This is a genomic window from Rhodococcus sp. 06-156-4, assembly GCF_002259345.1.
GTDB lineage: Bacteria > Actinomycetota > Actinomycetes > Mycobacteriales > Mycobacteriaceae > Rhodococcoides > Rhodococcoides fascians_E.
In genome coordinates, this window is record NZ_NPGB01000003.1 from 114954 (window position 1) to 230296 (window position 115343).

General features: G+C 64.0%; 109 protein-coding genes (2 of these 109 cut by a window edge). 49 read left to right on the top strand and 60 right to left on the bottom strand.

Features of this window, described 5'->3' with window-relative positions:
- From CH290_RS00770 to CH290_RS00800, 7 genes are all read right to left on the bottom strand, one after another.
- Positions 1-1398: the 5' portion of a rhamnulokinase gene (locus tag CH290_RS00770; protein WP_033189225.1), read on the bottom strand. Its footprint begins 63 nt before the window's first position; 1398 of the gene's 1461 nt are visible here — the first part of the coding sequence; it begins with the start codon at positions 1396-1398; the stop codon falls past the left edge of the window.
- Between the two features lie 7 nt (positions 1399-1405).
- Positions 1406-3466, bottom strand: a complete 2061-nt coding sequence (locus CH290_RS00775; protein WP_080748713.1) for a bifunctional rhamnulose-1-phosphate aldolase/short-chain dehydrogenase — start codon at positions 3464-3466, stop codon at positions 1406-1408.
- Positions 3467-3469: 3 nt separating this feature from the next.
- The gene (rhaI, locus tag CH290_RS00780) at positions 3470-4639 is read right to left on the bottom strand and encodes an L-rhamnose isomerase (protein ID WP_019663734.1); all 1170 of its coding nucleotides are present in this window, start codon (positions 4637-4639) and stop codon (positions 3470-3472) included.
- Positions 4636-5982: an MFS transporter gene (locus CH290_RS00785; protein WP_019663735.1), complete on the bottom strand. Its 1347-nt coding sequence runs from the start codon at positions 5980-5982 to the stop codon at positions 4636-4638. Before CH290_RS00785 ends, rhaI begins: the two co-directional genes overlap by 4 nt.
- A 54-nt stretch (positions 5983-6036) precedes the next feature.
- Complete coding sequence (locus CH290_RS00790; protein ID WP_019663736.1) at positions 6037-6375, bottom strand: L-rhamnose mutarotase; 339 nt, start codon at positions 6373-6375, stop codon at positions 6037-6039.
- A gap of 148 nt (positions 6376-6523) precedes the next feature.
- Entirely contained in the window at positions 6524-7675 is a 1152-nt protein-coding gene (locus tag CH290_RS00795) for an RNA polymerase sigma factor (protein ID WP_212555937.1), read from the bottom strand.
- Between the two features lie 40 nt (positions 7676-7715).
- A complete protein-coding gene (locus CH290_RS00800) occupies positions 7716-8123 on the bottom strand; it encodes a YciI family protein (RefSeq protein WP_019663738.1) in 408 nt (135 codons plus the stop codon).
- A gap of 150 nt (positions 8124-8273) precedes the next feature.
- Between CH290_RS00800 and CH290_RS00805 the strand changes: the two genes are divergently transcribed.
- The gene (locus tag CH290_RS00805) at positions 8274-9068 is read left to right on the top strand and encodes an alpha/beta fold hydrolase (RefSeq protein WP_019663739.1); all 795 of its coding nucleotides are present in this window, start codon (positions 8274-8276) and stop codon (positions 9066-9068) included.
- Here the strand turns inward: CH290_RS00805 and CH290_RS00810 are convergent.
- From CH290_RS00810 to CH290_RS00820, 3 genes are all read right to left on the bottom strand, one after another.
- Positions 9065-10618, bottom strand: a complete 1554-nt coding sequence (locus CH290_RS00810) for an alpha/beta fold hydrolase (protein WP_033189223.1) — start codon at positions 10616-10618, stop codon at positions 9065-9067. The two genes, CH290_RS00805 and CH290_RS00810, sit on opposite strands and share 4 nt — an antisense overlap.
- Positions 10615-11292, bottom strand: a complete 678-nt coding sequence (locus CH290_RS00815; RefSeq protein ID WP_230620974.1) for a DUF3159 domain-containing protein — start codon at positions 11290-11292, stop codon at positions 10615-10617. The genes CH290_RS00810 and CH290_RS00815 overlap by 4 nt, the downstream gene beginning before the upstream one ends.
- Positions 11293-11436: 144 nt before the next feature.
- Positions 11437-12339, bottom strand: a complete 903-nt coding sequence (locus CH290_RS00820; protein ID WP_230594266.1) for an EamA family transporter — start codon at positions 12337-12339, stop codon at positions 11437-11439.
- Between the two features lie 91 nt (positions 12340-12430).
- Between CH290_RS00820 and CH290_RS00825 the strand changes: the two genes are divergently transcribed.
- From CH290_RS00825 to CH290_RS00870, 10 genes are all read left to right on the top strand, one after another.
- Entirely contained in the window at positions 12431-13405 is a 975-nt protein-coding gene (locus CH290_RS00825; RefSeq protein WP_020111905.1) for a LysR family transcriptional regulator, read from the top strand.
- Positions 13406-13438: 33 nt separating this feature from the next.
- Positions 13439-16903, top strand: coding sequence for a bifunctional proline dehydrogenase/L-glutamate gamma-semialdehyde dehydrogenase (locus tag CH290_RS00830; protein WP_052083149.1), 3465 nt, complete (start codon positions 13439-13441; stop codon positions 16901-16903).
- A 17-nt stretch (positions 16904-16920) separates the two neighbouring features.
- Positions 16921-17325 carry an SRPBCC family protein gene (locus CH290_RS00835; RefSeq protein ID WP_019663745.1) on the top strand — a complete coding sequence of 135 codons (405 nt, stop codon included), beginning with the start codon at positions 16921-16923 and terminating at the stop codon, positions 17323-17325.
- Between the two features lie 181 nt (positions 17326-17506).
- Complete coding sequence (gene ahpC / locus CH290_RS00840; protein WP_019663746.1) at positions 17507-18070, top strand: alkyl hydroperoxide reductase subunit C; 564 nt, start codon at positions 17507-17509, stop codon at positions 18068-18070.
- A gap of 131 nt (positions 18071-18201) precedes the next feature.
- Positions 18202-19785: an alkyl hydroperoxide reductase subunit F gene (ahpF, locus tag CH290_RS00845; protein WP_019663747.1), complete on the top strand. Its 1584-nt coding sequence runs from the start codon at positions 18202-18204 to the stop codon at positions 19783-19785.
- 22 nt (positions 19786-19807) lie between these two features.
- Complete coding sequence (locus CH290_RS00850; protein WP_019663748.1) at positions 19808-20944, top strand: CdaR family transcriptional regulator; 1137 nt, start codon at positions 19808-19810, stop codon at positions 20942-20944.
- Positions 20945-21038: 94 nt separating this feature from the next.
- Complete coding sequence (locus tag CH290_RS00855; protein ID WP_033189221.1) at positions 21039-22217, top strand: glycerate kinase; 1179 nt, start codon at positions 21039-21041, stop codon at positions 22215-22217.
- Positions 22218-22226: 9 nt separating this feature from the next.
- Entirely contained in the window at positions 22227-22733 is a 507-nt protein-coding gene (locus tag CH290_RS00860) for a WhiB family transcriptional regulator (protein ID WP_020111910.1), read from the top strand.
- A 54-nt stretch (positions 22734-22787) separates the two neighbouring features.
- Positions 22788-23204, top strand: coding sequence for a BlaI/MecI/CopY family transcriptional regulator (locus tag CH290_RS00865; protein WP_230620973.1), 417 nt, complete (start codon positions 22788-22790; stop codon positions 23202-23204).
- Positions 23201-24085 (top strand): M56 family metallopeptidase, encoded by an 885-nt coding sequence (locus CH290_RS00870; protein ID WP_019663752.1) that lies wholly within the window; start codon positions 23201-23203, stop codon positions 24083-24085. Before CH290_RS00865 ends, CH290_RS00870 begins: the two co-directional genes overlap by 4 nt.
- A gap of 12 nt (positions 24086-24097) precedes the next feature.
- On the opposite strand, the gene CH290_RS00875 is transcribed toward CH290_RS00870, so the two are convergent.
- From CH290_RS00875 to CH290_RS00885, 3 genes are read right to left on the bottom strand one after another with little or no spacing between them, the layout of a single operon-like run.
- Positions 24098-24817: a VIT1/CCC1 transporter family protein gene (locus tag CH290_RS00875; protein ID WP_019663753.1), complete on the bottom strand. Its 720-nt coding sequence runs from the start codon at positions 24815-24817 to the stop codon at positions 24098-24100.
- Positions 24818-24864: 47 nt separating this feature from the next.
- Positions 24865-25356, bottom strand: a complete 492-nt coding sequence (locus CH290_RS00880) for a DUF2231 domain-containing protein (protein WP_027498834.1) — start codon at positions 25354-25356, stop codon at positions 24865-24867.
- 50 nt (positions 25357-25406) lie between these two features.
- Positions 25407-29810 (bottom strand): non-ribosomal peptide synthetase, encoded by a 4404-nt coding sequence (locus CH290_RS00885; RefSeq protein WP_033189219.1) that lies wholly within the window; start codon positions 29808-29810, stop codon positions 25407-25409.
- 227 nt (positions 29811-30037) lie between these two features.
- Between CH290_RS00885 and CH290_RS00890 the strand changes: the two genes are divergently transcribed.
- Together CH290_RS00890 and CH290_RS00895 are read left to right on the top strand one after the other, a co-directional pair.
- Complete coding sequence (locus tag CH290_RS00890; RefSeq protein ID WP_020111914.1) at positions 30038-30592, top strand: hypothetical protein; 555 nt, start codon at positions 30038-30040, stop codon at positions 30590-30592.
- On the top strand, positions 30592-31206 hold the full coding sequence (locus CH290_RS00895; protein ID WP_020111915.1) for a DUF6636 domain-containing protein: 615 nt from the start codon (positions 30592-30594) through the stop codon (positions 31204-31206). Before CH290_RS00890 ends, CH290_RS00895 begins: the two co-directional genes overlap by 1 nt.
- A 28-nt stretch (positions 31207-31234) precedes the next feature.
- On the opposite strand, the gene CH290_RS00900 is transcribed toward CH290_RS00895, so the two are convergent.
- Positions 31235-32143: a LysR family transcriptional regulator gene (locus CH290_RS00900; RefSeq protein WP_020111916.1), complete on the bottom strand. Its 909-nt coding sequence runs from the start codon at positions 32141-32143 to the stop codon at positions 31235-31237.
- Between the two features lie 190 nt (positions 32144-32333).
- On the opposite strand from CH290_RS00900, the gene CH290_RS00905 reads away from it, so the two are divergent.
- Both CH290_RS00905 and dctA read left to right on the top strand, forming a co-directional pair.
- Positions 32334-33434 (top strand): tartrate dehydrogenase, encoded by a 1101-nt coding sequence (locus tag CH290_RS00905; RefSeq protein ID WP_033189218.1) that lies wholly within the window; start codon positions 32334-32336, stop codon positions 33432-33434.
- A gap of 80 nt (positions 33435-33514) precedes the next feature.
- Positions 33515-34957, top strand: a complete 1443-nt coding sequence (gene dctA / locus CH290_RS00910) for a C4-dicarboxylate transporter DctA (protein WP_033189217.1) — start codon at positions 33515-33517, stop codon at positions 34955-34957.
- Between the two features lie 115 nt (positions 34958-35072).
- On the opposite strand, the gene CH290_RS00915 is transcribed toward dctA, so the two are convergent.
- Positions 35073-35720, bottom strand: a complete 648-nt coding sequence (locus CH290_RS00915; RefSeq protein ID WP_019663760.1) for a TetR/AcrR family transcriptional regulator — start codon at positions 35718-35720, stop codon at positions 35073-35075.
- 490 nt (positions 35721-36210) lie between these two features.
- Between CH290_RS00915 and CH290_RS00920 the strand changes: the two genes are divergently transcribed.
- From CH290_RS00920 to CH290_RS00940, 5 genes are read left to right on the top strand one after another with little or no spacing between them, the layout of a single operon-like run.
- Positions 36211-37065 carry an ABC transporter permease gene (locus CH290_RS00920; RefSeq protein WP_170947648.1) on the top strand — a complete coding sequence of 285 codons (855 nt, stop codon included), beginning with the start codon at positions 36211-36213 and terminating at the stop codon, positions 37063-37065.
- Between the two features lie 21 nt (positions 37066-37086).
- Positions 37087-38109 carry an ABC transporter substrate-binding protein gene (locus CH290_RS00925; protein WP_020111919.1) on the top strand — a complete coding sequence of 341 codons (1023 nt, stop codon included), beginning with the start codon at positions 37087-37089 and terminating at the stop codon, positions 38107-38109.
- 25 nt (positions 38110-38134) lie between these two features.
- Positions 38135-38908 (top strand): ABC transporter ATP-binding protein, encoded by a 774-nt coding sequence (locus tag CH290_RS00930; RefSeq protein ID WP_019663763.1) that lies wholly within the window; start codon positions 38135-38137, stop codon positions 38906-38908.
- A 31-nt stretch (positions 38909-38939) separates the two neighbouring features.
- Entirely contained in the window at positions 38940-40598 is a 1659-nt protein-coding gene (locus CH290_RS00935; RefSeq protein WP_033189215.1) for a M24 family metallopeptidase, read from the top strand.
- Entirely contained in the window at positions 40595-41071 is a 477-nt protein-coding gene (locus tag CH290_RS00940; protein ID WP_033189214.1) for a RidA family protein, read from the top strand. Before CH290_RS00935 ends, CH290_RS00940 begins: the two co-directional genes overlap by 4 nt.
- Before the next feature lie 3 nt (positions 41072-41074).
- Here the strand turns inward: CH290_RS00940 and CH290_RS00945 are convergent, their stop codons facing one another.
- The gene (locus CH290_RS00945; RefSeq protein WP_033189213.1) at positions 41075-42211 is read right to left on the bottom strand and encodes a PrpF domain-containing protein; all 1137 of its coding nucleotides are present in this window, start codon (positions 42209-42211) and stop codon (positions 41075-41077) included.
- 108 nt (positions 42212-42319) lie between these two features.
- Positions 42320-43717, bottom strand: a complete 1398-nt coding sequence (locus tag CH290_RS00950) for an SLC13 family permease (protein WP_033189212.1) — start codon at positions 43715-43717, stop codon at positions 42320-42322.
- A 141-nt stretch (positions 43718-43858) separates the two neighbouring features.
- Between CH290_RS00950 and CH290_RS00955 the strand changes: the two genes are divergently transcribed.
- Both CH290_RS00955 and ggt read left to right on the top strand, forming a co-directional pair.
- A complete protein-coding gene (locus tag CH290_RS00955) occupies positions 43859-44791 on the top strand; it encodes a LysR family transcriptional regulator (RefSeq protein WP_033189211.1) in 933 nt (310 codons plus the stop codon).
- Between the two features lie 60 nt (positions 44792-44851).
- A complete protein-coding gene (ggt, locus tag CH290_RS00960; protein ID WP_033189210.1) occupies positions 44852-46780 on the top strand; it encodes a gamma-glutamyltransferase in 1929 nt (642 codons plus the stop codon).
- Between the two features lie 75 nt (positions 46781-46855).
- Here ggt and CH290_RS00965 read toward each other — a convergent pair whose 3' ends face one another.
- Genes CH290_RS00965 through leuC form a run of 5 tightly spaced genes read right to left on the bottom strand, consistent with a single transcriptional unit; the run spans position 46856 to position 54376 of the window.
- Positions 46856-48001 (bottom strand): acyl-CoA dehydrogenase family protein, encoded by a 1146-nt coding sequence (locus tag CH290_RS00965; RefSeq protein WP_033189209.1) that lies wholly within the window; start codon positions 47999-48001, stop codon positions 46856-46858.
- Positions 47998-51546: an indolepyruvate ferredoxin oxidoreductase family protein gene (locus tag CH290_RS00970; RefSeq protein WP_052083148.1), complete on the bottom strand. Its 3549-nt coding sequence runs from the start codon at positions 51544-51546 to the stop codon at positions 47998-48000. Before CH290_RS00970 ends, CH290_RS00965 begins: the two co-directional genes overlap by 4 nt.
- 34 nt (positions 51547-51580) lie before the next feature.
- Positions 51581-52360 carry an RraA family protein gene (locus tag CH290_RS00975; RefSeq protein ID WP_033189208.1) on the bottom strand — a complete coding sequence of 260 codons (780 nt, stop codon included), beginning with the start codon at positions 52358-52360 and terminating at the stop codon, positions 51581-51583.
- The gene (gene leuD / locus CH290_RS00980) at positions 52353-52967 is read right to left on the bottom strand and encodes a 3-isopropylmalate dehydratase small subunit (protein ID WP_033189207.1); all 615 of its coding nucleotides are present in this window, start codon (positions 52965-52967) and stop codon (positions 52353-52355) included. The genes CH290_RS00975 and leuD overlap by 8 nt, the downstream gene beginning before the upstream one ends.
- Positions 52967-54376 (bottom strand): 3-isopropylmalate dehydratase large subunit, encoded by a 1410-nt coding sequence (gene leuC, locus CH290_RS00985; RefSeq protein ID WP_033189206.1) that lies wholly within the window; start codon positions 54374-54376, stop codon positions 52967-52969. The genes leuD and leuC overlap by 1 nt, the downstream gene beginning before the upstream one ends.
- A 243-nt stretch (positions 54377-54619) precedes the next feature.
- Between leuC and CH290_RS00990 the strand changes: the two genes are divergently transcribed.
- Together CH290_RS00990 and CH290_RS00995 are read left to right on the top strand one after the other, a co-directional pair.
- Entirely contained in the window at positions 54620-55093 is a 474-nt protein-coding gene (locus tag CH290_RS00990; RefSeq protein WP_033189205.1) for an Lrp/AsnC family transcriptional regulator, read from the top strand.
- Between the two features lie 308 nt (positions 55094-55401).
- Entirely contained in the window at positions 55402-56802 is a 1401-nt protein-coding gene (locus CH290_RS00995) for an SLC13 family permease (protein ID WP_033189204.1), read from the top strand.
- 13 nt (positions 56803-56815) lie between these two features.
- Here the strand turns inward: CH290_RS00995 and CH290_RS01000 are convergent, their stop codons facing one another.
- Genes CH290_RS01000 through CH290_RS30105 form a run of 3 tightly spaced genes read right to left on the bottom strand, consistent with a single transcriptional unit; the run spans position 56816 to position 59759 of the window.
- Complete coding sequence (locus tag CH290_RS01000) at positions 56816-57685, bottom strand: oxygenase MpaB family protein (protein WP_080748712.1); 870 nt, start codon at positions 57683-57685, stop codon at positions 56816-56818.
- Positions 57682-59607, bottom strand: a complete 1926-nt coding sequence (locus CH290_RS01005) for a linalool dehydratase/isomerase domain-containing protein (RefSeq protein ID WP_052083147.1) — start codon at positions 59605-59607, stop codon at positions 57682-57684. The genes CH290_RS01000 and CH290_RS01005 overlap by 4 nt, the downstream gene beginning before the upstream one ends.
- Complete coding sequence (locus tag CH290_RS30105; RefSeq protein ID WP_155295522.1) at positions 59604-59759, bottom strand: hypothetical protein; 156 nt, start codon at positions 59757-59759, stop codon at positions 59604-59606. The genes CH290_RS01005 and CH290_RS30105 overlap by 4 nt, the downstream gene beginning before the upstream one ends.
- Before the next feature lie 139 nt (positions 59760-59898).
- Here CH290_RS30105 and CH290_RS01010 point away from each other — a divergent pair, with 139 nt between their 5' ends.
- Complete coding sequence (locus CH290_RS01010; RefSeq protein ID WP_033189203.1) at positions 59899-60537, top strand: TetR/AcrR family transcriptional regulator; 639 nt, start codon at positions 59899-59901, stop codon at positions 60535-60537.
- A gap of 55 nt (positions 60538-60592) precedes the next feature.
- On the opposite strand, the gene CH290_RS01015 is transcribed toward CH290_RS01010, so the two are convergent.
- Positions 60593-61195, bottom strand: a complete 603-nt coding sequence (locus CH290_RS01015) for a TetR/AcrR family transcriptional regulator (RefSeq protein ID WP_033189202.1) — start codon at positions 61193-61195, stop codon at positions 60593-60595.
- Between the two features lie 229 nt (positions 61196-61424).
- Here CH290_RS01015 and CH290_RS01020 point away from each other — a divergent pair, with 229 nt between their 5' ends.
- Both CH290_RS01020 and CH290_RS01025 read left to right on the top strand, forming a co-directional pair.
- Complete coding sequence (locus CH290_RS01020) at positions 61425-62423, top strand: NADP-dependent oxidoreductase (protein WP_033189201.1); 999 nt, start codon at positions 61425-61427, stop codon at positions 62421-62423.
- Positions 62424-62433: 10 nt separating this feature from the next.
- Positions 62434-63288, top strand: a complete 855-nt coding sequence (locus CH290_RS01025) for an alpha/beta fold hydrolase (protein WP_019663774.1) — start codon at positions 62434-62436, stop codon at positions 63286-63288.
- Between the two features lie 33 nt (positions 63289-63321).
- Here the strand turns inward: CH290_RS01025 and CH290_RS01030 are convergent, their stop codons facing one another.
- Both CH290_RS01030 and CH290_RS01035 read right to left on the bottom strand, forming a co-directional pair.
- Entirely contained in the window at positions 63322-63744 is a 423-nt protein-coding gene (locus tag CH290_RS01030) for a hypothetical protein (protein ID WP_020111923.1), read from the bottom strand.
- Between the two features lie 167 nt (positions 63745-63911).
- Complete coding sequence (locus CH290_RS01035) at positions 63912-64835, bottom strand: SDR family NAD(P)-dependent oxidoreductase (RefSeq protein ID WP_033189200.1); 924 nt, start codon at positions 64833-64835, stop codon at positions 63912-63914.
- 153 nt (positions 64836-64988) lie between these two features.
- Between CH290_RS01035 and CH290_RS01040 the strand changes: the two genes are divergently transcribed.
- The gene (locus CH290_RS01040; RefSeq protein WP_033189199.1) at positions 64989-65837 is read left to right on the top strand and encodes a helix-turn-helix transcriptional regulator; all 849 of its coding nucleotides are present in this window, start codon (positions 64989-64991) and stop codon (positions 65835-65837) included.
- A 379-nt stretch (positions 65838-66216) separates the two neighbouring features.
- On the opposite strand, the gene CH290_RS01045 is transcribed toward CH290_RS01040, so the two are convergent.
- The 3 genes from CH290_RS01045 to CH290_RS01055 form a co-directional block, all read right to left on the bottom strand.
- The gene (locus tag CH290_RS01045) at positions 66217-66960 is read right to left on the bottom strand and encodes an NADPH-dependent F420 reductase (protein WP_212555934.1); all 744 of its coding nucleotides are present in this window, start codon (positions 66958-66960) and stop codon (positions 66217-66219) included.
- The gene (locus tag CH290_RS01050; protein WP_033189197.1) at positions 66899-67975 is read right to left on the bottom strand and encodes an LLM class flavin-dependent oxidoreductase; all 1077 of its coding nucleotides are present in this window, start codon (positions 67973-67975) and stop codon (positions 66899-66901) included. Before CH290_RS01050 ends, CH290_RS01045 begins: the two co-directional genes overlap by 62 nt.
- A gap of 84 nt (positions 67976-68059) precedes the next feature.
- Positions 68060-68434, bottom strand: a complete 375-nt coding sequence (locus CH290_RS01055) for a DoxX family protein (RefSeq protein ID WP_033189196.1) — start codon at positions 68432-68434, stop codon at positions 68060-68062.
- Between the two features lie 83 nt (positions 68435-68517).
- Here CH290_RS01055 and CH290_RS01060 point away from each other — a divergent pair, with 83 nt between their 5' ends.
- Positions 68518-69045: a MarR family winged helix-turn-helix transcriptional regulator gene (locus CH290_RS01060; protein WP_052083146.1), complete on the top strand. Its 528-nt coding sequence runs from the start codon at positions 68518-68520 to the stop codon at positions 69043-69045.
- A 156-nt stretch (positions 69046-69201) separates the two neighbouring features.
- Positions 69202-70167: a sugar phosphate isomerase/epimerase family protein gene (locus tag CH290_RS01065; RefSeq protein ID WP_033189195.1), complete on the top strand. Its 966-nt coding sequence runs from the start codon at positions 69202-69204 to the stop codon at positions 70165-70167.
- Between the two features lie 31 nt (positions 70168-70198).
- Here CH290_RS01065 and CH290_RS01070 read toward each other — a convergent pair whose 3' ends face one another.
- Positions 70199-71914 carry a phytoene desaturase family protein gene (locus CH290_RS01070; protein WP_019663777.1) on the bottom strand — a complete coding sequence of 572 codons (1716 nt, stop codon included), beginning with the start codon at positions 71912-71914 and terminating at the stop codon, positions 70199-70201.
- A gap of 88 nt (positions 71915-72002) precedes the next feature.
- On the opposite strand from CH290_RS01070, the gene CH290_RS01075 reads away from it, so the two are divergent.
- On the top strand, positions 72003-72608 hold the full coding sequence (locus CH290_RS01075; protein WP_019663778.1) for a TetR/AcrR family transcriptional regulator: 606 nt from the start codon (positions 72003-72005) through the stop codon (positions 72606-72608).
- A gap of 72 nt (positions 72609-72680) precedes the next feature.
- Here CH290_RS01075 and CH290_RS01080 read toward each other — a convergent pair whose 3' ends face one another.
- The 5 genes from CH290_RS01080 to CH290_RS01100 are packed head-to-tail and all read right to left on the bottom strand — an operon-like array spanning position 72681 to position 76832.
- Positions 72681-73415 carry a hypothetical protein gene (locus CH290_RS01080; protein WP_249277797.1) on the bottom strand — a complete coding sequence of 245 codons (735 nt, stop codon included), beginning with the start codon at positions 73413-73415 and terminating at the stop codon, positions 72681-72683.
- On the bottom strand, positions 73412-73819 hold the full coding sequence (locus CH290_RS01085; RefSeq protein ID WP_230620972.1) for a DUF4345 domain-containing protein: 408 nt from the start codon (positions 73817-73819) through the stop codon (positions 73412-73414). Before CH290_RS01085 ends, CH290_RS01080 begins: the two co-directional genes overlap by 4 nt.
- A 25-nt stretch (positions 73820-73844) precedes the next feature.
- A complete protein-coding gene (locus tag CH290_RS01090) occupies positions 73845-74696 on the bottom strand; it encodes an alpha/beta fold hydrolase (protein ID WP_019663781.1) in 852 nt (283 codons plus the stop codon).
- Between the two features lie 52 nt (positions 74697-74748).
- On the bottom strand, positions 74749-75588 hold the full coding sequence (locus CH290_RS01095; RefSeq protein ID WP_230620971.1) for an SDR family NAD(P)-dependent oxidoreductase: 840 nt from the start codon (positions 75586-75588) through the stop codon (positions 74749-74751).
- Positions 75585-76832 (bottom strand): NADH:flavin oxidoreductase/NADH oxidase family protein, encoded by a 1248-nt coding sequence (locus tag CH290_RS01100; protein WP_033189528.1) that lies wholly within the window; start codon positions 76830-76832, stop codon positions 75585-75587. The genes CH290_RS01095 and CH290_RS01100 overlap by 4 nt, the downstream gene beginning before the upstream one ends.
- A 136-nt stretch (positions 76833-76968) precedes the next feature.
- On the opposite strand from CH290_RS01100, the gene CH290_RS01105 reads away from it, so the two are divergent.
- The gene (locus CH290_RS01105; protein WP_033189193.1) at positions 76969-77532 is read left to right on the top strand and encodes a TetR/AcrR family transcriptional regulator; all 564 of its coding nucleotides are present in this window, start codon (positions 76969-76971) and stop codon (positions 77530-77532) included.
- A 70-nt stretch (positions 77533-77602) separates the two neighbouring features.
- On the opposite strand, the gene CH290_RS01110 is transcribed toward CH290_RS01105, so the two are convergent.
- From CH290_RS01110 to CH290_RS01130, 6 genes are all read right to left on the bottom strand, one after another.
- Positions 77603-78019, bottom strand: a complete 417-nt coding sequence (locus CH290_RS01110; RefSeq protein ID WP_033189192.1) for an ATP-binding protein — start codon at positions 78017-78019, stop codon at positions 77603-77605.
- Positions 78019-78429, bottom strand: coding sequence for an STAS domain-containing protein (locus CH290_RS01115; RefSeq protein ID WP_033189191.1), 411 nt, complete (start codon positions 78427-78429; stop codon positions 78019-78021). The genes CH290_RS01110 and CH290_RS01115 overlap by 1 nt, the downstream gene beginning before the upstream one ends.
- Positions 78430-78527: 98 nt before the next feature.
- Positions 78528-78929: an STAS domain-containing protein gene (locus tag CH290_RS01120; RefSeq protein WP_230620970.1), complete on the bottom strand. Its 402-nt coding sequence runs from the start codon at positions 78927-78929 to the stop codon at positions 78528-78530.
- 206 nt (positions 78930-79135) lie between these two features.
- Positions 79136-79924: an ANTAR domain-containing response regulator gene (locus tag CH290_RS01125; RefSeq protein WP_249277798.1), complete on the bottom strand. Its 789-nt coding sequence runs from the start codon at positions 79922-79924 to the stop codon at positions 79136-79138.
- A 219-nt stretch (positions 79925-80143) separates the two neighbouring features.
- On the bottom strand, positions 80144-80281 hold the full coding sequence (locus tag CH290_RS30110; protein WP_019663789.1) for a hypothetical protein: 138 nt from the start codon (positions 80279-80281) through the stop codon (positions 80144-80146).
- Positions 80278-80724 carry an Hsp20/alpha crystallin family protein gene (locus tag CH290_RS01130; RefSeq protein WP_026347557.1) on the bottom strand — a complete coding sequence of 149 codons (447 nt, stop codon included), beginning with the start codon at positions 80722-80724 and terminating at the stop codon, positions 80278-80280. The genes CH290_RS30110 and CH290_RS01130 overlap by 4 nt, the downstream gene beginning before the upstream one ends.
- 218 nt (positions 80725-80942) lie before the next feature.
- Here CH290_RS01130 and CH290_RS01135 point away from each other — a divergent pair, with 218 nt between their 5' ends.
- Entirely contained in the window at positions 80943-81266 is a 324-nt protein-coding gene (locus tag CH290_RS01135; RefSeq protein WP_230620969.1) for a hypothetical protein, read from the top strand.
- 131 nt (positions 81267-81397) lie between these two features.
- On the opposite strand, the gene CH290_RS01140 is transcribed toward CH290_RS01135, so the two are convergent.
- The 6 genes from CH290_RS01140 to CH290_RS01165 are packed head-to-tail and all read right to left on the bottom strand — an operon-like array spanning position 81398 to position 88621.
- Positions 81398-82435, bottom strand: a complete 1038-nt coding sequence (locus tag CH290_RS01140; RefSeq protein ID WP_080748711.1) for an ABC transporter substrate-binding protein — start codon at positions 82433-82435, stop codon at positions 81398-81400.
- Positions 82436-82485: 50 nt separating this feature from the next.
- Positions 82486-84417: an oxidoreductase gene (locus CH290_RS01145; RefSeq protein WP_033189188.1), complete on the bottom strand. Its 1932-nt coding sequence runs from the start codon at positions 84415-84417 to the stop codon at positions 82486-82488.
- 6 nt (positions 84418-84423) lie between these two features.
- A complete protein-coding gene (locus CH290_RS01150; protein WP_033189187.1) occupies positions 84424-86610 on the bottom strand; it encodes a 3-hydroxyacyl-CoA dehydrogenase NAD-binding domain-containing protein in 2187 nt (728 codons plus the stop codon).
- 9 nt (positions 86611-86619) lie between these two features.
- Positions 86620-87831 carry an acetyl-CoA C-acetyltransferase gene (locus CH290_RS01155; protein ID WP_033189186.1) on the bottom strand — a complete coding sequence of 404 codons (1212 nt, stop codon included), beginning with the start codon at positions 87829-87831 and terminating at the stop codon, positions 86620-86622.
- A gap of 38 nt (positions 87832-87869) precedes the next feature.
- A complete protein-coding gene (locus CH290_RS01160; RefSeq protein ID WP_033189185.1) occupies positions 87870-88247 on the bottom strand; it encodes a hypothetical protein in 378 nt (125 codons plus the stop codon).
- Positions 88247-88621, bottom strand: a complete 375-nt coding sequence (locus CH290_RS01165; protein ID WP_033189184.1) for a nuclear transport factor 2 family protein — start codon at positions 88619-88621, stop codon at positions 88247-88249. Before CH290_RS01165 ends, CH290_RS01160 begins: the two co-directional genes overlap by 1 nt.
- Before the next feature lie 92 nt (positions 88622-88713).
- Here CH290_RS01165 and CH290_RS01170 point away from each other — a divergent pair, with 92 nt between their 5' ends.
- The 14 genes from CH290_RS01170 to CH290_RS01235 all read left to right on the top strand — a co-directional run bounded on the left by CH290_RS01170 (position 88714) and on the right by CH290_RS01235 (position 101969).
- Positions 88714-89850: an acyl-CoA dehydrogenase family protein gene (locus tag CH290_RS01170; RefSeq protein WP_033189183.1), complete on the top strand. Its 1137-nt coding sequence runs from the start codon at positions 88714-88716 to the stop codon at positions 89848-89850.
- Between the two features lie 98 nt (positions 89851-89948).
- Positions 89949-90737, top strand: a complete 789-nt coding sequence (locus CH290_RS01175; protein ID WP_033189182.1) for an enoyl-CoA hydratase/isomerase family protein — start codon at positions 89949-89951, stop codon at positions 90735-90737.
- 37 nt (positions 90738-90774) lie between these two features.
- Positions 90775-91152 carry a Zn-ribbon domain-containing OB-fold protein gene (locus CH290_RS01180; RefSeq protein ID WP_371828582.1) on the top strand — a complete coding sequence of 126 codons (378 nt, stop codon included), beginning with the start codon at positions 90775-90777 and terminating at the stop codon, positions 91150-91152.
- Positions 91149-92300 carry a thiolase family protein gene (locus CH290_RS01185; RefSeq protein ID WP_033189180.1) on the top strand — a complete coding sequence of 384 codons (1152 nt, stop codon included), beginning with the start codon at positions 91149-91151 and terminating at the stop codon, positions 92298-92300. The genes CH290_RS01180 and CH290_RS01185 overlap by 4 nt, the downstream gene beginning before the upstream one ends.
- A 32-nt stretch (positions 92301-92332) precedes the next feature.
- Positions 92333-93541, top strand: coding sequence for an acyl-CoA dehydrogenase family protein (locus CH290_RS01190; protein ID WP_033189179.1), 1209 nt, complete (start codon positions 92333-92335; stop codon positions 93539-93541).
- A complete protein-coding gene (locus tag CH290_RS01195) occupies positions 93538-94494 on the top strand; it encodes a phosphotransferase family protein (RefSeq protein ID WP_033189178.1) in 957 nt (318 codons plus the stop codon). Before CH290_RS01190 ends, CH290_RS01195 begins: the two co-directional genes overlap by 4 nt.
- A gap of 47 nt (positions 94495-94541) precedes the next feature.
- Positions 94542-95744 (top strand): acyl-CoA dehydrogenase family protein, encoded by a 1203-nt coding sequence (locus CH290_RS01200; protein ID WP_033189177.1) that lies wholly within the window; start codon positions 94542-94544, stop codon positions 95742-95744.
- Positions 95741-96499 (top strand): SDR family NAD(P)-dependent oxidoreductase, encoded by a 759-nt coding sequence (locus tag CH290_RS01205; RefSeq protein WP_033189176.1) that lies wholly within the window; start codon positions 95741-95743, stop codon positions 96497-96499. Before CH290_RS01200 ends, CH290_RS01205 begins: the two co-directional genes overlap by 4 nt.
- Before the next feature lie 27 nt (positions 96500-96526).
- Entirely contained in the window at positions 96527-97282 is a 756-nt protein-coding gene (locus tag CH290_RS01210) for an SDR family NAD(P)-dependent oxidoreductase (protein ID WP_033189175.1), read from the top strand.
- A complete protein-coding gene (locus CH290_RS01215) occupies positions 97282-98358 on the top strand; it encodes an alcohol dehydrogenase catalytic domain-containing protein (RefSeq protein ID WP_052083143.1) in 1077 nt (358 codons plus the stop codon). Before CH290_RS01210 ends, CH290_RS01215 begins: the two co-directional genes overlap by 1 nt.
- A 17-nt stretch (positions 98359-98375) precedes the next feature.
- Positions 98376-99872: a class I adenylate-forming enzyme family protein gene (locus tag CH290_RS01220; protein WP_230621004.1), complete on the top strand. Its 1497-nt coding sequence runs from the start codon at positions 98376-98378 to the stop codon at positions 99870-99872.
- A 41-nt stretch (positions 99873-99913) separates the two neighbouring features.
- Positions 99914-100537, top strand: a complete 624-nt coding sequence (locus CH290_RS01225; RefSeq protein WP_033189173.1) for a TetR/AcrR family transcriptional regulator — start codon at positions 99914-99916, stop codon at positions 100535-100537.
- Positions 100538-100608: 71 nt separating this feature from the next.
- Entirely contained in the window at positions 100609-100950 is a 342-nt protein-coding gene (locus CH290_RS01230; RefSeq protein WP_033189172.1) for an EthD domain-containing protein, read from the top strand.
- Positions 100950-101969: an MBL fold metallo-hydrolase gene (locus tag CH290_RS01235; protein WP_033189171.1), complete on the top strand. Its 1020-nt coding sequence runs from the start codon at positions 100950-100952 to the stop codon at positions 101967-101969. Before CH290_RS01230 ends, CH290_RS01235 begins: the two co-directional genes overlap by 1 nt.
- A gap of 29 nt (positions 101970-101998) precedes the next feature.
- Here the strand turns inward: CH290_RS01235 and CH290_RS01240 are convergent, their stop codons facing one another.
- The 8 genes from CH290_RS01240 to CH290_RS30115 all read right to left on the bottom strand — a co-directional run bounded on the left by CH290_RS01240 (position 101999) and on the right by CH290_RS30115 (position 110712).
- Complete coding sequence (locus tag CH290_RS01240; RefSeq protein WP_033189170.1) at positions 101999-102763, bottom strand: SDR family NAD(P)-dependent oxidoreductase; 765 nt, start codon at positions 102761-102763, stop codon at positions 101999-102001.
- A gap of 16 nt (positions 102764-102779) precedes the next feature.
- Positions 102780-104507 (bottom strand): ABC transporter permease, encoded by a 1728-nt coding sequence (locus tag CH290_RS01245; protein ID WP_080748710.1) that lies wholly within the window; start codon positions 104505-104507, stop codon positions 102780-102782.
- Positions 104507-105670, bottom strand: coding sequence for an ABC transporter ATP-binding protein (locus CH290_RS01250; protein ID WP_033189169.1), 1164 nt, complete (start codon positions 105668-105670; stop codon positions 104507-104509). Before CH290_RS01250 ends, CH290_RS01245 begins: the two co-directional genes overlap by 1 nt.
- On the bottom strand, positions 105671-106453 hold the full coding sequence (locus CH290_RS01255) for an SDR family NAD(P)-dependent oxidoreductase (protein ID WP_052083142.1): 783 nt from the start codon (positions 106451-106453) through the stop codon (positions 105671-105673).
- Between the two features lie 34 nt (positions 106454-106487).
- On the bottom strand, positions 106488-107528 hold the full coding sequence (locus CH290_RS01260) for an ABC transporter substrate-binding protein (protein WP_033189523.1): 1041 nt from the start codon (positions 107526-107528) through the stop codon (positions 106488-106490).
- A gap of 217 nt (positions 107529-107745) precedes the next feature.
- The gene (locus CH290_RS01265; protein ID WP_033189168.1) at positions 107746-109095 is read right to left on the bottom strand and encodes an FAD-dependent oxidoreductase; all 1350 of its coding nucleotides are present in this window, start codon (positions 109093-109095) and stop codon (positions 107746-107748) included.
- 34 nt (positions 109096-109129) lie between these two features.
- Entirely contained in the window at positions 109130-110224 is a 1095-nt protein-coding gene (locus tag CH290_RS01270) for an MFS transporter (RefSeq protein ID WP_033189167.1), read from the bottom strand.
- A 5-nt stretch (positions 110225-110229) separates the two neighbouring features.
- Positions 110230-110712, bottom strand: coding sequence for an MFS transporter (locus CH290_RS30115; RefSeq protein ID WP_033189166.1), 483 nt, complete (start codon positions 110710-110712; stop codon positions 110230-110232).
- Between the two features lie 136 nt (positions 110713-110848).
- Here CH290_RS30115 and CH290_RS01275 point away from each other — a divergent pair, with 136 nt between their 5' ends.
- Positions 110849-111868, top strand: a complete 1020-nt coding sequence (locus tag CH290_RS01275; RefSeq protein ID WP_033189165.1) for an NADP-dependent oxidoreductase — start codon at positions 110849-110851, stop codon at positions 111866-111868.
- Between the two features lie 432 nt (positions 111869-112300).
- Here the strand turns inward: CH290_RS01275 and CH290_RS01280 are convergent, their stop codons facing one another.
- A complete protein-coding gene (locus CH290_RS01280) occupies positions 112301-113677 on the bottom strand; it encodes a DUF1254 domain-containing protein (RefSeq protein ID WP_080748708.1) in 1377 nt (458 codons plus the stop codon).
- Between the two features lie 190 nt (positions 113678-113867).
- On the opposite strand from CH290_RS01280, the gene CH290_RS01285 reads away from it, so the two are divergent.
- Positions 113868-114914 (top strand): ABC transporter substrate-binding protein, encoded by a 1047-nt coding sequence (locus tag CH290_RS01285; protein ID WP_033189163.1) that lies wholly within the window; start codon positions 113868-113870, stop codon positions 114912-114914.
- A gap of 16 nt (positions 114915-114930) precedes the next feature.
- On the opposite strand, the gene CH290_RS31080 is transcribed toward CH290_RS01285, so the two are convergent.
- Entirely contained in the window at positions 114931-115299 is a 369-nt protein-coding gene (locus tag CH290_RS31080; RefSeq protein WP_080748707.1) for a DUF202 domain-containing protein, read from the bottom strand.
- Positions 115296-115343 carry the final stretch of a YidH family protein gene (locus CH290_RS31085; RefSeq protein ID WP_249277799.1) on the bottom strand. 198 nt of this gene lie beyond the right edge of the window, so 48 of the gene's 246 nt are visible here — the last part of the coding sequence; its start codon lies beyond the right edge, outside the window; it ends in the stop codon at positions 115296-115298. Before CH290_RS31085 ends, CH290_RS31080 begins: the two co-directional genes overlap by 4 nt.

Below are 115343 nucleotides of genomic sequence, written 5' to 3' on the forward strand. Positions count from 1 at the left end.
GACCGTGTGCCGCAGCCGTGTCAGATCTCCGGAGATCAACCCGTGGGTCCGTGCCTGTACCAGCACGTTACCCAACGCGGTCGCTTCGACGGGCCCGGCAAGCACGTCGAGTCCGGACCTGTCGGCGAGAATCCGGCACAGCAACGAATTCTGTGCTCCGCCGCCGACGACGTGGATCCGCCTCACATCGATGCCGGCGAGGTCCGCGGCGTCGTACACCGCGGCGCTGAAAGCGACGGCCAGGGATTCGACGATCGCCCGAACCATCTCCACCCGCGACGACGGAACCGCAAGGCCACGATCGGAGTACCAGGCCGCGATTCGTGACGGCATGTCGCCACGAGGAAGGAACATCGGATCTTCGGCGTCGAAGACATGCGTGGGAGCCGGGCAGTGTGCCGCTGCCGCCAACATCTCCGGCAGGTCCACCGCCGCGCCGTCGGCTCTGCTCCACTCGCGCACCGATTCCGACAGCAGCCACAGACCCATCACGTTGTGCAACAACCGGTTACGGCCGTCCACCCCGGCTTCATTGGTGAACCCCGCGTCGCGCACTCGGGAATTCACCACCGGCGAGGAGGTCTCGGCGCCGACGAGACCCCAGGTGCCGCAGGAGATGTAGACCGCCGAATCAGGATCCATCGGTACCGCGGCAACCGCGGAGGCGGTGTCGTGGGAACCGACAGCAGTGACCGACACCGACGGATCACCGTCCACCACACCGGGCAGGATCGGCCCGAGAACCTCGCCCGGGTCGACGACATCGGGAAACAGCGACCTGTCGATTCCCAGGAGATCCAGCAGGACATCGTCGAGCACGCCGTCGGTACCGAAAATGCCCGTCGTCGACGCGTTGGTGCGCTCGGCGACCTCGCGGCCGGTGAGCCAGTACGACACGAGATCCGGCACCAGTAGCACGCGGTCCGCTGGTTCGAGCAGACCGTCGGCCCGGTCCACCGCAAGCTGGTACACGGTGGTGAACGGGAGGAACTGCAAACCGTTGCGGGCGAACAACTCCGCGCGGTCGACGACGGATTCCACGAGCTCGACGCCCCGCTGGGATCGTTCGTCCCGGTAGTGGTGCGGCAACCCGACCAGGCGACCTCCGCGCATGAGGCCGTAATCGACGGCCCACGAGTCGACTCCGACGCTCACCAGGTTGTCCGCGTCGCGAGCGGCGTCGGCGAGACCACGCCGAACGTGCCCGAACAATCCGGGCACGTCGGTGTGCAGCGCTGCCCGCGACCCGTTCCAGAGCCGGCAGGGTTCGTTGGGAAACCGGGTGACGACGTCGAGACGCAGCACGTCCCTGCCTGCGGTATCGCTGCCGACGGTGCCGACCACGACGCGACCGCTCGTCGCACCGAGGTCGACGGCCGCGACCTGAGCTGTACTCATGCCCGTCTCATCTCAGGAAGGCGGCGGCGACACCCGCGTCGACGGGCACGTGCAGTCCGGTCGTGTGCGAGAAGTCCGACGTGCACAGTGCGAACGCGGCATTGGCGATGTTCTCCGGCAACACCTCTCGCTTGAGCAGCGTGCGCTGCGCGTAGAACTTGCCGAGGTCGGCCTCGTCGACGCCGTAGACCGCAGCGCGGGACGCTCCCCAGCCGGCGGCGAATATGCCCGATCCCTGCACCACCCCGTCGGGGTTGATGCCGTTGACCTTGACACCGTGTTCGCCGAGTTCGGCGGCGAGCAACCGAACCTGATGTGCCTGATCGGCTTTCGTCGCCGAGTAGGCGATGTTGTTCGGTCCGGCGAACACCGAGTTCTTCGACGAGATGTACAGGATGTCGCCGCCCATCTTCTGGGCGATCAGCGCGGCCGCCGCAGCGCGCGAGACGAGGAACGATCCGCGAGCCATCACGTCGTGCTGCAGATCCCAGTCCGCGACGGTCGTCTCCAGCAGAGGCTTCGACAGCGAGAGGCCTGCGTTGTTGACCACCAGGTCGATACCGCCGAACGCGAGCACCGTCGCGTCGACGGCTGCCTGCACCGCAGCTTCGTCGGTGACGTCGGCCCGAACTCCGATCGCCACGTCCGTCGAGCCGATCTCGGCGGCGACGTCGGATGCTTTCTGCGCGTCGAGGTCGGCGATGACGACGCACGCGCCCTCCGCGGCCAATCGTGTGGCGATCGCCTTGCCGATGCCCGACGCCGCGCCGGTGACCAGGGCGATGCGCGTCGCGAGCGGCTTGGGTTTCGGCATCCGAGCGAGCTTGGCTTCTTCCAGCGCCCAGTACTCGATGTCGAACTTCTCCGACTCGTCGATGGGGCTGTAGGTGGACACCGATTCGGCGCCCCGCATCACGTTGATCGCGTTGACGTAGAACTCGCCTGCCACCCGGGCGGTCTGCTTGGTGGCGCCGTAACTGAACATGCCGACGCCGGGGATCAACACGATGGCCGGATCGGCGCCGCGCATCGCAGGTGAGTCCTCGGTCGCGAAGCGCTCGTAGTAGGCCTGGTAGTCCTTGCGGTACGCCTCGTGCAGTGTCTGCAGGCGTTCGACGGACTGCTCGATCGATGCGTCCGCAGGCAGGTCCAGAACGAGGGGCTTCACCTTGGTCCGCAGGAAGTGGTCGGGGCAGCTGGTGCCGAGCGCGGCCAGACGCGGATGCTCGGCGGCAGCCAGGTAGTCCAGGACCACGTCGGAGTCGGTGAAGTGCCCGACCTTGGGTTCGTCGGTGGATGCCATCCCTCGGATGTACGGGGCCAGGGCTGCTGCCTTGGCGCGTCGCTCGGCCTCCGGCAGGGCCGAGTAGCCGTCGAGCGCGGCGCCGAACGGTTCTGCTCGGCCGTGTTCGGCAAGGTAGGCCTGGGCAGCGCGGATGATCTCGAGCGAGTTCGCCTCCGACTCCTCGGACGTCTCACCCCATGCGGTGATGCCGTGTCCGCCGAGAATGCAGCCGATCGCCTGCGGATTCTCGGCTTTGATCGCGGAGATGTCGAGTCCGAGCTGGAATCCGGGCCGCCGCCACGGAACCCACACCACCGTGTCGCCGAATATCTTTCGGGTCAGTTCGGGACCGTCCGCGGCGGTCGCGATCGCGATGCCGGAGTCCGGATGCAGGTGGTCGACGTGTGCTGCGTCGACGAGTCCGTGCATCGCCGTGTCGATCGACGGCGCCGCTCCCCCGCGTCCGTGCAGGGTGTAGTCGAACGCCGCGACCATCTCGTCCTCGCGGTCCAGTCCCGGGTACACATCGACCAGTGCGCGCAGCCGATCGAGCCGCAGGACGGCCAGGCCGGACTCGGTCAGCGTTCCGAGATCGCCGCCGGATCCCTTCACCCACATGAGTTCGACATCGGCACCGGTCACCGGGTCGGTGTCGGTTCCCTTGGCGGAGGTGTTACCGCCGGCGTAGTTGGTGTTGCTCGGGTCGGACCCGAGACGGTTCGATCGTGCCAACAACGCTGCGACAGTCTCGTTCATCGTGTTCGCTTCCTGCTGTGTCGTCATTGCTCATGCACCCCAGGAGGTCTGGGTGCCGCCGACGCGGTCGGCTTCGATCTGCTGCTGATAACCCGATTCCGCGAAGGCTCGCATCGGGTCGGCCGGTAGACCGCGGCTCTCTCGCCACTCGGCGAGCCGCGGACGCACGTCGGTGTAGAAGGCATCCATGAAGATGCCGTTGGCGCCCAGTACGTCTCCGGCTTCCTGCGCCGTGGTGAGTGCCTCGGTGTCCACGAGAGCCGCACGCAACGTCATCTCCTGGACGTTGAGGACCGAGCGAATCTGCCCGGGTATCTTCGCCTCGACGTTGTGACACTGGTCCAGCATGAGCGCAAGGTCCGACTCGGGTGCGAGCCCTCCGCCGCGGATGACCTCGAACAGAATCCTGAACAGCTGGAACGGATCCGCCGCGCCGACGATCAGGTCGTCGTCGGCGTAGAAGCGTGAATTGAAGTCGAAGGAACCGAGTTTGCCGAGGCGCAGAAGCTGCGCGACGATGAACTCGATGTTCGTTCCCGGCGCGTGGTGCCCGGTGTCGAGGCACACTGCCGCGCGCTCACCGAGCGCGACGGTGTGCGCGTAGGACGTGCCCCAGTCCGGCACGTCCGTCACGTAGACGGCAGGCTCGAAGAACTTGTACTCGAGCACCAACCGCTGGCCCTCGCCGACGTGCTGGTAGATCGCGGCCAGCGATTCCGCGAGACGGTCCTGCCGACCGCGAATATCGCCCTGACCCGGGTAGTTGGTGCCGTCGGCCAGCCACACCTTCAGGTCCTGCGAGCCGATCTCGGTCATGACCTCGAGGCACCGCAGATGGTGGTCGATCGCCTTCTGCCGCACGCCCTTGTCGGTGTGCGTGAGACTGCCGAACTTGTAGTCGTCGTCCTGGAAGGTATTGGAGTTCACCGTTCCCAGACGAACACCGAGATCGGCGGCGTAGGACTTCAATGCCGTGAAGCTGTCGACGTTGTCCCACGGGATGTGAAGCGCGACAACGGGAGCCAATCCGGTGAGCCGATGCACGGTGGCTGCGTCGGCGATCTTCTCCTCGATCGTGCGGGGTGTGCCGGGGGTGCCGAACACCTTGAAGCGGGTTCCGGAGTTTCCGAACGCCCACGACGGGAGTTCGATGGCGAGGGCGTCGAGGATCGCGTCGGGACTGACGGTATGTGTGGTCACAGTGCAGGCTCTCGGGTCTGGGTGACTCCGTCTCGGGAGTCGGGAAGTTCAGGGGACACGACCGCACCGTATCGCTCGGTCTCGATCTCCGGCAGGGACTTTCCGCGCGTGTTCGGTGCGAAGATCGCACCGATCGCGAGGGCGACGGTGAGCAGGCCGATGAGCAGCAGGCCGACGGTGGTGAGTCCGGTGGCGGCGAGCAGGGTCGGGAAGAAGTAACTCAGCAGGCCGGTGGCGGTGCGGACGACGAAGAACATGAAGCCCTGGGCGCTGGCGCGGTACGGCGTCGCGAACAGCTCGCTCGCCCAGAGGCTGTAGAACGCCTGGGCACCGATTCCGCTGGAGATACCCCAGGTGATGGCGAAGATCAGCAGCGTCGGGAGTCCGTTGTCGGTGAAGAACACCAGGATTGCCCAGGCCGCGATGCCGAGCAGAGCCCCGATGGAGTAGAGCAGCTTCTGGGACACGCGATCGGCGAACTTCATGAAGCCGAAGTACGTGGCGAGCACGGTGCAGCCCCACACCAGAACCTGCAGGAGGTTCTGTTCGACGGCGCTCTCGACGCCTGCGCTCTCGTACACACGCGGCATGAAGATGCCTGCCTGTCCCGCGACGGTGTTCCAGAAGCCGTAGATCCCGATGAGGACCAGCAGCGCGGTGATGTTCACTTTCTTGGTGAACAGGCCCTTCAATCCGGCTGCGCCGAAGGTCTTCTCGCGTGCAGCCGCCCCTGCGGTGTCGCCCGTTTCGTTCTTCCAGATCACCGACTCGGGCAAGCCCTGGCGAATCCACCACACCACCGCGGCCACGACGAAGAGGTGCAGGAAGATGATGCGAGAGCCGAGTAGATCCAGGGGCGCGAGCAACGCAGCGAGTGCGAATCCGACGAACGGCCCGACCGACCACGCCAATTGCGCGGTTCCGACGTGTCGTGCCCGCTCACGCGACGGCGCCTGTTCGGCAATGTACGTCCACGATGCGGGTACACCTGCTCCGACGGCGATGCCGGTGATCACGAACGCGGTCAGCAACATGGCGAAGTTCATCGCGAACGCTGCGATCAGCACACCGACCATGTAGACCATCAGGTCGTAGGTGTAGATCGCCTTGCGGCCGAACCTGTCGCACAGCGGACCGCCGATGCCGGCGCCGATCGCCGCACCGAATGCATTGGCGCTGAACGCGGCCAGCAGCCCGACGGCGAGGTTGCTGATGCCGAACTCGTTCTGCCACAACGTCAACGACGTGGCGATGGCGATGATCGATCCGGCTTCGATGTAGTTGCTCATCGCGACCGATATGGTCGCTCGCCACCCGGTGGTGGACTTGGCGCCGATCTTCATGAGGGCTCCATGTAGTGAGGGGGGTCAGTGTGAGGGGGGTCGGTGTGAGGGTGATCAGGGGAGATGGAAGTAGTGGTGCAGAAACTCGAGAGGGGCGTCGGGGCGGGCCGCGGGTTCGAAGTACTGGGCCATGGTGGCCTGCCAGCGTGCGTCGACGTCGGTCGCGCTCATGGCCGTGGTCATCGCCGCGGGGTCGTCCGACTCGACGTAGCCGACGACGAGACCGTCCTCGGGTCGAAGGAACAGCGAGTAGTTCTTCCACCCCGTCTCGCGCAGAGCATCGAGCATCTCCGGCCAGACGGTCTCGTGCGCGGCCAGGTAGTCCTGCACCCGCTCGGGGCGCAGTTTCAACAGGAAGCACAGCTTCTTCGTGTCGGACAGAACTGATGCCATGGAGGACCTTCTCGACGATCAGAGTGTGGGGGCCACCATCGACTGTTGCAGATTCGACGGGATTGAAACGTTTCAATCGATGGCTTGGATCACATTAGGGCTCTCCAGTGCGCCGCGTCAACCCCTTGGTCTTCCGGAGCCGGGCTCGTCACTCGGACTCGCGCAGCACCTTGCTCAGACGCGCTGCCTGCACCGACAGGTGATGCCGCTCGGCGAGGTTCGATGCTGCCTGCGCTGCCTCGCCGTACAGCCGCGCGGCCGAGACCAGGTCCCCCGCCTTTTCGTGGAGGTACGCCGAAGCAGCGGCGAAGCGGGGCACGCTCGGATCCACTGCGCCGAGCGCCGCGAGACCCGAGGCCGCGCCGTCGGCCTCCCCCACGGCGATCGCCCGATTGAGCTGCACGACGGGGCTCGCGGTGATGGCGAGAAGTTCGTCGTACCAGCTCACGATCTGCACCCAGTCGGTCTCGTCGACGCTTCTGGCGTCGGCGTGCAGTGCGGCGATCGCCGCGTGCGCTTGGAACTCGCCCAGTCGGTCGCGCGCCAACGCGGCCTGCAGGATGTCGACGCCTTCGGCGATCAGCGTGGTGTCCCACTGCGATCGGTCCTGCTCGGCCAGGGGGACGACGCTGCCGTCGGGCCGTGTCCTGGCACTCCGGCGGGCATGATGCAGCAACATCAGCGCGAGTAGTCCCGACGTCTCCTCGTCGGAGGTCGACGTGGCCAACTGCCGGGTCAGTCGGATCGCCTCGGCCGCGAGGTCGACGTCGCCGGTGTACCCCTCGTTGAAGATCAGGTAGAGCACCCGGCGAACCGTCGACAGATCTCCGTTCTCCGTGAATCGCACGTGCCCGACGGTTTTCTTCGCGCGGCTGATGCGCTGACCCATCGTCTTCTCCGGGACGAGGTATGCGTCGGCGATCTGCTCGGTGGTCAGGCCACCGACCGCGCGCAACGTCAACGCGACCGCCGCCGACGGCGTCAACGACGGATGCGCGCACAGGAAGAGCAGCTGCAGGGTGTCGTCGACGTTCTCGGTGTCCCCCGGTGGCGGCTCGGCCCAGGTCCGCAGCTCCCGTGTTCGACGGGCCTCGTCGGCTCGATGCCCGTCGAGAAACTTCCGCCAGGCGACGGTGACGAGCCACCCCTTGGGGTCCGACGGCATCCTCGTCGGCCAGGACGTCGTGGCCTGGATCAACGCTTCCTGCACGGCGTCCTCGGCTGTCGCGAAATCGAGTCCGCGACGAGTGAGGACGCCGATCACAGCGGGCGTCAACTGCCGGACCAGGACGTCGTCCATCCCGGGCCGATCCGGAGACGTGCCGGACCCGAGGTGCATGTCAGTCTTCGATGGTGGTGGGCGTGCTCATCAGCGGGCGCACTTCGAGCCACTCGTGAATCGGCTCACCGCCTGCACCGGGTGCGGCGGACAGTTCGGCCGCGAGCTCCAGCGCGCGGTCGTAGGAGTCGACGTCGATGACCATCCATCCGGCGATGAGATCCTTCGACTCGGCGAACGGGCCGTCGGTGACCGGCGGCTTTCCCTGGCCGTCGTACCGGACCCACGCACCGGCCTGCTTCAGCGCCTGACTGTCGACGAACTCGCCGGTCTGCTGCAGCTTGGCAGCGAAGTCGTCCATGTACTTCAGGTGGGCCTCCACCTCGTCCTGTGTCCATTCGTTCATGGGGACGTCGTTGACTGCCTCGGGAGCGCCGCGGTAATGCTTGAGAAACAGGTACTTGGCCATGATGATCTCCTAGTCTCTGTGCAGCCTCTGTGGTTGCATCCAACCCTGGGACGGAACCGGGTGAGCGTTTTCGACATCGTCCCCGAAGATATTTCTCCGATTCGGCAAAAGAGTAGGTGTTACCTCTATTCACAGCTACTATGTGCTCCCATGAAGATGCGGTACGACGTCGCCGGTAGCGGGCCCACTCTCGTCCTCGTTCACGGAGTGGTTCACCGGAGGCAGGCGTGGGATCCGATCCTCGATCTACTCACGCCCTATCGCCGGGTGGTCACCGTCGACCTGCTCGGTCACGGCGAGTCCCCCGCACTCGAGGCGAACGTAAGCGATCCGCTCGGCTACGTCGTCGATGCCCTCGACGATCTGCTCGGAGACTTCGACACTCCGGACGCGAAGCCTCACATCGGTGGTAACTCGCTGGGGGGCTGGCTGGCGATCGCCATGGCGTGCCGCGGGCGGGTGGCGTCGGCGACCGCGCTGTCTCCCGCCGGGTTCTTCGTGAACGACCTCGATCGACGCCGGGCGATCGGCACGTTCCGCGTTCTGAGGACCCTGGCCCGCGGAATGGGCGAGCATGCGCCTCGCCTGCTCTCCTACAAAGCCGTGCGCTACCCGGCCATCTCCGCGTTCTTCGCCCACCCCAGCCGTGTGCCGTACGCCGACGCCGTGGTGGACACCGCGTCCCTGGTCTCCAACACCTTCGTCGACGAAGGATTGGACGCGGTGTTCGAACTTCCCGTCGCGGCCGAGCCGCAGGTTCCCATCACCATCGCCTGGGGCCGACGCGACCTCACCCTACCGATCTACGAGCGTGCAGTCGCGAAGCGGAACCTGCCGCACGCCACGTTCATCACCGTGCCGGGCGTCGGCCACGTCCCGATGAGTGACAATCCCGAGCTCATCGCGTCGATCCTGTTGGCGGGAAGCGAAACTCGCACGGTCTAGTCGAGAGCGCAGCGGGCGCCCTCCGGCGGCGATTTCAGGTCCACGAGGTACTCGGCCACGACCGTGTCGACGCAGTCGTTCGCTCCGGAGAACGCGACGGTGTGCTGGTCTCCGTCGACGGAGAGCAGTGACCCACCCAGCGTCTCGGCAAGGCTGACACCACCCGCGTAGGGCGTGGACGGGTCGCCGGTGATGGAGATGGTCAACGTGTCGGGGAGACCGTCGATGTCGGTTGCGTACGGGAATCCCAGAGTGGGTTCGACGGGCCAGGATTCACACGGGTCGCGTGCGCCTTCCGGCCCCAGACCTGAGTCGGTGAACGGCGCGATGCCCTGAATTCGCTCCTTGAGCTCGACCTCCTGTTCGGCAGTGTTGCGCTGCTCGTCGTTGCAGTTGATCGCGTACAGCGCCTCGGCGAAGTTCGGGTAGGCGCCGTCGACGTCACGCCCACCGAACACGTCACTGATCTTCAGCAACGTCTCCGCCTGCCCCACCTGTAGTTCCGCGATGCCCTTGGTGATGACCGGCCAGACGGTCGAGTCGTACAGCCCGGCGATCACGGCCCCGTAGGCGGCGTCGAAGTCCATCTTCCTGCCGTCCGGGGTCACGATCGGATCGTCGATCAGCGGGCGGACGATGTTCTGGAAATTCTCGACGGACCTCGTCGGATCCTGCCCGAGAGGGCAGTCGGGCTCGGTGGCGCAGTCCGCAGCCATGGCGTCGAATGCCTCCTGGAACGCCGTGAACTGATCGATCCGACGGTCCGCTGTGCTCTGCAGTGGATCGATGGCACCGTCGAGCACCATGGCTCGAACGTTCTGCGGGAACATCTCTCCGTAGACCGCGCCCAGGCGAGTGCCGTAACTCTGCCCGAGGTAACTGAGCTGGTCGTCGCCCAGCACTTCGCGCAGCACATCCATGTCCCGGGCTGCGTCACGAGTTCCGACGTTCGCCAGAACGTCCTCGCCGCCGGACCGCTCGGCACATTGCCGAACCAGCTCGCGTGCCCCGTCTTCCGAGAGCGACCTCGCTCCCGTCAGAACTGTCGTGTACGCCTCGCCTGCTTCGTTCTCGGCGTCGGTGAAGCAGTCGATGGCCGGCGTCGACGCCGCGACGCCGCGCGGATCGAATCCGACGATGTCGAACTTCTCGGTCAACGGACTGTCCGCCAGCGTTGTCGCCGCGGCTGCGGCCATGCTCATGCCAGGGCCTCCGGGGCCGCCCGAGTTGAGCAGCAACGACCCGATGGGCTCGCCTTTCGCGGGGACTTTCAGCAACGCGATCTGCGCCGTCCGTCCGTCGGGATCGTCGTAGTCGAGCGGGACGTCCACGCGCGCGCACCGAAACGTCGGATCGCTGACGAACGCTGCCTCGTCGGTCGACGTCGTGCCGTACCCCTCGCACGGCTCGAACGTCACCGCCTGATCGTAGAAGCGATCCAGATCTGCAGTCGTGTTCGGCTCCGGCTCGGCCTGGCTGCATGCCCCGAGGGCGAGAACTGTTGCGGCCAGGACGCTTACGCTCCGGCGCGGTCGGTGACGATAGTTCACGGGTGGCTCACTCCCTGCGTGATCGGAAAGGTGTCGTTCACGAGACGCTTCGTGGAGCGTCGGAAAGCCCAGACGGTGACCAGGATCGCGAGGGCGAACAGCGGGGTGCCCATGGAGATCTTCGCGAAGGCCAACCATCCGGTGGCGTCGGTGTCGTAGAGGTGATCCTGCACGATGTAGCGGGCACCGAACAGCAGCGCGAAGGCGCCGGTCGCGATGTCGTGCGCACGCAGAGTGGAGCGATCCGATCGCCACGGGTACTTGTTGCCGTGCAGCGCGTTCCACAGGAGTCCGGTCAGTGGTCGACGCGCGAGCAGGGATGCCACCATCAGCGCACCCATGACCAGGCTGGTCCAGATTCCGATCAGGAAGTATCCGCCGGCCGAGCCCGTCCACGCGGCAACGGCACCGGCCGTCACGACGCCGATCAGTCCACCGCTCGCCTGGACGATCGGTTCACCGCGCACCATTCTCAGCGCTGTCAGCACGACGGCGATGACGACGGCGATTCCGATGGCAATCGGAAGCGAGGCCACCGCGTTGGCGGTCACGAAGGCGACCACAGGGACCGCCGTGTAGATCATTCCGCTCACGCCGCCGAGGTTGTCCAGCAGGAGTTGGGTGGCGTCGGCTTTCTTCTCGTCTCGAATCGGTGTGGGGTCCGGAGTCGTCATCGTGTCCTCCTCGTGTCGAAGTCGTCGCTCTGTCGTCTGTTCCCAGAGTCGTCGACACGCACGCTCCACAACAGTGCAGACGGGAATCGAAACCGCGCTACTTCGTCACGGGTCGGGCATGACAGATGTCATGCAGGCGCCGGCTCAGACGGCTTCGACCTCGGGCCGGGCGGGTACCGACGCGACGCGCTCGGCCGTCAGGACGGTTCCCACCGTCGCGGCGATGACCAGTCCGATGGCAGTCAGCCGGATCGCCCCTGCGGCTTGGTGCAGCAGCAGCCATCCCGCCAGTGTCGCGAAGATCGGTTCCAGGGCCAGTAGGACGCCGAAGACGTTGCGCGGAACGATTCGCAGCGCAGCAAGTTCGAGGGTGTACGGAACGACCGACGACAACAGCGCCACCACCGTTGCGAGGGCCAGGGTTTCGGGGTCCGCGAAGGCGGTGAGCCCTTGCATCATCCCGACGGGAAGGACGCAGACCGCGGCGATCACCATTGCCGCAGCCAGGCCTCCTGTGCCGGGAACCGTTGCCGCTACCCGTGCATTGGTCAGGATGTAGAGGACCCAGAACGACGCGGCGAACAGCGCGAACATGATGCCGACAGGATCGAGACTTGTTGCGTGAACCGCGGATTCGACGCCCAACAGCACCATTCCGACCAGCGCGAGGCACGCCCACCCGACGTCGGCGCGCCGACGTGACAGGACGGCGGCCAGAACGAGTGGACCGAGAAACTCGATCGATACGGCCACGCCGAGGGGGATTCGATCGATCGCGGCATAGAAGCATCCGTTCATGGCGGCCAATGCGAATCCCAGCGCAGCCATGCTCTTCCACTGCTCCCTCGACCATCCGCGTACCCGTGGACGCACCAGCAGGAGCAGCAGAGCGGCTGCGATGGCCAACCGGGCTGCAGTGACGGCCCACGACCCGGCGACAGGAAATATCTGAACGGCAAGAGCCGCGCCGAACTGCAGGGACAGACACGACCCGACCATCATCGCTACTGCTGATCCCGTGCCGGGTGTCCGGGAGGTTGCCGTCATGACAGTGAATGCTTCTCGCGTAACTCACGTAAGTCCAGCGAATCATTTTGTAGAATAACGGTCATTATTGCTTACCTATGACGGGAACCCGATGCTCAACGTCCCTCGCCTGCGGATCCTCCTCGAATTGCAGCGGCGCGGCACGCTCGCCGAGGTAGCCCGTGTGATGTCCTACACGCCGTCGGCGGTGTCGCAGCAGCTGTCGCTGCTCGAGAAGGAGTCCGGCGTTCGGCTGCTGGAACCGGTGGGGCGAGGGGTGACACTGACCGACGCCGCCATCGGACTCGCCGCTCACGCCGAGATCGTCCTTCGCCAACTGGAGGAAGCCGAGGCGGATCTCGCGTCGGCTCAGTCCGCAGTTCAGGGAACACTGCGGGTCGCGTCGTTTCAGACGGTCGTGTTCGCGATCGTGCCTGCAGTGCTGGACCTGCTGGCTGCCGAGGAACCGTCGTTGACCGTCGAGTTCGACCAACTTCAGGTCGTCGCTGCCTACGACGGCCTGTTGTCGCACTCCTTCGACCTGATTCTCGGTGAGGAATACCCCGGTATGCCCGAGCCGGTCCGAGCCAACATCGACCGGGCGGATCTCGCCGTCGATCCACTTCTGCTCGCCGTCCCGTCCGAGGCCGCGTGGTTGCCGTCCGCGCGTACCGACCTGGCAGGCCTGTTCGACGTGCCCTGGGCGATGGACCCGCCGGACAGTGCGACAGGAACGTGGGCCCGGTCGGTGTGCCGTGCCGCAGGATTCGAGCCCCGAGTCCGCTTCGTCAGCCCGGACCCCCTGATGCACGCCCATCTGGTGCGCACCGGCCACGCCGCGGCGTTCATTCCCGCACTGATCGCCGCGAACCAGTCCGACGGACTCGATCTCCGCGCACTGCCGGGGCGTCCGGACCGCACCATCTACACCGCAGTTCGTGCCGGACGCGGCGGGCACCCCGCGATCCGGGCGTTCCGAGCAGCGCTCGCGTCGACGGCGGCAGCTCGAACCTCCGAGTGGAACACCGCCGACGGACTTCGCATACAGAATGGACTGGTGACACCCGAAACAAGCCCTGCCCCCTAGTCGAAGCCCGTCAATCCCGGAGGAGTGTGGACCATGGCACCGAGGACGCGCGAAGAGCTGGCGGACGACGCGGTTGCCCTGGCACGGCGTTGGGTGACTCTCTCCGCCGACCGTCCCGCCGACCGTGCCGCCGTGCGTCTCGCGGGCCTGCTGCGCGACGAGCGTGGTCTGGAGTTCGCCGTGGGGTTCATCGACGGCGTCGTACGGCCGGAGGACGTGCGGGTCGCCGCCAGGAACTGGGCGCATCTGACGGACGGTGATCTGCCGCAGTTCCTGGGCGTGCATCTGCGTGTCGCCCTTCGTCTCGGCAACGTGGCCGCGAGGGTCGCACCGGCATTGGTCGTGCCCATCGCGAAGAAGGCGTTGCGAGCGATGGTCGGCCACCTCGTGCTCGACGCCTCGCCGCGCGCACTCTCTCGCGGTCTCGCTCGCATCCGCCGGAACGGAATGCGTCCGGGCATCAATCTGCTCGGCGAGGCCGTGATGGGGTCGGCCGGGGCTCGGGCACGTCTCGACGGAACCACGGCGTTACTGGCGCGATCGGATGTCGACTACGTGTCCGTCAAGGTGTCGGCGGTCGTTGCGCCGCACTCGCCCTGGGCGTTCGAGGAGGCCGTCGCACACACCGTCGACGAGCTCGCACCGCTGTACTCGGCGGCCGCGCAGTCCGGCACACCCAAGTTCATCAACCTGGACATGGAGGAATACCACGATCTCGATCTGACGATCGCGGTGTTCACGACCCTGCTGGACCGACCTGAACTTCTGTCGCTCGAGGCGGGAATCGTGTTGCAGGCGTACCTTCCTGACTCGTTGTCCGCGATGATGCGGTTGCAGGACTGGGCCGCCCGGCGTACTGCACGCGGAGGTGCAGCGGTCAAAGTCCGCGTCGTCAAGGGCGCGAATCTTCCGCTCGAGCGAGTCGAATCCGCTCGGCACGGATGGCCCCTGGCCACGTGGTCGTCCAAACAGGACACCGACACCAACTACAAGCGCATCCTCGACCACGCGCTCGATCCCGATCGAATCCGCAACGTGCACATCGGCGTTGCCGGGCACAACCTCTTCGACCTCGCCTGGGCACGGTGTCTCGCCGAACAGCGCGGCATCGAGTCCGGATACGAATTCGAGATGCTGCTGGGCATGGCGTCGGCGACGGCGCAGGTGATCGCCGAGGACACCGGCGGGATGCTTCTCTACACCCCCGTTGTCGGCGCCGACGAGTTCGACGTCGCGATCGCCTACCTCGTCCGCCGACTGGAAGAAGGAGCAGCGCCGGAGAACTTCATGCCCTCGATGTTCGAACTGACCACCGAGAGCGGGCAACCGACCCCGCAGTTCACGATGCAGGAGAATCGATTCCGTGCTTCTCTGACCGCCCTGGACGACTCCGTCCCCGCGCCGCGACGGAGCCAGAACCGCACCACCGACAGCGCCGACTACACCGATGTCGCAGTACCTTTCGCCAACACCCCTGACACGGATCCCTCCTCGGCCGCCAACAGAGGGTGGGGCCGCGGCATTCTCGAGCGCGCCGAGGCGTCGGGCATCGGGGAAGACCTCGTCGTCGAGTACACCGTCGACGATCCCGTCCGCCTCGACGAGCTGATTCAGCAGACGTGCGACGCAGGGGTGGGCTGGGGTTCGCTCCCGTCGACCGAGCGAGCACGCATCCTGAGGTCCGCGGCGCGCGAGCTGTCTCGCGCACGTGCGGACCTGCTCGAAGTCATGGCCGCGGAGTGCGGCAAGACCCTGGAGGAGGGCGACCCCGAGGTCAGCGAGGCCAGCGACTTCGCCGGGTACTACGCCGAACTCGCCGAGGAGCTTGCGCACGTGGACGGCGCACTCCATCGGCCGAGGCGCCTGACCGTCGTCACACCACCGTGGAACTTCCCGGTGGCGATACCGGCGGGATCGACCCTGGCCGCGCTTGCCGCGGGTTCTGCCGTCGTGATCAAGCCTGCGCCGCAGGCGAAACGCTGCGGTTCGGTGATGGTCGACGCTCTGTGGCGGGCGGGCGTGCCGCGAGATGTGTTGCGCCTCGTCCACGTCGACGAGGCGTCCCTCGCCGGCGCCCTCGTCGCGGATCCGCGGGTCGATCAGGTGATCCTCACCGGTGGCTACGAGACGGCGGAGCTGTTCCACCGGCTACGCCCCGGCATTCGGCTGTTCGCGGAGACGAGCGGTAAGAACGCCATGGTCGTCACACCCTCTGCCGATCTCGACCTGGCGGTGAAGGACCTCGCGAAGTCTGCCTTCGGCCACGCGGGCCAGAAGTGCTCCGCAGCGTCCCTGGCGATTCTGGTCGGATCCGTCGGCACATCGGACCGTTTCCTGGGCCAGCTGGTCGACGCCGTCCGGTCCATGAAGGTCGCGTACCCGACGGACCCGGAATCGCGCATCGGTCCACTCGTCGAACCCGCGAGCGGCAAGGTTCTCCGGGGTCTCACCCACCTCGATCCCGGTGAGTCGTGGTTGCTCGAACCCCGCGCACTGGACGACGAGAGCCGGCTGTGGTCGCCGGGAATCCGCGTCGGCGTTTCTCCTGGTTCCGAGTTCCACCGAACCGAGTACTTCGGTCCGATCCTCGGCATCATCACCGTCGCTACCCTTGCCGAGGCGATCGAGGTACAGAACGACGTCGACTACGGGCTCACCGCTGGCCTTCACTCCCTCGACGACGCGGAACAGGCGCAGTGGATTCAAGGCGTCGCCGCAGGCAATCTCTACGTGGGCCGAGGAATCACCGGAGCCGTCGTGCGACGGCAGCCCTTCGGCGGGTGGAAGAAATCGACGGTCGGCACCGGGAGCAAGGCCGGCGGACCGAACTACCTCGTCGGCCTGTCCGACTGGTCGCCCCTCCCCTCGTCCGGCACGACCGTCGACTGTGTGGTCGACGCGTGGGCGGAGAGCTTTTTGCGCGAGACCGCAGCGGTCGGCGACGACCTCGACTTTCTACGGCGCTCTCTGGCAAGCGATCTCGTGGCATGGGACACGGAGTTCGGCGTCACCCGTGACGTATCGCATCTCGGGGTGGAGGCGAACGTGCTGCGCTACCTTCCTACCCCGGTGACCGTGCGAGCGGAGGCCGACGCTCGCCCCGTGGAGGTTCTGCGCGTCGTCGCCGCCGGGTTGCGAGCCCGTTCCCCTCTTCGCCTGTCCATGCACGCGTCCGTCGCTCTCGGGGAGGGCGTGCTCGGGTTCCTGACAACCAAGGGCCTGACGGTCGACACCGAAACAGACTGGGCGCGTCCGGTTTCGCGCGGCGGGACGGACAGAACCCGCGTCGTCGGGTCCGGAACCGACGTGCCCACCGGGCCGTCTGCCGCAGTGTGGTCGGGCGCCGTGACCGAAGCGGGTCGCGTCGAGATGCTGCCGTTCCTGCGTGAGCAGGCCCTCAGCATCACCCACCACCGGTTCGGTACCTACCGCGAGATGCCTCGGGTGGACGCTCTGCTGAACATCACGCCAGGCGGCGGCCGTTTCGATTCGCCGTGAACGGCTACTCACACCGCATGCGCCTGAACCTTCGTCGCGGGATGCCCGTCGTCGAACTCCCCATGTCCGTTCCGCCTGCCGCGGCATGGGAGGTTCTGGTGGACCTGACGGCGTGGCCGGTGTGGGGTCCGACGGTGGCCGGCGCCGAACTGGACCGCCCCGGTCCGCTTGCCCTGGGTTCCCGAGGCCGGGTGTTCACCCCGGTCGGGGTGCCTCTGCCGTTTCGCATCACCGAGTTCGAGGACGGTCGTCTCTGGGCGTGGCGGGTGGCGGGTGTTCCGGCGACTCGACACGAGGTGATCCCCGACGGCGAGGGCTGCGTGGTGAGCTTCGGCGTACCAATCTGGGCGCCCGCGTATCTGACGATCATGGCCGTTGCGCTCCCCCGGATCGAGCGATTGGCCGCGGAACGCGCGCACTGATCGCGGGAGGCTGTGTAGTCCGTCACGCCCGGTCCTAGGTTTGATCGAGTCCAGAAAGCCCACGCTGGATCGATAAGCTCGAGCTATCGAGATCTGAGCAATCATCGATTGGCCCGATCAATCCAAGATCATTAGGGTCGTCAACCGACACCAACGCACCCGAATACGAATGAGGCCGTACATGTCGCTCATCAACAAGAAGATCAAGCCGTTCACCGCTGAGGCCTTCAAAGACGGTGCCTTCGTTACCGTTTCCGACGAGGACATCAAGGACAAGTGGGCGGTCTTCTACTTCTACCCCGCCGACTTCACATTCGTCTGCCCCACCGAGCTCGGCGACCTCGCCGATCACTACGAAGAGCTGCAGCGTCTCGGCGTCGAGGTGTTCTCGGTCTCGACCGACACCCACTTCACCCACAAGGCGTGGCACGCGTCGTCCGACACGATCGGCAAGATCAAGTACACGATGATCGGTGACCCGACACTGAAGATCAGCACCGACTTCGAGGTTCTCCGCGAGAACCAGGGCCTCGCCGACCGCGGCACCTTCCTGGTCGACCCGGACGGCGTCGTGCAGTTCACCGAGGTGACCGCAGAAGGCATCGGCCGCAACGCATCCGAGCTTCTCCGCAAGGTCAAGGCCGCACAGTACGTGCGCAGCCACCCGGGTGAGGTCTGCCCGGCGAAGTGGGAAGAGGGCGAAGACACCCTCGCACCGTCGCTGGAGCTCGTCGGCAAGATCTGATTCGTTCGGATCGGTGCACCGGCGGCACAGGAGTGTAATGCCCTGTGCCGCCGGTGCATCCCCCACGTTCGGATCACTCGGCCCGAGCTGAGAATCCACGACCATCCCTTCCGATCTCAGGAGAAAACCTCATGCTCGACGCCGCACTTGCCAATCAACTGAAGTCCCTGCTCGAGAACGTGACGCAGCCGATCGAGCTCGTGTCCTCTCTTGGCGACGCACCCAAGTCCGTCGAGCTCGGCGAACTCCTCGACCAGATCGCCGGCCTGTCGGACTCGGTCACCCACTCCCGCACCGGTACCGACCCACGCAAGCCGTCGTTCGCCATCCGCCGGATCGGCACCGACATCGAGGTTCAGTTCGCCGGTATCCCGCTCGGACACGAGTTCACCTCGCTCGTGCTCGCGCTGTTGCAGGTCGGTGGCCACCCCTCCAAGGAAGATGCCGCGCTGCTCGCCCAGGTCCGCGACCTCGAAGGCGACTTCTACTTCGAAACCTACTTCTCCCTCTCCTGCCAGAACTGCCCGGACGTGGTGCAGGCGTTGAACGTGATGTCGGTGCTCAACGCCAACGTCAAGCACATCGCCATCGACGGTGCGCTGTTCCAGGACGAGGTCGACGACCGCGGCATCATGGCCGTTCCGTCGGTGTTCCTCAACGGTGAGCCCTTCGGGTCCGGCCGCATGACCCTCGAACAGATCGTCGGCAAGCTCGACACCGGTTCCGCGGAACGCACCGCGACGGCGATTTCCGAGAAGGACCCGTTCGACGTGCTCGTCGTCGGAGGCGGCCCTGCGGGTGCAACCGCAGCACTCTACGCTGCGCGCAAGGGAATTCGCACCGGCGTCGTCGCCGAGCGCTTCGGTGGTCAGACGCTGGACACCATGGGTATCGAGAACTTCGCGTCCGTTGCGTACACCGAAGGACCGAAGTTCGCCGCCGAGCTGGAGAACCACGTTCGCCAGTACGACGTCGACATCATGAACGTCCAGAACGCCACCAAGCTGACCCCCGCCGCCACCCCGCAGGGACTCGTCGAGGTCGAACTCGCCAGCGGCGCACGACTTCTCTCCCGTAGCGTGATCCTGTCCACCGGCGCACGGTGGCGCTCGATGAACGTTCCCGGCGAGAGCGAGTACCGCAACAAGGGCGTCACGTACTGCCCGCACTGCGACGGCCCGCTGTTCAAGGGCAAGCGCGTCGCCGTCATCGGTGGCGGCAACTCCGGTGTCGAAGCAGCCATCGACCTGGCCGGCATCGTCGCGCACGTGACCCTCGTGGAGTTCGACTCGCACCTGCGCGCCGACGACGTGCTGCAGCGCAAGCTCCGCAGCCTCCCCAACGTCGACATCCTGGTCAGCACCCTGAGCACCCAGGTCATCGGCGACGGTTCCAAGGTCACCGGGCTGGCGTACAACGACCGCACGAACGACACCGCGCACACCGTCGACCTCGACGGAGTGTTCGTTCAGATCGGCCTGCTACCCAACACCGAGTTCCTCTCCGGCACCGTCGATCTCACCCCGCGCGGGGAGATCATCGTCGACGATCACGCACGGACTTCGGTACCGGGCGTCTTCGCAGCAGGTGATTGCACCACCGCGCCGTTCAAGCAGATCATCGTCGCGGCAGGATCGGGCGCGACGGCAGCGCTCAGCGCGTTCGATCACTTGATCCGCACCAGCACCCCGGCCGAGGAAGCAGTCTCGGTCTGACGCTCCCGGGTACGCTCGGGCGATGCTGACCGCCGAACTCGCCCAGCGCGTGGTCGACCAAGTGCGTCCAGTCGTCGCACACAACGTCAACATCATGGATGCCCACGGCATCATCATCGCGTCCGTCGATCCAGCGCGCCTGGGCACGCTGCACGACGGCGCGGTGCGAGCACTCGAGCGCGGGGACGTCGTCCGGATCGACGCCGACGGTGCCGATCCGGACATGCGCGAGGGTGTGAACGTGCCGTTCTACCTGAGCGACGACGGGGCGGAACCCGGCGCAGTGAAGAACGAAGCGGTGAAGAACGAAGCAGCGGAAAGCGAGGCGGTGGGGGTCGTCGGAATCACCGGCGACCCCGCCGTCGTCGAGCCTCTCGCCCGCATCCTCGTGCTCACCGTGTCGCTTCTGCTGAAGCAGGAGCAGCACCTCGACGACGCGCGGTGGAGGGAATCGTCGCTGCGAGATCTACTGAACGCGATGATCGTCGATTCCCGAGTGTCCGAGGCCCGCGTCGTGGCCATGCTCCGCGACGTGGGCAGACCGATCCGGCCGCCGTGGTCGATCGTGACTGCCCGCAGTACGTCGACCGGCCCGGCTGCGCTCGGCCGGTTCCGCAACAGCGTGGTGGGCATCGGCAACGTCGTCGCATGGGAACGCGACACCACACTGTGGCTCCTCGTCGGTTCGTCCGACGCGAGCACCCGCGCCGTCGTCGTCGATCGACTGCGCGCCGCAGGCGCCTCCGTCGTCACCGGGCGTGTGGGAGCATCCACGCCCGAACTGGTCGTCGACGTGCAGCAGATGGACGTACTGGTCCGGCACCACCTGCCGGACGGCGTCGTCCACGAGCTCACCGCACTCGACATCGACATCCTCGTCGGCCGTCAGCCCGAGGCCATCGCGCTGGACTCCGCGAGGCGAATCGTCGGCCCACTGTCGGACGCGTTGCGCGAGACCGCGGCAGTACTGATCGAGAACAATCTGTCGATCGTGACGACGGCATCCGCTCTGCACACCCACCGGAACACCGTCGTGCAGCGGTTGAACCGCATCGAGCAACTGACGGGGCTGGACCTACGGGTCTTCGACGACGCCGTGGCCATGAAGCTGGCTCTCGCGTCGGCCCGACGGGTCGACGCGGACGACATCCGTCGATGACTGTGCGCCGTGCACCGATATCTGCCACAATTTCACTCGAACAATGTGCACGAAGCCCATACCTCGACCGGAGTCGGTGACCTAACCTACTGTCATGGAACAGCACAGAACCGACGCGCGGCGAACCACGATCGTCGTTGCCCCGGACTCGTTCAAGGGCTCCGGCACGGCCGCCGACGTGGCGTCGGCGATGGCCGACGGCTTCCGGGACGTGCTGGGACCGGATGCGCGGATCGTCGAATGCCCGATGGCCGACGGCGGGGAAGGGACGCTGGATGCGCTCGCAGCATCCCTCGACGCGCGGATCAGCGAGATCGACACCGTCGACGCGATCGGACGACCCCGATCCGCGCGGATCGCGGTGTCCGCCGACGGGAGGACCGGCGTCATCGAAGCTGCTGAAGCCAACGGTCTCCCCCATGTATCCGACGCCCCGCTGCAGCCTCTGCGAGCGGACAGTCACGGCGTGGGCGTACTCGCCCGGCAACTTCTCGACGACGGTGTCTCCGAGATCCTGCTGTGCATCGGCGGCAGCGCGAGCAACGACGGCGGTACCGGTTTCCTGTCCGCCCTCGGCGCACGGTTTCTCGACGGCGCGGGCAGCGTCGTCGAGCCGGGTGCCGCCGGTCTGGCCGATATCGACAGCATCGACGTCAGCGGCCTGCATCCGCGCGCGGGCGAGGTGACTGTTCGGATCGCCGTCGACGTCGACAATCCGTTGCTCGGGAACAGCGGTGCCGCAGCGGTGTTCGGGCCGCAGAAGGGCGCAACCCCGACGGACGTGGAGACCATCGACTCCGGTTTGGCGCATCTCGCCGACGTGCTGAAATCCGCCACCGGGACCGACGTCACCACGACCGAGGGTATGGGCGCGGCGGGCGGGTTGCCTGCGTCTCTCGCGGCCTACCTCGATGTGCAGCTGATGCCCGGATCGGACATGGTCATGAGTGCTATCGGGTTCGAGGAACTGTGCTCCGACGCATCCATGATCGTGACCGGCGAGGGATCCTTCGATTCGCAGTCGTTGCGAGGCAAGGTCGTTGCCGGTGTGCGACGGGCCGCGCCTCCCACCTGCCCCGTCGTCGTCATCGCCGGACGGGTCGTCCTGACGCCCGAGGAGATACGCGACGCGGGGATCGCCGCGGCCTTCTCCATCGCGGCGGGTCCGTCCACCCTCGCGGACATGTCTTCGCGGACAGGGGAACTGGCACACGACACGGCCGCGCACGTCGCAGGCCTGTACAAGACGCTCGCGCAGCACGCGGCGGTGTGAAGGAGAACAATGTCGCTCGATCCGCATTCCGCCGTCACGCGCTACCGTTCGTTGCCGCCGAGCCTGCCTCAGCCCGTCGCCGAGCAGTGGGATTGGCAGCTGCGTGGGTCGTGCAGACACGAGGACCCAGTGCTGTTCTACCCGCCGACCAGCGCGCGGGGTAGATCCCTCGCGGCCATGGAAGCTCGGGCCAAAGCCATCTGCACCGGCTGCCCGGTGATGCGCACCTGCAGGGACTACGCACTGGAAGCCGCCGAGCCGCACGGTATCTGGGGTGCCACCACATCGAAGGAACGGGCCCTGGCCGGTGCCTCGTTCGACATCGGGCCGGCACCGACACCACCGGCACCGACACCACAGCCCCCGGAACCCCCGGCAGTGGAGAAGATCGACGAGACCGAGCAGCCACCGCGCCGTATGCACCGCATCGGACCACCACAGCGGCCCTACCGGCGCATTCCTCGACCCGACTCGGTCCAGCCCGTCACCGCGGACCGGCCGCCGACGAAACCCTGACTCTGCGCGCGTCGAGCAGTTCGGTTGCTCCGCACACACGATGCCGAGCTCGGCGTGACCTATCCTGGTCACCAGGTCGACAGTGAGGGCGAGATCGTGCGGAGAGCGTCTGGCGAGTTGGAGGAGTCGGTCCTTCAGCTGCTCGGGGAACACCGAGAACTGTCGGTGGCCGAGGCCAGGGATCTGCTCGGTTCCGACCTCGCCCATACGACCGTGATGACGGCATTGGTCCGTTTGCACGGCAAGAGGCTCGTCGATCGCGAACGACGCGGGCGCTCGTACGTCTACACACTCCGGGCGCCGGTCGACGATTTGCCTGCTCTGCGTGCGGCCATGCGAATGCGCACCGAACTCGACACGCGCGCGGAAAGGGCAGACGTTTTGGCCAACTTCGTCGCATCGCTCGACCCCGAAGACGAAGTCGTACTTCGTGAACTGTTGTCTCGGAACTCCTCCGACGGCGAGACATGACACTCTTCGTCGTCGTCGCCGCACTCCCGTGGATCATGTCGGTTGCGCTGAGAACGTACGCACACCGCACGGCCGACGATCGTTCTCCGTACTCCACGGTCGTCGTGGTCCCTGTCCTTGCCGCCGTCACGGCCTTCGGCGTCGTCGCATCCAGTGCAGCCCTCGGATCCGTGCTGTGTGCGTCCGGCAACGCAGCACTCATCGGAGTGGGGGTAGTCGTACTCGGTTGGGTCGTGTGGAGGCTCGCCTCCGTCGTGGCCCACTGTCGTCGGGTCGTCGTCAGTGCGCGCGACGCACGCCCGTTCTCAGCATCCGCGCGTACGAACGGAGGGACGGTGGTCGTCGAGTCGACCGAACCGGATGCCTTCGCCGTCGCGTCGGGAGGTGGTGCGGTGGTCGTCACGACCGCGCTCGTCGAGATGCTGTCGGACACCGAACTGCAGACCGTGATCGAGCACGAACGTGGACATCTCCGTTTCCGACACAGTGCCTGGACGCAGATGGTGGAGATCGCAGCCCAGCTGAATCCCCTGCTGCGGCCGGTCGTCGGACACGTCCGTCATGCCGCGGAGCGCCATGCCGACGAACACGCGGCAGCACTGCACAACAGGCGCGCCGCGATGTCGGCGCTCGCGCGGACCGCGTTGCTCCGCGCACACGTCGAACGGAACACGACCGCACTGTCCAGTACCGGCGGTGACGTCGTACGGCGTGTCCGCGCACTGACCGAACCCGCGCCACCGCCCCAACGTCGACCGGTCGTTGTCGCGGCGGTCGTGTTGATCGTGGCGTTCTCGGCAATGTCCATAGCCCTCGCAGACGTCGTGCAGGACGTGATCTCACCGGAAGCCGGGGAGGCTCCCACCTCGGTCTTCCGGTGAGAAACGCCGCCGTCAGATCCCGGCGACACCCGCGAGTTGCCCGATACCGTAGGTGACAACCATGGCCAACGCTCCCCCGATCACGATTCTCGTCACGGCGGGTCGAGCGGGCGCGTCGCCGAGCCTCGCACTGATCGTGCCCGTCGCGGCGAGTGCAATCAGCACGACGACGAAGGTCACCGGGATCCGGACGGACGCGGGCAGAAGAACGATGGCAAGCAGTGGGAGAAGAGCTCCGCTGACGAACGCCACCGCCGATGACCCCGCTGCCTGCCACGGATCGGTCAGCGCATCCGGATCGATACCCAGTTCCGCGTCGACGTGGGCTGCGAAGGGATCGCTCGCGGTCAATTCTTGGGCGACCGTCATGGCCGTCGCCGGCGACAGGCCTTTGGCTTCGTACAGCGCGGCAAGCTCTGCCAGTTCCTGCTCGGGCTCGTCCTCGAGCTCACGGCGTTCCTTGTCCAACAGCGATCGCTCGGTGTCGCGTTGTGTGCTCACCGACACGTACTCACCCAGCGCCATCGACACCGCGCCGGCAACCAGGCCTGCAATGCCCGCGGTCAGCACCGGACCACGCTCGACGGTGGCAGCGGCAACACCGACGACCAAGCCGGCGGTCGATACGATGCCGTCGTTGGCACCCAGAACTCCGGCGCGTAGCCAGTTCAAGCGGCCGCCGATGTCACGGTGCGGTTCTGCCTCGTGGGTACCGGGAACGGAGTCCGGCATGCTCACCTCCTGTGAACCGACTGTCAGAAGACCGGTGGGATCACCCGTCAGCGGACTGGACCATCCTGCGCCGGCGCCGAGGTGAAAGCGTCTTCCCACGCCGCACGGGCACCGGATTCGCCGATCCGATAGACCTGCACGATCGTCGCTGCTCCCACCACGACGGCGATCAGGACGACGGCGATCGACTGCCACTTCACCGGACGAATCCCACGTAGATCGCGACGATGGCGGACGACGAGCAATGCAGCCACGACAACCGCTGCTAGAGCGAAGTAGAGCATCGTGTCACCCAACTCGGCATGGGTCTCGACGACCGTGGACTCGGGAACGCGCTTCTCCAGCCATTCACCGGCATCCGTCGTCAGCGGGGTCAGCACGAGCGTCACGAGCGCAAGCACTGCGATGAGCCATACGAGCCTGCGACGCATCGCAGGCCAGATACTTGCCCCCACGGCCAACACGGCTTCGAGCGGGGCGAGCACTACGACGAAGTGGACCAACAGAACGTGAACGGGCAAGCCATCGATAGTCGACACTTCAAGTCTCCTCGGGTTCGGACCATCGTAATACTACAGGCTTTGTAGTATTACGATGCTGTAGTCCACGTATCGGACGGGTTCTGGATCATGCGCTGCAGGATCTCCACATAGCGCTCACCGATCGTTCGAACCGTGCCGTGATCGAACAGCACTGCGGGATAGACGAGTGCGAACGACAGGCCCGATACCTCGCCCGCCTTGTCACGACGCTCGACGACATGCATGTGCAGATCGCATTTCGCGAATTCGAGCGGGCGCGGAGTCACGTCGAAACGCGTGCCTCCGACGTCGACATGCGACGCCGTGAAGACGTCCAAGGAGAGCGCAATCTGAAACAGCGGATGACGCGTCGGGTGGGTTCCGGGATCCAGTTCCGCGGCGACGCGATCGAACGGAACGCTCGAATGGTCGAGGGCACGTGTCTCACTGACGTGCGCAGCGGCGACGACGTCCGCGAACGTCGTCGTGTGCGTGATGTCGGTTCTGATCGCGAGAGTGTTGACGAACATGCCGACCAGAGGGTCGTACCTCGGGTCGTCTCGTCCGGCGATCGGTGTACCGATCGCAATGTCGGTCCGTCCTGTCATCGTGGAGACGAGAACGACGAGTGCTGCTCGAAGCACGGTGAATCTGCCGGTGTCGCACCGTCGCGCCAGCAGATTCACGTCCTCGACATCACCTCCAACAAGATCGAATTCGATTCTGCCGCCCGTGAAATCCCACTCCTGCGGCCTGGCGCGGTCGGTGCCGATCTCGGTGTCGAAGGCAAGGCCACTCAGCTCGCGGCGCCAGAAGTCCAGAGCCGACGCATGGGATCGCTGCGAATCCCAGACGCTGTGATCGGCGTACTGCAACGGCAGATCGGTCCATGCCGGTGCGTCGCCCGACGCTCTGGCGCGATACGCCACCGAGAAGTCGTGGGCGAGCCCACCGAGCGACCATCCATCCGCAGCGATGTGGTGCACCACGCACGCGAGCACATGGGCGCCGGGCTCTGTGTCGAACAGCGTTGCCCGAATGGGCATTTCGAATCGTACGTCGAACGGTGCTTCGAGGACGCCGGCGAGAGCGTGCGCGTCGAACGATGCACGGCCGAGGGCGGACTGCAACCGCGCCATGTCGTCGACGACGATCTGACGCGGCCCCCACGGCGAATCCGGGTGCACAGTGCGCAACGTCCGGTGCCGAACGAGCACGTCGACGAACGCCGCCTCGGCGGCCGACACATCGAACGGGCCAGTGATGTCGACCGTGAACGGCAGATTGTAGAGCGGCAGCCGACAGTCGCGATCGATGTCGACTTGGCTCGCGGACAAGGGAACGACCGCAACGCCGTTCGACCCTCCGGAAATGGCACGGTCCATGGAAGACCGATCCCGAGTCCGCGTAGCGATGATCGCGGCGAGTGCCCGCACGGTCCGAGCACCGACGAGATCCCGAACACCGACGTCGACACCCAGTTCCGCCCGCAGGCGCGCCACCACTCCGGTTGCCACCAACGAGTCACCACCCAGGTCGAAGAACGACGCCGTGACATCGACCCGTTCCACCTGGAGCACAGTCGTGAATATCTGTGCAACAACCACTTCCAACGGCTCTGCCGGCTCCTCGATCGAACCGGATGCCGTGTCGGCAACGGGCTCCGGCAGCGCGGCTCTGTCGAGCTTCCGGTTGACCGTGAGAGGTATCGATTCGACGGCGGTAACGGTGGCCGGGACCGCGTGGGCAGGCAGAATCTTCGCGACGAACCGTCTGATGTCCTGTGAATCGACAGATCCGACCCCGTCATACACGACGAATCCGTCGATCCGCGATTCACCACGTCCTCCTCGGCGCAGTGCGGACGCCGCGGAGACGACGTTCGGGTATCGGCGGAGTGCCGCGTCGACCTCACCGAGTTCGACGCGGTTGCCACGGATCTTCACCTGGTCGTCGATTCTGCCGACGAACACGAGCGAACCGTGTGCGGCCGACCGCGCCATGTCCCCGCTGCGGAACATTCGAACTCCGGTGCCGCCGAAGGGATACGCCACGAACCTCGATGCGGTGGCTGCGGCGCGATCGGCGTAACCGCGCGCCACACCGGCTGTCGCGATGTAGATCTCCCCGATCGCCCCGGGCGGCACGGGCCTCATGTTCCTGTCGAGCAGGTGAACAACGGCGCCCACCATGGCAGTTCCGATTCCGGCGTCGGCTGCGGCGCTCAGCGGACCGGTCATCGTGACGCTACAGGTGGTCTCGGTGGGTCCGTAGGCGTTGAGCAACCGCCGGCCCGGCGCCCACGCGTCGACGATGTCGGTCGATGACGACTCGCCGCCGATGACGATCGTCCCGACGTCGTCGAGCGCCGAAGCATCCAGCGTCGCCAATGCGGACGGTGTGATGAACAGATGGGTGACTCGTCGGTAGGCGAGCAGGTTCGTCAGCTCGTCACCCGCGTAGACATCGGACGGCGCGATCACCAGGCACGCTCCCGCCACCGCGGCGGCGAGTTGCTCGACCACCGAGGTGTCGAATCCGAGCGATGCCAGGTGGCACACTCGCGACGTCGGGTCGAGCGCGTAGCTGGACCGAATCTGCTGTACCAGTCCCGCTACACCCTCGTGTGTGACCACCACCCCCTTCGGCGTGCCGGTCGAACCGGAGGTATAGATGACGTACGCGGCATTGCCAGGGCGAGCTCTGCTCGACACCGGGTCGTCGTGCAGCGATGCCTGTTCGACGGCATCGTCGACGAGTACCCACTCGAGTCCGCTTGACGCCGCGGGTGCCTCGGACCTCGCTGCGAGGCCGATCACGGCGTGACTGTCTCGGAGAACGAACTCGATCCGGTCGTCGGGCAGTCTCGGGTCTATCGGGACGAACACCGCACCCGCGCGGGCGACGGCCCAGAACGCGATCACCGAATCGACGGTGCGGCTCATGCACACTGCGACAGTGTCTTCCGCTTCGATTCCTCGGTGCCTCAGCACACGCGCCAGACAATCGACACGCTCGTTCAGGTCCCAGTACGTCAGTACCGTCGCACCGTCGTCGACGGCGATGCCGTTTCCCACGAGACGGACGGCCTCGTCGAATACATCGATCAGGGTTGTGTTCGCATCCACGGTGGCGCCGACGGACGCTGCGGCCGTGGACGATTCGTCGGGGAGGAACAAATCGAGGTCCCCGACGGCGGTGTCGGTGACGTTCGGGGCCGTGAAGAGATCGAGGAAGTGCAGGAACCGCCTGTGATGTCGAGCCAGATCGCGACGCGGGTACACGGACGGGTTGCCCTCGAAGTCGATCCGCGGCCCCCGGTCGCCTCGATCGGGGTAGATGTCCACCGCGAGGTCCACCACGGGACCGGTGGTGAGGATGTGCACCTGTCCGTCGATGCCCCCTACTGCGATGCGGTTGGAGAACATCATGACGTTGACCGTCGGGCCGAAAGACACTGCGGGAAAATGCAGGTCGCCGAGAGCACTGGGCCCCGCATCGGGCCGCCGCCGTTGGTGGCGCAGCACGGACCCGAGCGCGGTCTCGGTCATCTTCACCGCGCCACCGACTGTCGTACGCCCGATGCCCACCAACTCCAGCGGCACCACATTCGACGTCGTGAACCCGGCCCTGCGAAGCACTGCCGTCGATCGCGCCGATACCGGGAGGGACAGCCGCACGTCCGCCGAGTCCGTCATGCGCGCGAGAAATGCCGCGAAGGCCGCGATGACGATGCTCGACGTCGCGTGCCCCGCTGTCGGCGAGCCGGCAAGGTTCTCGAGATCCGGCGACGCGCCGGCTCCGACGATCGTCGTCGACATCGCCTGCGGCGCAGCGACACTTCCCAGAGTCACTCCGGCAGAGCGAGCGTTATCCATTGCCGATGCGCGCCAGTACTCCCGGTCGCGTGTCGCGCGAGCCGAAGCCTGGTATTTGCGGTCCTCGTCCACCACCGCTTCGGGGGTCGAGACATCTGCCGCCGGCGGTTCCTTTCCCGAGACAACGGCATCGTAGATCGATGCGGCCCGCTCCAGTACTCGCACCGATGCGTATCCGTCGAGCGCGATGTGGTGCGCGCGGGTGTACCAGAGGACATGGTCGTCGGCGAGACGGAACAACCGCAGTCGAACCAGACATCCGTCCAGCGGAAAGCGGGTTCGGCAGTCCTGGTCCATCCAGCGCAGAGCGGTGTCCCTGGCCGAGTCGTCGCCGCGTAAATCGACCACCGCGGTGGCGTCGCGCACGTCGGTGGTGAACGTCTGGACCGGACGCCGCCCGTCGTCGCGAACGCGCATGGACACCGATCCGTATTCCACGTGGGCACGTACACCGCTGTCCAGCAACGCGTCGACGTCGATGTTTCCGTTCAGTTCGACGTAGTAGGCAATGGCGAAGGGGATGTCCGGCACCAAGTGCTGCGCGTACCAGATATCGACCTGCGGCGTGCTCAACGGCAGTGCATCATGCTTCATGGATCCCCCAGTGACCACTCGACCCCATTACCGAATGCAACTACTACAGCTTCAGTAGTACAAGACTACCGACCGATCCCCGACTGTGCATCGACGCTTGTCGGCAGCAACTAGTTCGCAGAACACAATGTGGTTACGTCGGGTAACAACTTGGCGAGAATCGCCATTTCTGCACCCGCGGCACCTACGGTGAGCACACATCGCTCGTAGAAGATGGGGAGCCGGAGATGAAACGTGGAACCACACTGACCTCTCTCGTCGTAGGGTTCGCCGCCACCGTCGCGCTGACGCTCGGCGCCGGGGGCACAGCTCATGCGAGTCCACCCGTCGACCCCGTTGCCGCCCTGCAGGCCGTGGGTGTACCGGCCGACGTCGCCGGACTTGCTGCCGTCGCCACGCCTGTCGCGAACGGGGTCGACACCGTCAACCTCGCGAATCGGACCGGCGGCTTCCCCGGTGCGAAAGTGGACGCGATCATCGACCACCCCGCTCGCCAGATCACCGTGGTGCAGCGCTGGCTCGACTACCAACCGTCGGACCTGCGCGTGGGCTGGGTCAACCTGAGCACAGGCCGAGCCGGTCTGACCGGCCTCCCGAACGCGGTACCGGGCACCCTCGACGGTATCTACCCGGCCACCGATCGCACGGCGGTGCTACCGACCGGCGCCGGACCGGTCCTGCTCGTGGTCTACGGTCGCGTCCCGGGGTGGACCGGACTGATCCCGCTCGCCCCCGAGTACTTCGGTTATCTCACCCCGGCCGTCACCGTGCTCGGCGTCTGATGACGCGCCTCTTCCGGTCGCGTGACGCCGCCGAACCGGCTACTCCTGTTCGCACTGCAGCTGCGTGCGCGATCATCGCGCTCTCGGTAGTCGCATTCAGTGGATGCGCGAGTTCCGACGACGTTGCCGCCCCGAGCCCCGGCGCGACGAGCACTTCTCGAACCCCGATCGCACCGACCGCACCGGCCGCACCGACCGAGCAGGTCGAGCAGGTAGAGCCGGTCGAGCAGGTCGATCCGGCAACCCTGGCCGCCGACGGCAACGGCATCGCGTGGACGTCGCCCACCAAGAACATCTCCTGCCGAATCTCCTCCGACACCTACGGATCCGGCTGCCAATCGCGCGACGCGCCAGTGCCTCGGGGCGCGGCCTGCACCAACCCCACCTTCACCGTCGATGAACTGTCCAAGGGGTTCTTCCTGCACCCGGACCGAGTGGAACCGACCTGCTTCAACCAAGGAGTATTCGCCTCGGAGTTCCCAGTAGTACTCGAGTACGACCAGTCCGTCACCTTCGACGGATACACATGTACAGCCAGGCGCACCGCAATGATGTGCAGCACCGCAAACGGACACGGATTCGAACTGTCGAGGGAAACAGCGAACTGGTACTGACCATTCGCCGCTGACTTCGACGAGCACCTCACCCTTGATCCCACAGGGCCGGCTGCCCTGTTGCATACAACCGCGCTTCGTCCATGAGTTTCTGCGCGGGCGGTGTCAGGTGAGTTTTCCGGCAGACGGCGGCGACGTGCAGATACGACTCCGGGACGATCCGGTGAATTCTGGCGCCCGCCTGCCGCGCCGACGGCGCCCACGACGACGGCATGACCGCCTGGCCGAATCCACTGAGCACCATCGGCAGGATCGACGTTCGATGTGCAACCTCGGCGGCGATGGTGGCGTCGACGCCACTCGCGAGCACCTCGTCGACGAGTGTTCGCATCAACGAACCGTGCTGGGACACGATCAGTCTCAGTCCGGACAGTTCGGACCGTTCGATGACCGGGGCGTCCGGGGTGTTCGCGCCCGCGCCCGAGATGAGGATCAACGGTTGGCTTTCCAGTGCCACGACCTCCAGCTCGGGGGCACGGACGTCACTGGGCGAACCCAGAATTCCCACTTCGCACGCGCCGGTTCGCACTGCGTGCAAAACCTCGTCCGGGGTGAAGGCAGCCTCGGCGTTCACGGTGACGGACGGATACGACGTGCTGAACCGAGTCAGGATGGTCGTCAACGGCTCGATACCCGGTGAGGGCATCGTGATCAGATCTACACGTCCACGACGCAAACCCTTCAACTCCTCGACCGAGGCGGCCGCGTCGTCGAGGTCTCGCAGCACCACCCGCGCGGGGCCGATCAAGGTCTCGCCCGCATCGCTCAGGACCAAGCGTCGTCCGATGCGGTGGAAAAGCGGAACACCCAGCTCCCGCTCCAACGATGCGATCGACTGAGACAGAGACGGCTGCGCAATGAGAAGCGCCTCGGCTGCCCGGTTGATGCCCCCTTCGTCGACGACGGCCAGAAAGTACCTCAGATGCCGCGCGTCCATCCGTCGAACCTCCTCGGGTGTGATGACGCTCCGTGAAGCCGGTGCCCGAGCATGCACTCTACCTGCGAAAATCCGACTCGATTAGGAAAAACCGATAAGCCGGATCGGCTTTTGGTCTTGGACGCCGATTGCCCTGTCACCCCTTAATGGTTCAAGACAGAATGTGACCTGCACAACAACGGAGGAACTCATGGCAATCGAACCCACCACGTACAAGATCGCGTCCATCCCGGCCGACGGTGTCGGCCGGGAGGTGGTCGAGGCGGGCCAGCGCGTATTGGACGTTCTGGCCGCGCAGTCCGGCGGCAAGTTCGCCTTCCAGTGGGACGAGTTCCCCTGGGGCTGCGGTTACTACGCGGAAACCGGCAAGATGATGGCCGACGACGGACTGGACACCCTGAAGGGCTACGACGCCATCTACTTCGGTGCTGTCGGCTGGGAAAACGTTCCGGATCACATCAGCCTGTGGGGTCTGCGGCTCAACATCACGCAGAACTTCGACCAATGGGCCAACGTGCGTCCGGTGAAGTTCCTCCCCGGCGTCCAGTCGCCGCTTCGGAAGGCCGATGACACCGAGCTCGACTGGGTCGTCGTTCGTGAGAACAGTGAAGGCGAGTACGCCGGCCTCGGAGGGCGCAACCTCAGCGGCCGCGGACCCGGGAACGAAGTCGCACTGCAGACCGCGCTGTTCACCGAGAAGGGATGCGAGCGCATCATGCGCTTCGCGTTCGACCTCGCCCGCACCCGTACCGTGAAGAAAGTCTCCAGCGTCACCAAATCCAACGCTCAGCAGTACGGAATGGTGCTGTGGGACGACGTCTTCAAGCGCGTCGCACTCGATTACCCGGACGTCACGACCGAAAGCGTGCTCGTCGACGCCATGAGCGCAAAGTTCATCTTGCATCCGGAGGACCTGTCCGTCGTCGTGGCCTCCAACCTCAACGCCGACATCCTCTCCGACCTCGGGTCGGCTCTCGCGGGAAGTCTCGGCGTCGCCGCGAGCGCAAACCTCAATCCCGAGCGCCGCTTCCCGAGCATGTTCGAACCCGTTCACGGCTCGGCCCCCGACATCGCAGGCAAGGGGATCAGTAACCCGATCGGCGCCATCGCCAGCGCAGCGTTGATGCTCGATCACTTCGGGCTGCACGAGGAGGCACGCCGCGTCGAAGCTGCGATCGAAAGGGCGACCGGTGGCGGCGCACTGACGCGCGACATCGGCGGTACCTCGGACACCCACGAGGTCACCGAGGCCATCGTCCATGCACTGCAGAACGCCCTGACACCCGCCTGATCCACCGCGTCACCCACGTCGGTCGGTAACTCTCGACCAGCAACGAAGAAAAATGCGAACTCTCACCCGAGGTGAATCTCATGGGAACAACAAGCAGCACAGCGAGTTACCAACCGACCACGGTGAAGAAACCCTGGTACAAACAGCTCTACTTCTGGGTCATCGTCGCCATCGTCGCCGGCATCGATGTCGGATGGCTCTGGCCTAGCACCGGCGAAGCGATGGAACCGATCGGAACCACCTTCATCACCGCGATGAAGATGCTCATCGGGCCGATCGTGTTCCTGACCATCGTCGGCGGCATCGCCTCGGTCGCAGACCTCAAGAAGGTCGGCCTGACCGGCATCAAGGCTCTGACCTACTTCCAAGTCGGCACCATCATCGCGATGCTCACCGGCTTGGTGGCCATCAACATCTTCCGACTGGGTGACGGGGTCAACGCGGACGCAGCATCCCTCGAAACCACCGACTCGGCAAACAGTTTCATCAAGGCAGGCGAGGAGAAGGAATGGTGGGAATTCATCACCCACCTCGTCCCGGACAGTGTCGTCGGCCCCTTCGTCGAGGGCGACATCCTTCAGGTCATCTTCCTTGCCGTCATCTTCGGCGTCGCCATCAATGCGGTGGGCCAGATCTCGGATCCGATCCGAGATGCCGTCGAGCGACTCACTGCGGTCGTGTTCAAGGTCCTGAGCTTCATCATGAAGCTCGCCCCACTGGGAGCCTTCGGAGCCATGGCATTCGCCATCGGCAAGTACGGCGTGTCCACGCTCACCAGCCTCGGCAGCCTCATCCTTCTGTTCTACGCCACCTCGGCACTGTTCGTCATCGTCGTACTCGGGTCGGTCATGGCGTACCTGCGGCTCAACATCTTCCGAATGCTGGGCTTCTTCAAAGAAGAACTCCTGCTGATCCTCGGCACATCCACCGCCGAGCCGGCCTTGCCGGGACTGATGCGCAAACTCGAATACGCAGGCGTCAAGAAGACCACCGTCGGCCTCGTCGTCCCCACTGGCTACAGCTTCAACCTCGACGGCGCCGCGATCTACCTGTCCCTCGCGGCGCTCTACATCGCCCAGGCCACCAACACCGACCTGACGATCGCCCAGCAGCTCGGACTCCTCGGCGTCATGCTCCTCACCTCCAAGGGAGCGGCAGGCGTGGCCGGCGGCGGATTCATCGCCCTGACCGCGACATTGAGCACGCTGGGCACCATCCCCGCCGCAGGCATCATGCTGATCTTCGGCATCGACAAGTTCATGTCCGAATGCCGCGCACTGGTCAACTTCATCGGCAACGCCGTCGCCACCCTGTTCGTCGCCAAATGGAACCATGAACTCGACGTCGACCGCGCTCGCCGCGTCTTCGCCGGCGAAGTCCTTCCACCTCCCGACGGCGACATCGAGAACGACTTCGACATGGAAGTCCTCGAACACCAGTCGGAGCCCGTCACTGCTCGTTCCTCGGCGGTTCACGAACAGCTGCAGCCCGCAACACATTCGAGCAGCTCGAGTCACAGCTAAGCGCCACTACGACCGCAGTGCTACGAATTGCCCGATACTTCACGAATTCGCGGATTACCGCCGAATCGACGAAGTATCGGGCAATTCGTGTCTCCAGACCACACGCTATGCAGTGTCAGCCGACCGTCACGTATCCGATGACCATGTCGGTGAGCATTTTTCGAAGACGCTCCCGGTTCTCGGGCGCGACGGGGTCGAACTGGAACAGCCAGTCGAAGGTGTACTGGTTGGAGACGCGGAAGAAGCTGAAGCTGGTGATGGTGAAGTGGAGGTCGACGGCGTCGATACCGTCTTTGAAGACTTTCGCCTCACGGCCGCGGTGGAGGATGTCGGACAGTAGATCCAGTGCCGGGCCGGCGAGTTCGCTGCGCTCCCCGGATTGTCCCAGGTAGAAGGCTTTGAGCGTGTTCTCGCTCGCCATCAGACGGACGAAGTCGGGGTTCCGCTCGTGGTAGTCGAAGGTCAGCTCGACGACGCGCCGGAGTGCGTCCACGGGATCGAGTTCGTCGACGTGAACCCGCTGCTCCTCGGCGCGAATGTTGACGATCGCGCTCTCGAGCACCGATCGGTAGAGACCTTTCTTGTCGCCGAAGTAGTAGTAGATCATCTTCTTCGTCGTCTTCGTCCGTAGCGCGATGTCGTCCATTCGGGCGCCGGTGAAGCCCTTGGCCGCGAACTCCGCCATGGCCTCCGTCAAGATGTTGCCCCGAACATCCCCGCCGCGTGCACCTCGGCGGCCCTGAACCTCGGACGCTGTCGACATCGTGTCGAACCCCCTGGCTGTCTCCACTCGTTCCCTACGCCTGTTCGGCGACTTACACCAGACAGTGAACCACGGCACAGGCCGATCCGGTGGACGAAGACGTCGATCGCGGGGCCGGAAGGCCGGTACACGCCCATTCTTTTTGGCATCCGTCGATTCAACTGGGGCATCGACACAGGTAGAGCGGCACGAACAGCCGTCTCCAGCGGTCAGCGCGTGGACATTGTCTGCCGGCGATCTATGGACGTGTCGACGATCACGTTGTACGGTTCGCCTAGTTCACCAAAAAGTGAAAACCTGTTCATGCAGACGAAGTAATCGCTGCCGATCGCGCAATCGGGAGCAGATGCACCACCGAGCGGTGCAGGCACACCGGAGTGTCTGCACCCACCAGCCCTCGTCGAGCCCGCACCGTGTCGGCAACCCCAGTCGTCGTTCGGTCACAACGATCCAGCCCTGAATTCGATCCCTCACCGAAGGATGAATGGCCATGACAGCATCCGATATACAGACAAGCGCAGCGCCTGCCGGTGTTCCGGCACCCGCCGCACCGACGGACCGCGTACCGACCCGCAGACCGTGGCCTCGTCGCGATTCGCTCATCACCGGCACCAAGGCAGTCGTCGGCATCCTCGGGCTGTTGGCCCTGTGGGAACTGGCAGTCGCGATCACCCGCCCGCCCGAGTACATCCTGGTCGGACCCATCGCCGCGTTCGCCGAATTGTTCTCTCGCTTCGACTATTTCGCGACGAACGCCTGGGTGACGATCGGCGAGGCGCTGGCTGGATTCGTCGGCGGCACGTTGCTCGGCATCGTGTGCGGGGGCCTGCTGCACTATTCACCGACGATCCGGACGTTTCTCTATCCGGCCCTCGTCACGATCGACACGATTCCCAAGGTCGCCCTGGCACCTCTGTTCATCGTGTGGTTCGGCTTCGGCTTCGAGTCGAAAGCGTTCGTCGCCATGGCAATTGCTTTCTTCCCACTGGTCATCAACACGTTCGACGGTCTCAGCACCGTTCCGCACGAGCTGAAGGAACTGGCGCGGATCAATAAGGCGTCGACATGGAAGCGTCTGACGAAGATCGAGTTCATCTACGCACTTCCATCGATCTTCTCCGGTGCCAAGATCTCGATCTCCCTTGCTGTGGGCGGCGCCGTCGTCGGTGAGTTCATCGCCGGGTCGAAGGGCCTCGGATACGTGATCATGCTCGCCAACAGTCAGGTGGATCTGGCCGCCATGTTCGCGGCGTTCTTCGTACTCGCCGCCATCGCGCTGGTTCTGTTCTTCGTCGTCGACTTCGCCGGCAAGAAGCTCATGCCCTGGAAGTCCCACGCGAAATGACCGATCGAACTGGAGACCAGAATGCGTAGGACACGCACTGCGGCGTTGATGATCGCCGCCGCCCTCGTCGCACCGTTGACCGCCTGTAGCGCAACAGGATCCGGCGAGAAGATGTCACTGATGGTCGACGTCGGATACCTGCCCAAGCACGCACCCTTCTTCGCGGCCGTGGATCGTGGATTCTTCGAGGAGGAAGGCCTCGACGTCACCGTGATGCCCGGATCCGGGTCGGGTAACACCGTCGCCGCCGTCGATACCGGCAAGGTCGACGCCGGGTGGGCCGATTTCGGTGTCACCGTCCTCAACCAGGGTCGCGGCGCTCAGGTGACGCAGGTGGACCTGCTGCAGGCCCGGTCGGCCTACGCGGTGGTTGCCTTGTCCGACGGCGACATCCACAGTTGGGAAGACCTGCCGGGCAGAACCATTGCAACCGAGGGTGCAGGCGCGATGACGGCCATGTGGCCGTACGCCCTGAGCAAGTTGGGCCTCTCCGCCGACGACGTGAACGTGATCCACGCGGCCAGCAGCGCCAAGATTCCCGGGCTCGTCTCGGGCCAGTGGGACGCCAATCTGGCTCTCTCGGTATCCGACGGTCCGGCTATCGATGCCCTCGGCAAGGAGCCGGTGGTGTTGAAGTGGTCCGACCTCGGCATCGATCTGTACGGCAACGGAATCGTCTTCTCCAACGAGCAACTGCAGAACAACCCGGAGCGCGTCGTCAAGTTCAACCGGGCGCTGCAGAAGGCATACCTGTGGTCCTGCGAGAACCCGGAGGGCGCTGCCGACTCGTTCCACAAGGAGGTGCAGGGGTACGAGACCAGCACCGTCGTTCTTGCCCTGGACGAACAGTGCGCACTGAACAATCGCCTCGGCGAGGAGTCGGAGCCCTTCGGCCTCATGACCGACGACGGCGTCCAACAGATGATCGACGTCTCCCGAGAGTTTCTCGGTCTCGATCCGAACTCGACGCTGACGCCCGCACAGGTCTACAGCAACGACTACATCGACCCACTACCCACTTCCGACGAGATCTCCGCACCATGACCGCCTACCTGACCGGGAGAGAACAATGAACAAGGCAGTTGAAGTCAACAACGTAGGGGTCTCGTTCCGATCGCGCGACGGCGACACCAACGCGGTCCTCGACGGCGTGAACTTCGACGTCGAGCACGGCCAGTTCGTCTCGATCGTCGGCCAGTCCGGCAGCGGCAAGACGACCCTTCTGAAAACCATCTCCGGGCTCCAGGCGGCGACGAAGGGCGAGGTGCTCATCAAGGGCGATCCGATCGCCGCGGGTGTCGAAGAGATCGGCATGGTCTTCCAGAGCCCGGTCCTGCTGCCGTGGCGCAACAACCTCGACAATGTCCTGCTGCCGCTGGAGTTCCGAGGCACTCGCGACAACGCATCGAAGGCCAGGGCACTCGAACTCCTGGACATGGTGGGACTGAAGGACAAAGCCAAGCGCTACTCCTACGAGTTGTCGGGCGGTATGCAGCAGCGAGTCGCCATCTGTCGGGCTTTGGTATCGGACCCGGAACTGCTCTTGATGGACGAACCGTTCGGTGCACTCGACGCGATGACCCGCGACACCATGAACTTCGAGATCCAGCGCATCTGGCAGAAGACGGGATGCAGCGTCGTCTTCGTCACCCACAGCATCTCCGAGGCCGTGTGGCTGGGTGACCGCGTCGTGGTCGTCGGAGACCGCCCGGGCCGGATCATCGCCGACATCACGATCGACTTACCCCGCCCCCGCGACAAAGAGCACCGTTATTCACCCACGTTCGCCGACTACGTCACCGAAGTCGAGTCGCACATCGGGGTCACTGCCGGAATCAGCTGACCTCGAACAGTTTTCAACGACAGGAGTATTCATGTTGCGTCTATCCGCACATCTCGACACGCTGGCCGACGAGTTCGGCCTGCACCCCCGGAAGAGTCTGCTGTTCTCGGCCATTCGGTTGGACTCTCATCCGCTCGTCACGCCACTGATCGCATCCCGCGACGGTGAGGACGCCATCCTCCTCGTCCGCCAGCAGGAACAGGGCAACGTCCTCTCGGCCGGCGTCGCCCCGGAGCGCATCCGCTTCTACGCACCGTGGGTCACCATCGATCCACGTCCCATCGCCGATGTCACCGTCGCGCAGAGTCTTACCTCCCTGGTGAAGGACCTTGCCGACGACGACGCCGTTCATCTCGACGCCGACGTGGTCTTCAGCCATCAGTTGACGCTCTCGGACAGCCTGACGGTCACCACCGAACCTCTCGCTCCGAGTCCTGTTCGTGTTCGCGCGATCTCGACGTCGGAGATCGTCGATCGCTTCACCGACTGGCGTCGACGTGGGGCCGACGTCGCCACCGCGCTGATTTCCGACGTCCCGCACCTGCAGGGTCTGACCGAGGATTTCGGTGCCGCGGACACTCGTTTCACGGGCTTGGAATCCATTGCCGCCGAACGCGGTGTCGACGGTCTGGTCGTGCTCGCGCCGCCGAACTTCTCCGAGATCACCGGCAGGTCGGCACGCGGTGACGTCGCGGTGTGGGCACCGGGGAGCGACCGGGTGTTCGTGATCACCACCGCCGACGCAAGCGAGTACGGCGACGCGGTCGGCGACTATGCCTCTCTCGCCGAGGCCGTCGCGGCGCTGGTGCCCGGGAAGCGGATCGGTATCGAGGAAGAATTCATGTCCGTCGGGATCGCCGGCCAGCTCGTGGACGCCGGGTTGAGTCTCGTTTCCGCGTCGATCGATCTGGCGCACTGGCGCGACATCCGCGATCACGAAGACCTACCGTTCCAGGTCATCGCGGCCCGGACGAGCGTGTACGCGATCGAGGAGGCACTGGCCTGGGCAGAACAGGAAATCGACGCGGGAACCGAGTTCACCGAACTGGACATCTACGGCCGCTACGTCGACTTCATCGACAAGTTCACGACCGAGAATGCCATCGGGTTCGTCGTCGAGCCGTATTTCACCAACCTGCACTCGTCGAACCGCATGCTGTTTCCGGGCCCACCCGTCGACTTCCCGATCAACGGGGACACCACGTGCATTCAGCTCGACGCCGGGGTGCAGGTGACCATCGACGGCGTCGTCGTCGCGACGTCCGACATGGCGCGTTCGCTGCCCCGCACTCCTGCAGCCAAGGAGGCGTACGAGTTCTTCTTCACCGTCGTGCGGCAGGGCATCATCGGTCAACTTCGTCCCGGCGTCGTCTGCGAGGACGTACACGAAGGAACACTGCAGTTCCTGGCCCCGCATCTCCCCCGCATGATCGAGATCGGAATGCTGGGCGAGGACACCGATTTCGACACCATCTATCGTCGCCGCAACGTCGGCCATCTCATGGGCAAACAGGAGTCCTTCGCCAACGAGCTGCGTCCCGGGTACAAGCACGCCTTGGACGTCGGATCGTACGGCGCCGCCGAGATCCCCTGGCGGTACGGAGATGTGGCGATCGGTACCGAAGATCTCTGGTTCATCGGCCGGAGCCGAACCTACAACCTCACTCGACGCGACAGGACCACGGCATGACCGACACCAGCACCATCGATCCCCGGCAGCGTCTCGCAGAACGGAACCTGACCCTGCCCGAGCTGGGCGCCCCGGCGTACTCGTACGACGCCTGGACGCAGCACCGCGATGTGCTGTACCTGTCGGGACAGATCTCGCGGACCCCGAGCGGAGAGGTCCTCAGCGGCAAGGCAGGGGTGGACGCCACCACCGAGGACGCCGCGGCCGCCGCCGAGGTCGCCGCTCTCAATCTGCTGGCAAGAATCGACCAGGCCGTCGGACTCGAGAACGTGACGCAGGTTCTCAAACTGAGCGTCTGGATCGCCAGCGGACCGGACTTCACGGACCAACCGGCCGCTGCCGAATCCGCGTCGGGACTCCTGATCGACGTGTTGGGGCCTGCGGGTCGTCACGCTCGAACGACGTTGCCGACGCATGTGCTACCGAAGAATGCCCTGGTGGAGCTGGAAGCCGTCGTCGCTGTACGGCAGTAGCGTTCAGCTACCGACCGAAGCCAGGATCGGCGACGGTACGGCCACGAACAGTTCGGCGGTGGCGATGCGGCGAACCGCCCGACGCAGCGTGACCGAGTGCAGCAGTCCGGCCGAGTCCAGGGCGATGTCGACGTCGAGAACCCCTGCGGCGGTGCCGATTCGGATGGAACCCGGCCATCCGATACGGGCATTGGTGGCAACCACACCACCGGAGACGGTGGCTGCGGCGGCAACGGCGACAGCGGATGTCAGACCGATGGCCGGATGGGGCGCCATCATCGACAGCATGCGGACGGAGATGTCGTAGTCGGCCGCGTCGACGTCGACACCGGCGGTTGTGCGGTAGTCCCGCGGCGGTCCGACGACCCCCACCTTGGGGATCGCGTGGGTGATCGGCTCGTCGGGCGCGCTGAGTCCCATGCGAAGCGCTGCTTGTCTGCGCAGTGCTACGAGAACCGGCAGATGCAGGGCGAGAACGTCGTTGGGTTCGGACCCGCCGAGTCCCAAGTCCGAGGCGTCGAAGAGAGCCGCCGGGGCGCCCGCTCGAACGAGGGTGCCCCGGTACTCCTTCCCGTCCAGTTCGATCCTGTCGACGGCTTCACCCGTCGGCAGAAGCGAGACTCGATCGGCAGCAAGATCGGTGAAGGTCAGCCCGACGGGGACACCGAGTGCGGTGGTGCCGGGCACTGCGGCGTCGCCCTCGGTGGGGACTCGGCCGCCGGGTGTCGCGATGTCCGCGGCGAGAATGGCACCGGTGTTCTCGTTGCGCATCCGGACGACGGTGACCGTGTTGCCTACGGGAACCAGTCCCGCCTGCACCGCGTAGAGACCGATCGCGGTGGCGCAGTTGCCGCAGTTGCTTCCCCATTCGACGGTTCGATTCTCGACGGCGACCTGCGCGAACAGGTAGTCGACGTCGATGCCGGGGGTGGCCGAGCGTCGCACGATCGCTGCTTTGGACGTTGTCGAGCTTCCCCCGCCCACGCCGTCGAGTTGGCGGGGATCTCCCGACCCGAAGGCTGCGGTCAGAATCGCGTCCAGCCCCCCGGCGTCGGCGATGTAGGGGTCGATGTCCACGGCATTGAACAGCCAGCACTTGCTGGTGCCGCCGCGCATCCAGGTTCCTCGAAGAGTGAACATCCGGTGTGCCTTTCGATCATGTTCTGAAGCTTGATCCCAGCGTGCGTTCTCCGCGCGTCAAGGACAATTACGAAATATGTTCGCGAGGTTCAGGAGAACTTAACGCGATCACAGCATCTCCGGCACGACGACGAGGATCAGCCAGCACAGCGCAGGTGCGATGGCGACGACGATGCCTGCGTTGAGGAGAAGCTGGCGGTAGAAACGCGGGCGCTCGATGTTCTGAGCGTTGGCCAGCACCAGTGCGCCGTTGGTGGAGAACGGGGAGACGTCGACGACGGTGGCCGAGATCGCGAGGGCAGCCACTACTCCGACGACGGGCAGCGCTCCGGTTCCGAGCAGCGGCATCGCGAGCGGGATGATCGCGGCCAGCAGCGCCGTCGACGACGCGAATGCCGAGGTGACGCCGATGACGTAACAGAGAACGATCGCGACGACGATCGGTGCGCCGATCGTGATTGCCATCTCGGCCAGGTGATCGATGGTGCCGACCTCTTCGAGGATCGAGATGTAGGTGACCATGCCTGCGACCAGCAGGACCGTCGACCAGCTTATGTCCGCGATCGCCTCGCTCTGCTTCTTCAAGTCGGTGAAGGCCAGGACGGCGCCCGCGCCGATCGCGATGAAGCTGATCGGCAGATGCAGGACCAGGACGAGAACGAGAAGCGCGCCGATGAGGAACAACGTCAGCTTCTGCACTGCCGTGACGGGCTCGGGCGCGCCGAGCACTGCGGTGCCGCCTGGCCTGGCGAGAACCTGCGTGGCCTGACGACCACCGCCGGACGGGACTCCCGCACCCCCGTCGCCGCCGGACCGGGGAGTCATACGAGGTGAGCCGTCACGCGACCCGCTGGTGGGCTCGGGTTCACTGGTGCCGGTGGCGGTGTACTCGAGACCGCGGACACGCGCCAACGTGGCGTAGCCGACGACGGTCAGGACCGAGAGCAGCAGGTTGATGCCGTAGCTGGCGAAGAAGAGGGTCCACGGATTGATGGACAACCCGTTGGATTCGACGATGTCGCGGACCAGCACACCCGACACGGAGATCGGTGAGAATGCACCTGCGTGAGCGCCGTTGATGGCCATGATGCCCATGACCAGAGGGCTCATCCTGGTGCGAGCGGCGAAGCCCATCGCGGCGGGCGTGATCAACGCGACGGCCGCCGGGCTGAACGTCCCCAACGCGGTGAGTACCGATGCGGCGAAGAAGAACACCCACGGCACCACCGTCACTCGGCCGTGAACGGCCCGGATACAGCTGTTCACCAGTAGGTCGATAGTGCCGTTCTTCTTCGCCATTCCGAAGAAGTAGGTGACGCCGACGATGGTCAGGACGATCGAACTCGGGAAGGCCGTGAGAATTTCCTTGTCGTCGTATCCGAGCGCGAAGTACCCGACGGCGAACGCGCCGATGAAGCCGAGGATTCCGATGTTGATCGGGAAGAAGGTTGCAATCACGAACATCGCGACCAGGGCGACGAGTGGCAGTAACTCGATGGAGGTCATGGGAGGTCTTTCGGTGGCTGGGTCGATCCTTGGTTACATTCAGCGCTTGAACGTTGTCCACGTCACATTATTGACCTGTGCCGTTCAGAACAATATCGTTCTGCTACCAACTCGTTTAGCTCAACTGAAAGCAGACCGGCCATGCAGCACTCCTTCGACGTGGTGACCTTGTTCCTCCTGCTCGACATTGCCGAGGCGGGTTCGCTGACCGCAGGCGCCGAACGCGCGAACATGACCCCGTCCGCCGCGTCCCAACGCATCGCCAAACTCGAACACAGCATCAAGCAGCCGGTACTGACGCGGCTCCCCCGCGGCGTGCAGTTGACGGAAGCAGGAGAGATCCTCACGAGCAGGGCACGACTGTTCCGCCGTGAGATGCGCGCGGCAAGCGGTGATCTCGAAGCAATCCGGGGATTGACGCGTGGATCGGTGAGACTCGGCTCGTTCCCCACCGTCAGCGCATCACTGCTCTCGGACGCACTGAAGGACTACCACGCACGATGGCCGGGGGTCGACGTCCGCGTCAGGTCGGCGGTACGCCCTCAGCTGCTGGACATGCTTCACTCCAGCGAAGTGGATCTGGCCCTGCTGTGGAGCTACGCATGGACGGAGGAAGCCGAGAGGTCGCTGTCGCTCGAATCGTTGATGGAGGACGAGACCCTCCTGCTTCGCCCGATCACCGACACTCACGCAGAGAGAGAAGTTGCCCTGTCCGACCTCGAGAAGTCGAGGTGGATCATCCGAAGCAGCGACCACCCGGCCGCCGAAGTGTTGTTCCGCAGTTGCCGCGCAGCAGGATTCGAGCCGGAAGTGGTGTACGAGGCCCACGATTATCAGGAGATCGAAGCCATGGTCGCCGCCGGAGTCGGCATCGCAATGGTTCCCAGACTTGCAGTGGTACACCATCGCCCGGATGTACAGACCGTTCGCTTCCGCGCACAGGACAACGTTCCGACACGCGTCATCTACATCGCGTCGCTTGCCCGCCGCCAGTACACACCCGCGATGTACGCGATCTCCAGCGCCCTGCGGGGTGCCGCGGACCGCATCGCGGGAGCCCCTGCAACGGCGTGAGCCGGGCCGATCACGCCTGAAGCGACGCGTCACCACCACACCGTGAGGTAGCGTCGGGCAATGGGTGTCTCGGAGTTCGGTGCGAAGAAACTGACCATTGCGGCCTGCGCTCTGGTGCTGATTCCCATCACCGCCTGCACCACGTCACAGGACGACGCCTCCGCGCCCGAGCCCTGCACGTTGCCCGCGTCGGACTCGGTGACGACGGTGGACGCGGCGCCGTCGGCCGGCGGTGACATCGGTACCAATCCGGAGATTGCCACCGGGTATCGCTCCGGGATGGAACCGGTCGACACCACCGACTTCGCTGTGTCGACGGCCAATCCGATCTCCACCGACGCTGCGTGCGAGGTGCTGGCGGACGGCGGAACCGCCGCCGACGCATTGATCGCCGCGCAGACCGTCCTCGGTCTGGTGGAACCACAATCGTCGGGAATCGGCGGAGGCGCGTTCCTCCTCTACTACGATGCGGCGTCGGGCGACATACAGGCGTACGACGGACGTGAGGTCGCACCCGCGGCAGCCACCGGTGACTACCTGCGGTACATCGACGACGTGAACCGGACGGTGCCCCAGCCCGACGCACGGTCCAGCGGCAGATCGATCGGCGTGCCGGGCGTCATGCGTATGCTCGAGCAAGCCCACGCCGACCACGGAAAGCAGGACTGGGCGGAGCTCTTCGATCCGGCAGTCGCGCTCGCGGACAACGGCTTCGAGATCAGCCCGCGAATGGCACAGTCCATTGCCGATTCCGCGCCGAAGCTCGCGCTCGACCCGTCGTCGAAAGAGTACTTCCTGAATCCGGACGCGTCCCCGAAGGCCGAGGGAACGGTACTGACCAATCCTGGGATGTCGAAGACGTTGTCCGCCATCGCATCAGGCGGCGCCGACGCCTTCTACACCGGCGACATCGCGCAAGCCATCGTCGACGCCACCGCGGACACCTCCGCCGGCCGGACACCAGGACTGCTGACCATGGAGGACCTGGCCGCCTACGAGCCGAAGACCAGAACCGCCGTCTGCACCGAATACCGAGACCACGACATCTGCGGGATGCCCGGTCCGTCGTCCGGTGGGATAGCCGTCGCGTCGACGATGGGGATTCTGTCGAACTTCGATCTCGGCCAGTACGCGCCCACCGACATGGATGCCGACGGCGGTGTCCCGACGGCCGAGGGTGTACATCTGATCTCCGAAGCAGAACGGCTCGCCTACGCTGATCGCGACTTCTACGTCGCCGACCCGGATTTCGTACCACTGCCCGGTGGTTCACCCGACACCCTCCTCGACCCCGAATACCTCTCGGGGCGTGCGGCTCTCATCGATCCTGCGCGCAGTATGGGCAAGGCCGAGCACGGCGACTTCGGCCCCGTGCAGTTCGCGTCGTCCACCGAGCAGGAACACGGAACCAGCCACATCTCCGTCGTCGACAGCTACGGAAACGCCGCGTCGATGACGACGACCGTCGAGTCCGCGTTCGGCTCGTTCCACATGGTCGACGGCTTCCTGCTGAACAATCAGCTGACGGACTTCTCCGCCGAGCCCGTGGCACCCGACGGCACTCCGTTGGCCAACCGAGTGGAACCGGGCAAGCGCCCACGCAGTTCCATGGCGCCGACCCTCGTCTTCGACAAGACCGACGACGGCAGCCGAGGCGACCTCGCCTTGGTCGCAGGTTCGCCCGGCGGATCCGTCATCATTCAGTTCGTCGTCAAGACACTTGTCGGCGTTCTCGATTGGGGAATGAACCCCCAGCAGGCCGTCTCGATGGTGGACTTCGGTGCGGCGAACTCCCCTGCCACCAACTACGGCGGTGAACACCCGAACGTCACCGGCCCCGACGACCCCGTCGTACGCCAACTCGAGCAATGGGGACACCAGGTCTCCACGGCGGACCAATCCAGCGGCCTCAGCGCCCTCCAGCGCACCGACAACGGTTGGACCGGCGGCGCCGACCCTCGTCGAGAAGGCATCGTGTTGGGGAACTGATCGACGGATGCTCGTCAGGTGTGTTCCAGGGCCGTCGGCGTCATCCCGAGAATCGGTATGGTCAGCTCCGGGTCGTCACAGAGCCCGGGCGATCATGGATTTCATGACTTCGTTCGCACCTGCATAAATGCGCTGAACACGAGCGTCCTGGTACATCCGGGCAATGAGGTATTCGCGCATGTAGCCGTAGCCGCCGTGCAGCTGCACGCATCGGTCGATCACCGCGCACTGTTGATCGGTGAGCCAATACTTCACCATCGCAGCTTCGGCGGCGTCGAGTTTCCCTGCCAGGTGCGACCGAACACACGAGTCGAGGAATACCTCGCACGTGCGGGCAATGGTTTGACATTCGGCAAGCTCGAACGCGGTGTTCTGAAACTCGAACAGACTGTGTCCGAACGCCTGCCGCGATTTCGTGTATTCCACGGTATCGTGCACGGCACGGTTCATCGCCCCGGACGCCTGCGCTCCAATGATGAGCCGCTCCTGCCCGAGTTGGGCCATCATCTGAGCAAAACCGCAACCTTCCTCGCCCAAGAGGTTCGCAACGGGCACCCGTACGTCGGTGAAGGAGAGCTCCGACGTGTCGGCACCGAGCTGGCCCACTTTGTCCAACACACGTCCGACCGCGAAGCCCTCCGCGTCACGAAGGTCCACCAGCAGAAGGGACACTCCCTTCGCACCTGCTTTCGGGTCCGTCTTGACCGCAAGCACAATCAGATCCGCGGACGACCCGTTGGTGATGAAGGTCTTCGAGCCGTTGACCACGTAATGATCGCCGTCACGTATCGCCGAGGTCTTGATGGCTTTCAGGTCCGAGCCCGCGCCAGGCTCGGTCATACCGATGGCCCCGAGCAACTCACCCGTCGCCATCCCCGGGAGCCACTGCGATTTCAGTTCCTCGGTGCCGTACTCGTTGATGTAGTGAGCGACGATGCCCGAATGTACGGATATTCCGAACGACAGGTCACCCGAGTAACCCTGCGCACAGAACACAGCGAGGTCGTGTGCGAACGTTCCACCGCCCCCGCCGTACTCCTCGGGGATGGAGCAACAGAGCAGTCCGAGCTTGCCTGCTTCGAGCCACACCTCACGATCGATCCGGTGCTGTGTATCCCATTTGTCGTTGTGTGCCATCACTGCTCGCTCGAAGAATCCCGTAGCCAGCTCCGAGAGGGCTTCCACTTCGTCGTCGTGCCAGGTAGGTACGTATTTCTTCACTGACTGTCCTTCGTTGCGATATTCGATCTCGCTGACTGGATCGCGGCCTCGGGCGCACGCGCGGATTCCGGGTACCCGTGGAGCAGGTCGGTGAGTTCGCGGTGATACTTCTCGACGTTCGCGACCTTGACTTGCTCGTATCCACGGACCACGTCGGGCAACTCTGCAATACGCACGGCGGTCGGAAGACTGTTCGGGTTCAGCAGTGCCGTCACTCGAGAGATCGTGTCGCGGTACTCGCTGATCAACGCACGCTCCATCTTTCGGATGTGGTGGTAGCCGAAGACATCGAGTTTGGTTCCTCGGACGCGACGCATGGCTCGCAGTGTCTTGAAACCGGGGTTGACCCACGATCCGAGCGAGAGCTTGTTCTTCATCCCCATGGCCCGCAGCATGGGCGGGTGCAGACGGACCGCACGGGTGGCTCCAGCTCCGAACGCTTCCTTCACTGTCGCGTCGAACTCGGGATCGAGAGCGAGCCGCGCTACCTCGTACTCGTCCTTGTAGGCCATGAGTTTGTGCAGGCTGTGCGCGACGGCTTCGGTCAGTTCCGAGGAACCTGGCACGGCTGACTCTTCCTGCCTACGCACCTGCTCGACGAACTCGACGTACTGTCGCGCGTAGTCGACGTTCTGATAGTCCATCAGCTCGGCAGTACGGATCAGGACCTTGCGAGCAAGTTCCGAATCGTCGCCGGCACGTACCGTCGACGCGATGGCAACCGCCAAAGCCGACGGTGGTGCAGGTACGAAGACAGCACGACGGTTTGCATCGATCGCAGCATCGAGTCCATCCGGATCGGCGACGGCCTGTCGGCCCCGCCGGAATGCCTGCAGGTTCGCAGCTACCGACACACCGTTCAGTGTGATCGCTTCTTCGATCGCCGCGAGTCCGATCGGGAGCACTCCGGTTTGAAATGCAGCGCCGACGAGCAGCATGTTGGTGTACTGCTCGTCGTCGAACAGTTCACGGGAGAGCAGCGCCGGGTCGAGGTAGACAGCACGTGAGGTTGCGCCGCCGATGGCAGATCGAATCTCGCCGATACCGGGAAACGCGATGGACGTGTCGACGACCATCTTGCCGGTCGGAATCTCGGTCGTGGAGACGACGGCGACAGTCTTTTCGGCGTCGGCCACCTTCAGGTTGACCGGATCCGTCGCAACCAGGGAGTCGCATCCCAGGTAGAGACCGCAGCGGCCCTGCCCGATCTTCGACGCTGTATCGCGGACGTCGTTGGTGATCTTCAGATCCGACACCACGGCGCCCCCCTTCTGAGCGAGTCCTGTCTGGTCGAGGCTGCGAACGAACTTGCCGTCGATGACCGCGGCGGTGGCGAGTATTTGCGCGACGGTGATGACACCGGTGCCGCCGACGCCCATGATGCGCATACCGAATTCGTCGGTGATCGGCGGGACAGCCGGGTCGGCAACGATGTCGGATCCGACGTCGGCCACCGGTTCGCGCTGTTCCGCCGGACCCGGTGTGACCGTCACGAACGATGGGCAGTCCCCCTCGAGACAGGAATAGTCCAGGTTGCAGGAGGATTGATGGATGGTGGTCTTGCGGCCGAACTCGGTGTCGGTGGGATGAACGGACAAGCAGTTCGACTTCTCACCGCAGTCTCCGCATCCCTCGCAGATCCGTTCGTTGATCATCACGCGAGTCACCGGCGTTTCCATTTTGCCGCGCTTGCGCTTGCGCCGTTTCTCCGCAGCGCATTCCTGATCGTGCACGAGGACAGTGACACCAGGGACGGCGGCAAGTTCTTCCTGCACCGTCACGAGATCGTCGCGATCACGAACTTCGACGCCCTTGGGTAATTTCAGCGACCTGACACGATCGTGGTCCTCGGTGGTGACGACGACTTTCTCGACTCCTTCGGCGAGCAGAAGTCGAACGAGTTGGTCCAGCGGCATTCCACCGACGGGATCCTGACCTCCGGTCATGGCGACCGTGGCGTTGTAGAGAAGCTTGTAGGTGACGTTCTCACCCGATGCCACGGCGGCGCGCAGCGCGAGCGAGCCTGAATGCATGAACGTGCCGTCGCCGATGTTCTGAACGAAGTGGCCTTCGGTCAGGAACGGCGCCATGCCGATCCACTGGGCGCCTTCGCCGCCCATCTGGGTCAATCCGATGACGTCACCGACCTGCTTGTCGTCCATCATCATCACCATCGCGTGGCAGCCGATACCGCCGCCGACGAGTGTGTCCGGCGCAACCTTGGTCGAGGAGTTGTGCGGGCATCCCGAGCAGAAGTACGGCGTGCGGGTGAGCATCGGGAGCGCGATCCTGGACCGCTTGGGACGTTCCTTGTAGCGCAGAACCGGGTCGATGCCGTGTTCGTCGCCGAGCCGCTTCGTCAGCGCACTCGCAACGAGATCGGCGTCGAGTTCACCGAACGAATTGACCAGGGGCTTGCCGTTCGTGTCGTGCTTACCGATGACCATGGGCGCATCGACCCTGCGGTACAGGATGTCTCGGATCGCGGTCTCGATGAAGGCACGCTTCTCCTCGACCACGATGATTTCGTCGAGTCCCTTGGCAAAGGCGGTGACGATGTCGGGGTCGACAGGGTAGATCATCCCGAGCTTGAGTATGCGAATGCCGTATCGCCGCAGGTCCGTCGGTTCGAGCCCGAGAACCGACAGTGCTTCCCTCAGATCCAGATACGTCTTGCCGGAGGTGACGATTCCGATGCGGTCGTCGGGACTGGATTGCACGATCCTGTTGAGCCCGTTGAGTCGCGCGTATTCCAGCGCACGGGGCAATCGGTCCATCTGTTGGCTACGTTCGAGGGTAAGCAGGTTAGGGCCGACGAGGTTGGCGTTCGGGGTGTACGTACTGGGCCCGAGAGTTCCGAATTTCGGGTCGATGCGGTCCGGATGTACGACAGCAGAACTCGCGCCGTCGGCAACCGCGGTGACGATCTTCAGACCCGACCACAGTCCGGTGAACCGCGACAGGAACGGTGCATGCACACCGTAGTCGAGGACCTCCTGAGAATCCGCCGGGTACAGCGTGGGGATCAGCAAATCGGCCATCGCAACTTCGGATGCACAGGCCAGGCTGGAGGACTTGCCGCCCGGGTCGTCGCCCACGATGGCAACGGCGCCGCCGCGCGGATCCGCGCCGACGAGGTTGGCGTGTCGGATGGCATCGGATGCGCGGTCGAGGCCGGGCGACTTTCCGTACCAATACCCGGTGACCCCGTCCGAACGCAGATGCCCGATCTGTGGGGCCATCTGGGTGCCGAGCACCGACGTCGCCGCCAACTCCTCGTTGACGCCCGGACGGTGAACGATGTCGTAGTCGGCCAGCAGCTTTCGTTTGCGACCGATTTCGAGGTCGTACCCCGCGAGCGGAGACCCCTCGTATCCGGAGACGAACGACGAGGACTGCAAGCCTCGCCGCCTGTCGAGAATCGCGCGGTCACGCAGAATGCGAACCAACGCTTGGATGCCGGTGAGATAGATCGAACCCTCGTTCAGGGTGTAGCGGTCGTCGAGGGCGAAGGCCGTGGACCGGGGTTGGAGCGTGGAAGTCACTGTGAATGTCCTTCAGTGGTCGGTGTGGTTCACATCAGGCGGGGGCTGTGCCCGGTGTGAGTCCTGCAACGAGTTCTTCGAGTGATGGGGCGCTGTCGATGCGGTCGATGAACGCGACTTCCGTCCGGTATGCGGCTTCGCAGTGTGCAACTACCCGGGGCATCTCCGCGAACGGGATGATGCAGATGCCGTCCCCGTCGGCGACCACGTAGTCACCTGGAAGAACGGTGCAGCCCTGGACGGTGACGGGGCCATTCATCTCGGCGATGTCGTAGCGGTAGCGCGCTGCCGCAGGGTTGGTGGTGGCACCGAACACCGGGAGCCCCGATGCTCGGATGCTGTCGGTGTCGCGGACGGCGCCGTCGACGACGCACCCGGCGATACCTGCCTTGATTGCCCATCTGGCAGACAGGGCACCCATGACGGCGCCGGTGAGCGAACCGGAACAGTCCATCACAGCGACATCGCCGGGACGCCCGAGCCCGTACAGATCGCGGTCGCCGAAAATTCTTCCGCGTCCGGCGTGACGGTTGCTGCTCACATCGCCGTCCAGTGAAATGTAACGCAGGGTCACGGCCTGGCCGCAGAGACGGATCCCCGGCGTGATCGGCCGCAGCGCTGTCGAATCGAGAACGAACCCGACTCCGAGCTCGTCCAGTGCGTCGGCTACGGCAGACGACACGTCAGGGACAGCGAGCAACCGCGACACGAAATCGACGTCGTGCCGGGGCATGGACAGCGAGGCAATTTTGGAGTCCGGCGTCGTGGTGGTCATCCTGGCCCGGACGTCGGAATCGCGGCGAAGGTCAGACATTGTCGACCCCTGCGGGAACGCGTCGGGTGGTCGGCAAGGTGCGTCTGCGCGTGGCCTCGTAGTTGTCGATGTCGCCGACGTTGCGCAAAGTGAGACTGATGTCGTCGTACCCGTTGAGAAGCCGCATGCGTGCGTTGTCGTCGAGGTCGAACGCGTGGGTCCTACCCTCGCAGCGAACTTGGCGCTTGATCAGGTCGACTGTGATCGGGTCGCTCGGGGAGGTTTCGACGCTCTTCCACAGCAGATCGATCACCTGCTGATCCAAAGTGATGGTGAGCAAACCGTTCTTCAGTGAATTACCCCGGAAGATGTCCCCGAATCGCGGCGCGAAAACGACTCGGAATCCGTAGTTCTGCAACGCCCACACTGCCATCTCGCGCGACGAGCCGACACCGAAGTTCTCACCGGCGATCAGGACGGTCGCACCCTGGTGCTCCGGGCGATTCAGTACGAAGTCCGGCTGCGCACGCCAGTCGTGCATCAGGGCGTCTTCGTACCCCTCCTTGGTGACCCCTACGCAGAACCGAGCAGGAATGATCTGATCGGTGTCGACATCCGAGATCCGCAGCGGGAGACCGATTCCTGTGTGCTCGGTGAACGGTTTCATCAGAACAGTCCTTCCAGGTCAGCAGGCGCTGCAAGACGGCCCATCACTGCCGTCGCGGCTGCGACACCCGGCGATACGAGGTGCGTGCGCACCCCTCGTCCTTGGCGACCTTCGAAGTTGCGGTTGTTGGTCGATGCGGCCCGTTGGCCTGGTTGCAATCGATCGTCGTTCAGGGCAACGCACATCGAGCACCCCGAGTATCGCAGGGGGGCGCCTGCAGCTGCGAATATCTTGTCGAGCCCCTCGGAGATTGCCTGCGTGCGTACGGCTTCCGATCCAGGAACCAACAGAACCCGGACGCCGGGCGCAACGTGACGCCCTTTCCACACCTCGGCGACCTCTCGAAGGTCTTCGATCCTGCCATTCGTGCACGAACCGATGAACACGGCGTCTATCGGTACTTCGCGCAACACAGTTCCGGGCTCCAGGCCCATGTAACTCGACGCCCGCTCGGCAGCGGCCCGTTCGACAGAGTCGACGAACATCGCGGGGTCGGGCACGCGGTCAGCGATGCTCACCGACTGCGCAGGGTTCGTACCCCATGAGACCCGCGGCGCTATGGAGCCGGCATCGATGTGCACTTCCTTGTCGAAGACCGCGTCGTCGTCGGAGTAGAACGTGCGCCAGTACTCGGCTTCGACGTCGAATGCACCACCGACCGGGACGTGAGGCAGGCCGCGCAGATAGTCGACGGTCACGTCGTCGGGAGCAATGAGCCCCGCGCGGGCACCGGCTTCGATCGACATGTTGCACACGGTCATTCGCCCTTCCATCGACAGTGCTCGGATCGCTGCGCCTTGATACTCGATGACGTGTCCTTGGCCGCCGCTGGTACCGATTCGCTCGATGATGGCGAGGATCAGGTCCTTGGCGCCCGTACCCAGTGGCAGCTGCCCGTCCACCACGACGCGCATGTTCTTCATGGGGGCCATCGGCAGGGTCTGCGTTGCGAGGACATGTTCGACCTGACTCGTGCCGATTCCGAACGCCAGTACTCCGAACGCACCGTGCGTGCTGGTGTGTGAGTCGCAGCAGACCAGCGTCATTCCGGGCTGAGAGAGACCGAGCTCGGGCCCGATGACATGGACGATTCCGCGCGCTGAATCCCCCAGCGAATACAACTCGATTCCGAAGTCCGAGCAGTTGCGACGAATGTGGTCGAGCTGCTCGACTGCTGCTGGATCGGTGATCGTCCGCAACACGTCATCGGTAGGAGTGTTGTGATCCTCCGTGCCGAGCGTGAGTTCCGGCCTGCGGACCGTCCTACCCGCCTCCCGTATGCCTGCGAACGCAACGGGCGTGTTCACCTCGTGCAGCAGATGCATGTCGATGTAGATCAGATCGGGCTCGTCTTCGACAGAGCGAACAAGGTGACTCTGCCAGATCTTGTCCGCCAACGTGCTTCCCATGATCGGCACGGTTTCCTTCCACTAGTCGTGCGTTTCGAGGGTGGGCGAGAAGGCTTCATGTTCGGAAGGGCTGGCGCCGAACTCTGCGCCCACGACACTCGATGTGACACACAACATAGCTACACCTGTACCGTGAGATGAACCAGAAGGCAGATTCTGCTACCAAGTGCTCAAAACATGGTCGCGTGAACGCAGCCGAGTGCGCACTTGGATTAATTTCATGCATTTCACCGGGAGGATCCCATGGACGGCTTCGACAAACTCGATCTCGACTTGCTTCGACTCATGGTCGAAGAACCACGCGCCGGAGTACGCGAATACTCTCGACGACTGAACATTGCCCGAAACACAGCGCAGGCGCGCATGACAAAGCTGGAAAAAGCCGGCGTGATCGTCTCGTGGCGCCCGCAGATCAACTTGGCGCCGCTCGGATACACCGTGATGGCGTTCGTCCACGTGCACATTGCACAGAATCAGGTCGACGAGACACTGGAACGATTGCTCGCGGTGCCCGAGCTGATCGAGGCGAACACCGTCTCCGGCGAAGGCGACCTTCTCTGCCGCGTCGTCGCGCGCGACAACACCCACTTCGAGACGGTGTTGCAGGCGGTGATGAAGACGGACGGGGTGCTGCGGACACGCTCGGAAATCGTCTTGAGCCGACGCATCTGGCCGCGCACTATCCCCATCGTCGAGAAGATGCGTACCGAGATCTAGCTCATCAGCCCGCAATCGCGCACTTGGTAGTTGCGATCCGACAATAGCGAACTTCCATGGCCGTCCGACGGTCCCGACTGAGCATTTGGTAGTGCGCGTGCCCGCGTGACTCGAGTTCGCTGAGCACTTGGATCCTTTCTCGCCCAGCCGGTTGATTTGTGATGCCGATCACCTTTCAATAACGACGTGCAGTTACGTCACCCAGCCCCAGGGTGTGGCTCTGCCCGACATCGGCTCACTGCTCGTCGGCCCATCACCGACGACGCGCGCTCGGCCCATTTGACGAGCATCCACCGGAAGGTTCCTCGATGATCTACTTCATATCGATCGCGGCGCTCGTCGCGCTGTTCGCGATCGCCACCATGACTCCTATCAATATGGGGGTCCTGGCCTTTGCCGCAGCATTCGTAGTGGGTGGCTGGCTCTCCGGCCTGTCCATGGACGACATCTTCGGGTTCTTTCCCGGCAGCATCTTCACGATCATCGTGGGAATCACCCTGCTGTTCGGCATTGCCCGAGTGAACGGGACCGTCGACCTCATCGTTTCCGGCGCACTCAAACTCGTACGCGGCAAGCGTTGGGCGATCGTGTGGCTCATGTTCGTCCTCGGAGCAGGCTTGATGACCATGGGATCTGTACTCGCAGTGGGTATGCTCGCGCCCATCGCCATGCCTATCGCCAAGCGCTACAAGATCGATCCGCTCCTGATGGGCATGATGATCAGCCACGGTGTCCTCGGTGCGGCGTTCTCCCCGATCACCGTCTACGGCGCCTTCACCAACGGTTGGCTTCAGTCCGCGGGACTACCGACGAACCCACTGGCCCTGTACTTGATCCCCCTGGGACTGAGTTTCGTTCTTGCACTCGGACTGTTTCTCGTACGCGGCCGTGACCTGATGAAGTCCGACGGCCAAGTCATCGACATCGACGACTTCACCGGCGGCGGAGTCGCACCGACGACGTCCTCGAACGGCCCGCGCGGCACCCTCGTCGGTGCATCCGCGCCCTCCCAACAGGGAGTCACCGCGCGAGCCGGCGCAGGACCGATGGTCGTGACGACCGGGCCCACGCGGCCGGGACCGGACCGTCTCGGGGAAATAGAAGCGACCGGCTTCACACCGCTACGGATACTGACGTTGATCGGCATGGGAGCACTCCTGATCGGATCTGCGGTCTTCCAACTCGACGTCGGCGTCTGTTCGATGGTCATCGCAGCCGTCCTTCTCGTACTCGCTCCCAACAAGCACAAGCCGGCTGTCGACAACGTCACCTGGTCGGCCGTGCTCCTCGTGTGCGGGATGCTCACCTACATGGCCGTCATGCGTGAAAACGGGACATTGCAGTTCCTCGGTGACGCGGCAGCTTCCCTGAGCTCGCCTATCCTCACAGCCCTGATCCTGTGCTACGCCGTCGCGGCCGTTTCTGCCGTCGGATCGTCCATCGGGACACTCGGCATCGTCCTTCCCCTCGCCTCACCACTGCTGCTGCTCGGTGAACTCGGATTGATCGGTTTCATTGCCGCACTGTCGTTCTCCGCGGTCATCGTCGACGTCAGCCCGCTGTCGAGCAACGGTGTCATGGTCCTCGCCAATGCACAGGTACCGGACCGGGATGCGTTCCAGAAGCTCTTGTTCAAGTACACCGGTTACATCGTGGCCGTCGCACCGTTGCTCGCGTGGCTGGTAGTAGTCCTGCCCACCTCGCTCTGACCGACGGCTACGGTCAACGAATCCTTCGGCGGTAGCCGACCTGCGACGGCGCGAGGCTCGAAGCCTGTCGGGGCCCCACGCTGGTGACCATGAGACGGTCCAGATCGACCGGCCGGATCGGGGTCGCCACCGTGTATCCGAGGACGGCCAGCCGGATCGCGGATCGCATCACCCAGGATGGTTCGGGAAGCGCGTGAACTGTCCTGAGTTCTTCCGGAGCGATGGCAGAGATGATGGATTCCGAGTGGCGGCGCAGGCGCGGCGGGAGCACACGTTCGCCGAACGCAGCGATCAGGGATCGGGCGATGTCGCGTCCTTCGGAAGTGGGTGCGTACTCGCGTCGCTCGTAGTCGGCTGCCCACCGTTGCATCTGCCGCCGGGAGGCCGGTAGGTCGGTCAGATGCTGAAGCTCGGCAACCGATCGCCAGAATCGCCACTGCGCCTCCAGTTCCGACTTCGAGAACGGCGAGAAACCCTGGGACAAGGTGATGCGGTGTGGGTCGAGCGCAAGCGTGGAGAGCGTGTACAACGAGTCGTCGTTCCGCAGTGGGAAGTGAGAGTGAATATCGTTCAGTCGCTCGATCCACGCGAGCCCCGTCGGCGACGTTGGGCCATGGTCGAGGAGACGACCGAAGAACAGCAGGGTGTCGTCGTTACGGTCGACGGGAAACCGCAGGATGTCGCCGGTTCCTCGGCGGTGAAGGATCCGAGCCATCGTCGGGACCGCGACCTGCTTCATGAACGCCACGGTGAACAGCGCGTAGGTCAGCACGGGGCTGCCGTGAAGCACTACCAGTGAGAGCCTTGCTATTTCATCGGCGTCTTCGACCGGATCCAGGCGACGAATCCGTCGGGTGACCACAAAACCGGGACGCAGCTTCACAGTACGGGCTCCAATCGGACGACCGCGCGACCACCGAGGTCGACCTGTATCCGCGCACGACCGTTGTCGTCGGCAGTGACGATTGCGTCGAGAGTCCCCGTCGCGCGGTAGCTACCGAACGGTTCGAGCCGATCGACGATCAAAGTGACTCTCCGCGGCGAAGCACCCGGATACAGGACCAAATCGAGCGCGGCTCCATCGGTGACAGCCCGTGCCACGAGTACATCCGGATACGCCGCCTCGGCGAGCTGGGGCCCGGACAGCCATCGAGCCGGAAGGCCGCCCCCGATGAGATCGCGGTTGACCGACGGCCGCGCGAATCGCGCCATCAGGGAGTACAGGTTGCATTGGGTGGACAGATCGCTGTAATGAGCCACGCCCTCGTTGCGTTCGACGGTCTGCTCGGTGTCGACGTATTGGAATGCGCTGTCGGCAATGTCCTCGGATCCCATCTCGCGAGCAGTCAGCGACAGAAAGACGTTCGCGAACGAGTCGCTACCGAACGAGTAGTCACCCACATCGCACCGGTTCGCGGCAGTCCGTGGCAGGAGGTACCTGTCGCCGTCGAACTTCAGCGAGTCACGTCTGGTCAGCCACCATGCCCGTTGCGCGTGACCGGGAAGGAACGAGTTCATCCAATAGGTGGTCGGAAGGCTCACCCCCTCGCTCGCCCAGATGTTCCACGACAGCCCCAACGTTTCGTTACGGACTCCGATCAACTTTCCGTCGGGCCGCTGGAACTCGTCCTCGTAGCTCCGCGAGATGGATTCACTCAGCTCGGCGAAGTAGTCGGTGCGATGGAGTCGGTCGTGCAGGATCAGCGTGTTGACTCCGAAGCTGTTGCACACCGGATATATCCACCGAGGCTCGCAGGAGTACAAGGTGAAAGGCGACCGAGTCATGTTCCGGTGTATCGATGCGGCGACGGTGTGAAAGTCGTGTCGATACTGTTCGTCGTCCGACCACGTGTAGGTGAGTCCGCCCTCGCGGGAGAATCTGGCGTCTCCGAAACTCTCGTACATTCCGACCGCCACGCCCTGCCAGCCGGTCAGCATCACGTTGTCCTTGTTGAGCACCGGGTCTCGCCCCAATGACAGCCTGCCCCAGGCATTCTCCCGCGCCCAGTACCCCCAGACCTTCCGATCACCCATCTTCAGAATTGAATTTTCCTGCGCCTCGGCCAGGTACCCGGAGAACGCCGGAGTACGGGTGTACCGAAACATCGACAGTGCATACCCGAGAATGCTCAGCTGGTAGCGGAGCGCTGCTTCTCGGTACTGGTCACGGCGATCGAAGCCGACGAACTCCGGAAGCGGTTGCAACGCAAGATCCAACGCGAACCGAAAATGCTCGAGATCGCGGATCGACGCTTCCCCGACCGGAGGCTCGGGAGACGACGGGACTGCCGGCTCGAAGAACTCCACTCTCGACAGTTCGTCGTTGAGCGCCACCGCCGTCGCACACTGTCGTCGATGACGTACCGCGTGAACAGACAGCGTGAGAACCGCGGCGACCGGGACGAATCCGGCCGTCACCGCCACTCCTACCGGGGAGAGATGCCCGTGATGGTGGGTGAACGAAGCCTCGACGAGCAGGCCGATCCATACGATGACGGGCGCGACGACGGCACCGATCATCCACCACAGCAGCAACGCGAGCGCGAAGGCCGCGAGCGCCAGACCCGCGTGTACGACGTTGCCCGACGCGAGGTGTCCGCCACCCGGGAGAAGCAGACCCGCCGCCGCAACGGCACTTCGCCCGTCGCCGAACGCGGCAACGCACACAGCAAAGACCCACACGATCGAGTACACCGCTCCGGCGCGCACCAACTTCGACCTCGTCACCGGGGAAATCAGCGGCGGCGACGTCGGCAGTGGTCGCGCGCGCACCATCCGTCCCTGGCGGTCGGCCAGCGCGCTCATCGCGCCACGCCCGCGAACGGGGCATCGTCGGCGACGACGGTACGTCGAGCAGCAGGAGGCATCGCCCGAGTCCCGGAGTCCTCACGCCCGAGCACGGGCCGCGCGGCCGTCGACACCTTCCTCAACGCAACCATCAGTAGGAGGGGAATCACGCAACACAGCATCGAACTCTCCAATCCGAAACGAGAACGTACCAGTTTCACTCACGGTAGGTCAGGATGCAGCACAGGTCAATGGCGGTTGTTCGAACCCTCGGGAACGAGAGGTGCCATCCGGTGACACGATGGACGCATGGGAGTGCCAGCCGAGCAGACCGAACGACCCTACGGCGGCGAGAGCGCGTCGACCCGCCGTCTCGGGCGGCGGCAGCGGCTGATGGATTCGGTATTGGACATCGTCGGCGAACACGGAATCGCCAACCTGAACGTCGGAATCGTCTGCGAACGGGCATCGGTGTCCAAACGCCATTTCTACGAAAGCTTCGACAATCTGGACGACCTCACCGGTCAGACCTTGACCGTTGTACTCGACGGAGTGTTCACGCAGGTCGGCGGTGCACCCGAGGAAAGCGTCACGCTCGCCGACGACGCAGGCACCATCGAAGCCGCGGTGCGTGCGGTACTCGCCGCCTTCGACGACGCCCGCGCGGCCCGGTTGTACCTGGAAGCGCCGGGAAACACCGGACTGCGTCGAGCCCGCGACAATGCAGTCGACCGCCTCGTCGAGCAATTTCTGCTCGCCCTCACCGCCGAGCAGTCCGCATCACCTCGCGCACGGCTCATTGCGCGCGTCCTCGTCGCCGGCACAACCGAAGTCGTAGCACTCTGGTTACAGGGAGACCTGGAACTGACGCGAGACGAGGTCGTCGCACCCCTCGTCACACTCGGGGTCGACTCGTTGGCGCGAATCCGCCAGTCGGGCGATCAATAGAGCCCGCTGCCGACGGACCGCGCTGCGAATGCGGTCCAGCGATCATGCCTGCCGATCAAGCGAGTAGTACACCGATCTGCGACTCGATCTCCGCGACCACTTCGACGAGTGTTTTCTCGACGTTGATCGTGGTGGCCATGGCGACGAACATGATGGCGGAGACGATGTGCGCCGTCATCGCGGCGCGCTCGGGATCCCGAGAACCGTCGCGCGTCAGCACCGCGGCGATCTCACTCTCAGTCTCCCCGAGCAGCGCCAACGCGACACCGTGATACGGCTCGTGCGGGTCTCCGAAGACGATCTCGCGCAGATACGTACGTCCGTTGTCGACCTGTTTTCGATTGCATTCGACAACGGGCCGCACGATCGCCATCACTGCGGCGAGTGGGTCCTCGATGCCTGCCGCCGCCATTCGGCCCCTCTCCAACGCCTCGCCGTAGGTCGAGTTCTGCACCAGCAGTAGTAGCTCACCCTTCGTCTTCGCGTAGAGGAACAACGTACCGGTGCCGATATCGGCTTTGTCGGCGATTTCCTGGGTCGTCACCTCGTCGACCCCTCGCTCGAGGAAGAGCTCGCGAGCCGCCGCTGTGATGCGCGCCAGCTTCTCCTGCTTGTTCCGCTCCCGCCGCCCCATCGGCTGTTGGCGAGCATTCGACATCGGACCACACTTTCGAGGAATAATACTGACCGCACTCAGTTATGAGTATAGTCAGAGCAGTTCGTACCTTGCCTAGGAGCACACATCATGCCAACTCTCGCGAACTCGGTCGCACTCGTCACCGGCGCCGAGGCCGGACCGAGTCGACCCGCCGAGTCCGTCCACCCCCAACTCCTGAGTGTTCAGGCATGACGTTTCGACACGACCGCTCCCACCGGAAGGCAACGCGATGAAGGCATTCGTTCTCGCCGAGTACAAGAAACCCCTCGAACTGCGCGACGTCGCCGAGCCCACCGTCGGAGCCGACGAAGCGCTCGTGCGGGTCGAGGCGGCTGGACTCAACCAGCTGGACGAGAAAACGCGCTTGGGAGAATTCAAGCTGATCCTCCCGTATGCCCTCCCTCAGACTCTCGGTCACGACGTCGCCGGCACAGTCGTCGAGGTCGGCGCGAACGTACGCAGCGTCGCTCCCGGCGACAAGGTCTACGCCTGCGTCGGCAAGAATCACGTCGGCACGTTCGCCGAGAAGGTCGTCGTCGACGCGGCTGATCTCGCGCCGCGGCCAACGAGCGTCACCGCCGCCGAGGCAGGCTCCCTTCCCCTCGTGGCGCTCACCGCGTGGCAGGCATTGGTGGAGATCGGCAATGTCCGACCCGGCCAGAAGGTCCTGATCCATGCCGGCTCCGGCGGCGTCGGCACCATCGCAATCCAATTGGCCAAACATTTGGGTGCGATGGTCACCACCACCGCAAGCACATCCAACGCAGACTTCCTCCGCGAACTCGGCGCCGACCGCGTGATCGACTATCACACCGAGGATTTCGCAGATCTCGGTGCCGACTATGACCTGGTCCTCGACAGCGTCGGCGGAGAGAATCTCGAGAAGTCTCTCCGCATTCTCCGACGAGGCGGAACGGCAATCGGCCTCGTCGGACCGCCGGACCCTGCGTTCGCCCGAGACGCAGGCCTCAACCCGTTCGTACGCACAGCGATTCGTCTTCTGAGCCGAAAAATTCGCCGGAAAGCGAAAGCTCTGGGAGTCACGTACCGATTTCTGTTCATGCGATCCGACGGCGAACAACTACGCCGCATCACCGAGCTCGTCGACAGCGGAACCATCCGACCGATCGTCGGAGCAACCGTTCCGTTCGACCAGACATCACATGCTCTGCGCTCACTCGGCCGCGGCGTCCGCGGCAAGACCGTCGTCACCCTCCCCCACCACTGAAGGAAACACCATGAACAGCGACAACAACGTGATCAAGTCCTACGCAGCCGCCCCGGTGCGATCGATCACCGCCGGAGGCACCTCGTACTCCTATCGAGAACTCGGCCCGGAAGGGGGCATACCCGTCGTCTTCTTCGTTCATCTCGCTGCGAACCTGGACAACTGGGATCCGCGCATCGTCGACGCGATCGCGCAGACCCGCCACGTCATCACCTTCGACAACAAAGGCGTCGGCGCATCCTCGGGCACCGTACCCGGCACCATCGAAGAAGCCGCCGACGACGCCTACACCTTCATCCGCGCACTCGGCTTCGACACCATCGACATCTTTTCGTTCTCCCTCGGCGGCATGATCGCCCAGGACCTCACCGTGAAGCACCCCGAGCTCGTGCGCAAGCTGGTCCTCACCGGCACCGGGCCCCGCGGAGGACACGACATCGACAAGGTCGCCGGCGTCACCTACTGGGACATTCTGCGCGCCACCCTCACCCGCTCGGATCCGAAGGAATTCCTCTTCTTCAACCGCAACACCACGGGCAAACGCGCGGGCAAAGCTTTCGTCGAACGTCTGAAAGAACGCACGAACAACCGAGACGAAGACGTCAGCATCAGCGCGTTCCGAACCCAGCTCTCCGCGATCAAGAAGTACGGCCGGTCCCGCCCGTCGGACCTGTCGAAGATCACTCAGCCGACCTTGATCGCCAACGGCGACAACGACCGCATGGTGCCCAGCGACCTGTCCGAGGACATGCACCGCCGCATCGCAGGCAGCGAACTCGTCATCTACCCCGACTCCGGACACGGTGGCATTTTCCAGTACCACGAACAGTTCGCACCCACCGCAGTCGAGTTCCTCGACCGCTGATGCAGCAGACGACCGGATCGACGTTGGTCAGATCTATTGGTCGGCGAGACCCGTTGCTGTCGAAAGGTACTCACGTGCGTCCCGAAATGTTTGCGTTACGCCGCGTCCCGCGACGGCACGGTACCGACTGATCTGATCGTCGTCGAGAAGATCGAGCACCGTGCTGGAATCGGTGTGCATCCATCCGCCGTCGCGGACCAGTTCGTGGGCACGTTTGCCCTGCAGGGCAGAAATGCCCTCGACCCGGATTCCATTCGGGTCGGTCGACGCCGCGATGTAATAGGCCTTCTTGCCGGGGTAACCGGCCTTGACCTTCGCACGCAACCGCAGGACAGCGTCGACCGCGTCGTCGATGGCAGACGACTGCTCGTCGGAACCCGAATCGGCAGCAGCGACTCGCGCAATCTCCGCATCCAGTCCAGCAAGCAACGTGGCCAGGTATTCGAGATCGCTCATCGACTCATGATGCCCTACGAGCGAACGTTCCTGAACCGGCACCCGAGGAGCAGAGGTTCGCGCCGTTGCCCTGTCGGACAGAACAGTCGGCAATCGAAAGGAACCGAAATCGAATCACACGCTGCCTACGTTCACCCGGAACGATCCGCGCGCGGATTCTTGTCCGCTCAGGCGCCGACGGCGAGCGTGAGGTTCTCTGCGACCTCCCACAAGCGGCGCTCACGCTGAGGGTCGTAGGACTCGTCCGACGAGGGGACTACCTTCGCGCGATCGACGTAGGCACCGGACGGTGCGGGTGTGCGTCCGACGACGAGATCGGCCAGGTATCTACCAGCCGCGTTCCGGCTGGTAGCGGCCGGAGTGATCGTCATGAGCGGCATGATTCGAGCCATCGCGAACCGGGCGACAGCTCCCGCGTCACGGGCGAGGCCGGTGCCGGGCACGAAACCGGGGTTGTAGCCGACAACGTCGACTCCGGCCGGCAGCCGTCGCGCGAATTCGTGCACCTGATAGATCGCCGCGAGCTTGCTCGTCGAATAGGCAGTGCGCCCTGCGGCAACCGTTTCCGATTTCGGGAATGCACCAGTGCAGGCCAGCGCAGTGGGGTCCTGCCACTGCGGGCCGGGCACCATGCCCATGTTGTGTGCGAAGTCGCCGAAATGTGTGTCGCTGACCGTGATCACGATCCGAGACGGTGCAATGAACCGATCCTGCAGAACGCGGATCAGGAGGTGATTGGCGAGGACGTTCGTGGCAAACGTGGCCTCGAACCCGTCCGGACTCCCTGTCACAGCGTTCGTGAATTGCAACCCGGCATTGGCCACCAGTGCACGCAGCGGCGGCAACTCTCCGGTGTCCAGTCGTGCAACTATCTCGTCCGCGGCGCGACGAACGCTCGGCATCGACGACAGATCCGCGTCGATCGCCGTCACCGACCGCCCGTCTCGACGCAACTCCGCAGCCAACTCTTCGCCCCCAGCACCTCGGGCCAGCAGCACGAGGTGAGCACTCGGATCTCCCTCGAGGATCTGCGAGACCGCGACGCGGCCGATTCCGCGAGTGGCACCGGTCATCACGATGGTGTGGGTCATAGTGGAACCTCCGACAAAGCTCGATACAAGCACCACCTCGTGTGGTGCATCCCTGAGTTTTCCGAGTGCATCGACTCTCAACCAGAGCATCGATGACCCTAGGGACCACCGGTACCTAGGCAGAGGGCCGATGTTCGGACGAAAATGACAGGCATGACCTCCGCCACCTTCGGACAGTTGCTTCATCGATGGCGCGACCGGCTCGCACCACGCGATGCGGGCATCACCGTCACCACTCGCCGACGTGCTCCCGGGTTACGGCGCGAGGAACTCGCCCAACTGGCGGGACTGTCGGTCGACTACGTAGTTCGACTCGAGCACGACCGCGCTGTACGTCCCTCGGCACAAGTTGTCACCGCACTGGCACGTGCACTGCAACTATCCCGCGCCGAGCGCGATCAGCTCTTTCTCAGCGCAGGCCTGCTTCCACCCCGAGACAGCACGATCAGTACCCACATCCCCGCCGGAGTTCAACGTCTGCTCTCGCGACTCGACAGAGCACCGATCGGCGTCTTCGCCGCCGACTGGACCCTGCTGTCCTGGAACTCGGCGTGGACAGCACTGCACGGAGATCCCGCCGCTCTGCATCTCACCGAACGCAACCTCGCACGCGCCATCTTCGGACGCGGGCCCGCACATGCCGCACTACGACCGTCCCGATCGACGAGTGGGGACGGATTCGAAATCAGCGTCGTCGCCGATCTCGCGGATGCTGCCGCACGCTATCCCCAAGACCCCGGGCTCACAGCCCTCATCCAGGACCTGGCGAATACATCCGCACGCTTCGGCGACCTCTGGTCCAAAGCCACACCATCGCACCATGGCAGCGAACGCAAAACCATCACCCACCCCGTCGTCGGCGACATCACCCTCGACTGCGACGTCCTCACCGTTCCCGGGGTCGACCTCCGAGTCGTCGCTTACACCGTGGGCGCAGGAACCGACGACGAGACCAAACTCGACCTGCTCCGCGTCACCGGCGGGATGATGACCAACACGTAAGGCATCGCCGAACGGGTTTACCGCCGCAAGCGGGACCAGGCGCGACGTCGACGGCGCACAACACCACCGATGCTCAGTGGACCTCGAGTGCTCAGGCCATCTCGCGGAACATCCCAGGATCGGCTGTTCGAGACAGTTACGAGCCGCGCTCCGCCTGTCTTGGAGCAGACCGCGGCACTGCAAACAGCGCTCGTCGAGCAGCGCTCGTCGAGCGGCTGGCGGTCCGCGTGGAGGGTGGACTGGCCAACGCGGTTCGCTTTGCTGGAGTAGACATCGACAGCCCACAGGCGCACACCTTGCTGCAGGTGGTCCTCGACGGACTTCGACCGACGAGTCCTCGTTGAACCGGCACGAAGGGTGTGCGATCTCGGTCTCGACGTCAACTTCCGGACAATAGTTCTCGAACCAGAGAACGAAGCTCCTCGGCTTCCACGTCGGCACCGAACACAGGGTGCCCGGGCTCGAGAACCCTGCTCTCGGCGAGAGACCCGATCGGCACGGGATCGAACCCGAGGTCGTCGACGAACGACGCGATGTCGTCTACATCCTGGACCACATCACCCGCAATCGCTATCGCCTTGCGGCCGCCTGCACCGCGCGGTCGGGCTTCGTCGTCGAGATCGTGATACCCCATGTGATTGAACGCCTTGACGACTCGTGATTCGGTGAGATATTGCTGAACCAGCTCGCTGGTGGATCCGTCGGGACTCGCCAGGTCATCTCGGACGCCGTCGTTCTCCGACCAGTAGTTCATGGCGTCGACCACGAGCTTGCCGCGAAGCTCGTCGACCGGAACGCTGGCGTATTTACCCAAGGGCAGAGCTAGCACGACGATGTCGCCCTCTACGGCCGCGCGGGCGGGGTGCACTGCGACCGCGCCCGGGGCCAGTACATCGGTGGTGAGCGAGATCTTCTCGGGGTCACCGGATCCCGCGAGTAGAACGCGGTAGCCCGCGACAACCGCAAGCCTGGCGAGGACCGTGCCCACTTTCCCGGCGCCCAGAATGCCAACGGTTCGAGGTGTCATCGGGCAGCCGTGTCGATGCCGAATTCCTGACCACTCACGACGACGCTCCTTCGCGTTCGAATTCCGAGGAGTCCGCGGCGAGTAGCTCACGGACACGCGGGGCTACTTCCCGGCCGAGAAGTTCGATGGTCTGCGCGCGAGCGGTCCGCGGCAAGTGACGAATGTCGTACTTGAGATCGAAGCGCGAGAGGTGCAGTGCACGTGCAGTTCTCGCGATCTTCTGCGCAACGACCTCCGGGGACCCTACGTACAGCGCCCCTTCCACCAATTCGGACTCGTACCGTTCGCGCGTCGGCGCATAGAAGCCGCGTTCGCGCTGCAGTTCCTCCACGAGCGGCTGCCAGTACGTCCACCACAGTTCACGTGCCTCCGCGTCGGTCTCGGCGACCAAACCGACAGCGTGCTGGCCGATGGGCAGTTGCGGGTGGCCGAATTGCTTCAACGCCCGCTCGTAGAGTTCGACGTTGGAGGCAAACCGCTCGGGGCGCCCGCCGATGATCGCCATCAGCAGTGGAAGTCCGTATTCGGCAGCTCGCATCACCGACGCCGGACTTCCTCCCACACCGATCCACGTCGGAATCCCGCCGACCGGCATCCGAGGATGCACACGCTCGTCGACCAGTGCCGGCCGGTACCGCCCGGACCACGTGACCTGTTCCTCTCGCTGCAACCGCATGAAAAGCTCCAGCCGCTCGTCGAACAGCTCCTCGTACTCGGCCAGGTCGTAGCCGAACAACGGAAACGACTCCTTGGAACTACCGCGACCGAGAACGATCTCGGTCCGCCCATTGGACACAGCGTCGACGGTGGCGAAGGACTGATACAGACGCACAGGGTCGTTGGTGCTCAGCACGGTCACTGCAGTCCCCAGTTTGATTCGCGTGGTCGACGCTGCGATGGCCGCGAGCAGCACCGGAGTTGCGGCGTCCGTATGTCCCTCGCGGTAGTGCTCGCCCACGCTGAACACATCGAGCCCAGCCGACTCCGCGAGCTGCGCTTCTTCGATCAGCAGTCGGATGGTCTCTGCATCGGACAGCGCTCGGCCGCCCTCGGTCGCAACCTCACCGAACGAATCCAGGCCAACCTCGAACTTCATCGGATCTCTTGTCATGAAAGAACTTCCCTACTGCTTGTGTGCGTTCGGCAGGCGATGAACTCCGATCCGGTTCGACGCCCGGGGCAGAGTTACGTGAGTTCAGAAGCCGTAGGGTCCGAATCGACCCCAGGCCACGAACGCCGACAGAATCGCCAGAACGATGCCGGGCAGAGCGGCGGGAACGCCGTCGCCGCGGCGAAGGTGCACGCCGACTGCGCCAAGCATGACAATTGCCAAGCCGATCGCGGCCAACGGCACCAGAACATCGGGAAGGCCGGTGAGCGCGGGAAGAATCAACCCCACCGCACCGAGTACCTCGACCACGCCGATACCGCGAACGGCATTCTGGGGCAAATCCGCCACGTAGGGAGTTTTCTCGATCATCTGCTCACGCTTGCCGACGATCTTCGACCCGCCGGCGGCGAGGAAGACCACAGCGAGAAGACCCGCCAGTACCCACAGGACAACGTTCATGTTCAACCTTCGTTTGAAATTTCAAGTGACTTCGACAAGGTACAGCTGCAATTTTGAAATTTCAAGTCAACTAGGATGAAGGCATGAACGACGACACACCCTGGCTCAGCCACGACGAAATCAGGGCGTGGCTGACCTTCTCCGGATTACTGGAGTCGCTACCGCAACTTCTGAGCGCGCAGTTGAAGAAAGACGCGTCCATGAACAGCTACGACTACATGGTCCTCGCGGGGCTGTCGGAGTCTCCGAACCACACCATCGGGATGACCGACCTCGCCGCGTTCGCGGCCGGCTCCTTGTCTCGGTTGTCGCACGCACTGACCAAGATGGAAAAGCGCGGATGGGTACGTCGTCAACCCGTGGCCGAGAACGGCAGACAGACCGAGGTTGTACTGACCTCGGAGGGCATGTCGGCCGTCCAACAAGCGGCACCCGGCCATGTCAGGCTGGTTCGACAGTTGTTCATCGACACACTCGGCGAGGATCAAGCCATCGAACTCGGCCGGCTTGCCAATCTCATTCTTACCGAGGTCAATCCAGCCGGCCAGAAGCTGATCGACGAGCGTTACGCTGGCGCACCGGCGGGCCCCCATCCAGCTAGCCGGGGGTAAATCGGGAATGCCGGCGAATCGAGGCCCCGTGAGCCGATACTCGACGGCGGGCTCGAGGCGCAGAACGACCCCTCCGTTCAGGCAACGACACATTGTCTTTACAAAGAATCTAGTACGTTCTAGCCTTGTCCTGGCTTTACACACCAGGAGACTGACATGCAGATCGGACTGATCACGGATTCGCTGAGCCATCTTCCGTTCGAGGAAGCGCTCGACATCGCCGCCGAGGCCGGTCTGTCGTCAGTGGAGATCGCTACCGGCAACTGGTCGACTGCGCCGCACGCGAACCTGTCCGAACTCGTGGAATCCGAAGCGGCCCGCGCGAAACTGACCGACGCAGTCCAAGCGCGACATCTCACGATCAGCGCGCTCAACGCGAACGGCAATCAACTCCACCCCGTCACGGGACCTGCCCACGACGACGTCGTCCGCCGCACCATCGAGGCCGCCGGGTTGCTCCGGGTGCCCACCGTCGTTCTGATGTCCGGACTACCCGGTGGGCCCGGCGACTCGTCGGCCAACTGGATCACCACCTCGTGGCCTCCCGAAAACCTCGCGATTCTCGAGTACCAATGGAACGAGATCGCGCTTCCCTACTGGGATTCATTGGCACGCTTCGCGAAAGACCACGGCGTGCGGCTTGCAGTCGAAATGTGCGGCTCGCAACTCGTCTACAACGTCTCGACGATGAAACGACTCGCCGACGCAACCGACCCGACCGTCGTCGGGGCGAACCTCGATCCATCGCACCTGATGTGGATGGGCGCAGACATCCCGTCGGTCATTCGCAGCCTGGGCAGCCGCATCTTTCATGTGCACGCCAAGGACGTACGGATCAACCGACACAATGCAGCGCACAACGGTGTGCTCGACACCGTCGACGTCACCGATCCGCATGCGCGAGCCTGGAATTACGTCACACTCGGACTCGGGCACCCCGAAGGCGCGACGTTCTGGGCGGACTTCGTCTACACACTGCGTTCCGTAGGGTACGACGGCACGCTGAACATCGAGCACGAAGACGCGTTGGTCAACGCCGCGGAAGGTGTTCAGAAGGCCACTCGCCTACTGCAGCAGGTAATTCTCGAACACGCACCCGACTGGCAACCCGCACAGATCTGAGCGGCGCTGGTTTACCGGTGAAGCGCTCGGGTTACCGGTGAAGCGCTCGGGTTACCGAGAACGGGTCGAAGTCACTGCCCCACGACGGTAGCGTTGCTGTCGAGACGACTGCTCCGGACCGTATCTCGGCGACCAGATCTCGGCCGACGATGGTCCCGGCGGCGTGTACGCCACTGAGCATCGACCCCACTGTGCCCGGACCCCATGCAGTGCTGGTGCCCACGGTGAACAATCCCTGAATCGGTGTGGTGTCACCGGGACGGAACGGACCGACCTGCGTGAGGCTGGACTGCAACCCGAACGCAGCCCCCGCGGTGTTGTTGACGAAACGAGTCTGTGTCTGCGGCGAACCCAACTCGGCCAACTTCACCTTCGACGACGACCCTGGATACGCCTGTTCCATTCGTTCGAGCATGCCGTCGAGAATGATCTTCTTGATCTCGTGGTAGTCGTCCGCCGAGCGATACTCCCCCGACTCGATTCCATACCCTTCCACTCCCCACAAGCGTGCGCTCGCGGGTGTGATGGTCTGCACTTCGATGGTGGCGTGACCGGTCGGTGCAGCCCGAAAATTCGACGGATCGCGTTGGGAGGACGACTGAACGAACATCGGCTGACGCGCAGCCACTTGACGCGCCCAGTGCTCACCGGATTGGGCGTTCTCGGCGCTCATGACGGTTCGATCGAATGCCATCAGCGACCGAAGCGATGTGGCATCGTCGAAGTTCGGGATGGCGAAGTAATTGCTGTTGGGGCGATCACTCAGGTCGATCTCGACTCCGAAGAACCCGTTGATCAACGGTCGAGACATTCTCCACCGCTGCACTTTTCGCGCGAAGCGACGCGGTAGACGATCGAGCCCGATCAAATCCGTGTAGGTCTTGATGATGTCCGCATCGGAGACAACCGTGTTCGCTGTGATGACCTCGCCGCCCCTCAGCCGAACTCCGGTGGCGATGTTGTCGACAACCGTGATCGTCTCGACTTCACTGTTGGTTCGGATTTTTCCACCGTTCGCGGTGATGACCTCGGCGTAACCGGCAGCCAATACCTGACCACCACCCTTCGGATAGAACGAGCCGGTCCCGACGTAGTCCTGAAAGAAGCCTGCCATCGCGGCAGTGGGCAACACCGACGAACTACTCCCCAGCGCTCCGCACTGGACCGACAGCGCCAACGTGGTCCGAGGGGAGAACCCGCACGCGGCCAAAGTCGCCACATAGGGCAGCGCCATGAACGGCGCAGCCCGCCCGGCTCGTCCGGCCCACCGCGCAACGCCCGCAGCGGTGTCCATGTCGTTGCGGTCGTGCGCCTCTCCGATGCGCCGCAGGATGCCGTGGAAGCGCCGAACGGAACGCTTCTCGGCTGGAAAAGTGTCCAGGAGGCTGGTCAGGTACGCATCCCACCCGACCGGAGTCGCCAGCTCGAAACCGGGGGCGACGATACGATCGAATCCGCTCTGATCCATCGGAAGCCACGACACTCGGTCGTCGAGACCGATGCCCTTCATCATGTCGTCGACGATGCCCCCGGGTGCGCAGTGGCTCATGTAGTGCACCCCGCAGTCGAACTCCCATTGTCCGCGTCGGCCGAACACATGCGACGAGCCGCCGAGTGTGGTGTACCGCTCCACCAGCAGAACCTGCTGCCCCACGGCGGCCAGGTATGCGGCCGCGGACAATCCCCCGAGTCCGGCCCCGACGACGATCGCGTCGAAATCTCGTTGTCCTTGGATCGACTCCGACATCGTGTTCCCCCTCGTGGGCGTCTCCGCCCCTGCTACTACACCGATCGGTCTAACCGACCGTAGTGCAACGATCGGTATAGTCGCAAGGGTGTCGACGCGAGGTAAAGCACTGGGAGCACGGGACAAGTTGCTTCTGAGCACGATCGACCTGATGCGCCGAAAGGGAGTGGTCGGCACCGGAGTCGCGGAGATTTTGGAACACGGAGCAGTGTCACGGCGATCGATCTACCTGCACTATCCCGACGGGAAGTCGGGTCTGGTCGCCGAAGCCACCCGGCTCGCAGGCACCTACATCGAAGCGCAGATAACCGCAGCAGCCGCGCACTTCACCCCACGCGAGGGCCTCGCTTCGTTCATCGCGCAGTGGAAGAACGTGGTCGCCAGCAGCGAATTCAACGCCGGCTGCCCCATCGCTGCAGCCGCAGTCTCTCGCGCCACCACTCCCGCAGTCGCAGACATCGCCGGCGCAGAGTTCGATCGATGGCGACAAACCCTGGCAACATCGCTGGTCGAGCACGGCATCGAGCAATCCACCGCGGAGTCCCTCGCGAACACGATCTTGGCAGCAGTCGAAGGCGCCGTGATGATGTGCGTGGCACAGCGATCGCTCACAGCGCTCGACGACGTCGAGCAGCACCTGACCGTGCTGCTCGATCACCACCTCACCCAGGCAGACCCCCGCCGACAGCGGTGAAGCACCCCAAGCAGAACAGGCAGGGGACCCCGCATCCTCCCGGTCGGGATCTACTTCCGTCGGCGACAGGGCTCAGTCGCGGACAGCCGGCGGTAAATTGGGGAATGCCGGCGACTCGAGACCCAGCGAGCCGGTGCTCGCGGTGGGCCTGATGCGCAGGAAAACACCCGCACGGTGAGTGTCCTGCTGCTGTGCGTACTTCATCGCACTGGCGTGCCCGCCTGGCGGATACGCGTAATCGATTGCGGCGCCCAGTGATTCCCACAAGCTCACCGAGGTGTGTTCGAACGGGAGATTCGACGAGATGTCGACGCTGCCTCGATGTCCGGGGTGATGCGCCGCCCGAGAGGCTGCGTGGACGTTGTTCGCTACGAAACGTGCGAGGTGCCGGGGCTTCAGAACGCCGTGGACCACCACTACGAGGGGGTCGGACTTCGCGACTGAACCTGCCCCTTCGTCGGATGGAACCCAGCCGTGCCACGTGTGATGCGATTCCTGTAATCGCACCCGCACGATCTCACCGTCGAGACTGAATCGACGATCGTCCTCCAGGACCGGCCGCAGCGGACCTCGGAACGCATTTCTGGCGGCCCGATCCGAATCCCAGGCTGCAATCAGAGCTCGGCCACCCGGGATCATTTTCGGAATCAGCTCGTGTGTGGCGTGATTGGAGTGATTGACCGTTGCCGACCGTAGTCCGGGGATGCCGTTTCGGAGCGCCGCCTTCGTTGCGCGACCCCACCGCAACGCCCCACCCGGAGGGTGGTCGTAGACATCGATGGTGATGAAGTCCATGGCCCGTGTCACGCCCTGCTCGAAGCGAGACGCCGCCGCCAGTAGAGAGCGGCAGGCACCGCGCCCAATTCGAGGGCGATCGCCACCAAGGCGCTGGGGTGCGGCCGGCCCACCCGACGCCACGACAGCAGACGTGCGAGTCCACCGACGAACACAGTCGCCAGCGTTGCAGTCAGAATCGGCGAGTCCTCCACGTCATGGAGCTGCGAGAGGATGATCGGTCCGCTCACCATCTTGAAGACGTTGGCGTAACGCAATTCTCCGTCGACCGTGGACGAGACCACCTGAGAGTCACCCGGTGTACCGGCTACTCCGAGGACAACCTGCTGCCCACCGCTGATCGTCGGAGCAAGCGCCAGGATACCCAGCGACCACTGCATTCGGGTGCGACTGCGTTCGTACTCGATACTCGTCATGGCATCTCCCTTCCTGTGAGCGGAATCAATTGTCGAGGAACGACACGAGGGCTGGGACGAATTCTCGGTGGTACTGGAAGATCCCACCGTGTCCGGAGTCGGGGTAGATGGTGACCTGCGAGTTCGGCAACCGGCGTGCGAGATCGACGGAATGCTCGCTGGCCACCATGATGTCGTGATCGCCGTTCGCGACGAACGCAGGATTGGTGATCATCGACAGGTCATCGGCTTTCGCCTTTCCGCCGCCCACGATCGCCCGCAGCTGCGCCACTCGCGCCTGCACGGAGATCGCCCGGTCGCGGTCCCCTCTCCGTTCGGCAAGTCGCGCGAAGTAATCCTTCGCAGCTCTCTTGCCTTCAGCCGTACGCGGAAAGAACAGAAAGTGCCGCGGATCCTGCCGTGCCAAGGCAGCTTTCAGGTACGCCAGTCCTACGATGCGCGCCATCTTGTCGATCCCACCGCCGCCCCGAGGTCCCGTGCCCGTCAGAACCAACTTGCGGACGAGATCGGGAGCTTGCAGCGCCACCATCTGCGCTACTGCTCCGCCCAACGAGAATCCGAACACGTCGACTTCGTCGTGACCGAGGGCGCGGATGAACGCAACGGCGTCGGCACCCATCTGCTCCAGACGAGTAGGCACCGATCCACCGGTGGATCCCACCCCTCGATTGTCGAAGGCGATCACGTGGTGCCCCTGTGCGACACCGTCGATGACACGTGGGTCCCAGTCGTCGAGGACCGCGGTGAAATGGTGGAGGAAGACAACCGGGACACCACCTGTCGGGCCCAGTTCGCGGTAAGCGAAGGGCACCCCGTCGATCCCGATGAACTTGGTCGGTACGTCTCGCCACAACTGTGGCGGTTCGAGCGTGGACATTGTTAATCCTCTTCTCTTTCTCGTAGGTCGATGACGTTGCGTACGTGACCGATCAGCGATTGTCGAGCTCGGTCAGTAGGGTCCGAAGGCCGGCGCTCTTGGTCAGGTGGGTGTCGAGTACCGGGTTGATGAAGCCGCGAGCCGCGGACAGTGGAATCCACCGCGCGGGGCGTACCACCCGTGTCGCGCGGCCTTCGATCCCGTCGACGACCGCGCGTGCGGCAGACTGCGGTTGCAGCCGCTTCAGAAGCGGTCGCGGAAGAACCTTCATGACGTCCCCGGCGGTGCGATCGTTGTCGAGACCGTTCTGGATCATGGGGGTGTCGATGAGCGAGAAATAGGCCGTGGTCACGCCGACCCCGTGCATGGCGAGTTCGACTCGAAGTCCGCGTCCGAGCTGTTCGATTGCCGCTTTGCTCATGGCATACGGAATCGTCGCCATCCCGTTGAGGAACGCGAACACCGAACTGACCAGGACCACCTGACCGCGACGGTCGATCACGTGAGGCAACGCGGCTTGGACGGTGTTGATCACACCGATCACGTTGACCGCGAACACCGTATCGATCGCCGTGGGAGGGGTGTTGCGCAACGTGCTCGTGCGCGCAAGAACGCCTGCGTTGGCCATCACGACGTCGATGCGTCCGAGGCGGTCGACCACTTCCCCCATCGCTCGATCGAGATCTGCGCGGTCTGTCACGTTCGCGACGACGCCGATCGCGGATGACGGGTGCCGCGCGGCCACGGTTTCGGGGGTGGACGGATCGATGTCGAGAACGGCAACGGTGGCACCTCGTCGAGTCACCTCGGCTGCCGTGGCCGCACCGATTCCGCTGGAACCGCCGGTGATGACGACGACCTTGCCTGCCATGTCGTACGAAGCGCGCCTCACCGTGTGCCGCGTCTCGGGTTCAAGGTGATGCGCCCGTTGCGTCGGATCATCGCAACCGTGGTGCGCAGTCGCCCTCTGGCCGGGTCGGGTGCAAGCCCGGCCCCCATTCGGTGCAATTGATCGGTGTGCCATCCGATTGTCAGAACACTCTCGATGGCGGCAGGGTCGGTGATCTTCGCGACCGCAGCGCGCAGCGGAAGTGTGATGGTGCGAGTGGTGAGGGTTCGCGTCCGGCCGGCCAGTACGGAACGGGCAGCGCCGGCATCGAGAACGGTGGGGCGTGCAATCCCCACCGCATCGCAATCGCCGCTTTCGATGGCCTCGGACATCCCGGTCTCGGTGCGGAACCCTCCCGTGACGGCCAGCGGAACGTCACCGGCCACACCTCGAACGGTCCGGGCGTACTCGAGGAAATAGGCTTCCCGCGCTCGGGTACTCGCCGCGGCCGTACCGCTCATCGCGGGGGATTCGTAGTTTCCACCGCTGATCTCGAGGAGATCGATTCCCTCGGTGGACAGCGCTTCCACCACGTCCCGCGACTCGGCCTCGGTGAACCCTCCGCGCTGGAAGTCGGCCGAGTTGAGCTTGACCGACACCGCGAATCCCGGAGACACCCGAGAGCGGATGGTACGGACGATGTCGAGCAGGAACCGGCGTCGCCGGACCGGGTCACCACCCCACTCGTCGGTACGCGTGTTCGTCAGGGGTGAGAGGAATTGGGTGACGAGATAGCCGTGGGCGGCCTGAATCTGCACTCCGTCGAATCCCGCGGTCTCACAGACCTGTGCAGCCGCGGCAAAGCGCTCGACGATGTCCTCGACTTCATCGGACGTCAGGGCACGCGGCGTCGCGGCACCGGGCACGTTCAGAGCGATCGCGCTGGGGGCTACCGGCGTGTGCCCGATCGACAGCGGGTTTGCCTGCCTACCTGGATGATTGAGCTGCACGAAAATAGGGACACCCGCATCCTTGGTCGCCTTGGCCCAGGACGACAAGGCGGGAAGGTCCCGTTCGTCCTCGATCACCACGTTTCCCACCTCGCCGAGTTGCGAACGATCGACCATCACATTGCCGGTGACGAGCAGCCCGTAGCCGCCGTCCGCCCACGTTCGATACAGACGCTCGAGCCGTTCGTTCGGAGCGTTCGACGCTCCGCCCAGCGCCTCGCTCATCGACGCTTTGACGATGCGGCCTGGTAGCACCAGGCCGCACGGCAGTGTCAACGAGTCTCGAAGTGAAGACATCGAGGTTCCTTTCTGTTCGACGAGCGAATATTGAATGGCGATCATAATATGACGATCATAATATGACGATCATAAGACTATGAGATAGATTGAATCGAGGCAAGAGCTGCGACCAGATCAGAACGAAGGACCGACGATGACCCGCTACGACGGCGCCCAGAAGGAACAGACGCGGACACGCATCATCGACAGCGCAGGACGTCGACTCAAGAGCAGCGGGATCGACGGATCAGGTGTCAGCACCTTGATGAAGGACGCCGGGCTCACGAACGGAGCCTTCTACGCCCACTTCGCATCGAAAGACGACCTCGTCGCCACGACCATCGCCGACCAACTGCGGCTCCAGCACGACACCATCGAGGCACTCCCCGACGACAGAGCGTCGCTCGACGCCTTCATCGCCGACTACCTGTCACCCCGCCATCGTGATCACCCCGAGGCCGGATGCCCGTCCTCGGCACTGCTCACAGAAATCGCTCGATCGAAACCTGTTGTGCGCGAGTCGTACACGACGGGAGTCGAAGAGATCATCGATCTTCTGGCCTCCCGCATCCATGCGCCCGACGCGTACACGAGGGCGATCGGGCTCATCACGACCCTCATCGCGACAGTTCAACTGTCACGGGCGATCGCCGACCCCGCGGCGTCCGACGCTGTGCTCGCTGCCGGCCTGGTGAATGCTCGGAACTTCCTGGATTGACAGGCGACGCGTCCAGACACATTCCGCCCTACGACGAGCTATCCATGGTCTCACGCCCGGTGAAGGTCGTTCAGTCGAGCGCCCACGTCATCGATACGACGGTTCCCACTGCGGAGTGGTCGAGAGCGAGGTGATCGCTGACGGCTGCGGCCAGATCGAGTCCGTGTCGGCGGTGGGGCGTGGGATCAGGAGGTTTCCAGATCCCGGCGTCGGCGACGGTGATCGTGATGGTCGAAGCCTCGCGGACGGCGGTCAGCGTCATGATTCCGGGTTTGTCCGAGGTGGTGTACGCGTGCTCGACGACGTTGGCGAGGGCTTCGTAGGTGGCGAGCTCGATGGCGTCGACGAGGTCCTCGGTGACGTCGAACGATGCAGCCCAACGTCGTACGCGTCGACGCAGCATCGTCGCAGACGACGGGTCGGCGTGGCCATGGTGTGTCCACCGAGCGGGGTCGACGGCGCGGTGATCGGCGTTGCGTTCGGTCATCAGGTCGCGTCGCTGTCCTGGCCGCTCACGTGCGCGATCGCGGAAGCGAGATCAGGGAAGGCCTGCATGAAGCGATCTATCCCGCTGAGCTCGATCGGACGCAGCACGACCGGCCGCGTCGCAACCAGCGCCATCACCGCCCCTTGCGGCAGATGCTCGGATGTCTTGACGAGGGTCGTGATGGCGCTGGAGGACAGGAAAGCAGCGTCGGTGAGGTCGACGACCAGACCACCCTCGGCCTCGGCAGCAGCGGCAAATGCGGCTGTGGCCAGATCCGGCACGACAGACATGTCCAGTTCGCCGTCCACAGTCAGCACCCGAGTACGTCCCGTCGAGGTGAGTACAGCGCGAAACGGTGACGGATCCGCGTCGTCGGTCACCACGAGTGCACATTCTTCGGCGATGTCCACAGCATCATGACCATCTCAGTACCCGTCGTCCATGCGGCCAACCCTCGACACCCTCACGCGCCTACGCGCCCTGGCCCCCATCGCGAACCCTCGTGTCGTCAGGCATGTCGATCGGAGTTCTCTCGGAGAAGATGTTCGGCGCCGAGAGCGGTGAAGATTCTGCACGCGACGCGGTTCGCGCCGACCACCTGCATCTGCTGCTCGAATGCTTCCGAGGCATCGACGGCGTCGATGATCGACCTCGCCGCACCCGAGTACAGAAACGTCACAGCCGAGAGATCGACATCGACCTTCGATCCGGTGCGTATCGCTCGGTCGAGGACGGCGGCAATGTCGGTACGGGACTCCATCTCGAACTCCCCCGCCAGTCGCACCACCCTGCGGTCGGCGGATACGGCTTCCACATCGATGTCGTACCGGGCCGCCGCATCGGCAACCACGCTCGGCGGCGCGTTCGTATCGGTCCACGAGAAGGAGGAGTCGGGCATGGCGGTGGTCATCGTGTCCTCTCCCGGGTGCTCGCGCCGTGACGGACTCGTGACCGTCACTCCTGCGTCACCTCGTTGACTGTGCAATTAGTTTTCCAGTGTTCGATATCGAAGACTCGACCGATCTATCTCGAATTGATAACCAGGAAATAACATCGCGATAACGGCTCTTCGGGGATCGGTCGCGGTAGCTCGCCGGCCGAGACGGAGCGCGTCGGTCACGTCGGAGTATCGGTCACCGTTGTACTGACCTCGCTGACGGCGGCGACGAATTCGACGGCGATCGAACGAAGACGGCGATTGGTGTTCTGAGACCGAGTGGACAGGATGTCGAAAGCCTGGTCGGGTCCGATGCGATGCAGAGCCATCAGGATCCCTTTCGCCTGCTCTATCGGGGCCCGATGTTCCATAGCGGTACGCAGGCCGTCCACGGTGTCCTGGGCGGCGCCGATCCGCGCGAAGTCGCCGACGGCGGATCCGATCGCGGCGGTCAATGCCGCCAGCAGGGATCGATCGATATCGTCGAAAGCATGCGCGGTGCGGCTGTAGAGGTTGACGGCACCGAACGTCACCTGCGCCGACGAGATGGGTTCGGCGACAATCGAATGCACACCTGCAGCGCGGGCGGTCGGCCCGAAGTTCGGCCATCGCTGGTCGATCACGTCGCAGTCCGCGACCACTGTTTCCGGCGTGCGAGCAGCGGTCAGGCACGGCCCGGAATCGAGGTCGTACTGCTCGAGGTCGATAGCCATCGTCGAGTCGTCGGTCGAGCACGCAGTGAAGCTTCGGCCGTCGACGTCGATGGTGACACTGGCGTGGTCGACGTCCCCGATGTGCTCGCATGCTGCTGCGACGAGCCGGTCGAGGGTTTCGAGGACATGGTCGTCGTCGCGAATGGAGTCACCGATCGAAGCGACCACCGCCCCGAAGCGAGCGGCAGCCGCGCGGGTTGCGTCGTCGGCGGCAGCGAGGCTCTCGCCCTCCGCCGTGCTGGCATCAGTGACCACAGAATCCTTCACCAACAGATTCGACCACACGATCATCCGGAACCGGAATCGAATGCGCCGCCGATGCTCGACTTACCGCAGGGGGGCCAGGTTTGGGTACGCGGCAGTCGTGGCATCCGAGCTGCCGGTACCCCGCTACACGGACGTACCGCGGCGCGGGGCGCTGTCAAGAAACCGGCAGCGCCCCGCGCCACCCCCACACAGGCACTTCCGCTTGGTCTACGCCGCCCCGACAACCTCGAAGCGAGCGGTCGGTGGATACGCATCGTCCTCGAACGGGACTTCGATACGCTGCTCGACGAAATCTGCCGGCGCACACTCGTACGGGCCCTCGGGCCACATGACCGGATCGCTCATTTCGACTGCGTCTCGATCGACCGTCGACCGTCGGAGGTACCGGCACTGATCTGGACCTTCCGCGGTTTGGCGCGCTCGGCCAGCGGGATCGTCACCGACAGGACCCCGTTGTCGTAGGACGCGGAAATACGCTCGGAGTCGACGCCGTCACCCAGCGCGAGCTGGCGACGATACGTGCCGGCGAAACGTTCCGAGGAAATCCACTGCACCCCATCGGTATCGGGTGCAGTGCGATGTGCTGTCAGCGTGAGGGTTCCGCGGTCGACATCGACATCGATCGAACCCGGATCCACCCCGGGAAGATCCGCCGACAGAACGTAGTGATCGTCGAGTTTGTACAGGTCCATCGGCATGAACCGTGGCGCACGATCGGAACCGCTCGACGTCCCCAGCATGGCCGAGGTAATGGAATCGAGGTCACGGAACGGATCGAAGCGAAGCACAGCAACCACCTCCATCAACTCCAGATGCACCCGCCCCTGTAGCGGGCTGCTCTTGACTGTGCGATACAGAAATTAGCACTCTCACCATCCGAGTGCCAAGATGGTTGTGCACAATTCTTCGAAAAATTTTCGAGGCAGGCACCGTCTCACGAGGACGGCCGATGATGCTGCGCGAGAACCGCATCGGGCAGCACGCGACACACGAAGGAGCACACGCAATGACGCTGACGGCCGACAGGAACAATCCCGAGCGAACCGCCGGCGGACCAGAGGATCGGCGGTGGTGGAACCGACGAGCATTCGACCGCCGCGAGAACACCGACTCAGCGCTGATGATCGGCGCACTGTCCATCGTGTGCTTCTGGACCCCAGGCTTCGGAGTCGCGCTCGGCATCCTCGCTCTCGGCGCCGCGCTCTGGGCCGACCGCAGCCCGATCCTCTCGGGACCTCCCGCATCACGCACCGACGCTGCCCTCGCCTACGGCGCCGGCGCCCTCGGCATCATCCTGGGAATCGGATTCCTGACAATGGTTCTCTGGTAGCCATCGGCCCGCCGAATGTACTACTGACCCCAGAGCACACAACTACCGACAATCAGCGGAATCCCGCAGATCCGCATCGATACCGTGCACTGGGGTCACCTACACCGGGGCCGACGCACCTCCGACCGTCGTCACCGGACGAACTTCTGCTCCCACTGCTGTTGAAAGGCAGCAAGTGCGTCCGGCGTCAGAGCTGCTGTGTCCGGCATCGGGATGTCCTGTGCCCGGGCCACCGCGCCTGGAACATCGGGAAGAGCGCTCGCATACCCCTTCGACAGGGCGACCTGACCTGCCTTCGAGACCATGAAATCTGCGAGCACCTGGGCTGCGTTCGGATGAGGTGCCGCCGACAAGACGTGCGAGTACCAGGGTGTTCCCCACGCGGGGTCGGGCAAGGCCCAACCGACCGGCGCCCCGGCTTCGATTTCACGGACGAGCGGCTGCACCATCGGTGAGGCCACGATCTCACCGGACGTGAGAGCCTGTGCGACAGCCAGAGCGCCCGGATAGATTCTCGGTTCGAGCGCGGCCAAGCGAGCGTCGAAGTCACCGCCTGCCCAGTTCTTGTCGAAGAACTGATACTGATCGACAACGGCTGCAAAACCGGACGGATTGGTCACTCCGATGCGTCCGGTCAGAGCCGGGTCGAGAATGTCCTCCGGTGACTGTAGGCCCGCCGGCAACGCATCCGAGTTCCAGCCCAGCGTGAACACGGCTGCGCTCGTCAGAAACAACCGGTCTCCCAGCACACTTCGGTCCCGCTCGTAAGCGGGATCGTCGAACGCAGGCCCCCGGAAAGCCGTCGAGAAGTCACCCGATTCCGCGGCTGCAGAGATCCACGCGGGGTCGGACGACATGTGCACGTCGGCAGTTCCTCGACCTGTTCGGTTCTCGGTCTCGACGCGCGGATTCAGCTCGACGTCGGACCCGCGGGTGAACTCGAGCTGGATGTGTGGGTACTGCTCGTGGAAGGCAACTTTCAACGCCTCCAAGTTCTCGGGGTGTTGCGTCGAATACAGGTGGACACTGCCCTCCTCGTTGGCCGCAGCGACGATATCGTCCCAACTACCGTCCACCGGTCCGGATGCCTCCGTCTTGCCGCAGGATGTCCCCACGACCGCGAGGCACACCAGTGCTGCCGACAACACAACTCGTGTCGAGCTTTTCATCGATCCTGCCCTTCGTCCGGGGCAACGCCCCCGTTGTATGTTCGACACGCCTACAGCTCGGCGCCCGTGCGATAGCCCTCGGCGATCGCATGTCCGATCCGTCGCGGCGTGATGCAGTCGCCGATGATGCTGACGGTCTCGCTGCGTTCGAGGCCCCATGACGACACGGCGACACGGGGTCCGTGCCACACGACAGCAACGTCCTCGCAAGCCACGTCACCGGTTCCGAAGAGCGGACGCAGTATCACGGGAGAGGCCGCGTCGTCGGGTATCACGAGAGTGTGAGCGATCTTGAAATCGACTCCACCATCGCCTAGTCGGGCAAGTAACGGACCTGCACTCTCCGCGGGAACTCGCGAGGCGAGCGACGTCAGCGAGGTAGCCAACGTGACGTCCCATCCCCGCTGCGTCAGTGCCTCGCATGCACTGTAGGCCGGCCAGAATCCGTCGCCGTCGTCGTACACGACGACTCTGCCTGCGGTGTCGGCAATCCTGCCCAGCAGAACGTCGTCGACCGTGTAGGCAGATCGAGTTCGGAGGGTCGGGGGCAGCTCCGCCGGACCTGAGCCGACAGCGACCACGACGTGATCGGCTGCGGAACGAAGGTCGGCGAGGTCGTCGAAGTCTATTCTGGCCGAGAGGTTCACCTCGACCTTCGATCTCCGCAGTTCCCGTTCGAGATAATCGACGATGTCGATCAACGTCGCACGACGAGGAGCCGACGCAGCCACACGCACGGACCCTCCGAGAACACTGTCCTTTTCGAAGACCGTCACTCGGTGCCCTCTGCCTGCCGCGATTCGAGCAGTTTCCATACCGGCCGGACCTCCGCCGATCACGAAGACCTCCTTGGCCCTGGCGGCACGTCGGCCGACCGCGACGTGTCGCCCACGCCCCACCTCAGCGTTGACGGCACAGTGCAGATGTGGGTCGAATGCCCTGCAATCCTGATTGATCCCGAGACATCCGCGAACCTCGTCGAGTCGTCCTGTTCGCGACTTGTTCGGGAGTTCGGGGTCCGCTATCAGCGCCCTGGCCATGCCTACCATGTCCGCATGCCCGGACTTGATGGCGTGTTCGGCCGTACCCGCGTCTCGTATTCGCTGGCCGACGAGTGTCGGTTTCCCGGTAGCTGCTCGCACCCGCGAGGCCGACGGGATCGCAACGGCGTCTTCACCGGTCGAGTCCTTCACATACTTGCCGCGTGTGCCGTGCGTGATGCTGAAATAATCGATGCCCAGCGCGGCGAGGTCCTCCGCTATACGCACGCAGTCTTCGATGCCCATTCCACCGGGGATCTCTTCTTCACCGCTCAGCCTGACCCCGAGGACGGCTCCAGCGGGAAGCTCCGACTGCATCGCGTCGATCACCAGGCGAGTGAAGCGCATTCGAGCGTCGAACGATCCCCCGAAGCTGTCCGATCGCCGATTGGTCAGCGGTGACATGAACTGAGCGGGCAGATATCCGTGCGCCGCATGAAGTTCGACACCGTCGACACCGGCAAGGACAAGATTTCGAGTCGAGATCCGCCAGCCCTCGACGATGTCCTCGATCTCCGCGACCGTCAATTCATGTGGTGGATAGGCGTCGCGCACCGTCTTGATCGCCGACGGCGCCGACGGCGGGGCGTCCGACTCACCCCCGATGAACTCGCGGCCGAGATGACACAGTTGGCCGACGAATTTCGCCCCATGACGATGAACGACTGCCACTTTGGCCGCGGTGGCAGGAACGATCTCGTCCCGGTACGCCTCGATCAGCTTTCTCGATCGCAACGTAGTGGTGGAATGGACGACGGTCGCGCCCCCGATGATCATTCCCACTCCTCCCGCGGCCAGGCGCTCGAAGTGGTCTGCATCCCCGTGCGTCGGTACACCGTCGACCGCCATCGAAGTGCCGGCAGGCAACGCGACCAGCCGGTTCTTCGATGTGATCTCGCCGATCCGGATCGGCGAGAAGAGGTGTGGGAAGTCGACGCTCATGCCGGCTCAGACCCCGAACGTCTTCGCCCCAGCGCTCGCCGAGTCCGCCAAGGACTTCGGCGGCTCGAAATGAGGGCCGTACCGTGTGGCCAACTCACGCGCACGATCGACGAATCCTGCGATACCACCGTCGTACTGCTCGATGTACCTGATGACACCGCCCGTCCATGCCGGGAATCCGATACCGAGCAACGACCCGATGTTGGCATCCGGTACCGACGTCAGAACGCCCTCGTCGAAGCATTTGACCGCTTCGATCGCCTCGGCGAAGAGCATTCGCTCCTGCATGTCGGCCATGGAGATCTCCGTCGCTCCGGACGAGAACGCGTCACGCACCCCTGGCCAGATCCCGGTCCGTTTGCCCGCTTCGTCGTAGGAGTAGAAGCCGCCACCACCCGAGCGTCCTGGCCTCGAGAGCTTCTCGACCATCGTGTCCATGACTGCGTTCGAACCATGCTGCGGTACCGGCTTCCCGGACTCGATCAGTACTCGCTCGTTCTCCTTGCGGATTTTCTGGGACAGCGTCAGCGTCAGCTCGTCCATCAGCTGCAATGGCGGTGCGGGATACCCTGCCTGCGCACCTGCCTGCTCGACGAATGTCGGGTTGATTCCTTCGCCCACCGCAGCCATCGCCTCGTCGAGGAAAGCTCCGATCACTCGGGAGGTGAAGAATCCTCGGCTGTCGTTCACCACGATCGGCGTCTTACGGATTTGCCGCACGAAATCGATGACCTTGGCCAAGGTGGCATCCGACGTCCTCGCCCCGCGCACGATCTCCACGAGAGGCATCTTGTCGACCGGTGAGAAGAAGTGGATTCCGATGAAGTCCTCGCCGCGCTGGACGCCGTCGGCGAGTACCCCGATGGGCAGTTGCGAGGTGTTGGTACCGAGCACCGCGTCGGGTTCGACGACGTCCTCGATGTCCTGGAAGACCGAGTGTTTCACCTCCACCGACTCGAATGCCGCCTCGACGACCATGTCCACACCCGTGAAGTCGGCCGCGTCGGCGGTAGGAGTGATTCGAGCCAGCAACTTCTCGGATTGCGCTGCCGTGGTCGTTCCGCGCGCGAGCGCCTTGCCCTCGAGTTTCTCCGCATAACCCTTGCCGCGCTCGGCCATCGCGATGTCGACGTCTTTCAAGACCACGTCGATGCCGGACTTCGCGCACACGTAGGCGATGGCCGAACCCATCATGCCCGCACCGACCACTCCGACCTTCGTCGCCGCGAACGTCGGATAGCCGTCCGGCCGGGATCGACCTCGGTCGATGGCTTCGCGATCGAAGAAGAACGCGCCGATCATGTTCTGCGCCACCCGGTCGGTCACCAGAGACACGAAGTAACGCGTCTCGATTCGATCGGCGGTGTCGACATCGACGTACGCGCCTTCGACAGCTGCAGCGACGACAGCACGAGGTGCCGGTGCGGGCGACCCCTTGGTCTGCGTCCGTAGCATGCTCGTCAGCACGAGCAGGTTCTGCGCAACGGTCGGGTCGGTCGGAGCTCCACCCGGAATCGTGTACCCCTTCCGGTCCCAGGGCTGGGTCGCGTCGGGTTCACTCGCGATCCACGCTTTCGCAGCTGGGATCAGATCTGCAGCGGAATCGACTGTCTCGTCGATCAATCCGAGCTTCAGAGCGTCCGCGGCCGACTTACGTGAGCCTTTCAACAGCACCTCGGGGAGTGCGGCATACAGACCCATCAAGCGGACCGTCCGGGTGATCCCACCGCCACCGGGCAGGAGCCCGAGGGTGACTTCCGGCAGTCCGACCTGCACCGGGCGTGCATCGACGGCAATGCGACGGTGCGTGTGCAATGCGATCTCGAAACCCCCGCCCAACGCCGCGCCGGCAATCGCCGACACCACCGGCTTGCCCAGCGTCTCCAATCGACGCAACACATCCTTGATGCCGTCGATCCGACGCGTCAACGCTTCAGCGACCTCGACCTTGCTCTTCCCCGAGTGGCCCGCAGTCATGTCCTCGAGGTCACCGCCTGCGAAGAAGGACTTCTTTGCCGAGGTCAGTACGACGCCGGTGATCGAATCCTTCTCCGCTTCCAGCCTGTCGACGGTCGCTTCCATCGACGCGATGTAGAGATCGTTCATCGTGTTGGCGCCCTTGTTCGGGTCGTCCATGGTGAGAACCACGATGCCGTCGGAGTCCTGTGTCCACTCGATCATGTTGTCCGCCATAGTCATTCCTCAGACTCGCTCGATAATGGTGGCGACGCCCATGCCGCCGCCGATGCACAGCGTCATCAATCCGTAGCGTCCGCCAGTTCGTTCGAGCTCGTCCAGCACGGTGCCGACGAGCATCGCACCGGTTGCGCCCAATGGATGCCCCATAGCGATCGCGCCCCCGTTGGCGTTGGTCTTCTCGTGCGGGATGTCCAGGTCTTTCATCCACTTGAGCACCACGGACGCGAACGCTTCGTTGAGTTCGAACACGTCGATATCGGCGACGGTCAGACCCGCCTTCTTCAGCACCTTTTCGGTCGCTGGTGTCGGACCGGTCAGCATGATCGTCGGCTCGCTCCCCACCTGCGCCGTCGCGACGATCCGCGCGCGTGGAACCAGTCCTGCCCTCTCGCCCGCCGCGGCGCTTCCGACGAGCACGACGGCGGCACCGTCGACGATGCCCGACGAGTTCCCGCCCGTGTGTACGTGGTCGATCCGCCCGATGTCGGTGTATTTCTGCAGCGCGACGTCGTCGAATCCGGTCGCCGCGGCCATCGCCTCGAACGCCGGCTTCAACCGACCGAGACTCTCCGCAGTACTACCGGGGCGACGGTGCTCGTCGTGATCGAGCAGAATCACACCGTTGATGTCCTTGACCGGGACAACCGATTTTGCGAAATATCCTGCACTCCATGCGGCTTCCGCTCGTGCCTGCGATTCGGCTGCATATCGATCGACGTCCTCGCGAGTGAAACCTTCGACGGTCGCGATCAGATCTGCACCGATACCCTGAGGAACGACGTGCAGATCGTAGGTGGTCGTAGGGTCCGCGAACAGGGCTCCGCCGTCGCTTCCCATGGGCACCCGTGACATCGATTCCACACCACCGGCAACGACCAGATCGTCCCAGCCCGATGCCACCTTCTGCGCCGCAAGATTGACTGCTTCCAGACCCGACGCGCAGAAACGGTTGATCTGGGTCCCCGGCACCGACTCCGGGAGGCCGGCGACCAGTGCGGCTGCGCGCGAAATCACGGCGCCCTGCTCACCGACCGGGGATACGACGCCCAACACGACGTCGTCGATGTCGGCGGGGTTCATCTCCGGGAACCGGACGCGCAGTTCGCGTATCAGGCCGGCGACGAGATCGACCGGTTTGACACCGTGCAGAGCACCGCGTCGTTGTTTGCCCCGAGGGGTACGGATGGCCTCGAAGACCAAAACGTGCTCTGTCACAAGGTGTCCTTTCGCGCGACCGATGCCGCAGCGGGTGATCAGTCGAAGGAGATTTCCGGGGTTCGGGCGATCAGTAGTCGCTGGACCTTGCCGTCGTCGGCGATCCGTGCACTCGCATTGAACGATGCTTCGAAGGTGCCGCCGCGGGTGGTGCGCCCGAGCACGAGTTCCACCCCGTCGACGCTCACGCCCCTGTCGATGACGTGGATCAACGTGCTCTTCTCGCGCTGCGCCAGGTACCCGATCAAGCCCTCTCGGTCACCGACGAATTCGGCGGACGCGCCGCCGCCCTTGGAGAATTGCACGGACATGCGGAAGTCTGCGGTGATCATGCCCAGCACTCGATCCGGGTCGTCCGAATCCATGTATTCGAACCACCGTGCGAGAGTCGGTGTCGAAGGTGTCGTCGTGTCCATCAATTGTCTTCCTGGGTCGAATCGGTTGGGAGAAGCGCGAACTCTGCGTCGAACGAAACCTGGTAGCGGTCGATCAGGCCGTCGGGGCCGACGTGCACGACGCCGACGAAGTGGCCAGTGACCCGGCCACCGTCGGTCACCGCGCCGTACGCGAATTGGACGCCGGTATCGGCTGCCGAACGCAGAATTCTGTGTTTTCTGTCCACCGGCGGGCGTCCGCGCAAATAGTCGAGCATGGCTGCGCGGCCTGACTTCTTGTTGACGCCCGTCGGCAACACCATGGCGAATTCGACGTCTTCGGCGAGCATCGCGACCGCGTCGTCGAGGCGACCGGAGTCGAGCGTCGCGTAGTAATCGAGAATCGTCAGCTTCATGAAGTGAACTTAGTTCAATTTAACCCTGTCTGTCGAGACCCGATCGCGCTACGGTCTGAATATAAATTGAATTCGATTCAGATGGAGTTGGTATGACAACACGGACATCCGGCGAGGTGCCATGGCCCCGTTCCGAGCCCGCCGCACTCACCCCGGGCGACGAGCAAGCGGGGATTCGGGACGCCGTTCGCGGGCTCCTCACCAAGCATTCGACCATCGAGCAGGTGCGACAGAGCTCCGAGACACAGCTCGGATACTCACGCGAACTGTGGTCGCGACTCGTGGACGACATGTCGGTGACGACGCTGGCGGCGCAGGAGACGGCCGGCGGCCTCGGTTACGGCATGGTCGAGATGGGCATCATTCTCGAAGAATGCGGGCGCGCGCTGGTCTCGGAACCCGTCTACACATCGGCGGTACTGGGAGTTCATGCGCTCGTGCACGCCCCCGAACCCGCCGCAGACCTGTCGAGGCGAGTGCTCGACGGTTCCGCGGTGGTCTCGGTCAGCACGTCATCGACCGACCCGGAGCGTCTCCGCGCCCGAGCCGCCGAATCGGGATGGACGCTCGATGGTCACGCAGCCGCAGTCGTCGGTGCCGCCGAGGCCGACATCGTCGTCGTATCGGCTCGCTACGACGACGGAGTCGGCGTTTTCGCGATCGAGGCCGGGCCACACCTCGAGGCGCGACAGCGCACCGTACTCGATCCGACGCGGCGCCAGGCCGACCTCACGTTCTCGACAGCGCCTGCGCGTCTGCTCGCGTCGGACCGCGACAGCTCGACATTCCTGAACGGCGTGCGCGACATCGCCACACTCGCGCTTGCACACGAGAACACCGGCATCATCGACGCGCTACTCGACATGACGACCCGGTACGTGACCACGCGTCACCAATTCGGCCGTCCGATCGGCTCGTTTCAAGCAATCAAGCACCGATTGGCCGACGTACTGACCGCGCTGGAGCGCGCGCGGTCTGCCGCCCGTTATGCAGCTGCCGTGCACGACGAGAACCCTGAAGATGCGCGGCTCGCGATCGCTGTGGCAGGCGCTGTCTGCACCGACGCGGTCGTTCACGCCGCCCATGAGGCGGTGCAGCTACACGGTGGCATCGGGTTCACCTGGGAACACCCGGCACACTCCTACTTCCGGCGAGCGCTGGGGAACGAAGCGCTGCAGGGCGATTCGCGGAGTCATCGCGCACGCATCGCCGATCTCATCGCGATCTGAAGGATTTCGGCTCGACTCCGCGTCAGCTATTGACGGTGACGAAGGCAATAGCTAATACTGAAGTGAATCCAGTTCAAGTTCGAACGAAAGGCACCACCATGATCGACACCGATCACATTCTGTTGGAGAAGGACGGCGAGGTCGCTCGCGTCTGGCTGAACCGCCCGCACAAGAAGAACGCCGTCACAGTCGAGCTTCTCCACCGCCTGGACGAGATCATCGTCGAGGTGGACAACGATCCGAACTTGAAGGTCCTCGTTCTGCGCGGTGTCGAGAACCAGTTCTGCTCCGGCTTCGACCTCGACGAGTTGCTGTCGGACTTCGTCGGCTCCACCAATGCCATGGATGTCGCGGTTCTGTCCGCGAAGGTCTGCGACCGCCTCTACTCGATGAACACTCCTTCGGTGGCAGTTCTCGAAGGCTATGTCACCGCCGGTGGGTTCGAACTGATGATCTCGTGCGATTTCGCGGTCGCCTCCGATGACGCCAAGATCGGTGACTTCCACATTCGCCGTGCATTGTTCGGTGGTGCAGGTCCCATCTACCGGTTGCCCCGCATGATCGGAGTTCGCAAGACCAAAGAACTGATGCTGACCGGAAAGCTGTTGAGCGGCAAGGAAGCAGTCGATTTCGATCTCATCAATGCGTCGGCTCCGGCCGAGGGTCTCGATCAGCTGGTGTCGGACTTCATCGCACCGCTCGTCGACAAGAGCCCGTTCATGATGAAGCTGACCAAGATGTGCATCGACCGCGGACTCGACGCGGACATCCAATCTCTCATGGTCATGGAACATCTCGCAGTCGGCAATGCTCTGCAGTCCGAGGACGGACGAGAGGGTGTCACCGCCTTCCTCGAGAAGCGTGAACCCAAGTGGGTAGGTCGCTGACCGCTTTCCGGTTCGACCACTACCCGAAGGGATGAAGATGGACAGCACGGCGTGGGGCGCACTGGAAGGAAGCAAGTGCACGGAATGCGGCACCGTCGCCTTCCCTGCCAGCTCGATGTGCAGTAAGTGCGCCACCCCCACTGCGGTTCCGGTGACCTTGAGCAGAACGGGAACCGTGTGGGCGTACACAGTGCAGCGTTTCGCACCGAAGTCCCCACCGTATGTCCCTCCACCCGAAGGGTTTCGGCCGTTCGCTGTCGGTTACGTGGAACTCCCCGACGGCATCAAGGTCGAAGCGATACTCGATTGCGAGGACTTCGACGAACTGGACGAGGCACCGGTGGAACTGGTCTCCACTTCACCGGTGCCCCGCTTCGCGGTGTCTCGGCACTCGCAGTCAGGAGTGATGCTATGACACAGAATGTTTCGATCATCGGTGCCGGACTCTCGAAGTTCGGCAGACAGCCCGGAGTCAGCGGCCGCCAGATGGCCGTCACGGCGATCGGCACAGCATTGCAGGACGCAGGTGTGCGGTGGCCCGACATTCAGGTGGCCTTCGGGGGCAGCGATGGATCGGGTCTTGCCGACACACTCGTCGCTGAACTCGGTTTCACCGGGATCCCGTTCACCAACGTCAAGAACGGATGCGCGACGGGCGGCAGTGCGCTCTTCTCGGCCGTCAACGCAGTTCGATCCGGGTCCGCCGATATAGCGCTGGCCGTGGGATTCGACAAACACCCGCGCGGCGCATTCGATCCCAAGCCCGCCGAATGGGGCCTTCCCGACGGGTACGGCGAGGCCGGATTGATGGTCACTACTCAATTTTTCGGCGCGAAGATATCGCGATACATGCGGCGCCACGGCATCTCACCGGACACGCTTGCACGCGTCGCCGCCAAGGCGTACCGCAACGGAGCGCTCAACCCCAATGCTTGGCGTCGAGAGGCAATGGACGTCGAGTCCATTGCCGATGCCGACATGGTGAACGATCCACTCACCCGGTACATGTTCTGTTCGCCCGGCGAGGGTGCAGCTGCCATCGTCGTCGCGAGCGCCGAGGCCGTCGCCCGTCTCGGTGGGCGCCCCGTGGGTCTGCGCGCAATCGCGCATCGGACGCGGCAGTTCGGGTCCTTCGAGGTCTTCAGCCCGTCCGTTCAGGGCACGGGCGAGCCGACGAGCGTGAGCGCCGACGCAGCCGCGGCCGCCTTCGAACTGGCGGGCATAGGCCCCGAGGACGTCGATATCGCGCAAGTGCAGGACACGGAGAGTGGTGCCGAGATCATGCACATGGCCGAGTGCGGGTTCTGCAAGCCAGGGGAACAGGAAGCGATGATCGCAGGCGGAGAGACCGAGATCGGCGGCAGGCTCCCCATCAACACCGACGGTGGATGTATCGCGAACGGTGAGCCGATCGGCGCCTCCGGATTGCGGCAGGTGCACGAGATCGTGACCCAGCTACGTGGGGAAGCCGGCGAGCGGCAGGTCCCGAACAACCCTCGCGTCGGATTCACCCACGTGTACGGCGCGCCCGGAATCAGCGCCTGCACCGTGTTGACGGTGTGAAACTCTCTCTCGAGTACAAGGAATCAGCAAAAGTGACGTCACAGACGCTTCCCGACATCGCCCAATTCACGACCGACGCGCTCCGGTGGCTGGGCACCGTGGCACAGCCACGGACCGAGGCCGTGTGGGGAGAAGGCACCGATTCGGTGGCCGTGTTCGAGAACTGGACCGCGCAACAGGAGCGCGAACACACCGACGAGATCTCGCGGTACGAGAAGGCCAAGTTCGACGCGGGATGGGGCGCGATCAACTCCCCCGGCGAGTTCGGTGGACGAGATCTGCCCATGTCCTACGTACTGGCGTTCCGCCGTGTCGAAGATGCTTTCGATATTCCCCGCCGCACCGAGATGTTCTCGGTGACACAGCAATTGGTCGCACCGACGGTGCAGCAGTGGGGAACCGACGACCAGAAGGACAGATTCGTGCGCGCATTCTTGCGCACCGATCGCATTGCGTGTCAGCTCTTCTCCGAGACCGAAGCAGGATCGGACCTGGCCGCGGTTCGCACGCGTGCATCGCAGGCAGCCGACGGCGTCTGGACGATCGACGGTCACAAGGTCTGGACGTCCGGAGCGCGTGTCGCCGATTTCGGAGTGGCGCTGTGCCGCACGGATTCCAGTGTGGCCAAACACGCGGGTCTGACCATGTTCCTCGTGCCGATGAATGCTCCGGGCGTCACCATCACGCCTATTCAGCAGATGACAGGTGGGTCCTCGTTCAACGAGGTCTATCTGGACGGCGTCGAACTCGACGATTCGTATCGTCTAGGGCCCGTCGGGAAGGGATGGCCGGTGGCGCTCACCGTGCTCGCCGCCGAACGGCTCGACGGCGGCAATCTCGGTCTTGCCAACGCCGACCAGGCCGTCGCGCTCGCCGGAAACCTCGGACGGCCGCTGACCGAGATCGAACGTGACGCCGTCGCCGACCTGGTCACCCGAAGCTACGTTCAACGTATCGCTGCGATGCGTGTCGCGGGGGCAGTGGCCGAAGGCAAAGATCCAGGTCCGGAAGCGTCGCTCGGGAAGTTGCTCGCCACCGACACGATGGCCAAGACGTCCTCCGTCGTCCGGCTGCTTCTCGGACCGGACCTCACGTCCGACTCCGGCCGCTGGGGAACCTTCGCCTGGTCCGAGCATCTTCTGGGTGCGCCCGGCTATCGGATTGCCGGCGGTACGGACGAAATTCAGCACAACATCATCGCCGAGCGCGTCCTCGGCCTACCCCGGGAGCCGAGGCCATGACGGAATCACCACTCGAACTTCGCGTCGCTGCCGTCCTTGCCGAACGAGGGATCACGCTGAGCGACTTCGAGACGCTGCCGGGCGGCCACTCGGGGTTGACCTATCGCGCACACACGTCGGATGGCGACATCGTGATCAAAGCCGTCCCCGACGGTCAGAAGTCGATCGGCCGCCACGACATGCTTCGCCAGGCCGCGATCCTCGGTGCGCTGGCAGACGCCGACGTCCCTGTGCCGCGGATCATCGCAGTCGACCGGACGGAGCCCGCGTGGTTTGCCATGGAGCTCATCGAGGGTCAGTCGCTGGAACCGGTACTCGACGATCCTGCCGTCGATCCCGCGGTTGCATCTTCCCGGATGCTTCGCGCGGCCGAGGTACTCCCCCGACTGCACGCCGTCGACCTCTCCACGCTCCCCGGTGCCGACGCTCCGTTGTCTCCTGCCGATGAACTCGAACGGTGGGCACGCACGTTGGGCGCCGTGCCGACCGAACTGGTCGTCGGCGGTGAAGATCTGTTGAACCTGCTCAGGGCCGACATCCCCGAACCCGTCGAACCTGTTCTCGTGCACGGTGATTACCGACTCGGCAATATCATTTCCTGCGGAAACGAGCCGGCGGCGTTGATCGATTGGGAGATCTGGAGCATAGGGGATCCGCGCGTCGAGCTCGGTTGGTTCCTCGTGTTCGCCGATGGCACCAACTTCCCCGGTGTCGGCCGCGAAGTCCCCGGCTTGCCGAGCACCGACGCCTTGATCTCCGCGTACACCGGCCCAACGCGCACACTGCCCGACATGGCGTGGTTCGACGCGCTCGGGCGGCTCAAGATGGCGGCGATCATGGGACACAATCTGCGCCGACACCGCGAGGGCCGACACATCGACCCGGACCAGGAAAAGCTGCCCGCGACCATCGACAGGTTGATCGGCACCGGCACCGCCCTGCTCCAGCCCTGAACCTGCTCCGACGCCGATGCCACCACCTACCACAGGAGCCGACACATATGGACTTCGCCTACTCCGCACGCACCGAGGAGCTACTCGGCACGCTGGAAACCTTCATGAACGATCACGTCTACCCGGCAGAGAAGGTGTACGACGATCAGATTGCTGCGAACGACAATCCGCACGAGCAACCACAGATCATGCGCGATCTGCAATCTCGCGCACGTGAACTCGGACTGTGGAATCTGTTCATGACGCACGACGGCCTCGGGGCCGGTCTGACGAACCTCGAATATGCACCGCTTGCCGAGGTCGTCGGGCGCTCGATCATCGGCAACGAAGCGATCAACTGCTCCGCCCCGGACACGGGAAACATGGAGATTCTTGCCATGTACGGAACCGAAGAGCAGAAGCAGCAATGGCTGAAACCACTGCTGGACTGCAGCATTCGCTCGGCGTTCGCGATGACCGAGCCTGCCGTCGCGAGTTCCGACGCCACCAACATCACGTCCACGATTGTTCGCGACGGTGAGGAGTACGTGCTCGACGGTCGCAAGTGGTACACCTCGGGCGTGCTCGACCCGGACTGCAAGCTGATGATCTTCATGGGTAAGTCCGATCCGGAAGGCCCGACGTACCGGCAGCAGAGCATGATTCTGGTGCCGATGGACACCCCCGGTGTCGAGGTACTGCGTGACCTACCGATGTTCGGCTTCCAGGACCGCCTCGGTCACGGAGAAGTGCAGTTCACCGATGTGCGCGTGCCGGCGTCGAACATGCTCGGCGCCGAGGGCGACGGATTCACGATTGCACAGGGTCGACTGGGCCCGGGGCGTATGCATTACGCCATGCGCGCCATCGGAATGGCCGAGCGCGCACTGGAAATGATGTGTCGACGTGCTGTCCAACGTGAAGCATTCGGCGGCCCGCTGGCCGATCGAGGAGTGGTGCGGGAATGGATCGCTCGCAGCCGTGTCGAGATCGACCAGATCCGGCTACTGGTGTTGAAGTCGGCGTGGCTGATGGACACTCGCGGCAATGCCTCGGCACGTTCGGAAGTCGCGGCGATCAAGGTGGCGGCCATGGAGGTCGCACACAACGTGGTCGACCGCGCGGTTCAGGTGCACGGAGCAGCGGGAGTCAGCAACGACACGGTTCTCGCCCGCCTGTACGCCATCACCCGTGCCCTGCAGATCGCCGACGGCCCCAACGAAGTACACCTGCGAACTATCGCCCGACTCGAAATGAAGAAATACGCATGAGCACAACACTGTTGACGGGCAAGGTTGCACTTGTCACCGGTGCGAGCCGAGGGCTGGGACTCGCCATCGCCCGAGGCCTGCGCGACGCGGGCGCTACCGTCGTCCTGTCGAGTCGCAAACTGGACGCATGCGAGGCCGCGGTGTCCTCTCTGGGTGATACCGGTCCGGGAACGCTGCACCCGTACGCGTTGCACGTCGGGCACTGGGACACCATCGAACCCGCCGTCGACGACATCATCACGCAGTTCGGCAGACTCGACATCGTCGTCAACAACGCCGGAATCGCCCCCCTTGCCGAGAATCTTGCCTCGGTGACGGAGGGATTGTGGGACAAGACCATCGAGGTCAATCTCAAAGGCCCGTTCCGGTTGATGGCGGTGGCAGGACAACGGATGGCTGCGTCCGGTGGCGGTTCCATCGTGAACATCTCCAGCATCGGTGCAGAACGACCGAGCCCACCCGAGGCAATGTACGCCGCGGCGAAGAACGGCCTGAACGCTCTGACGAGGGCGTTCGCGCAGGAATATGCGCCCTCGGTGCGAGTCAACTGCATCATGCCAGGCGGGTTCGCCACCGATATGTCGGAGAACTGGGACGACGAATTCATCGGAAAGATCGTCGACCGCCTTCCCGCGGGCAGGCTCGGGCGGCCCGACGAGATCGCCGGGCTCGTCGTCCATCTGGCCTCGGACGGAGCCGGCTACACGACCGGTGCGTTGATCCCTGTCGACGGTGGCCGCACCGCAGTCTACTGACACTGCGACACAGAAGGAATTTCGCTGATGGACAACATGTTCGGTCTCACCGACCGCGTCGCCGTCGTTACCGGAGCATCGTCGGGTCTGGGTCTCGGATTCGCTCGTACGCTGGCCGAAGCCGGGGCGACGGTCTACGCCGCCGCCCGACGTCTGGATCGGCTGGAAGCCCTCGCGGCCGAGGTACCCGGCATCGTCCCGGTCGAGTGCGATGTCACCCACGACGCGGACCGGCGAGCCCTGGTCGATCGGTGTTTCGCACAGTCCGGGCGGCTGGATGTTCTGGTCAACAATGCAGGAAAGCCCGGCCCGCCCAACGCCGAGGACGAGACGTTGGACGGGTTTCAGTCCGTCCTCGAGGTCAACATGATCGCCGGTTTCCACCTCGCAACGTGTGCCGCCAGCAGAATCCCACAGGACGCGACGGCGTCGTTCGTCAACGTCTCCTCGGTCATCGGACTGGTGTCCACAGCCCCGATCGGCGGCGCGAGCTATGCCGCGTCGAAGGCAGGCACGCTCGGATTGACCCGCGAACTCGCCGGTCAGTGGGGTCGGCGAGGCATTCGGGTGAACGCAGTCGTTCCGGGATGGTTCGATACGGAGATGACCGACGGCCTGTTCGCCAACGACAAGTCGGCCGGTTGGGTGCGACGCAACACGATGCTCGGGCGTGGAGGCGCCGATGGCGAGATCGACGGCGCGGTGCTGTTCCTGGCGTCGGACGCGTCGTCGTACATGACGGGGCAAACGCTGATCGTCGACGGCGGCTGGACGGCTCGTTGATGTTGGCCGTCCAACTCACCGAGTGGGGCATGCATCCGGAGTTCCGCACGGTCCCCGACCCCGAGCCGACCGGCGACCAACTCGTCCTTCGTGTGGATGCAGCCGGACTGTGCCGATCCGATCTGCATGTCATGGATTCGTCGTCCTCCCGATTTGCATATTCCTTGCCGTTCACGCTCGGGCACGAGGTGGCGGGAACCGTGGTCGCGGCAGGCGAGACGGCCGACGACAGTTGGGTCGGGCAGCGGGTGCTCGTCCACGGCCTCTGGGGATGCGGCACGTGCCGACAGTGCGAGCGCGGTAATCAGAACTACTGCCACGCGCTGGCACCGTCGGACGACGGACTGCTCTCGCCCATCGGAGGCGGTCTCGGCCGCGACGGAGGACTGGCCGAGTTCATGATCGTCCCGTCCGCCGACGTCCTCGTGCCCATCGGTTCACTCGACCCGGTCGCGGCGGCACCACTCGCCGACGCTGCATTGACCGCCTACCACGCAATTCGAACGAACGCCGATGTGATCGACCGGCACAGCGTCGTCGTCGTGGTGGGCGTCGGCGGGCTCGGTCACCTGGCCCTTCAGATACTGAGATCGTTCGGCGCCGGCCGGGTTGTCGCAATCGAAACACGGCTCGACACACACGCGCTCGCTGTGCAGCTCGGCGCGCACGACTGCCACGTGTCGTTCTCGGACGCTCATGGCTCGATCGCCGAACTCGGCGGCGCCGATCTGGTACTCGACTTCGTCGGCGCCCCGGACACGGTCGACGCGGGAGCCGAGGCGCTCGCCCCTGGCGGACGATTGGCCGTCGTGGGAAGTGCGGGCGGCAGGCTCACCGTGGGTAAGGACCTGGGGATCTCTGCCGGCTGGCACGTCACCGCGCCGTTCTGGGGGACACGAGACGACCTGCGCGCCGTGGTCGCTCTCGCACAGGACGGCATCCTGCACGCCGAGGTGACGACGTTCCCGTTCTCTGCGGCCCTCGACGGATACCGAGAATTACGCGCGGGTTCCGTCACCGGCCGCGCAGTGATCGACATGACCGCATCGCGATGGAGAGAAGAGACACTACCGTGAAATGGCTTGCAGAACAGATGGTCTCCCGAGCTCAGCAGTCCCCCGAGGACATCGCAGTCGTCGACGAGACGGGTAGCCACACCATCGGCAAGATCGTCGAGGCCGCGCGGTCTCTCGCCGACGCCATCGCCCACGTCGACGCCGGTGCGCCCACTGCGCTCGTTCAAGCGGACAACACGTGGTGCACCGTCGCCTCGGTGCTGGCCATCGGTCTTCGAGGCGGGGTCGTCGCGGTGTTCAGCCCACACGCGACCGAATCGGAGTTTCAGCTGGCGCTCGAAGACATCGCGCCGGACATCGTCGTCGCAGACCCGGACTCGTTGTCGCACTGGGGTGTCACCGACGAGCAGTTCCCGCATTCCAGCTCCGCTTTCGCCGACCACTCCTCGAGAGCTACCGGCCGGCCGTTCTCCGACGTGCAGCGGTGGGACGGCGGCGCCGCGATCGCCATGACCTCCGGCTCCACCGGGCGCCCGAAGTGCGTCGTGCAGTCCGAGGAGGCCATCCGCTACGCATGCACCAGCACGATCGACGCGGTGGGATTGAAGCCAGGTGAAGCGATCGGCGCCTTCGTTCCGCTGTCGTCCGTCGCCGCGTACTGCTTCGGGATGTATCTCCCGGCCCTGCTGGGTGGCCGGATGGTCTCGATCGGCCGGTGGTCGCCGGCCGCAGCGTTGCACGCCGTGAACGATCACCAGGTGGCGTGGACGATGCTGGTGCCGACAATGGCGTTGCAGCTCTCCGTCGCACCCGACTCCAAGGGCGCGCTCGCCCCTATGCGCGCCATGACCGTCGGCGGCGGCCCGATGAACGAACGCGCTCTGGGTGAAGCCGAGCAATGGCTCGACACGAAGTTTCTCCGCGTGTTCGGAATGTCGGAATGTCTCGGACACACCACGCCTGCGTTGGACGATCCACCGTCGATTCGCCTCGGGCGCGATGGACGCCCGTTCCCGGGCACGGTCGTCCGCGCCGTCGATTCGGCCGGGACTCCTCTACCACCGGGCGAGATCGGGGAGGCTCAGGTCGCGGGACCCTCGCTGTACGTCGGGTACGCCCGGCAGGGCAAGCCGGTTCCGGCGCAGCTCACCCCCGACGGGTTTCTCCCGACGGGCGATCTGGTCGAAGTCTTCGACGACGGCTCGATTCGCGTCATGGGACGTCAGAAGCAGATCATCATTCGTGGCGGACGAAACATCGACATCAACGAGATGGAAGCGGCGCTCGCAGCTCTGGACTCCGTCGTACAGGTCTGTGTCGTTCCGGTTCCCGACGACCTGCTCGGTGAGCGAGCCGCGGCGCTCGTCGTCACGGGCGGGGAACCGATCACGTTGAGCGACGTCACCGCACGCTTGGCAGCATCCGCCTTTCCCAAGTTCAAGTGGCCCGAATTCGTGTTCACCGTCGACGATCTGCCGCAGAATCGCGTAGGAAAGCTCTCGCGATCCGATGCAACCGAGATTGCGCGTAAGTTGGCGTCGTTAGCCGACTCGAATTCAGGTCGAGAACTGTAGACTCGTAGGGATCCAAACAACACATCGACAGTGGGGGATCCATGACGGTAGGCACCGGGATTCGGCGCGAGAGCCCGCGATCCAAGCGCACTCGCATCTTGTCCGCGGCCATCGACCACTTCGGCAAGGTGGGTTACGAACACACGAAGTGGGCCTCGATCGCCGACGAGGTCGGTATCGGCCAAACGGCTTTGTACCACTACTTCGAGTCCAAAGGGCACTGCCTGCTCACCATCATGCGTCTCGAACTGGCCGACAGCGCGGAACGGTTCTCTGCAGCAACGCAGGACACCAGCGACCCGGAAACGGCGTTGCGCGCAGCAGTCACTGCATCACTGGCAGCTACGCCGATCGACGCGTTGCAGCGTCGCATACTCCAGAATCACATGGATCTGCTCGCCACCGAGCGACAGTCGGCCAAAGAGGAAGCCGAGCGACTGCAGTGCCGCGAGCTGGTTCATTCGATCGAGGTCGACTGGACGTCGCTCATCGCCGACGGCATGGAGTCGGGCCAGTTCACGAAGTCCGATCCGAACATGCAGGCCCGGCTCGTACTTGCCTTGATCGTCAGCGTCTGGCGGTGGTACCGCCCGGACGGCACGCTCACGATCGACGAGATCGTCGAGATCGTCACGGACGCCGTGATCCGAATCGTACGGAAGTAGTCCGTGTTCCGGGCTGCAGATCAGGCCTCGCTGCCAAGTCAAACCAAACAGAATTCAAGTTGGGAGAATAAATGTACAACCTTGTACTCGTAGCCGCACGTCCGCCCGAGTGGACGCACGATCAGTTCATCACGTGGTGGCGAGGCGAACACGCCGATGTCACCTATCCACTGCCGGGCCTACTTCGGTGGCAGCACACAGAATTGGTGGAGGCATTTGGAGCACCATCCGAGGGCTGGGACGGCCTGTCGGTGCTGAGTTTCGAGTCTCGCGAGGCGCTGGAAGCAGCGTTGGCGAGCCCGGAGTGGAAGGCAGCGGTGGAACACGTCGGGACCATGCGGGGCCGCCGCATGATGTGGTACGGCGACGAAAAAACCATGCTCCCCCTGCAGGCAGCGCAGCAGGAGCCGTGATGACGTCGTCCTGGACCGAAGCCGGGTGCTTCCCGATCGACGACGGGATTTTCCGCATTCCGCTGCAGATGCCCCAGGACGGCCTGCGAGCGATCAACGTGTACGCACTCGAAACGAGTCGCGGAATCGCATTGATCGACGGTGGTTGGCATCGAGCCACGACGCACGACGAGTTGTCCGATGCGCTGTCGCACATCGGTCGTCAGCCGTCCGACATCCACGACGTCTACGTGACTCACGTCCACCGAGACCACTACACGTTCGCGGTGGAGTTGCGTCGACGGTACGGATCTCGCGTTCACCTGGGTTCGGCGGAAGCACCCGGCATCGCGGCCATCAACGACCTGCGAAGCAACGTTCCAGTGAGCTCGATCCGAGAATTGCACCGCGCCGGCGCCGACGGCATCGCGGACATCGCTCGACAGGCCGCCCTGGCCGAACCGTTCGATGTAGCCGAGTGGGAGCAACCGGATGCCTGGCTGACAGCAGGCCCACTCGACATTCCAGGCCTGCACATCGAAGCCGTGCACACGCCTGGCCATACCAAGGGACACATGGTCTTTCATGATCTCGACCGCGACGTCACGTTCACGGGCGATCACGTCCTGCCGACCATCACCCCGTCCATCGGATTCGAGCTCGGCGACTGGGACCTCCCACTGGCGCGATACATGACTTCCCTGACGATGATGCTCGACGATGCCGATCGGACCATGTTGCCCTCTCACGGTCTTACGGGCGGAAGTGTGCACCGACGATGCCGCGAGCTGCTCGCCCACCACGAACTCAGGCTGGCGGACACGAGAGCCGTCGTCGCCGGCCACGGCCCGAGCTCGGGAGTGGATGTCGCAGCGGGCCTGACGTGGACCCGCCGAAATCGGTCGTTCGACGAACTCGACGATTTCAACAAAATGGTGGCCACCTGCGAAACCCTTGCGCATCTGGACGTCCTGGTCTCCCAAGACGTCCTGTCCGTTCGTACGGAATGCGGAGTGGACATCTTCGACGTCGGCCGCTGAAGACATCCACTCCGCTTCGCGTCAGGCCATCAGGCGCAGGTCCATCCGCCGTCGACGTAGAGCTCGGATCCGGTCACGAACGTCGAATCGTCACCGGCCAGAAACGCCACTGCAGCAGCGACTTCGGATGCTCGACCCAGCCTACCCATCGGGGTGTTGTCCACCATCGCCCGGTGCCGCTCGGAACCTTCGTACCTCTCCAGCAGCTGGTCGGTACCGATGAACCCGGGATGCAGTGAGTTGACGCGCACACCCTTCGTCGCCCAGTGCAGCGCGGCATTCTTCGTCATCGTTCGTACAGCGCCCTTCGCCGCCGCGTACGCGAAGCTGTTGCCCAGGCCACCGACGCTGCCCAGGATCGAGCAGACGTTGACGATCGACCCACCACCGGACCGTTCGATGAACGCGCCCGCATGCTTCATGCCGAGCCATGTTCCGGTCTGACTTATCTCGACCACCCGATTGAAATGATCCAGGGTCTCGTCCACAACCGTTGCGAGACTTCCGATCGCGCCGTTGTTGACGAGCGCGTCGATCCGCGAGAAACGTTCCGAGACCGCGGTTACGGCGTCACTCCATCCATCCTCGCTCGCTATGTCGAGGGGCAGTGCAAGATGGTTCTGTGGATTGTCCTGCAAGGCAACCAATTTCTCGCAGGACTCGAGGTCCAGGTCGGTCACCACCACCGAAGCACCCTCCGCCGCAAGACGCCCGACGATCGACGTACCCAGCCCACCGGTGGCACCGGTGACCAGGACTACCTTCCCTTCCAAACGTGCTGTGAACGACTGCATCCGGTTCGATCCTCCTCTAGAGCTTGCTCAGTACGTTGCGGCCGCCGACGGCCATCGCGAACGCGACGCCGATCGTCGTCACCGCCGTCATCAACAGGGCCATCGCTGCGACCAGTGGATAGGAACCGTTCTGCCACATGTCGAACAGCAAAGTACCCATCACTTGCGTGGTCGACGCCCGTACGAGCAGAGAGGCCGCGAATTCGTGCGTCAGCAGAATGAACATCAAGGCAACCGCGCTGAGAATTGTCGGGCGCATGAGCGGCAACATGATGCGCAACGTCGTCACGAACGGTGATGCGCCACTCGTGGCCGATGCCTCGGTGTATGTGTTGCCCAGCGAAAGCATCGCGGTCATCTGCATTCTCGTCGCGAAGGGCAGCATCAACACGACGTACACGAGGATGATGACCGTTCGGGTTCCGTACAGAATCAAGGGCGGTTCGGTGTAGGTGAGCAGAAATCCGACGCCGAAGATGACCGCAGGGATACCCAGCGGCAACGCGGTGATCAGATCGGCGATCAGTGCCAGGATCTTGAATCGTCGGCCGCGGACGAGAAGATTCGCCATCACGTAGCCGAGCGGGATACAGATCGCCACGGCCCCGAGGGAAGTCGACACACTTGTGAGCACCGACTGGAGTACCGCGCTGTCTCCGAGCAACTCGCGGAAATTGTCGAGGGTCAACAAGCCCCAGGACAACGATCCGGACCAGTAGGGCGTCAGCGACACGATGACCAGGCCCACCAACGGAATCACCAACGCCAGCAAAGCGAAGAGTCCGATGGTCACCGCAGCCCACGTGCCTCTGCCGCTCGGGGTCGAGAACGCCTTGCCGCCGTGAGTGACGAACCGAGTTTGATTGCCCAGCAGCACTTTCTGTGTGAGTACCAGAACGATTCCGAAGATCACCAGCGGCGATCCGGCTGCCGCGGCGGCGGCGAAGTCCGACGGCGATTCCGACACCCGCCGGTACATCTCCGTCGTCAGTACCTTGACGCCGCTGTTCTGCCCCAACAGCAGCGGGCCCGTGAACTGACCGAGGCCCAGCAGAAGGGCGATACCGCCGCCGTATATGAGGGAGGGGCGCAGCAACGGAAGAACGATCTTGAAGAAGATTCCGACGGTGTTCGATCCACTGATCTGAGCAGCTTCGAGGTGCTCGGAACTGATGTTCTGCATCCCCGAACTGACGAACAGATACACGAAGGAGGTCAGACCGAACCCGGTGAGGATGATGATCCACGGAACCGTGTAGACGTCGATCGGACCGGTGTCCGATCCGCTCCACCACGGCAACTTTCGCAACAGAACGTTGAGGTAGCCGGGTCCAGGAGACAGCAGGAAGGCCCACCCGACGATACTGGCCACCGCGGGCATGACGATCGGAAGAATCGGAATGATGCGCAGCCACCCGAGTTTCGCGGGCAGTCTGCTCGCAGCGAACGCGAGCAAGGTTCCGAGAACCATTGCGATGACCAGTGAGCCGAGCGCGAGCGCAATCGTCGTCCGTAGTGTCACTGCGACGTCGAATCGGCCGTACTGGCTCGAGTATCCGGCGGCGCCGTCCTCGAGCGCCAACATCTGGAGGCGAATCATCGGAAGCACCACGAGATATCCGAGTATGGCCAGCAGAGCTGCGTAGCCGATACGAGCTCGCCAGTGCGGCGGAATCGTGAACGACGACGAGGGTCCGGTGGCCGGTGTGGTGTCGGTGCCGGCGGGCGCGGTCAGCGTGGCCATCAGGACCGGTCTCCTGCGCCCGTTGTGACCAGGTTCGCGTTCGACGGGGCCTCGACGCCCGCGACGGGATAGACACGAAGACTCGACGGCGAGAAGCTGATCACGACGTCGTCCCCTGGGCTGCTACTGCGAAGCCACCGACCGTGCTCGGCTGCGGACGCTCGGAGCATCAGCTGTTCCGTACCGGTCTTGACCGTCACGTCGAAGTGTCGTCCGCCGTATTCGTGCGCGACCAACTGGGCGTGCAGTGGCACGTTGCCCGTGGGGACCTCGCTCGTCGACGCGTGCAGATGCACATCGTCGGGGCGGAAACGTGCGACGGCTGCTGCCCCGTGGTCGGCTCGGTCACGTACGACCGCCGACGACAGATCGATCGCGTCCCCGGCACTGGTGATCCACCCGTCGTGTCCGTTGTGAAGCTCGAGGCGATTGCCCATGCCGATGAAGGCGGCGACATATTCGGAAACAGGGTTCTCGAAGACGTCCTCGGGTGTGTCGTACTGTTCGATCTTTCCGGCCTTCATGATCGCCAGTCGATCACCGAGCGCGAAGGCCTCCGACTGGTCGTGGGTCACGAAGACCGCAGTGAACCCCAAGGTCTGGTGCAGCTGATGAATCTGTGAGCGAACTTGATCGCGGAGCCTGGCGTCGAGGTTGCTCAGCGGCTCGTCGAAGAGCACCAGATCCGGTTCCGCGACGAGCCCACGGGCCACCGCAACGCGCTGCTGTTGCCCACCACTCAACTGAGACGGGTAGCGATCGAGCAGCTTGCCGCAGTCGACCATCTCGGCGGCGGCCTCGACTGCGCCGTCGGCGATCGCCTTCTTCAGTTTGCGAACCTTCAAGGGGTAGCGAATGTTCTCTGCGACCGTCATGTGCGGCCACAGCGCGTACGACTGGAAGACCATGCCGATGCTGCGTTTGTGCGCCGGGACGTGAACCTTGGACGCCGCATCGAACACGGGCGCTCCTCGGAACGAGATAGAGCCACCCTGGGGTGTCTCGAGTCCGGCGAGGCAACGAAGCGTCGTCGTCTTTCCGCACCCGCTCGGCCCGAGCAACACGAGGAATTCCCCGTGCTCGATCTCGAGGTCGAGTCGGTCGACGACCACGTTCGATCCATAGGTCTTCACGAGACCGGAAACGGCAAATTGCGACGTCATCTACATGCTCACTTTCGAAACTTTCGGTGTACGAACGCCGGCTCCGGTGCCGCCGTCGACCATGATGTCCGACCCTGTCACGTAACTACTTTCGAAACCAGCAAGGAATCGGACGACGGTGGCGACCTCCGCGGGAGTGCCTCGACGCTGCATCGGAATGGTGCGTACGTACGACTCCACATCGTCTTCCGCGAAATCGGGGGTCGCGGTGATGGCTGTGTCGATGCTGCCCGGGCATACCGCATTGACTCGAATGTCCCTCTCTGCCAACTCCAGAGCGGCAACCTTGGTCAGCGCGCGCACCCCGAACTTCGAGGCACCGTAAGCGCCCAGTTCGGCAGTCGCCAACACGCCTCGCAGCGACGAGATGTTCACCACCGATCCACCGGAACGCATGTGATCGGCGGCTGCTTTCACCCCGAGAAAGGTTCCGACGAGGTTGAGCTCCAACATGTTACGAAACTGCTTCAGCGACGTCTGCTGCAACGTTGCCTTGATGGCCGCGCCTGCACTGTTGACGAGTACGTCGAGGCCGTGATCCTGCTGCTTCATGTCGGACATGACTGCAGCCCAGCTGTCTTCGTCGGTGACGTCGAGGTGCCGATAATGCGCTCCCGTTCCGAGTCGATCGGTCAGCCGCGCACCTGCTGCGTCATCGACGTCGGTGACGTACACCGTCGCTCCGTCGCCTGCGAACAACTCGGCACATGCTCCGCCGATTCCGCCGCATGCCCCCGTGATCAGAACGACCCGTCCTGTCATCGATCGGTCTTCTGCAGCCATATGAAGTCCACCGACCTTTCTCCTAAGTCCGAAATCAACCCTGGAACAGGGTCTGCCATTCCTGGGAATACTGCTCGACCTTCTCGGGTGTCAGGTCTGCTACGTCGGGCGAGGCGATGTCCTGTGCACGAGCAACTGCACCGTCGATGTCGGGCAGCGCTGCCGCGTACCCACCGTTCAGAGCGGTTTGGCCTTCGACGGAGACCATGAAGTTCGCCAGCACCTGAGCCGCGTTCGGATGCTGTGACGCACTGAGAACCTCTGCGTACCAGGGAGTTCCCCAGGGTTGCGCTGGGAGCGCCCAATCGACCGGAGCGCCTGCGGCGACCTCGGTGACGAGCGGCTGGACCGACGGACTCACCACTACCTCACCCGACGTGAGCGCCTGAGCGATACCGAGAGCGCTCGGGTACACGCGCGGCTGCAGCTCCGCCAACCGGTTCCAGTAGTCCTCGCCGTACTGCTCGTTGTAGTAGCCGTACATATCGACATACGACGCAATCCCGGTGGGATTGACGATGCCGATCTTGCCCCGATACTTCGGGTCGAGCAGATCGTCCGGAGTCGTCAAGCCCTCCGGAACAGCAGCAGTGTTCCATCCGAGTCCGAAGACCGCGGCACTGGACAGGAAGAACTTGTCGTCGATCACGCTGGCGTCGCGGTCGAAAGCCGGCGCGTCGAAATCAGGACCGACGAGATCGGTCGAGAACTTTCCGGACTCTGCCGCATTCTGGATCCAGGATGCGTCCGTGAGCATGTGCACATCGGCGATGCCGGTGCCGGTCCTGTTCTCGGTCTCCACTCGCGGGTTGATCTCGGAGTCCGTTCCGCGAACGTATTCCATCTTGATCTCGGGGTATTTGGCCTGAAATGCCGTGACCAGGGCGTCCAAGTTGGCGGGCTTCTGGCTCGAGTACAGCATCACGCTGCCCTCTTCCTTGGCTGCCGCAACTACCTCGTCCCAGCTGCCTTCGACGGGACCGGTTGCGTTGGAAGAGGACCCGCCGCACGCGGTGAGTCCGACCAGTGCCGCCGTCGCAGCCAAGGCGATCGCTGCCCTCGTGAGTGTCTTCATGTCTGCGTTCCTTCCGGGCACGCCGGTGAGCCCCGAGCCGACTCGCGCGGTTCTCGTCGAATGTGGTGAGACTCGTGGTTCGAAAGTCTCCGGGGTACGGCCACGACCTGCACCGCTCACCCGCGAAGCCAAACTGAACTGATCTCAGTTTGAAAGATATCCTCGACCTCGTGTGATGTCAATCACGAGAATCTGTTGACGTGATGGCGATCGCACGCTATGTAGCCGCGCTCTGGATCCGAGAATTCAGTACCGTTTCAGCCGCTGCGCGGCCGAACACCAGGGCACTGGCCAGTCCACCTGCATATGCGCGGTCCCACAGCCCACCGGTATCGGACCCAGCAGCCAGCAGGCCCGGAATCGGCACCCCGCCCGTATCCAGAACGCGTGCATGAGCATCGATCGATACGCCGTGGAACGGAAAGGTGATCGCTGGGGCCGTTTCGATGACGTAGTAGGGCGGTTCGGCGAGGGGCTCCGCATCCAGCGCACGGCCGGGAGCAAGCGATTCACGACGCTCTGCAGAGTTGTTGTACCTCGCGATGTTCGACGCAATCACAGCCCCGTCGTACCCCCATTCCTCGGGCAGGTACTCGAGCTCGTCCAAGAAATCTGCCCGTCCGACACGGCCGCCTCGCTTGCCTGCGATCTCGAACTTGTCCACGGCGACGGCCCCTTCGACGTAGGAGGCCAGCATCCAGTCCCGGTGCACCCGCGCGTCGGCGATCAGCAGACCTCGCGACTCGGGCTGGGCAAGCAGTTCCATGGTCGTCAGGTGGTCGCCCAATGTCTCGTCCACGAACCGTTCGTTGTTCAGGTTGAACAACAGGGCGTGTTCGCTGTAGTACAGGGACATGTCGACGAAGTCGGCAGGGTCCGTCAGCCGCACGCCGCTCGGAATCAGATGCCCGTAGAAGCCCGCGTTCTCGCCCCGCGTCGCGGCTCCGTTGGCTGTGGCCAACCGGTATCCGTCACCACGACTGTGTGGATTGGACCTGAGTTCCATCGAGCCCGCCGCCGCGTGGACGTGACGAGCAATCAGGTCTTTGCCACCCTGGAATCCACCGGTCGCCAGAAGAGTATGTCCAGCGTGAACTTCTCGACTTCGTTCCGAACCTGTCCGCACGCGAGCGCCACGCACGACGCCGCCGTCGAGAACCAGACTCTCGGTGACGGTGTCCAGCATTACGGTGCCGCCCGACTGGATGACGCTGCGCTTGCAGATGTCGATGTAGTGATTCGTGTCGAACTTGTGTCCACGGCCGAAACTCAAGATCTTCTGGGCCTCGCCCACGTCGACGCCGATCGATCGTATCCATTCGACGCCGTCTGCGAATCCGTCGATCAACCGGCGTTTCAACGCCGGGTCGCCGTCCGGATTCTGCTCGTGTAGCACCTCGTAGCTCGGAGCCGTCCACACGTATCCGGCAAAGCGAGCGGACCCACCGACATCGGATGCAATGTCGACGACGCAGACCGATTTGCCTTCTCGTGCGGCGCTGGCCGCTGCGGTGAGCCCCGCCATCCCCCCACCGATGACCAGCACATCGAATTCGGTGTTCGCCATATCTACGGCTCCGCTCTCTCGTTGGGTGTTCCGATCAGATGTGGACCGGACGGACCAGCACTCGGACACGTGGTTTCTCGGTGAGGTTGTGCGCAAGCGTGGTTCGTATGAGCTGCTCGGGGACAGTGAGCCGCACCGTTTCTTGCGCGCAGTACTCGGTCCAATTCTTGAAGGTGCAGAATTCGACGTAGCTCGACGGCGATTCGGGGGCTTGAGCCATCGACCAGCTCAACGCACCCAGGCGGAGCCTCGATGACCGCAATCGCCCCAGATCGTCGAAGAACTGTGCTGTCCGCTCGGATTCGACCGAATAGGTCGTCTCGACGATTACAGTGCGTCCGTCGTACGCCGGTCCGAGCGCGGGCGGTCCGGCCACTCCGGATGGATCGGGCGCTATGGACTCGCTGGGCAGGATGCCTCGGCGCAACAATCCGACCGCAGCTACGGCCATCATGCACGCAGACAAGACGATGGCCTGAACGAGACCCAGAGCGTCCGCCAAAAATCCCCACACGAGTGCCCCGATCGCTTGGCTGCCCTGGAACGTCAGCATGATGAATGCGATCACCCTTGCCTTGATCCACGCCGGCATCACTGCGTGTGTCGCGATCATCCACGTGCTCTGCACGCCCACCCACGCGGCGCCGACGACTACCAGGAGAACGAACACGGCCGATGTCCACGGTACGAACGCGAGGCCGATCAACACTGCCGCGTAAGCGCCTGATCCAGCCGCGGCGAATGCATTCCAACTCAGACGGGCCCGCAGTGGCAACAGTGCGACAGTGCCTGCCACTGCACCGATACCGACGGCACCGGACAGAACGCCGAACTCGAACGTCGTCACCTCCAGCAACTGATCGGCGACGACCGGCAGCAGCGCCCATAGGCAGCTCGCAGGAAGCCCGAACATCAACACGCGAAACAGCAGCCGACGCGTCCAACGCGAGTGTCCGATGAATCGAAGGCTTGTCGTCATCGATTCCACGATCGAACCGTTCTTCGGAGCTCGTCCGGACCCACGCGGAATCTGGCTTGCCGCCAGCACGGTGCACAGCAGGAAAAGCACGGCGACCAAGCCGAAGGTCGAGGTTGCACCCCACGCCGACAACAGGACACCACCGACCACCGGGCCTATCGCGCGCGCGCGCCGTTGAAGATCGCGCCGTCGATCGCGGGCACGACGGTCATCATCTCCCGCGTCGCCAGCGTCGGAAGAAGCGATTGCCACACGATCGCAACCAACGCGAGACCGCAGCCGGACAGGAAAACGGCCGCCATCAAGATCGGGGTGACCGCAAGCCCGAAGAACTGCAACATCGTCAGCAGGATCGACGTCACAAGGAGTCCTGCAGCCGTCCCCGCCAGCAGGGTGCGGTGGCCTGCGTGTTCCGCTATTGCGCCGATGGGGAGAGAAAAGAGAAAGAACGGAAGACTGGCCGCGAACTGCACCGACGACACCGTGAAAGCAGACTCGCCCGACTGGGTCAGAGTCCACTGGACCGCGAGGACCAGCATCCAGATTCCTACTGCAGCACTGAGCTCGTAGCCGAGCATGAGACGAAGTTTGCGTACACGAAACGGCGCCAAGAACCCAACCGACTCCGGATTTGCCACTGGTCGGCACTCCTTTCCGACTTCTCGATCTGAATCTAGTTCAGTTCACATGATTCGTGTTAGTTTCGAGCCGATTTGCCTACCGAGTCGTCCTCGGTCCTCGGATTTGCACCTCACACCGGAGGATTCACCCGCAATGGAAAGCAGAACGATCTGTCTCACGTCCCCTCCATCCGGAGAATTGTCCGGTCGGAACTTCGAGGTGCGCCGCGCCGAAGTCGATACTCTACGAACAGGCGAAGTGCTCGTACGCAATACATGGTTGTCGATCGACCCGTCGATTCGGCTACGACTCGGGCCGACGGTGCCCGCCGGCTATCTGTCGCCGATTCAGCCCGGGGAAGCATTGGTCGGACTTGCACTCGGGGAGGTCGTCGACTCTCGCAGCGATGACTTTTCACCCGGTGATGTCGTGTCGCACATGCTCGGGTACCGCGATTACGCGGTCGTCGACAGTGCACACGGGGGCCTCGGCGGGGCCGGCACATTGACGAGAATCGACCCGGGAACACTCCCGCACCAATGGTTCCTGGGGCCACTGGGCAGTTCGGGCCTGACGGCGTACGTCGGGTTGTTCGAGGTCCTCGGAATCGAACCATCCGACACCATCTGGGTGTCCGCCGCTGCCGGCGCGGTCGGCAGTATCGCGACGCAACTCGCGTCATTGCACGGTTGCACAGTCGTCGCATCGGCGGGCAGTCCGGACAAGGTGGCGCTTCTTCGTCGATCTCTGGGCGCTGCACAGGCTTTCGACTACCACGACGGCGACCTCGGTGCGTTGCTGGAATTGTCGGCCCCTAACGGCATCGATGGGTACTTCGACAATGTCGGCGGCTCACATTTCGCCGCCGCCCTCGACCACATGTCGCCCGGAGGCCGCATTGCGATGTGCGGCGCCGTCTCCACGTACGGCGCCGACAGCTCGATGCCCTCGAACCTGTTTCAGATCACGGCCAAAAGCCTTCGTTTACAGGGATTTCGGGCAGGGTCCTACAACCACCTGTACGACGACATGCGCACGCTCGTCGGAGGTCATCTTCAGGAGGGAACGATGGTCTACGAGGAATCGGTGTACGACGGGCTCGAACAAGCACCGGCCGCACTCATCGGAATGTTGAACGGTGACACAACGGGCAAGACCCTGTGCCGACTGTGATGGAGTATCGGGTACGTCGACGAAAGTTCTGGTTCGGGAATCGTTGCCGAAGTCATCGAGCCGAAGAGCAAACAACGTATCCACGAAGCGGCCGATCGGGGCGACCTCGTCGACGTGTTGACGCAGCTCTGAGTACGACGGTTGGGCCGGATCATCGCGGTCCACCTCGCCTGGACCCTGAAGGTCGTTCTCGGGGTCCGTGCCTGCAAAGAAACCAGCCCGTACAGCCGCGATCGTGACGGTCGGTCCACCGCCCGCGTTCGACACACCGAGAACTCGACCACAACCGTCGTGCGTGATTACGCCGCTGCAGCGAAACCGGCCGGCGACATCGCTCGAATCGTATCCCGGGTGTGGCCAACGTGCCCAGAGCCCTCCTGCTCGAAAACGGCAATCGGTCCAAGTCCAATGCCCTTCGCTCAGGCACGTCAGTCACCTAACCCCGTCGGTTCGACGTTCGACGGGGGGCGGCGTCCAACGTTCCATGAGGGCATCCTCGGTTGGCTGGTAAATCCTGAGCACCAGGAAGAATGGTTGTGGCGGTGCAGGCAGCCATACCTTGTCGGGCCCGACGTCGGACGGGGCCGTACCGCTGATCGTAACGCAGTACGGTTCTGTTGCGGTTCCATTTCTGTTGGTGGCCGATCCGATCGAGTGCACTCCCCCTGGAGCGTCGTAGAGCCACCCGGTTTCAGCGACATACAGGGTGATACTCCAGAATGCTTGCGCTGGAGGATGTTCGTCGAATTCGATCAAGTAGTCGACTCCTGGTGGTGCGGCAAGCTCTCGACCATGGCCGTCCACATACGTGTTGTACGAGCAGTTTTCCTCGACGACGTTCGCGCCGAGTCCGACGAAGTTCATCACGGCCCGTGCCAGAAAATTATGACCGTGAGCGCCCTTGTCGAGGACCCTGGTCCAACCAGAGTCGGTGCGTTGCCCCAGCGAGGATCTGGAATTGGACAGCATCGCCATAGCGGCCTCGAATCCCAGTTCTGTACCCCAGCTCATGGTGTCGTCGAGTTCGACAGCATCGGGTGTTCCTGGCCCGATGCAGATTTGCTGGAACTGGTGCACATGCGCTGCGTCCTGGATCGGCACTCCGTTCAAATCCAACACCGCGTCGAGCGCGGTCGAGAACGAACTCCACGATGTTTCGACTGCGCGTTGGTCGACTACCGGCCACGACCGCGCTGGGCGATCCGGCGCGGTGACAGTGACAGCATCCTGCATGGCGTGCACGGCGTGGAGGTCCGTCTGCCCGAACACCTGAATTCGCATCAGAAGCCAGATGATCGGTGTCGCGACCCGGAACACGATCGTGCCCTCATCTGCGACCTGCTCCGACTCGGTACAGGTGAGAAGGATTCGCTGCGGCTGCCGCGGATACGTCCTACGACTGACATTGCTGGCATTACTGTACGCGTCGAGAAAGTTGAGAGTGTAGTACCTGTCTCCGAATTCTGGGAGGTCGATCGTTACGGGGCGATCAGAAAGATCCAACCAGCCATTGGAATACAGGGTATCCACATTGGGAACACGGAACGGTTGAAACCCCGCGCCTGCAGTCCGGCGCTCGTGAACGAGCACGTTGAGTGCCCATTCCGTGCTCTCGACGGAATTCTGTTCGCTGTTGTTGGGAGCGCACGCCGCGCACATCGCAGCGTATTGGTACACGGGGGCTAAGCCGTACAGAACAGCCTGGAATGCAAGGATTCGTGCCAACTCCTGCCTGAATGACTTACCTGTTGGCGTGACATCCGGCCGGCTGGTGCCCCAATTCTGTTCAGCCAAATCGGGATCATACATTTGCAGACCGGAGAATCTCCGATCCCGAGGGGGAACAGCCAATTCGACGCCTTTCGTCTCGCGGACCCGCTTCGGAATCGAACGGTCTCGACGTTCTCGTCACAACGGCGACAATTTTGTGTGACGAGTGATTGACATCACCCACAGTAGCTGATGAACTGACCTCAGTTCAACTACGAAGGAGTGGTCGATGACATTCAGGTCTCGAAAATGCTTTGTACTTGCCGCGGCCTTGACCGCAACGCTGAGCCTCACATTGAGCGCCTGCAACTCCTCGCCGGGCGACACCAAGTCCGTCGACGGCAGCTGGCAGGACGTGATTGCGGCCGCAGAGCAGGAAGGCTCGGTGACGCTGTATTCGAGCCAGAACACGACAATCCTCGACAGTGTCAAAGCTGCATGGAACGAAAAGTATCCGAACATCTCACTCGAGTACGTTCGGGGCACCGACGCCGACCTCAACCCGCGCATCGAGGTGGAAAACAAGACGGGCAAGGGAATTGCGGACGTTCACGTTGTCACCGACTCCTCGTGGATTACGTCCGCTGCAGACTCGGGTAACTATTCGCAAGAACTGCGCGGACCCAGTTTCGACAATCCTGAATATCAGCGCGACTCCAGCGTTAAGAACAACAGGCTGTTTCTCGATGTCGCCGCGACTTTCGGAATGGGGTGGAACACCGCCGCGGTGGGGTCAGGCTTGACCGACCCGCGCGATGTTCTCGACCCGCAATACAAAGGCCGCGTCGGAGTGGTCAGTCCCGTCGGCATTGCCTCCTATGTCGATCTTTACAACTTCTACAAGAAGCATTTCGGTCAAGATTTTCAACAGCGGCTCGCGGCTCAGGAGCCGCGAATCTACCCCAGCGCGCTTGGCATCGCTCAAGCTTTGACCTCGGGTGAGGTCGTCGTTGCGCCGATGGTGCAGCCTTTGGTTCAAGAGGTTGCGTCAGGTGCTCCTGTGAACTGGGCCTTGCCTTCGCCTTCATGGGGAACTCCGTTCTACGGCCACATCACCTCCGTCGCGCCCAATCCCAATGCAGCACAAGTACTTGCCGACTTCCTCGTCAGCAGAGAAGGTCAGACTGCGCAGGCCATTGGCGTGGCCACAGCGCTTCCCGGTATTGAAGGAGCAACCGCCGACGCGCATGATATTCAAGTACCGGATCCCACAGAATTGACCAAGCAGTACGTCGACGCGCAGTCCGCGGAATGGGAGCAACAATTTTTGCGCTGACCGTCCGAGTGCTACGTCAGGCCAAGCCAAGTACCCAACACAGTGCTACCAACCCGAGAGCAGGCACCACCGCGGCTATCACGTGAATCTCGAGTCGGGCCTTGGAGATCGATCGATCTCCACAGCCCGACCGAGCAGCGCGCAATCGCGACGACCAACGACCGACAACTAGGACTGCGGCGGCAAACACAGCAAAAACAGTGAACCCCATCAGCAAGGGATGTCCGTTGTGTACCGCTATACGAAGTTCGATCACAGCAGATATAGCGACTGCACATTCGGTTCGTTCCCAGGCCAACGCGGTCCGCTCGACTTGCAGTCCTCCGTCGCCCAGTTCACCACCCGGCACCACGGGCGGCGGACACCCTCGACCAAATCTTCTCATCGAAATATCGCCCACAGAACAAGGACACCGACGGCACCCAACAC

What these genes read in the sequence shown, in the direction of transcription:
- CH290_RS00885 (WP_033189219.1), bottom strand. Translation starts at nt 29,810, where the DNA reads ATGAAGCATGATGCACTGCCGTTGAGCACGCCGCAGGTCGATATCTGG.
- CH290_RS00895 (WP_020111915.1), top strand. Translation starts at nt 30,592, where the DNA reads ATGACGCGCCTCTTCCGGTCGCGTGACGCCGCCGAACCGGCTACTCCT.
- CH290_RS01010 (WP_033189203.1), top strand. Translation starts at nt 59,899, where the DNA reads ATGGGAGTGCCAGCCGAGCAGACCGAACGACCCTACGGCGGCGAGAGC.
- CH290_RS01105 (WP_033189193.1), top strand. Translation starts at nt 76,969, where the DNA reads ATGACCCGCTACGACGGCGCCCAGAAGGAACAGACGCGGACACGCATC.
- ahpC (WP_019663746.1), top strand. Translation starts at nt 17,507, where the DNA reads ATGTCGCTCATCAACAAGAAGATCAAGCCGTTCACCGCTGAGGCCTTC.
- CH290_RS01240 (WP_033189170.1), bottom strand. Translation starts at nt 102,763, where the DNA reads ATGCAGTCGTTCACAGCACGTTTGGAAGGGAAGGTAGTCCTGGTCACC.
- CH290_RS01055 (WP_033189196.1), bottom strand. Translation starts at nt 68,434, where the DNA reads ATGAACGTTGTCCTGTGGGTACTGGCGGGTCTTCTCGCTGTGGTCTTC.
- CH290_RS00805 (WP_019663739.1), top strand. Translation starts at nt 8,274, where the DNA reads ATGAAGATGCGGTACGACGTCGCCGGTAGCGGGCCCACTCTCGTCCTC.
- CH290_RS00975 (WP_033189208.1), bottom strand. Translation starts at nt 52,360, where the DNA reads ATGTCTGACCTTCGCCGCGATTCCGACGTCCGGGCCAGGATGACCACC.
- CH290_RS01135 (WP_230620969.1), top strand. Translation starts at nt 80,943, where the DNA reads ATGACGCTGACGGCCGACAGGAACAATCCCGAGCGAACCGCCGGCGGA.
- CH290_RS01180 (WP_371828582.1), top strand. Translation starts at nt 90,775, where the DNA reads ATGGACAGCACGGCGTGGGGCGCACTGGAAGGAAGCAAGTGCACGGAA.
- CH290_RS01250 (WP_033189169.1), bottom strand. Translation starts at nt 105,670, where the DNA reads ATGACGTCGCAATTTGCCGTTTCCGGTCTCGTGAAGACCTATGGATCG.
- CH290_RS01200 (WP_033189177.1), top strand. Translation starts at nt 94,542, where the DNA reads ATGGACTTCGCCTACTCCGCACGCACCGAGGAGCTACTCGGCACGCTG.
- CH290_RS01060 (WP_052083146.1), top strand. Translation starts at nt 68,518, where the DNA reads ATGAACGACGACACACCCTGGCTCAGCCACGACGAAATCAGGGCGTGG.
- CH290_RS00825 (WP_020111905.1), top strand. Translation starts at nt 12,431, where the DNA reads ATGCTCAACGTCCCTCGCCTGCGGATCCTCCTCGAATTGCAGCGGCGC.
- ggt (WP_033189210.1), top strand. Translation starts at nt 44,852, where the DNA reads ATGGGTGTCTCGGAGTTCGGTGCGAAGAAACTGACCATTGCGGCCTGC.
- CH290_RS01285 (WP_033189163.1), top strand. Translation starts at nt 113,868, where the DNA reads ATGACATTCAGGTCTCGAAAATGCTTTGTACTTGCCGCGGCCTTGACC.
- CH290_RS01220 (WP_230621004.1), top strand. Translation starts at nt 98,376, where the DNA reads ATGGTCTCCCGAGCTCAGCAGTCCCCCGAGGACATCGCAGTCGTCGAC.
- CH290_RS00935 (WP_033189215.1), top strand. Translation starts at nt 38,940, where the DNA reads ATGTTGCGTCTATCCGCACATCTCGACACGCTGGCCGACGAGTTCGGC.
- CH290_RS00925 (WP_020111919.1), top strand. Translation starts at nt 37,087, where the DNA reads ATGCGTAGGACACGCACTGCGGCGTTGATGATCGCCGCCGCCCTCGTC.
- CH290_RS30110 (WP_019663789.1), bottom strand. Translation starts at nt 80,281, where the DNA reads ATGAGCGATCCGGTCATGTGGCCCGAGGGCCCGTACGAGTGTGCGCCG.
- CH290_RS01070 (WP_019663777.1), bottom strand. Translation starts at nt 71,914, where the DNA reads ATGTCGGAGTCGATCCAAGGACAACGAGATTTCGACGCGATCGTCGTC.
- CH290_RS01280 (WP_080748708.1), bottom strand. Translation starts at nt 113,677, where the DNA reads ATGTATGATCCCGATTTGGCTGAACAGAATTGGGGCACCAGCCGGCCG.
- CH290_RS00905 (WP_033189218.1), top strand. Translation starts at nt 32,334, where the DNA reads ATGGCAATCGAACCCACCACGTACAAGATCGCGTCCATCCCGGCCGAC.
- CH290_RS01040 (WP_033189199.1), top strand. Translation starts at nt 64,989, where the DNA reads ATGACCTCCGCCACCTTCGGACAGTTGCTTCATCGATGGCGCGACCGG.
- CH290_RS01205 (WP_033189176.1), top strand. Translation starts at nt 95,741, where the DNA reads ATGAGCACAACACTGTTGACGGGCAAGGTTGCACTTGTCACCGGTGCG.
- ahpF (WP_019663747.1), top strand. Translation starts at nt 18,202, where the DNA reads ATGCTCGACGCCGCACTTGCCAATCAACTGAAGTCCCTGCTCGAGAAC.
- CH290_RS01035 (WP_033189200.1), bottom strand. Translation starts at nt 64,835, where the DNA reads ATGACCCACACCATCGTGATGACCGGTGCCACTCGCGGAATCGGCCGC.
- CH290_RS00890 (WP_020111914.1), top strand. Translation starts at nt 30,038, where the DNA reads ATGAAACGTGGAACCACACTGACCTCTCTCGTCGTAGGGTTCGCCGCC.
- leuC (WP_033189206.1), bottom strand. Translation starts at nt 54,376, where the DNA reads ATGGGAAGCACGTTGGCGGACAAGATCTGGCAGAGTCACCTTGTTCGC.
- CH290_RS01110 (WP_033189192.1), bottom strand. Translation starts at nt 78,019, where the DNA reads ATGACCGAACGCAACGCCGATCACCGCGCCGTCGACCCCGCTCGGTGG.
- CH290_RS01120 (WP_230620970.1), bottom strand. Translation starts at nt 78,929, where the DNA reads ATGACCACCGCCATGCCCGACTCCTCCTTCTCGTGGACCGATACGAAC.
- CH290_RS01100 (WP_033189528.1), bottom strand. Translation starts at nt 76,832, where the DNA reads ATGTCTTCACTTCGAGACTCGTTGACACTGCCGTGCGGCCTGGTGCTA.
- CH290_RS00940 (WP_033189214.1), top strand. Translation starts at nt 40,595, where the DNA reads ATGACCGACACCAGCACCATCGATCCCCGGCAGCGTCTCGCAGAACGG.
- CH290_RS00815 (WP_230620974.1), bottom strand. Translation starts at nt 11,292, where the DNA reads ATGACGACTCCGGACCCCACACCGATTCGAGACGAGAAGAAAGCCGAC.
- CH290_RS00995 (WP_033189204.1), top strand. Translation starts at nt 55,402, where the DNA reads ATGATCTACTTCATATCGATCGCGGCGCTCGTCGCGCTGTTCGCGATC.
- CH290_RS00795 (WP_212555937.1), bottom strand. Translation starts at nt 7,675, where the DNA reads ATGGACGACGTCCTGGTCCGGCAGTTGACGCCCGCTGTGATCGGCGTC.
- CH290_RS01090 (WP_019663781.1), bottom strand. Translation starts at nt 74,696, where the DNA reads ATGTCCACGCTCGAACCGCCACAGTTGTGGCGAGACGTACCGACCAAG.
- CH290_RS01020 (WP_033189201.1), top strand. Translation starts at nt 61,425, where the DNA reads ATGAAGGCATTCGTTCTCGCCGAGTACAAGAAACCCCTCGAACTGCGC.
- CH290_RS00875 (WP_019663753.1), bottom strand. Translation starts at nt 24,817, where the DNA reads ATGCCGGACTCCGTTCCCGGTACCCACGAGGCAGAACCGCACCGTGAC.
- CH290_RS01265 (WP_033189168.1), bottom strand. Translation starts at nt 109,095, where the DNA reads ATGGCGAACACCGAATTCGATGTGCTGGTCATCGGTGGGGGGATGGCG.
- CH290_RS01170 (WP_033189183.1), top strand. Translation starts at nt 88,714, where the DNA reads ATGACAACACGGACATCCGGCGAGGTGCCATGGCCCCGTTCCGAGCCC.
- CH290_RS01085 (WP_230620972.1), bottom strand. Translation starts at nt 73,819, where the DNA reads ATGACGAGTATCGAGTACGAACGCAGTCGCACCCGAATGCAGTGGTCG.
- CH290_RS00930 (WP_019663763.1), top strand. Translation starts at nt 38,135, where the DNA reads ATGAACAAGGCAGTTGAAGTCAACAACGTAGGGGTCTCGTTCCGATCG.
- CH290_RS01255 (WP_052083142.1), bottom strand. Translation starts at nt 106,453, where the DNA reads ATGGCTGCAGAAGACCGATCGATGACAGGACGGGTCGTTCTGATCACG.
- CH290_RS00870 (WP_019663752.1), top strand. Translation starts at nt 23,201, where the DNA reads ATGACACTCTTCGTCGTCGTCGCCGCACTCCCGTGGATCATGTCGGTT.
- CH290_RS01260 (WP_033189523.1), bottom strand. Translation starts at nt 107,528, where the DNA reads ATGAAGACACTCACGAGGGCAGCGATCGCCTTGGCTGCGACGGCGGCA.
- CH290_RS00830 (WP_052083149.1), top strand. Translation starts at nt 13,439, where the DNA reads ATGGCACCGAGGACGCGCGAAGAGCTGGCGGACGACGCGGTTGCCCTG.
- CH290_RS01175 (WP_033189182.1), top strand. Translation starts at nt 89,949, where the DNA reads ATGATCGACACCGATCACATTCTGTTGGAGAAGGACGGCGAGGTCGCT.
- CH290_RS01145 (WP_033189188.1), bottom strand. Translation starts at nt 84,417, where the DNA reads ATGAGCGTCGACTTCCCACACCTCTTCTCGCCGATCCGGATCGGCGAG.
- CH290_RS00800 (WP_019663738.1), bottom strand. Translation starts at nt 8,123, where the DNA reads ATGGCCAAGTACCTGTTTCTCAAGCATTACCGCGGCGCTCCCGAGGCA.
- CH290_RS01150 (WP_033189187.1), bottom strand. Translation starts at nt 86,610, where the DNA reads ATGGCGGACAACATGATCGAGTGGACACAGGACTCCGACGGCATCGTG.
- CH290_RS01235 (WP_033189171.1), top strand. Translation starts at nt 100,950, where the DNA reads ATGACGTCGTCCTGGACCGAAGCCGGGTGCTTCCCGATCGACGACGGG.
- CH290_RS00820 (WP_230594266.1), bottom strand. Translation starts at nt 12,339, where the DNA reads ATGACGGCAACCTCCCGGACACCCGGCACGGGATCAGCAGTAGCGATG.
- CH290_RS01185 (WP_033189180.1), top strand. Translation starts at nt 91,149, where the DNA reads ATGACACAGAATGTTTCGATCATCGGTGCCGGACTCTCGAAGTTCGGC.
- CH290_RS01030 (WP_020111923.1), bottom strand. Translation starts at nt 63,744, where the DNA reads ATGAGCGATCTCGAATACCTGGCCACGTTGCTTGCTGGACTGGATGCG.
- CH290_RS00900 (WP_020111916.1), bottom strand. Translation starts at nt 32,143, where the DNA reads ATGGACGCGCGGCATCTGAGGTACTTTCTGGCCGTCGTCGACGAAGGG.
- CH290_RS00945 (WP_033189213.1), bottom strand. Translation starts at nt 42,211, where the DNA reads ATGTTCACTCTTCGAGGAACCTGGATGCGCGGCGGCACCAGCAAGTGC.
- CH290_RS00855 (WP_033189221.1), top strand. Translation starts at nt 21,039, where the DNA reads ATGGAACAGCACAGAACCGACGCGCGGCGAACCACGATCGTCGTTGCC.
- CH290_RS00990 (WP_033189205.1), top strand. Translation starts at nt 54,620, where the DNA reads ATGGACGGCTTCGACAAACTCGATCTCGACTTGCTTCGACTCATGGTC.
- CH290_RS00860 (WP_020111910.1), top strand. Translation starts at nt 22,227, where the DNA reads ATGTCGCTCGATCCGCATTCCGCCGTCACGCGCTACCGTTCGTTGCCG.
- CH290_RS00950 (WP_033189212.1), bottom strand. Translation starts at nt 43,717, where the DNA reads ATGACCTCCATCGAGTTACTGCCACTCGTCGCCCTGGTCGCGATGTTC.
- CH290_RS01225 (WP_033189173.1), top strand. Translation starts at nt 99,914, where the DNA reads ATGACGGTAGGCACCGGGATTCGGCGCGAGAGCCCGCGATCCAAGCGC.
- CH290_RS00785 (WP_019663735.1), bottom strand. Translation starts at nt 5,982, where the DNA reads ATGAAGATCGGCGCCAAGTCCACCACCGGGTGGCGAGCGACCATATCG.
- CH290_RS01215 (WP_052083143.1), top strand. Translation starts at nt 97,282, where the DNA reads ATGTTGGCCGTCCAACTCACCGAGTGGGGCATGCATCCGGAGTTCCGC.
- CH290_RS01025 (WP_019663774.1), top strand. Translation starts at nt 62,434, where the DNA reads ATGAACAGCGACAACAACGTGATCAAGTCCTACGCAGCCGCCCCGGTG.
- CH290_RS01245 (WP_080748710.1), bottom strand. Translation starts at nt 104,507, where the DNA reads ATGGCCACGCTGACCGCGCCCGCCGGCACCGACACCACACCGGCCACC.
- dctA (WP_033189217.1), top strand. Translation starts at nt 33,515, where the DNA reads ATGGGAACAACAAGCAGCACAGCGAGTTACCAACCGACCACGGTGAAG.
- CH290_RS00835 (WP_019663745.1), top strand. Translation starts at nt 16,921, where the DNA reads ATGCGCCTGAACCTTCGTCGCGGGATGCCCGTCGTCGAACTCCCCATG.
- CH290_RS01140 (WP_080748711.1), bottom strand. Translation starts at nt 82,435, where the DNA reads ATGAAAAGCTCGACACGAGTTGTGTTGTCGGCAGCACTGGTGTGCCTC.
- CH290_RS01050 (WP_033189197.1), bottom strand. Translation starts at nt 67,975, where the DNA reads ATGACAAGAGATCCGATGAAGTTCGAGGTTGGCCTGGATTCGTTCGGT.
- CH290_RS00915 (WP_019663760.1), bottom strand. Translation starts at nt 35,720, where the DNA reads ATGTCGACAGCGTCCGAGGTTCAGGGCCGCCGAGGTGCACGCGGCGGG.
- CH290_RS01195 (WP_033189178.1), top strand. Translation starts at nt 93,538, where the DNA reads ATGACGGAATCACCACTCGAACTTCGCGTCGCTGCCGTCCTTGCCGAA.
- CH290_RS01210 (WP_033189175.1), top strand. Translation starts at nt 96,527, where the DNA reads ATGGACAACATGTTCGGTCTCACCGACCGCGTCGCCGTCGTTACCGGA.
- CH290_RS01275 (WP_033189165.1), top strand. Translation starts at nt 110,849, where the DNA reads ATGGAAAGCAGAACGATCTGTCTCACGTCCCCTCCATCCGGAGAATTG.
- CH290_RS00920 (WP_170947648.1), top strand. Translation starts at nt 36,211, where the DNA reads ATGACAGCATCCGATATACAGACAAGCGCAGCGCCTGCCGGTGTTCCG.
- CH290_RS00790 (WP_019663736.1), bottom strand. Translation starts at nt 6,375, where the DNA reads ATGGCATCAGTTCTGTCCGACACGAAGAAGCTGTGCTTCCTGTTGAAA.
- CH290_RS01165 (WP_033189184.1), bottom strand. Translation starts at nt 88,621, where the DNA reads ATGAAGCTGACGATTCTCGATTACTACGCGACGCTCGACTCCGGTCGC.
- CH290_RS01230 (WP_033189172.1), top strand. Translation starts at nt 100,609, where the DNA reads ATGTACAACCTTGTACTCGTAGCCGCACGTCCGCCCGAGTGGACGCAC.
- CH290_RS01160 (WP_033189185.1), bottom strand. Translation starts at nt 88,247, where the DNA reads ATGGACACGACGACACCTTCGACACCGACTCTCGCACGGTGGTTCGAA.
- CH290_RS31080 (WP_080748707.1), bottom strand. Translation starts at nt 115,299, where the DNA reads ATGAGAAGATTTGGTCGAGGGTGTCCGCCGCCCGTGGTGCCGGGTGGT.
- CH290_RS00775 (WP_080748713.1), bottom strand. Translation starts at nt 3,466, where the DNA reads ATGACGACACAGCAGGAAGCGAACACGATGAACGAGACTGTCGCAGCG.
- CH290_RS01065 (WP_033189195.1), top strand. Translation starts at nt 69,202, where the DNA reads ATGCAGATCGGACTGATCACGGATTCGCTGAGCCATCTTCCGTTCGAG.
- CH290_RS01005 (WP_052083147.1), bottom strand. Translation starts at nt 59,607, where the DNA reads ATGAGCGCGCTGGCCGACCGCCAGGGACGGATGGTGCGCGCGCGACCA.
- CH290_RS00850 (WP_019663748.1), top strand. Translation starts at nt 19,808, where the DNA reads ATGCTGACCGCCGAACTCGCCCAGCGCGTGGTCGACCAAGTGCGTCCA.
- CH290_RS00955 (WP_033189211.1), top strand. Translation starts at nt 43,859, where the DNA reads ATGCAGCACTCCTTCGACGTGGTGACCTTGTTCCTCCTGCTCGACATT.
- CH290_RS01015 (WP_033189202.1), bottom strand. Translation starts at nt 61,195, where the DNA reads ATGTCGAATGCTCGCCAACAGCCGATGGGGCGGCGGGAGCGGAACAAG.
- leuD (WP_033189207.1), bottom strand. Translation starts at nt 52,967, where the DNA reads ATGAAACCGTTCACCGAGCACACAGGAATCGGTCTCCCGCTGCGGATC.